At 51.9% G+C, this 115,343-nt stretch carries 94 protein-coding genes and 1 riboswitch (2 of these 95 running past the window's edge); of the genes, 59 read left to right on the top strand and 35 right to left on the bottom strand.

What is annotated here, in order from left to right; translation table 11 throughout:
- The 3 genes in view from thrA to thrC are tightly spaced (at most 24 nt apart) and all read left to right on the top strand, a layout consistent with a single transcriptional unit that may run on beyond the window.
- Positions 1 to 2,081, top strand: partial view of a bifunctional aspartate kinase/homoserine dehydrogenase I gene (gene thrA, locus ETV65_RS13110; protein ID WP_129953258.1) — the 3' portion only. The gene continues 379 nt to the left of window position 1, outside the view; 2,081 of the gene's 2,460 nt are visible here — the last part of the coding sequence; its start codon lies beyond the left edge, outside the window; it ends in the stop codon at positions 2,079 to 2,081.
- Position 2,082: 1 nt separating this feature from the next.
- Positions 2,083 to 3,012 (top strand): homoserine kinase, encoded by a 930-nt coding sequence (thrB, locus tag ETV65_RS13105; RefSeq protein ID WP_129953257.1) that lies wholly within the window; start codon positions 2,083 to 2,085, stop codon positions 3,010 to 3,012.
- 24 nt (positions 3,013 to 3,036) lie between these two features.
- Complete coding sequence (thrC, locus tag ETV65_RS13100) at positions 3,037 to 4,326, top strand: threonine synthase (RefSeq protein ID WP_129953256.1); 1,290 nt, start codon at positions 3,037 to 3,039, stop codon at positions 4,324 to 4,326.
- A gap of 67 nt (positions 4,327 to 4,393) precedes the next feature.
- Here thrC and yaaA read toward each other — a convergent pair whose 3' ends face one another.
- Positions 4,394 to 5,167 (bottom strand): peroxide stress protein YaaA, encoded by a 774-nt coding sequence (gene yaaA, locus ETV65_RS13095; RefSeq protein WP_129953255.1) that lies wholly within the window; start codon positions 5,165 to 5,167, stop codon positions 4,394 to 4,396.
- 112 nt (positions 5,168 to 5,279) lie between these two features.
- Complete coding sequence (locus ETV65_RS13090; RefSeq protein ID WP_129953254.1) at positions 5,280 to 6,707, bottom strand: alanine/glycine:cation symporter family protein; 1,428 nt, start codon at positions 6,705 to 6,707, stop codon at positions 5,280 to 5,282.
- 275 nt (positions 6,708 to 6,982) lie between these two features.
- Here ETV65_RS13090 and tal point away from each other — a divergent pair, with 275 nt between their 5' ends.
- The 3 genes from tal (at position 6,983) to ETV65_RS13075 (ending at position 10,114) form a co-directional block, all read left to right on the top strand.
- Positions 6,983 to 7,936, top strand: coding sequence for a transaldolase (gene tal / locus ETV65_RS13085; RefSeq protein WP_129953253.1), 954 nt, complete (start codon positions 6,983 to 6,985; stop codon positions 7,934 to 7,936).
- 125 nt (positions 7,937 to 8,061) lie between these two features.
- Positions 8,062 to 8,649, top strand: coding sequence for a molybdopterin adenylyltransferase (gene mog, locus ETV65_RS13080; protein WP_129953252.1), 588 nt, complete (start codon positions 8,062 to 8,064; stop codon positions 8,647 to 8,649).
- Between the two features lie 142 nt (positions 8,650 to 8,791).
- Positions 8,792 to 10,114 (top strand): MFS transporter, encoded by a 1,323-nt coding sequence (locus ETV65_RS13075; RefSeq protein WP_129953251.1) that lies wholly within the window; start codon positions 8,792 to 8,794, stop codon positions 10,112 to 10,114.
- 64 nt (positions 10,115 to 10,178) lie between these two features.
- Here the strand turns inward: ETV65_RS13075 and satP are convergent, their stop codons facing one another.
- Positions 10,179 to 10,778 (bottom strand): acetate uptake transporter, encoded by a 600-nt coding sequence (gene satP / locus ETV65_RS13070; RefSeq protein WP_129953250.1) that lies wholly within the window; start codon positions 10,776 to 10,778, stop codon positions 10,179 to 10,181.
- A 318-nt stretch (positions 10,779 to 11,096) separates the two neighbouring features.
- Between satP and dnaK the strand changes: the two genes are divergently transcribed.
- The 4 genes from dnaK (at position 11,097) to nhaR (ending at position 16,560) form a co-directional block, all read left to right on the top strand.
- Complete coding sequence (gene dnaK / locus ETV65_RS13065; protein ID WP_129953249.1) at positions 11,097 to 12,998, top strand: molecular chaperone DnaK; 1,902 nt, start codon at positions 11,097 to 11,099, stop codon at positions 12,996 to 12,998.
- A gap of 99 nt (positions 12,999 to 13,097) precedes the next feature.
- Entirely contained in the window at positions 13,098 to 14,231 is a 1,134-nt protein-coding gene (dnaJ, locus tag ETV65_RS13060; RefSeq protein ID WP_047605755.1) for a molecular chaperone DnaJ, read from the top strand.
- 229 nt (positions 14,232 to 14,460) lie between these two features.
- Positions 14,461 to 15,636, top strand: a complete 1,176-nt coding sequence (gene nhaA, locus ETV65_RS13055) for a Na+/H+ antiporter NhaA (protein WP_129953248.1) — start codon at positions 14,461 to 14,463, stop codon at positions 15,634 to 15,636.
- Positions 15,637 to 15,669: 33 nt separating this feature from the next.
- Complete coding sequence (gene nhaR, locus ETV65_RS13050) at positions 15,670 to 16,560, top strand: transcriptional activator NhaR (protein WP_129953247.1); 891 nt, start codon at positions 15,670 to 15,672, stop codon at positions 16,558 to 16,560.
- Between the two features lie 74 nt (positions 16,561 to 16,634).
- Here nhaR and rpsT read toward each other — a convergent pair whose 3' ends face one another.
- Positions 16,635 to 16,898 (bottom strand): 30S ribosomal protein S20, encoded by a 264-nt coding sequence (gene rpsT / locus ETV65_RS13045; RefSeq protein WP_013577064.1) that lies wholly within the window; start codon positions 16,896 to 16,898, stop codon positions 16,635 to 16,637.
- A gap of 439 nt (positions 16,899 to 17,337) precedes the next feature.
- Here rpsT and ribF point away from each other — a divergent pair, with 439 nt between their 5' ends.
- From ribF to ispH, 5 genes are all read left to right on the top strand, one after another.
- The gene (gene ribF / locus ETV65_RS13035; RefSeq protein WP_129953246.1) at positions 17,338 to 18,276 is read left to right on the top strand and encodes a bifunctional riboflavin kinase/FAD synthetase; all 939 of its coding nucleotides are present in this window, start codon (positions 17,338 to 17,340) and stop codon (positions 18,274 to 18,276) included.
- A gap of 61 nt (positions 18,277 to 18,337) precedes the next feature.
- Positions 18,338 to 21,154 carry an isoleucine--tRNA ligase gene (ileS, locus tag ETV65_RS13030; RefSeq protein ID WP_129953245.1) on the top strand — a complete coding sequence of 939 codons (2,817 nt, stop codon included), beginning with the start codon at positions 18,338 to 18,340 and terminating at the stop codon, positions 21,152 to 21,154.
- Positions 21,154 to 21,660 (top strand): signal peptidase II, encoded by a 507-nt coding sequence (gene lspA / locus ETV65_RS13025; protein ID WP_015698717.1) that lies wholly within the window; start codon positions 21,154 to 21,156, stop codon positions 21,658 to 21,660. Before ileS ends, lspA begins: the two co-directional genes overlap by 1 nt.
- Positions 21,661 to 21,665: 5 nt before the next feature.
- On the top strand, positions 21,666 to 22,136 hold the full coding sequence (gene fkpB, locus ETV65_RS13020) for an FKBP-type peptidyl-prolyl cis-trans isomerase (protein WP_129953244.1): 471 nt from the start codon (positions 21,666 to 21,668) through the stop codon (positions 22,134 to 22,136).
- Positions 22,117 to 23,070, top strand: a complete 954-nt coding sequence (gene ispH / locus ETV65_RS13015; protein WP_129953243.1) for a 4-hydroxy-3-methylbut-2-enyl diphosphate reductase — start codon at positions 22,117 to 22,119, stop codon at positions 23,068 to 23,070. Before fkpB ends, ispH begins: the two co-directional genes overlap by 20 nt.
- 66 nt (positions 23,071 to 23,136) lie before the next feature.
- Here the strand turns inward: ispH and ETV65_RS13010 are convergent, their stop codons facing one another.
- Both ETV65_RS13010 and ETV65_RS13005 read right to left on the bottom strand, forming a co-directional pair.
- Positions 23,137 to 24,012 carry an SMP-30/gluconolactonase/LRE family protein gene (locus ETV65_RS13010; protein WP_129953242.1) on the bottom strand — a complete coding sequence of 292 codons (876 nt, stop codon included), beginning with the start codon at positions 24,010 to 24,012 and terminating at the stop codon, positions 23,137 to 23,139.
- Positions 24,013 to 24,173: 161 nt separating this feature from the next.
- Complete coding sequence (locus ETV65_RS13005) at positions 24,174 to 25,319, bottom strand: autotransporter domain-containing protein (protein ID WP_129953241.1); 1,146 nt, start codon at positions 25,317 to 25,319, stop codon at positions 24,174 to 24,176.
- Positions 25,320 to 26,002: 683 nt separating this feature from the next.
- Here ETV65_RS13005 and dapB point away from each other — a divergent pair.
- From dapB to kefC, 5 genes are all read left to right on the top strand, one after another.
- Positions 26,003 to 26,824 carry a 4-hydroxy-tetrahydrodipicolinate reductase gene (gene dapB, locus ETV65_RS12995; RefSeq protein WP_129953240.1) on the top strand — a complete coding sequence of 274 codons (822 nt, stop codon included), beginning with the start codon at positions 26,003 to 26,005 and terminating at the stop codon, positions 26,822 to 26,824.
- A 477-nt stretch (positions 26,825 to 27,301) separates the two neighbouring features.
- Positions 27,302 to 28,453, top strand: a complete 1,152-nt coding sequence (gene carA / locus ETV65_RS12990; RefSeq protein ID WP_129953239.1) for a glutamine-hydrolyzing carbamoyl-phosphate synthase small subunit — start codon at positions 27,302 to 27,304, stop codon at positions 28,451 to 28,453.
- A 16-nt stretch (positions 28,454 to 28,469) separates the two neighbouring features.
- Positions 28,470 to 31,694, top strand: a complete 3,225-nt coding sequence (gene carB / locus ETV65_RS12985; RefSeq protein ID WP_129953238.1) for a carbamoyl-phosphate synthase large subunit — start codon at positions 28,470 to 28,472, stop codon at positions 31,692 to 31,694.
- Between the two features lie 246 nt (positions 31,695 to 31,940).
- Entirely contained in the window at positions 31,941 to 32,495 is a 555-nt protein-coding gene (gene kefF, locus ETV65_RS12980) for a glutathione-regulated potassium-efflux system oxidoreductase KefF (protein WP_129953237.1), read from the top strand.
- Complete coding sequence (gene kefC / locus ETV65_RS12975) at positions 32,488 to 34,341, top strand: glutathione-regulated potassium-efflux system protein KefC (RefSeq protein WP_129953236.1); 1,854 nt, start codon at positions 32,488 to 32,490, stop codon at positions 34,339 to 34,341. The genes kefF and kefC overlap by 8 nt, the downstream gene beginning before the upstream one ends.
- Before the next feature lie 57 nt (positions 34,342 to 34,398).
- Here kefC and ETV65_RS12970 read toward each other — a convergent pair whose 3' ends face one another.
- Positions 34,399 to 35,013, bottom strand: a complete 615-nt coding sequence (locus ETV65_RS12970; RefSeq protein ID WP_129953235.1) for a LysE family translocator — start codon at positions 35,011 to 35,013, stop codon at positions 34,399 to 34,401.
- Between the two features lie 105 nt (positions 35,014 to 35,118).
- Between ETV65_RS12970 and ETV65_RS12965 the strand changes: the two genes are divergently transcribed.
- From ETV65_RS12965 to folA, 3 genes are all read left to right on the top strand, one after another.
- On the top strand, positions 35,119 to 35,928 hold the full coding sequence (locus tag ETV65_RS12965) for a threonine/serine exporter ThrE family protein (protein WP_129953234.1): 810 nt from the start codon (positions 35,119 to 35,121) through the stop codon (positions 35,926 to 35,928).
- The gene (locus tag ETV65_RS12960) at positions 35,925 to 36,389 is read left to right on the top strand and encodes a threonine/serine exporter (RefSeq protein WP_165383731.1); all 465 of its coding nucleotides are present in this window, start codon (positions 35,925 to 35,927) and stop codon (positions 36,387 to 36,389) included. Before ETV65_RS12965 ends, ETV65_RS12960 begins: the two co-directional genes overlap by 4 nt.
- A 268-nt stretch (positions 36,390 to 36,657) precedes the next feature.
- Positions 36,658 to 37,143 carry a type 3 dihydrofolate reductase gene (gene folA, locus ETV65_RS12955; RefSeq protein WP_129953232.1) on the top strand — a complete coding sequence of 162 codons (486 nt, stop codon included), beginning with the start codon at positions 36,658 to 36,660 and terminating at the stop codon, positions 37,141 to 37,143.
- Between the two features lie 72 nt (positions 37,144 to 37,215).
- Here folA and apaH read toward each other — a convergent pair whose 3' ends face one another.
- From apaH to lptD, 6 genes are all read right to left on the bottom strand, one after another.
- A complete protein-coding gene (gene apaH, locus ETV65_RS12950; RefSeq protein ID WP_129953231.1) occupies positions 37,216 to 38,070 on the bottom strand; it encodes a bis(5'-nucleosyl)-tetraphosphatase (symmetrical) ApaH in 855 nt (284 codons plus the stop codon).
- A gap of 5 nt (positions 38,071 to 38,075) precedes the next feature.
- Complete coding sequence (apaG, locus tag ETV65_RS12945) at positions 38,076 to 38,453, bottom strand: Co2+/Mg2+ efflux protein ApaG (protein WP_129953230.1); 378 nt, start codon at positions 38,451 to 38,453, stop codon at positions 38,076 to 38,078.
- Between the two features lie 4 nt (positions 38,454 to 38,457).
- Entirely contained in the window at positions 38,458 to 39,285 is an 828-nt protein-coding gene (gene rsmA / locus ETV65_RS12940; RefSeq protein WP_129953229.1) for a 16S rRNA (adenine(1518)-N(6)/adenine(1519)-N(6))-dimethyltransferase RsmA, read from the bottom strand.
- Between the two features lie 5 nt (positions 39,286 to 39,290).
- On the bottom strand, positions 39,291 to 40,298 hold the full coding sequence (gene pdxA / locus ETV65_RS12935) for a 4-hydroxythreonine-4-phosphate dehydrogenase PdxA (RefSeq protein WP_129953228.1): 1,008 nt from the start codon (positions 40,296 to 40,298) through the stop codon (positions 39,291 to 39,293).
- Positions 40,288 to 41,583, bottom strand: a complete 1,296-nt coding sequence (surA, locus tag ETV65_RS12930) for a peptidylprolyl isomerase SurA (RefSeq protein ID WP_129953227.1) — start codon at positions 41,581 to 41,583, stop codon at positions 40,288 to 40,290. Before surA ends, pdxA begins: the two co-directional genes overlap by 11 nt.
- Before the next feature lie 86 nt (positions 41,584 to 41,669).
- On the bottom strand, positions 41,670 to 44,045 hold the full coding sequence (lptD, locus tag ETV65_RS12925) for an LPS assembly protein LptD (protein WP_129953226.1): 2,376 nt from the start codon (positions 44,043 to 44,045) through the stop codon (positions 41,670 to 41,672).
- Positions 44,046 to 44,226: 181 nt separating this feature from the next.
- Here lptD and djlA point away from each other — a divergent pair, with 181 nt between their 5' ends.
- A complete protein-coding gene (gene djlA / locus ETV65_RS12920; RefSeq protein ID WP_129953225.1) occupies positions 44,227 to 45,048 on the top strand; it encodes a co-chaperone DjlA in 822 nt (273 codons plus the stop codon).
- Positions 45,049 to 45,139: 91 nt separating this feature from the next.
- On the opposite strand, the gene rluA is transcribed toward djlA, so the two are convergent.
- The 3 genes from rluA to ETV65_RS12905 form a co-directional block, all read right to left on the bottom strand.
- Positions 45,140 to 45,841, bottom strand: a complete 702-nt coding sequence (rluA, locus tag ETV65_RS12915; protein WP_129953224.1) for a bifunctional tRNA pseudouridine(32) synthase/23S rRNA pseudouridine(746) synthase RluA — start codon at positions 45,839 to 45,841, stop codon at positions 45,140 to 45,142.
- A gap of 66 nt (positions 45,842 to 45,907) precedes the next feature.
- Positions 45,908 to 48,805 carry an RNA polymerase-associated protein RapA gene (gene rapA, locus ETV65_RS12910; protein WP_129953223.1) on the bottom strand — a complete coding sequence of 966 codons (2,898 nt, stop codon included), beginning with the start codon at positions 48,803 to 48,805 and terminating at the stop codon, positions 45,908 to 45,910.
- 211 nt (positions 48,806 to 49,016) lie between these two features.
- Positions 49,017 to 51,377 (bottom strand): DNA polymerase II, encoded by a 2,361-nt coding sequence (locus ETV65_RS12905; protein WP_238486163.1) that lies wholly within the window; start codon positions 51,375 to 51,377, stop codon positions 49,017 to 49,019.
- Positions 51,378 to 51,669: 292 nt separating this feature from the next.
- Here ETV65_RS12905 and ETV65_RS12900 point away from each other — a divergent pair, with 292 nt between their 5' ends.
- Complete coding sequence (locus tag ETV65_RS12900) at positions 51,670 to 52,437, top strand: DedA family protein (RefSeq protein ID WP_129953221.1); 768 nt, start codon at positions 51,670 to 51,672, stop codon at positions 52,435 to 52,437.
- Here the strand turns inward: ETV65_RS12900 and thiQ are convergent.
- The 4 genes from thiQ to sgrR form a co-directional block, all read right to left on the bottom strand.
- Positions 52,427 to 53,137: a thiamine ABC transporter ATP-binding protein ThiQ gene (gene thiQ / locus ETV65_RS12895; RefSeq protein WP_129953220.1), complete on the bottom strand. Its 711-nt coding sequence runs from the start codon at positions 53,135 to 53,137 to the stop codon at positions 52,427 to 52,429. The genes ETV65_RS12900 and thiQ overlap by 11 nt on opposite strands.
- Positions 53,121 to 54,731 carry a thiamine/thiamine pyrophosphate ABC transporter permease ThiP gene (gene thiP, locus ETV65_RS12890; protein WP_129953219.1) on the bottom strand — a complete coding sequence of 537 codons (1,611 nt, stop codon included), beginning with the start codon at positions 54,729 to 54,731 and terminating at the stop codon, positions 53,121 to 53,123. Before thiP ends, thiQ begins: the two co-directional genes overlap by 17 nt.
- Positions 54,707 to 55,690 carry a thiamine ABC transporter substrate binding subunit gene (gene thiB, locus ETV65_RS12885; RefSeq protein ID WP_129953218.1) on the bottom strand — a complete coding sequence of 328 codons (984 nt, stop codon included), beginning with the start codon at positions 55,688 to 55,690 and terminating at the stop codon, positions 54,707 to 54,709. Before thiB ends, thiP begins: the two co-directional genes overlap by 25 nt.
- A 43-nt stretch (positions 55,691 to 55,733) precedes the next feature.
- Positions 55,734 to 55,963: riboswitch (TPP riboswitch) on the bottom strand.
- 40 nt (positions 55,964 to 56,003) lie between these two features.
- Complete coding sequence (gene sgrR, locus ETV65_RS12880; protein ID WP_129953217.1) at positions 56,004 to 57,665, bottom strand: HTH-type transcriptional regulator SgrR; 1,662 nt, start codon at positions 57,663 to 57,665, stop codon at positions 56,004 to 56,006.
- A 102-nt stretch (positions 57,666 to 57,767) separates the two neighbouring features.
- Here sgrR and sgrT point away from each other — a divergent pair, with 102 nt between their 5' ends.
- The 4 genes from sgrT (at position 57,768) to ETV65_RS12860 (ending at position 61,052) form a co-directional block, all read left to right on the top strand.
- The gene (sgrT, locus tag ETV65_RS12875; protein ID WP_129953216.1) at positions 57,768 to 57,953 is read left to right on the top strand and encodes a glucose uptake inhibitor SgrT; all 186 of its coding nucleotides are present in this window, start codon (positions 57,768 to 57,770) and stop codon (positions 57,951 to 57,953) included.
- 267 nt (positions 57,954 to 58,220) lie between these two features.
- Positions 58,221 to 59,384: an MFS transporter gene (locus ETV65_RS12870; protein ID WP_129953215.1), complete on the top strand. Its 1,164-nt coding sequence runs from the start codon at positions 58,221 to 58,223 to the stop codon at positions 59,382 to 59,384.
- Between the two features lie 222 nt (positions 59,385 to 59,606).
- Positions 59,607 to 60,185, top strand: coding sequence for a hypothetical protein (locus ETV65_RS12865; RefSeq protein ID WP_240782835.1), 579 nt, complete (start codon positions 59,607 to 59,609; stop codon positions 60,183 to 60,185).
- Positions 60,186 to 60,362: 177 nt separating this feature from the next.
- Positions 60,363 to 61,052 carry a hypothetical protein gene (locus ETV65_RS12860; protein WP_129953214.1) on the top strand — a complete coding sequence of 230 codons (690 nt, stop codon included), beginning with the start codon at positions 60,363 to 60,365 and terminating at the stop codon, positions 61,050 to 61,052.
- A gap of 83 nt (positions 61,053 to 61,135) precedes the next feature.
- Here the strand turns inward: ETV65_RS12860 and leuD are convergent, their stop codons facing one another.
- Genes leuD through leuA form a run of 4 tightly spaced genes read right to left on the bottom strand, consistent with a single transcriptional unit; the run spans position 61,136 to position 65,835 of the window.
- Positions 61,136 to 61,738, bottom strand: a complete 603-nt coding sequence (leuD, locus tag ETV65_RS12855; protein ID WP_129953213.1) for a 3-isopropylmalate dehydratase small subunit — start codon at positions 61,736 to 61,738, stop codon at positions 61,136 to 61,138.
- A gap of 11 nt (positions 61,739 to 61,749) precedes the next feature.
- A complete protein-coding gene (leuC, locus tag ETV65_RS12850; protein WP_129953212.1) occupies positions 61,750 to 63,150 on the bottom strand; it encodes a 3-isopropylmalate dehydratase large subunit in 1,401 nt (466 codons plus the stop codon).
- A 1-nt stretch (position 63,151) separates the two neighbouring features.
- The gene (gene leuB / locus ETV65_RS12845) at positions 63,152 to 64,243 is read right to left on the bottom strand and encodes a 3-isopropylmalate dehydrogenase (RefSeq protein ID WP_129953211.1); all 1,092 of its coding nucleotides are present in this window, start codon (positions 64,241 to 64,243) and stop codon (positions 63,152 to 63,154) included.
- 2 nt (positions 64,244 to 64,245) lie between these two features.
- Positions 64,246 to 65,835, bottom strand: a complete 1,590-nt coding sequence (gene leuA / locus ETV65_RS12840) for a 2-isopropylmalate synthase (RefSeq protein ID WP_015698680.1) — start codon at positions 65,833 to 65,835, stop codon at positions 64,246 to 64,248.
- 745 nt (positions 65,836 to 66,580) lie between these two features.
- Between leuA and leuO the strand changes: the two genes are divergently transcribed.
- The 21 genes from leuO (at position 66,581) to lpxC (ending at position 91,934) form a co-directional block, all read left to right on the top strand.
- Positions 66,581 to 67,528 carry a transcriptional regulator LeuO gene (gene leuO / locus ETV65_RS12830; RefSeq protein WP_129953331.1) on the top strand — a complete coding sequence of 316 codons (948 nt, stop codon included), beginning with the start codon at positions 66,581 to 66,583 and terminating at the stop codon, positions 67,526 to 67,528.
- A 288-nt stretch (positions 67,529 to 67,816) separates the two neighbouring features.
- Positions 67,817 to 69,613 carry a long-chain fatty acid--CoA ligase gene (locus tag ETV65_RS12825; RefSeq protein WP_129953210.1) on the top strand — a complete coding sequence of 599 codons (1,797 nt, stop codon included), beginning with the start codon at positions 67,817 to 67,819 and terminating at the stop codon, positions 69,611 to 69,613.
- 420 nt (positions 69,614 to 70,033) lie between these two features.
- Entirely contained in the window at positions 70,034 to 71,752 is a 1,719-nt protein-coding gene (ilvI, locus tag ETV65_RS12820; protein WP_129953209.1) for an acetolactate synthase 3 large subunit, read from the top strand.
- Positions 71,753 to 71,754: 2 nt separating this feature from the next.
- On the top strand, positions 71,755 to 72,246 hold the full coding sequence (gene ilvN / locus ETV65_RS12815) for an acetolactate synthase small subunit (RefSeq protein ID WP_120132476.1): 492 nt from the start codon (positions 71,755 to 71,757) through the stop codon (positions 72,244 to 72,246).
- A gap of 166 nt (positions 72,247 to 72,412) precedes the next feature.
- Positions 72,413 to 73,417, top strand: a complete 1,005-nt coding sequence (gene cra, locus ETV65_RS12810) for a catabolite repressor/activator (protein ID WP_129953208.1) — start codon at positions 72,413 to 72,415, stop codon at positions 73,415 to 73,417.
- Positions 73,418 to 74,124: 707 nt separating this feature from the next.
- Positions 74,125 to 74,583 carry a division/cell wall cluster transcriptional repressor MraZ gene (gene mraZ / locus ETV65_RS12805; RefSeq protein ID WP_034787151.1) on the top strand — a complete coding sequence of 153 codons (459 nt, stop codon included), beginning with the start codon at positions 74,125 to 74,127 and terminating at the stop codon, positions 74,581 to 74,583.
- Positions 74,584 to 74,585: 2 nt separating this feature from the next.
- The gene (gene rsmH, locus ETV65_RS12800) at positions 74,586 to 75,527 is read left to right on the top strand and encodes a 16S rRNA (cytosine(1402)-N(4))-methyltransferase RsmH (RefSeq protein WP_129953207.1); all 942 of its coding nucleotides are present in this window, start codon (positions 74,586 to 74,588) and stop codon (positions 75,525 to 75,527) included.
- Positions 75,524 to 75,844 (top strand): cell division protein FtsL, encoded by a 321-nt coding sequence (gene ftsL, locus ETV65_RS12795; RefSeq protein WP_129953206.1) that lies wholly within the window; start codon positions 75,524 to 75,526, stop codon positions 75,842 to 75,844. The genes rsmH and ftsL overlap by 4 nt, the downstream gene beginning before the upstream one ends.
- 26 nt (positions 75,845 to 75,870) lie before the next feature.
- Positions 75,871 to 77,634, top strand: coding sequence for a peptidoglycan glycosyltransferase FtsI (locus ETV65_RS12790; protein WP_129953205.1), 1,764 nt, complete (start codon positions 75,871 to 75,873; stop codon positions 77,632 to 77,634).
- A complete protein-coding gene (gene murE, locus ETV65_RS12785; protein WP_129953204.1) occupies positions 77,621 to 79,108 on the top strand; it encodes a UDP-N-acetylmuramoyl-L-alanyl-D-glutamate--2,6-diaminopimelate ligase in 1,488 nt (495 codons plus the stop codon). Before ETV65_RS12790 ends, murE begins: the two co-directional genes overlap by 14 nt.
- Positions 79,105 to 80,466 (top strand): UDP-N-acetylmuramoyl-tripeptide--D-alanyl-D-alanine ligase, encoded by a 1,362-nt coding sequence (gene murF / locus ETV65_RS12780; RefSeq protein WP_129953203.1) that lies wholly within the window; start codon positions 79,105 to 79,107, stop codon positions 80,464 to 80,466. Before murE ends, murF begins: the two co-directional genes overlap by 4 nt.
- Positions 80,460 to 81,542, top strand: coding sequence for a phospho-N-acetylmuramoyl-pentapeptide-transferase (mraY, locus tag ETV65_RS12775; RefSeq protein WP_129953202.1), 1,083 nt, complete (start codon positions 80,460 to 80,462; stop codon positions 81,540 to 81,542). The genes murF and mraY overlap by 7 nt, the downstream gene beginning before the upstream one ends.
- 2 nt (positions 81,543 to 81,544) lie before the next feature.
- Entirely contained in the window at positions 81,545 to 82,864 is a 1,320-nt protein-coding gene (gene murD, locus ETV65_RS12770) for a UDP-N-acetylmuramoyl-L-alanine--D-glutamate ligase (protein ID WP_129953201.1), read from the top strand.
- The gene (gene ftsW, locus ETV65_RS12765) at positions 82,861 to 84,069 is read left to right on the top strand and encodes a cell division protein FtsW (RefSeq protein ID WP_129953200.1); all 1,209 of its coding nucleotides are present in this window, start codon (positions 82,861 to 82,863) and stop codon (positions 84,067 to 84,069) included. Before murD ends, ftsW begins: the two co-directional genes overlap by 4 nt.
- Entirely contained in the window at positions 84,066 to 85,133 is a 1,068-nt protein-coding gene (murG, locus tag ETV65_RS12760) for an undecaprenyldiphospho-muramoylpentapeptide beta-N-acetylglucosaminyltransferase (RefSeq protein WP_129953199.1), read from the top strand. Before ftsW ends, murG begins: the two co-directional genes overlap by 4 nt.
- Before the next feature lie 78 nt (positions 85,134 to 85,211).
- Positions 85,212 to 86,687: a UDP-N-acetylmuramate--L-alanine ligase gene (gene murC / locus ETV65_RS12755; RefSeq protein WP_129953198.1), complete on the top strand. Its 1,476-nt coding sequence runs from the start codon at positions 85,212 to 85,214 to the stop codon at positions 86,685 to 86,687.
- Positions 86,680 to 87,600 carry a D-alanine--D-alanine ligase gene (locus ETV65_RS12750; RefSeq protein ID WP_129953197.1) on the top strand — a complete coding sequence of 307 codons (921 nt, stop codon included), beginning with the start codon at positions 86,680 to 86,682 and terminating at the stop codon, positions 87,598 to 87,600. The genes murC and ETV65_RS12750 overlap by 8 nt, the downstream gene beginning before the upstream one ends.
- A 1-nt stretch (position 87,601) precedes the next feature.
- Positions 87,602 to 88,438, top strand: coding sequence for a cell division protein FtsQ (gene ftsQ / locus ETV65_RS12745; protein ID WP_129953196.1), 837 nt, complete (start codon positions 87,602 to 87,604; stop codon positions 88,436 to 88,438).
- Positions 88,435 to 89,691, top strand: coding sequence for a cell division protein FtsA (gene ftsA / locus ETV65_RS12740; RefSeq protein ID WP_009634688.1), 1,257 nt, complete (start codon positions 88,435 to 88,437; stop codon positions 89,689 to 89,691). The genes ftsQ and ftsA overlap by 4 nt, the downstream gene beginning before the upstream one ends.
- 71 nt (positions 89,692 to 89,762) lie before the next feature.
- Positions 89,763 to 90,917, top strand: coding sequence for a cell division protein FtsZ (gene ftsZ, locus ETV65_RS12735; protein ID WP_013577005.1), 1,155 nt, complete (start codon positions 89,763 to 89,765; stop codon positions 90,915 to 90,917).
- Between the two features lie 99 nt (positions 90,918 to 91,016).
- Positions 91,017 to 91,934 carry a UDP-3-O-acyl-N-acetylglucosamine deacetylase gene (gene lpxC / locus ETV65_RS12730; RefSeq protein WP_129953195.1) on the top strand — a complete coding sequence of 306 codons (918 nt, stop codon included), beginning with the start codon at positions 91,017 to 91,019 and terminating at the stop codon, positions 91,932 to 91,934.
- Between the two features lie 15 nt (positions 91,935 to 91,949).
- Here the strand turns inward: lpxC and ETV65_RS12725 are convergent, their stop codons facing one another.
- Positions 91,950 to 92,474, bottom strand: a complete 525-nt coding sequence (locus tag ETV65_RS12725) for a DUF721 domain-containing protein (protein WP_129953194.1) — start codon at positions 92,472 to 92,474, stop codon at positions 91,950 to 91,952.
- A 26-nt stretch (positions 92,475 to 92,500) separates the two neighbouring features.
- Between ETV65_RS12725 and secM the strand changes: the two genes are divergently transcribed.
- The 3 genes from secM (at position 92,501) to mutT (ending at position 96,341) form a co-directional block, all read left to right on the top strand.
- On the top strand, positions 92,501 to 93,028 hold the full coding sequence (gene secM, locus ETV65_RS12720; RefSeq protein ID WP_129953193.1) for a secA translation cis-regulator SecM: 528 nt from the start codon (positions 92,501 to 92,503) through the stop codon (positions 93,026 to 93,028).
- A gap of 80 nt (positions 93,029 to 93,108) precedes the next feature.
- Positions 93,109 to 95,826 carry a preprotein translocase subunit SecA gene (secA, locus tag ETV65_RS12715; RefSeq protein ID WP_129953192.1) on the top strand — a complete coding sequence of 906 codons (2,718 nt, stop codon included), beginning with the start codon at positions 93,109 to 93,111 and terminating at the stop codon, positions 95,824 to 95,826.
- Positions 95,827 to 95,939: 113 nt separating this feature from the next.
- Positions 95,940 to 96,341 carry an 8-oxo-dGTP diphosphatase MutT gene (mutT, locus tag ETV65_RS12710; RefSeq protein WP_129953191.1) on the top strand — a complete coding sequence of 134 codons (402 nt, stop codon included), beginning with the start codon at positions 95,940 to 95,942 and terminating at the stop codon, positions 96,339 to 96,341.
- Positions 96,342 to 96,421: 80 nt separating this feature from the next.
- Here the strand turns inward: mutT and yacG are convergent, their stop codons facing one another.
- Genes yacG through coaE form a run of 3 tightly spaced genes read right to left on the bottom strand, consistent with a single transcriptional unit; the run spans position 96,422 to position 98,003 of the window.
- Complete coding sequence (gene yacG / locus ETV65_RS12705; protein ID WP_013576999.1) at positions 96,422 to 96,619, bottom strand: DNA gyrase inhibitor YacG; 198 nt, start codon at positions 96,617 to 96,619, stop codon at positions 96,422 to 96,424.
- Between the two features lie 9 nt (positions 96,620 to 96,628).
- On the bottom strand, positions 96,629 to 97,381 hold the full coding sequence (zapD, locus tag ETV65_RS12700; RefSeq protein ID WP_129953190.1) for a cell division protein ZapD: 753 nt from the start codon (positions 97,379 to 97,381) through the stop codon (positions 96,629 to 96,631).
- A 25-nt stretch (positions 97,382 to 97,406) separates the two neighbouring features.
- Complete coding sequence (gene coaE, locus ETV65_RS12695) at positions 97,407 to 98,003, bottom strand: dephospho-CoA kinase (RefSeq protein WP_129953189.1); 597 nt, start codon at positions 98,001 to 98,003, stop codon at positions 97,407 to 97,409.
- A 242-nt stretch (positions 98,004 to 98,245) separates the two neighbouring features.
- Between coaE and ETV65_RS12690 the strand changes: the two genes are divergently transcribed.
- Positions 98,246 to 99,289 (top strand): GMP reductase, encoded by a 1,044-nt coding sequence (locus ETV65_RS12690; RefSeq protein WP_129953188.1) that lies wholly within the window; start codon positions 98,246 to 98,248, stop codon positions 99,287 to 99,289.
- A 64-nt stretch (positions 99,290 to 99,353) separates the two neighbouring features.
- Here the strand turns inward: ETV65_RS12690 and hofC are convergent, their stop codons facing one another.
- From hofC to nadC, 4 genes are all read right to left on the bottom strand, one after another.
- Positions 99,354 to 100,574, bottom strand: a complete 1,221-nt coding sequence (hofC, locus tag ETV65_RS12685) for a protein transport protein HofC (protein ID WP_129953187.1) — start codon at positions 100,572 to 100,574, stop codon at positions 99,354 to 99,356.
- The gene (gspE, locus tag ETV65_RS12680; RefSeq protein ID WP_129953186.1) at positions 100,571 to 102,067 is read right to left on the bottom strand and encodes a type II secretion system protein GspE; all 1,497 of its coding nucleotides are present in this window, start codon (positions 102,065 to 102,067) and stop codon (positions 100,571 to 100,573) included. Before gspE ends, hofC begins: the two co-directional genes overlap by 4 nt.
- The gene (gene ppdD, locus ETV65_RS12675) at positions 102,067 to 102,513 is read right to left on the bottom strand and encodes a prepilin peptidase-dependent pilin (RefSeq protein WP_129953185.1); all 447 of its coding nucleotides are present in this window, start codon (positions 102,511 to 102,513) and stop codon (positions 102,067 to 102,069) included. The genes gspE and ppdD overlap by 1 nt, the downstream gene beginning before the upstream one ends.
- 291 nt (positions 102,514 to 102,804) lie before the next feature.
- Complete coding sequence (nadC, locus tag ETV65_RS12670; RefSeq protein WP_129953184.1) at positions 102,805 to 103,698, bottom strand: carboxylating nicotinate-nucleotide diphosphorylase; 894 nt, start codon at positions 103,696 to 103,698, stop codon at positions 102,805 to 102,807.
- A 94-nt stretch (positions 103,699 to 103,792) separates the two neighbouring features.
- Between nadC and ampD the strand changes: the two genes are divergently transcribed.
- Together ampD and ampE are read left to right on the top strand one after the other, a co-directional pair.
- Positions 103,793 to 104,365, top strand: coding sequence for a 1,6-anhydro-N-acetylmuramyl-L-alanine amidase AmpD (ampD, locus tag ETV65_RS12665; protein ID WP_129953183.1), 573 nt, complete (start codon positions 103,793 to 103,795; stop codon positions 104,363 to 104,365).
- A gap of 59 nt (positions 104,366 to 104,424) precedes the next feature.
- Positions 104,425 to 105,279, top strand: a complete 855-nt coding sequence (gene ampE / locus ETV65_RS12660) for a beta-lactamase regulator AmpE (protein WP_129953182.1) — start codon at positions 104,425 to 104,427, stop codon at positions 105,277 to 105,279.
- An 85-nt stretch (positions 105,280 to 105,364) separates the two neighbouring features.
- On the opposite strand, the gene ETV65_RS12655 is transcribed toward ampE, so the two are convergent.
- The 3 genes from ETV65_RS12655 to aroP form a co-directional block, all read right to left on the bottom strand.
- Positions 105,365 to 106,339: a family 43 glycosylhydrolase gene (locus ETV65_RS12655; protein ID WP_129953181.1), complete on the bottom strand. Its 975-nt coding sequence runs from the start codon at positions 106,337 to 106,339 to the stop codon at positions 105,365 to 105,367.
- Positions 106,332 to 107,774, bottom strand: coding sequence for an MFS transporter (locus ETV65_RS12650; protein ID WP_129953180.1), 1,443 nt, complete (start codon positions 107,772 to 107,774; stop codon positions 106,332 to 106,334). The genes ETV65_RS12655 and ETV65_RS12650 overlap by 8 nt, the downstream gene beginning before the upstream one ends.
- Positions 107,775 to 108,068: 294 nt before the next feature.
- Positions 108,069 to 109,439 carry an aromatic amino acid transporter AroP gene (gene aroP / locus ETV65_RS12645; RefSeq protein ID WP_129953179.1) on the bottom strand — a complete coding sequence of 457 codons (1,371 nt, stop codon included), beginning with the start codon at positions 109,437 to 109,439 and terminating at the stop codon, positions 108,069 to 108,071.
- Positions 109,440 to 109,867: 428 nt separating this feature from the next.
- On the opposite strand from aroP, the gene pdhR reads away from it, so the two are divergent.
- From pdhR to aceF, 3 genes are all read left to right on the top strand, one after another.
- Positions 109,868 to 110,638, top strand: coding sequence for a pyruvate dehydrogenase complex transcriptional repressor PdhR (gene pdhR, locus ETV65_RS12640; protein WP_013576986.1), 771 nt, complete (start codon positions 109,868 to 109,870; stop codon positions 110,636 to 110,638).
- Positions 110,639 to 110,801: 163 nt separating this feature from the next.
- Positions 110,802 to 113,465: a pyruvate dehydrogenase (acetyl-transferring), homodimeric type gene (gene aceE / locus ETV65_RS12635; RefSeq protein WP_129953178.1), complete on the top strand. Its 2,664-nt coding sequence runs from the start codon at positions 110,802 to 110,804 to the stop codon at positions 113,463 to 113,465.
- Positions 113,466 to 113,478: 13 nt separating this feature from the next.
- Positions 113,479 to 115,343, top strand: partial view of a pyruvate dehydrogenase complex dihydrolipoyllysine-residue acetyltransferase gene (gene aceF, locus ETV65_RS12630; protein WP_129953177.1) — the 5' portion only. It continues 31 nt past the right edge of the window; 1,865 of the gene's 1,896 nt are visible here — the first part of the coding sequence; it begins with the start codon at positions 113,479 to 113,481; its stop codon lies beyond the right edge, outside the window.

Below are 115,343 nucleotides of genomic sequence, written 5' to 3'. Positions count from 1 at the left end.
AGAAGCTCTCAATCGCCATTATGGAAGCAGTGTTTGTTGCCAAAGGCTTTGGCGTCACTGTCATTAACCCGGTCGAAAAACTGCTCGCTCAGGGGCATTACCTCGAATCAACCGTGGACATCAATGAATCCACCCGCCGTATCGCCGCCAGCGCTATTCCAGCCGGTCATATCGTGCTGATGGCCGGTTTCACTGCCGGTAACGAGCAGGGCGAGCTGGTGGTGCTGGGACGTAACGGTTCCGATTATTCAGCTGCCGTGCTGGCCGCCTGTTTACGCGCTGACTGCTGTGAAATCTGGACAGATGTTGACGGTGTGTATACCTGTGACCCGCGCACTGTCCCGGATGCCCGCTTACTGAAATCAATGTCTTATCAGGAAGCGATGGAGCTGTCGTACTTTGGTGCGAAAGTGCTTCACCCGCGTACCATCTTACCCATTGCTCAGTTCCAGATCCCCTGCCTGATTAAAAACACCACCAACCCCCAGGCACCGGGCACTCTGATTGGCAGCGAAAGCCTGGATGATAATACACCGGTGAAAGGCATCACCAATCTCAACAACATGGCAATGATCAACGTTTCCGGTCCGGGGATGAAAGGGATGATCGGCATGGCAGCACGCGTGTTTGCTGTGATGTCCCGTTCGGGTATTTCCGTGGTGCTGATCACCCAGTCTTCTTCCGAATACAGCATCAGCTTCTGTGTGCCGCAGAGCGAGCTGGAGCGCGCCCGTAAAGCGCTGGAAGATGAGTTTTATCTCGAGCTGAAAGACGGTCTGCTTGAGCCGCTGGATGTGATGGAAAAACTGGCGGTCATTTCGGTAGTCGGTGACGGCATGCGTACCCTGCGCGGCATCTCGGCGAAATTCTTCTCGGCACTGGCGCGCGCTAATATCAATATCGTGGCCATCGCCCAGGGTTCTTCCGAGCGCTCCATCTCCGTTGTGGTCAATAACGACGATGCGACCACCGGCGTACGGGTCAGTCACCAGATGCTGTTCAACACAGATCAGGTCATTGAAGTTTTCCTGATCGGCGTCGGCGGTGTGGGCGGGGCGTTGATTGAACAGATCCGCCGTCAGCAGGCGTGGCTGAAAACCAAACACATCGATCTGCGTGTTTGCGGTATCGCTAACTCCCGCGCATTGCTGACCAACGTGCACGGTATTGCGCTGGAAACCTGGCGTGATGAGCTGGGTGCAGCGAAAGAGTCGCTGAATCTTGGCCGTCTGATCCGTCTGGTGAAAGAGTACCACCTGCTGAATCCGGTGATTGTGGACTGCACTTCCAGTCAGGAAGTGGCTGATCAGTACGCCGATTTCCTGGCTGACGGCTTCCACGTTGTAACGCCGAATAAAAAAGCCAATACCTCATCAATGAATTATTACTATCAGTTGCGTAAGGCGGCGGATGGTTCACGCCGTAAATTTCTCTACGACACCAATGTCGGCGCAGGTTTGCCGGTAATTGAAAACCTGCAAAACCTGCTGAACGCAGGGGATGAGCTGGTGCGTTTCACCGGTATTTTATCCGGCTCGCTGTCATATATCTTCGGCAAACTGGATGAAGGCATGTCATTGTCTGCTGCGACCTTGCAGGCGCGGGATATGGGCTATACCGAACCGGATCCGCGCGACGATCTTTCCGGTATGGACGTCGCCCGTAAGTTGCTGATTCTGGCGCGTGAAGCCGGTTACAAACTGGAACTGACGGATATCGATGTGGAATCTGTTTTACCACCGTCCTTCAATTCAGAAGGCAATGTGAATGAATTTGTGGCGCGACTGCCGGAACTGGATGCCGAATTTGCGCAGCGTGTTGCGCAGGCCACCGCCGCAGGTAAAGTATTGCGCTATGTTGGTGCTATCGAAGACGGGCAGTGCAAAGTAAAAATCGATGCTGTCGATGGCAATGACCCGCTTTATAAAGTAAAAAATGGGGAGAATGCGCTGGCGTTTTACAGCCGCTATTATCAGCCGTTGCCGTTAGTTCTGCGTGGCTACGGTGCGGGTAATGATGTGACGGCGGCAGGTGTGTTTGCCGATCTTTTGAGAACGCTGTCATGGAAGTTAGGAGTTTAATATGGTTAAGGTGTATGCCCCGGCTTCAATCGGGAACGTCAGCGTAGGCTTCGATGTGTTGGGCGCGGCCGTTTCTCCTGTGGATGGCACGCTGCTGGGGGACTGTGTTTCCGTTGAGCCAGCCACCGTCTTCAGTCTGAAAAACGAAGGCAAGTTTGTGTCTAAACTGCCGGATCGTATGGAAGACAACATTGTTTATCAGTGCTGGCAGCGTTTCTGTCAGGAAATCGGCAAGCAAGTGCCGGTGGCGATGACGCTGGAAAAAAACATGCCGATCGGCTCAGGTCTGGGTTCCAGCGCCTGTTCTGTGGTTGCCGGTCTGATGGCGATGAACGAGTTTTGTGGTAAGCCGCTTAATGAAAACCAGATGCTGTTGCTGATGGGTGAGCTTGAAGGGCGTATTTCCGGTAGCGTGCATTTCGATAATGTCGCGCCATGCTATTTAGGCGGCATTCAGCTGATGCTGGAAGAACTCGATATCATCAGCCAGCCTGTGCCAGGTTTTGACGACTGGCTGTGGGTGATGGCGTATCCGGGCATCAAAGTTTCAACGGCCGAAGCGCGTGCCATTTTACCCGCGCAGTATCGTCGTCAGGATTGCATCAGCCACGGACGTTATCTGGCGGGCTTTATCCATGCCTGTCACACTCAGCAACCCGCACTGGCTGCAAAGCTGATGAAAGATGTGATTGCTGAGCCTTACCGTACCCGTCTGCTGCCAGGTTTTGCCCAGGCGCGCAGCGCCTCAGAAGAAATTGGTGCGCTGGCTTGCGGGATTTCCGGCTCAGGCCCGACGCTGTTTGCGGTGTGCAATGACAGCGCGACAGCGAAACGTATGGCTGACTGGTTGCAGACGCATTATCTGCAAAATGACGAAGGCTTTGTTCATATTTGTCGTCTTGATACCGCGGGCGCGCGGGTATTGGGATAACTCGATAATTTATTGGGATAACTAATGAAACTGTACAACCTGAAGGATCATAACGAGCAGGTCAGCTTTGCTCAGGCCGTCAAACAAGGCCTTGGAAAACAGCAGGGATTATTCTTTCCGCTGGAACTGCCGGAGTTTGAACTGACGGAAATCGACCGTTTGCTGGAACTGGATTTCGTCACCCGCAGTAGCCGCATTCTTTCTGCTTTCATCGGCGATGAAATTCCGGAAGAAGAATTATATCAGCGTGTGAAAAACGCGTTTGCTTTCCCGGCACCTGTCGTCAACGTGGAAGAAGACATTGCCTGTCTGGAACTTTTCCACGGCCCGACCCTGGCTTTTAAAGATTTCGGCGGCCGCTTTATGGCGCAAATCCTGACTCAGGTATCGGGCGATCAGCCGGTGACCATTCTGACTGCGACGTCCGGTGATACCGGTGCGGCAGTGGCGCATGCCTTCCACGGCCTGAAAAATGTGCGTGTGGTGATTCTGTACCCGCGCGGCAAAATCAGTCCGTTGCAGGAAAAACTGTTCTGCACCCTCGGTGGCAACATTCATACCGTCGCCATCGACGGTGACTTTGATGCCTGTCAGGCGCTGGTGAAACAGGCATTTGATGATGAAGAGCTGAAATTTGCGCTGAAACTGAATTCGGCGAACTCTATCAACATCAGCCGTCTGCTGGCACAGATTTGTTATTACTTTGAAGCCGTTGCCCAACTGCCTCAGGAAGCGCGCAATCAGTTGGTGGTTTCCGTGCCAAGCGGTAACTTTGGTGATCTGACAGCCGGTTTGCTGGCGAAATCTCTCGGCCTGCCGGTGAAACGCTTTATCGCTGCGACCAACGCCAATGACACAGTGCCGCGTTTTCTGTCTAACGGTGAATGGGAACCGAAGAAAACCGTTGCGACGCTGTCGAACGCGATGGATGTCAGCCAGCCCAACAACTGGCCGCGCGTGGAAGAGCTGTATCGTCGTAAAACCTGGCAACTGAAAGATCTGGGTTTTGGCACAGTCAGCGATGACACCACCGAAGATGCGATGCGCGAGCTGGCCAATATCGGTTATATCTCGGAACCTCACGCGGCAATTGCTTACCGCGTACTGCGCGATCAGCTGCAGCCGGGTGAATTTGGCCTGTTCATCGGGACGGCGCATCCGGCAAAATTCAAGGAAAGCGTGGAAGCGATCCTGGATCAGGATATCGGTTTGCCGAAAGAACTGGCGGATCGCGCTGACCTGCCATTGTTGTCGCACAATCTGCCGGCTGATTTCAGCGAAATGCGCGCATTCCTGATGGCATTACCTGAATAAATAGCCTGCTTCTGACATGTAAAAGCCCTCTCCGCGAGGGCTTTTTTATATAGGCAGATCAAAAGGATCAGCGTTCTGGGCGGGTAAAGACCAGTTCATTACCTTGCGAACGTGATTCATCAAACCCGTAACCTTCCAGATTGAAATCCTGAAGCTGTTTCGGCTTATCAAGGCGTTCTTTGATGATAAACCGGCTCATCAGGCCGCGCGCTTTTTTGGCATAGAAGCTGATGACTTTATATTTGCCGTTTTTCTCGTCGAGGAATACCGGCTTGATAATTTCGCCATCCAGCAGTTTAGGTTTCACGGCTTTGAAGTATTCATCGGATGCCAGATTCACCAGCACCTGGCTTTTTTGTTCGCTGAGTAAGTGGTTGAGTTTTTCAGTCAGTAAATCTCCCCAGAAGGCGTACAGATTAGCGCCCTGTGGGTTTTCCAGCCGGATACCCATTTCCAGCCGGTAAGGCATCATCAGATCCAGCGGGCGCAGCAGGCCATATAAGCCGGACAACATCCGCAGATGTTTCTGAGCAAAATCAAAATCTTTCTCACTGAAATCTTCTGCCTGCAGGCCCGTATAAACATCACCTTTAAAGGCCAGCAAAGCCTGACGCGCATTTTCCGGTGTGAAATCCGGCTGCCAGTCATTGAAACGTTCTGCGTTGAGATGGGCCAGTTTATCGCTGATCCCCATCAGTGAAGAGATTTGCGCCGGGGACATTTTACGTGCCACGGTGATCAGCTGGCTGGATTTATCCAGCAACTCCGGTTGAGTGTAGCGCGTTGTCGCAAGCGGGCTTTCGTAATCGAGCGTTTTGGCAGGTGAAATAATGGTTAACATAGTCTCGTCCGTTGGTCAGTGACGGTTCACATTCAGGAATCTTTGTGGCCTCACTGTAGCAAAAAAGCCACGGCGATGGAGGCATGATATCGATAGGTAAAAGCAGACAACGTCAGCGCGGAGGCATTTTTTTATCCCAGACACCAGGCTGGATCTGGCCGCGTAATTCAGGGTAATGATCAGGGTTAAACACCGGTATTTTCCCCATACGTCGCTGACGTTCATAATCTTTCACCACGCTGACCGCAATTCCCGAGAGCAGCAGCAATGCGGTGAGATTGAGTATTGCCATCAATGCCATAAAGATATCAGCCAGCTTCCATAACAACTGAATTTCCAGCAGACATCCGCAGAACACCATGGCGATGACCAGTAACCTGAAAATCATTAATTTCAGGGGTGAAGAACGGTGAAAAAAATTCAGATTGTTTTCGGCATAGGCATAGTTTCCGGCAATCGACGTAAATGCAAAAGAGAAGACCAGTATGGCCAGAACCACATGGCTCCAGCTTCCGGTCACCGGCATAATCGATTGTTGTATCAGCCGGATACCGGTTGCAGCGTCAGGTTGATCAAGGGTTCCTGACGTCAGGATGATCAGCGCAGTGGCAGTACAAATCACCATGGTATCGATAAAGACTGCAAACATCTGACTGAATCCCGCCATGGCCGGATGGCTGACGCCGGCCATCGCCGCTGCATTGGGCGAAGAACCGACACCGGCCTCGCTGGCAAAAGCGCCGCGCTGCATTCCCTGTGTGATGGCCTGTGTTATGCCATATGCCAGTGCGCCGGATGCCGCCTGCTGTATGCCAAAGGCGCTTTTGAATACCAGCACCAGCACCTGGGGCAATCTTTCAACTTGATGACCAATGACCCAGATGGCCAGCAACAGATACGCGAAGGCCATCATCGGCATCAGCCATTTTGTAAGCCCGGTTATTGCCCGTATACCGCCGAAGATCAGTATTGCGATCAGTGCGGATAAAATGCAGGCGGTGACCAGTGCCGGTATATGCAGAAGGTGAAAAGAGGCCTGCGCAATGGAATTAGCCTGTAAGGCACTGAAAATAAAGCCACAGGAAATCACCATCAGTGAAGAAAACAGGACACCCATCCAGCGCATTCCCAACCCTTTTTCCATGTAATCCGCCGGACCACCACGAAATTTCCCCTGAGCTGCATTGCCTTTGTAAACCTGCGCCAGCGTGTTTTCTATCATTGCCGTCGCCATGTTGAAAACCGCAATTATCCACATCCAGAAGATTGCGCCGGGGCCGCCCAGCGTAATGGCGATGGCGACACCGGTGAGATTGCCGGTACCAATACGCGATGCAAGGCTCAGACACAGCGACTGCCACGGGGAAATACCTCTCGCGGTGTGTTTTTGTTTATAAAGTGTGGAGGAGAAAAGGTGGCCAAAATGACGGAACTGAATAAAGCCAAGCCGGAACGTGAGGTAAATGCCGGTGCCGCACAGCAGGTAAATCAGGATCGAACTCCAGAGAATTGTGTCGAAAAAATCCAGCAGGTCGTTCATGAATTGTCCTTGGTTGATTCGCCCTTCATCGTTTTTATTTGTTTGCTTGCGGGCAATGACCACTTTGGGTGGCTAACATACCTTTTTTATCGAATGGGTGACATAGGCATTTTGACTGACTTTGCGTGTTTTGGAAGGTGAAAAATCACGTGATGCTCGTAGCCGAGCATGCCGTGATATGCGCCTTGCGCCTGGCTTTTTGCATGTTATCATCAGCCAAAGGCAAGGCATGAAAATGTCTATACGAAAACGTCCAAACGATGAGATATGCCAAAATGACCGATAAACTGACTTCCCTACGCCAAATAACTCAGGTTGTAGCTGACACCGGAGATATCGCGGCAATGAAGTTGTACCAGCCGCAGGATGCGACCACTAATCCGTCTCTGATCCTCAGCGCTGCCCAAATCCCTGAATACCGTAAACTGATCGACGAAGCTATCGCCTGGGCACGTGACCAGAGCAGCGATCATGACCAGCAGATTACTGATGCCGCTGACAAACTGGCAGTGAACATCGGTCTGGAAATCCTGAAACTGGTCCCGGGCCGTATTTCAACAGAAGTTGATGCACGTCTGTCATACGATACTGATGCAAGCGTGGCCAAAGCCAAACGCCTGATCAAACTCTACAATGATGCGGGTATCAGCAATGACCGTATCCTGATCAAACTGGCTTCGACCTGGCAGGGCATCCGCGCTGCTGAGAAACTGGAAAAAGAAGGCATCAACTGTAACCTGACGCTGCTGTTCTCCTTCGCTCAGGCGCGTGCTTGTGCTGAAGCGGGGGTCTTCCTGATTTCTCCGTTCGTTGGCCGTATCCTTGACTGGTACAAAGCCAACGGTGACAAAAAAGAGTTCGCACCGCATGAAGATCCGGGCGTCGTGTCGGTGACCGAAATCTACGAATACTACAAACAACACGGCTATGAAACTGTCGTGATGGGTGCAAGCTTCCGTAACATTGGCGAAATCATCGAACTGGCAGGCTGTGACCGCCTGACCATCGCCCCTACGCTGCTGAAAGAACTGGCAGAAAGCGAAGGCCCGCTGGAGCGCAAACTGTCCTTCTCCGGTGAAACCAAGCCACGCCCTGCACCACTGACTGAATCTCAGTTCTACTGGGAGCATAACCAGGATCCAATGGCGATCGACAAACTGGCTGACGGTATCCGTAAGTTTGCAGTCGATCAGGGTAAACTGGAAAAAATGATTTCTGATTTGCTGTAATCAGCGCTCTGTTTCAGCATAAAGCGGCTAATCAGCCGCTTTTTTTATGGCTGTGATAAAACCACTGGCCGGTTACCGATATACTGAGTGCTGTGACTACGAAGAAAATGCTGTGGAGAAATAGCATGGATACATTACGAATTGGTCTGGTATCAGTATCGGACCGCGCATCGAGCGGCGTTTATCAGGACAAAGGAATTCCGGCGCTGGAAGAATGGCTGCAAAAAGCGCTGATTACGCCCTTTAAGCTGGAAAAAAAACTGATCCCCGACGAGCAGCCGCTGATTGAACAGGCGATTAGCGAACTGGTCGATGAAAGCGGTTGTCATCTGGTACTGACTACCGGGGGAACCGGGCCTGCGCGTCGTGATGTCACGCCGGATGCCACCCTGGCTGTGGCCGACCGGGAAATGCCCGGCTTTGGCGAACAGATGCGCCAGATCAGCCTGCACTTCGTGCCGACGGCGATTTTATCGCGTCAGGTTGGGGTGATTCGCAAACAGGCGTTGATCCTGAATTTACCCGGCCAGCCGAAATCCATTCAGGAAACGCTGGAAGGGCTGAAGGATGCGGACGGTAAAGTGATAGTTTCCGGCATTTTTGCCAGCGTGCCTTATTGTATCCAGTTACTCGACGGGCCCTATATTGAAACCCATGATGAGGTGGTAGCAGCTTTCCGTCCGAAAAGTGCCCGCCGCGATACAAAAAACTGAATACCGTTCCTTTTTGAAATTTAGCGATGTTAAGCGTCAGACACGACTGGTGTGAAAAATATTTGCCGATATAGTAATAATTACTTTACAAAAGGTGGCAAAAACCTTTCCATTTTTTCACTCTGGTGTCTGACGGTATCCTATGCAACACGCACAATCGCGCCGGTTGAACCGGCAGGACTTCAAAACGCTTTCCCTCGCTGCACTGGGCGGCGCCCTGGAATTTTACGACTTTATCATTTTTGTCTTCTTCGCTGCGGTGATTGGCGATCTCTTCTTCCCGGCCAATATGCCCGACTGGCTCCGTCAGGTTCAGACCTTTGGTATTTTTGCTGCCGGTTATCTGGCGCGTCCGCTGGGCGGCATTATCATGGCACACTTCGGGGATTTGGTCGGCCGTAAGCGCATGTTCAGTCTGAGCATTTTGCTGATGGCATTACCCACGCTGGCGATGGGGATGTTGCCAACATACGCCTCGATTGGCATGGCGGCTCCGCTGTTACTGTTGCTGATGCGCCTGTTACAAGGGGCAGCAATTGGCGGCGAAGTGCCGGGCGCATGGGTATTTGTCGCCGAACATGTACCACGTAACCGCATCGGTTTCGCTTGCGGCACTCTCACAGCCGGTTTAACGCTGGGGATCCTGCTGGGTTCTCTGGTGGCAACTTTACTGAACACCAGCATGACACCAGCCGCCATCAGTCAGTATGGCTGGCGTATTCCGTTCTTCATAGGCGGAGTTTTTGGTCTGATCGCGATGTATCTGCGCCGTTGGTTACAGGAAACGCCTGTCTTCATTGAAATGAAAACGCGTAAGGCGCTGGCGGAAGAACTACCCTTGAAAGCCGTCATTGCCAATCACAAAAAAGAAGTCGTGGTATCAATGCTGATGACCTGGCTGTTATCAGCGGGCATCGTGGTGGTGATCCTGATGACCCCCACCTGGTTGCAGAAGCAGTTCGGCATTCCGGCGGCGGCGGCATTACAGGCAAATTGTCTGGCCACCGTGGCGCTGATGTTCGGGTGCATTATTTCGGGCAGCATTGTTGATCGCCTCGGAGCCAGCAAAACCTTTATCTTCGGCAGCCTGTTCCTCGGGATTTGCAGCGCTGCTTTTTATCACATGGTCGCGGCAGACGCCTCAGTGCTGATGGGCATGTATGCGCTGGCAGGGCTAAGCGTGGGCGTAGTTGGCGCCGTACCTTACGTGATGGTGCGGGCGTTTCCGGCGGAAGTCCGTTTTACCGGCATCTCTTTTTCATACAATGTGGCCTACGCGATTTTCGGTGGTCTGACGCCCGTCTTTGTCACATTGTTCATGCGTCTGACACCGATGGCTCCCGCCTGGTATGTGCTGGCTTTGTCGGCGATTGGCTTGCTGACCGGTCTTTATCTCAGCCGTGATTTGGACAGCGAAACGACCCGCACAGCGAAATTTTCCGAGGGTGCCGCTTCCGGCCAGTGATTGGGTTTTATGTCTAAAAAAGCCCTGCTGCAATGCAGGGCTTTTTGCGCGTGGCTGAGGGCACTTATGCCACAACGGCGTCAACTTGCGGAGCGTGGTTTTTTGGCTCACCGACTGGCAAAACAGTACGGCCATATTGCTCGTTCAGCACTTCGGCCATCGCCAGGTAAATCGCGCTGGCGCCGCAGAAGATGCCTTCAAAGCCAGCAAAATGCAGAACAGCAGCATTCCCGGTCATATTTCCATAGCAAAGCAGGGCGAACAAAATCGTCAGACTGCCAAAAACAACCTGTATACCGCGGTTTGCTTTCAGGGTGCCAAAAAACATGAATAAGGTGAACACACCCCAGATGCCGAGATAAGCACCGAGGAAAGCTTCGCTACTGGCATCGGCCATGCCCATGCGCGGTAGCATTAAGATGCCGACCAGGCTTAACCAGAACGCGCCATAAGAAGTGAATGCGGTGGTACCGAACGTATTCCCTTTTTTAAATTCCATCATCCCGGCAAGAATTTGAATCAAACCACCATAAAAAATCCCCATACTGACAATGACTGCGGTCAGAGGGAAAAAACCCGCGTTGTGTAAATTTAATAAGATTGTGGTCATACCAAATCCCATCAGCCCGAGCGGGCCTGGATTTGCCAACGTTTTGCTGTGCATAGATCCTCTGTATCGGAATTATTATTAATTGATAATCGGGGGAAGAAACGCTTGGGAAATGGGCAAAAAACCCACATATCGTAGAAGCGCGCGGCATCATAAGGAGGGTTGCGTCAGCAAACATTGATCTGGCGTAACAGCAATTGAAGATTTTTTTTCACTTTGCCCCTTGATGCTGAGCGGCATGGCCCCATCTTATTCCCAACCGCAGTTGTTACCGTCGGGAAATCCGTTAAATGGGGCTGTTGAAATCGTAAAGATCGGCCACATATACAGTAGCAACCTGAACGAATATGAATTTAAGTGGAGACGTTTTAGATGGGTAAAATTATTGGGATCGACCTGGGCACCACCAACTCTTGTGTAGCTATCATGGATGGCACGACTGCTCGTGTACTGGAGAATGCTGAAGGCGACCGCACCACTCCTTCCATCATCGCTTATGCGGCAGATGGCGAGACTCTGGTAGGTTCTCCGGCTAAACGTCAGGCTGTGACTAACCCGCAGAATACCCTGTTTGCGATCAAGCGCCTGATTGGCCGTCGCTTCCAGGATGAAGAAGTACAACGTGATAAAGGCATCATGCCTTACCAGATCGTAAGCGCTGACAATGGTGATGCGTGGATCGACGTTAAAGGTCAAAGAATCGCACCGCCGCAGATCTCTGCCGAAGTGTTGAAGAAAATGAAGAAAACCGCTGAAGATTATCTGGGCGAACCGGTAACTGAAGCTGTTATCACCGTACCTGCTTACTTCAACGATGCTCAGCGTCAGGCAACGAAAGACGCCGGCCGTATCGCAGGTCTGGAAGTCAAACGTATCATCAACGAACCGACTGCTGCAGCACTGGCGTATGGTCTGGATCGCGAAATCGGCAACCGTACTATCGCGGTATATGACCTGGGTGGTGGTACTTTCGATATCTCTATTATCGAAATTGATGAAGTTGACGGTGAAAAAACCTTTGAAGTACTGGCGACCAACGGTGACACTCACCTTGGTGGTGAAGACTTCGATAGCCGTATGATCAACTATCTGGTTGAAGAATTTAAGAAAGAGCAAGGCATGGATCTGCGTAACGATCCACTGGCGATGCAACGTCTGAAAGAAGCCGCTGAAAAAGCGAAGATTGAATTGTCTTCTGCTCAGCAAACTGACGTGAACCTGCCGTACATCACTGCTGATGCGACAGGTCCTAAACACATGAACATCAAAGTGACCCGTGCAAAACTGGAATCTTTGGTAGAAGACCTGGTTAACCGTTCTATCGAACCACTGAAAGTAGCGCTGAAAGACGCAGGTCTGTCAGTTTCTGATATTCAGGACGTTATCCTGGTGGGTGGTCAGACCCGTATGCCAATGGTTCAGAAGAAAGTTGCAGATTTCTTCGGTAAAGAACCACGTAAAGACGTGAACCCGGACGAAGCTGTGGCAATCGGTGCAGCGGTTCAGGGTGGTGTATTGGCAGGTGATGTGAAAGATGTTCTGCTGCTGGATGTAACGCCGTTGTCTCTGGGTATCGAGACCATGGGCAGCGTGATGACTCCGCTTATTACCAAAAACACCACTATCCCGACTAAACACAGCCAGGTGTTCTCTACTGCGGAAGACAACCAGTCTGCAGTCACCATCCATGTGTTGCAGGGTGAACGTAAGCGTGCAAGTGATAACAAATCTCTGGGTCAATTCAACCTGGACGGTATTCAGGCAGCACCACGCGGTCAGGCTCAGATCGAAGTCACCTTCGACCTTGATGCCGACGGTATCCTGCATGTGTCTGCGAAAGACAAAAATACCGGCCGTGAGCAGAAGATCACTATCAAGGCATCTTCTGGTCTGAGCGAAGAAGAAATCCAGAAAATGGTTAATGATGCTGAAGCCAATGCCGAATCTGACCGTAAGTTTGAAGAACTGGTTCAGACCCGCAACCAGGCGGATCATCTGATCCACGGTACCCGTAAGCAACTGGAAGAAGCGGGCGACAAACTGCCAGCTGAAGACAAAACTGCCGTAGAAGAAGCCCTGAAAGCACTGGAAGTGTCTGCTAAAGGTGAAGATAAGGCTGATATCGAAGCGAAAATCCAGGCGCTGGTACAGGTTTCCGGCAAACTGATGGAAATGGCTCAGCAGCAAGGCCAGACAGAAGGCGGCGACACCAGCGCGCAGAAAGATGATGACGTTGTTGACGCTGAATTCGAAGAAGTTAAAGACAAAAAATAATCGCCCTTAAGCGGGCACAGTAAGAAGCTTTACTGATAACCAGCACGGGCGTCGAGGAAACTCTACGCCCGTGCACGCATGTTGAGGGTAGGTTAAAGCATGGCGAAGCAAGATTATTACGAGATTTTAGGCGTATCCAAAACAGCGGATGAGCGTGAAATCAAAAAGGCTTATAAGCGTCTGGCGATGAAACATCACCCTGACCGTAATCAGGGCGATAAAGAATCGGAAAGTAAATTCAAAGAAATTAAAGAAGCTTATGAAATTCTGACCGATGCGCAAAAGCGTGCGGCCTATGACCAGTACGGTCATGCAGCCTTTGAGCAAGGTGGCATGGGCGGTGGTGGCGGTGGCTACGGCGGCGGTGCAGATTTCAGCGACATCTTTGGTGACGTCTTTGGCGACATCTTTGGCGGCGGTCGCCGTCAGCGTGCCAGCCGGGGTTCAGACCTGCGTTACAACATGGATCTGACTCTGGAAGAGGCCGTTCGTGGTGTCACCAAAGAAATCCGCATCCCGACACTGGATGAATGTGACGTTTGTCACGGCAGCGGCGCGAAAGCGGGTAGCTCTCCGGCCACCTGTCCGACCTGTCATGGTGCAGGCCAGGTTCAGATGCGTCAGGGCTTCTTCACAGTTCAGCAAGCGTGTCCGACCTGTCAGGGTCGCGGTAAAGTGATTAAAGATCCGTGCACAAAATGTCACGGACATGGTCGCGTAGAACGTTCAAAAACGCTGTCAGTGAAAATTCCTGCGGGTGTGGATACGGGCGACCGTATTCGTCTGGAAGGTGAAGGCGAAGCCGGTGAGCATGGTGCTCCGTCAGGGGACCTGTACGTCCAGGTTCAGGTTAAAGCGCACAAAATCTTTGAGCGTGAAGGTAATAACCTGTACTGCGAAGTACCAATCAACTTCGCCATGGCGGCACTGGGTGGCGAAATTGAAGTGCCAACGCTTGATGGTCGCGTGAGCCTGAAAATCCCGGCTGAAACGCAAACGGGGAAAATGTTCCGTATGCGCGGACGCGGCGTAAAATCTGTCCGTGGTGGTGCTCAGGGCGACCTGATGTGCCGTGTGGTGGTAGAAACTCCGGTCAGTCTGAACGAGAAGCAGAAGCAGTTGCTGCGGGATCTGGAAGAAAGTTTTGGCGGTGTTTCGGGTGAAAAAAACAGCCCGCGCTCCAAAAGCTTCCTCGACGGCGTGAAAAAGTTTTTTGATGATCTGACCCGCTAACCATTCGCTGGATACAGCGATGCAGAGCCAGACAACATCCCCGGCAGCGGTTAACGCGCCGGGGATTTTTTATGCATTCTGATGTAAAAAGGGAAATCCAATGCCTCGTAAAAAACGAGCTATAATGCAGAAATAATCGACTTTTTACGAAGTGATTGTTTGCGTACAATTCAGACATTCCATTGTGGTAAGCATTTTCTTGCCACGTTTTTTCTACAGGAGAATCAGGATGTCGAATATTATTCGTCAGTTTTTACGGATGGAAGCCGCCGGTGGTGTGGTGTTAATCATTGCAGCCATCGTGGCATTAATCATGGCGAACAGCCCGTTGCAGGGAGTTTATCAGGCGTTTCTCGATGTTCCCGTCACCTTACGTTTTTCCGAACTTCTGATCGACAAGCCACTTTTGCTGTGGATTAACGATGGCCTGATGGCGGTTTTCTTTCTGATGATTGGTCTGGAAGTAAAGCGGGAGATGTGTGAAGGTGCGCTGGCCAATCGCCAGCAGGCGATGTTTCCTGCCATTGCTGCGCTCGGTGGTATGGTTGTTCCGGCATTAATCTATTTACTGTTTAACGGCGGCGATGAAATCGCCCGTCAGGGGTGGGCTATTCCGGCAGCAACGGACATTGCGTTTGCGCTGGGTGTAATGGCGCTGCTGGGCTCGCGTGTACCAACCGGGTTAAAAGTGTTCCTGCTGGCTCTGGCGATTATTGATGACCTGGGTGCCATTGTGATCATTGCTCTGTTTTATAGCCATGATGTGTCGATGATGGCGCTGGGTTTATCGGCGGTCTGCATCGCGGCCCTGGCTTTCCTGAACTGGCGCGGAGTAACAAAGCTGACGCCTTACCTGCTGATTGGTGCCGTATTCTGGGTCTGTGTGCTGAAATCAGGGATTCACGCGACGCTGGCGGGTGTCATCCTTGGTTTCTTAATTCCGTTAAGGACCAAAGAGAATAAAAAATCACCGGCACGCCGTCTGGAACATGGGATCCATCCTTATGTTTCCTGGTTTATTTTGCCGATGTTCGCGTTCGCCAATGCCGGTATCTCATTGCAGGGTGTGACGGTCGCGGGTTCATTCTCAACATTACCCATGGGTATTGCTGCCGGGCTTGTGCTCGGTAAGCCGCTGGGTATTATGTTGTTCGGGGGGATCGCGTTGAAATCAGGAATGACACGTCTGTCATCCGGCATAACCTTTAGTCAGATTGCGGCAGTTTCCGTGCTGTGTGGCATCGGTTTCACTATGTCGATTTTCATCGGTTCTCTGGCTTTTGCAACGCTTGAACCCGCGCTGCTGACATATGCAAAAATGGGTATACTGATGGGTTCAGTCGCATCAGCGGTTCTGGGATACCTGCTCCTGAGCCGGGCCTTACCGAAGAAACGTACAGCATAATGCTGACTTTATACTTCAGGAAAGGGTGAAACCATGCCTCATATTAATTACAACCATTTGTATTATTTCTGGCACGTATGCAAATCAGGTTCAGTTGTAGGGGCGGCAGAAGCATTACATCTTACTCCGCAAACCATCACCGGACAGATTAAGTCTCTGGAAGAACGGTTGGATGGGAAACTTTTTAAACGGCTGGGGCGGGGGCTGGTGCCTTCTGAACTGGGGCAACTGATTTACCGCTATGCCGATAAAATGTTCACTCTCAGTCAGGAAATGCTGGATATTGTGAATTACCGCAAAGAGGCGAGCCTGCTATTTGATGTAGGTGTGGCGGATGCGTTATCCAAACGACTGGTCAGCCGTGTGCTGGAAGCTGCGGTGCCGCCGGACAACGCACAAATTCACCTGCGCTGTTTTGAATCGACTCACGAAATGCTGCTTGAACAGCTGAGTCAGCATAAACTGGACATGATTTTGTCAGATTGCCCGGTGGATTCTACCCAGCAGGAAGGGTTGTTTTCGGTCAAACTGGGTGAAAGTCCGATCAGCTTCTTTTGTTGTAATCCGCCGTCAGGCATGGATTTTCCGGATTGCCTGGAGCATCGTCCATTACTCATCCCCGGCCGGCGTTCGATGCTGGGACGTAAGTTGCTTAACTGGTTTAATACGCAGGGGTTGAAGGTCAATATTCTTGGTGAGTTTGACGATGCCGCGCTGATGAAAGCGTTTGGAATGAACAACGATGCGATATTTGTCGCTCCGGCCGTTTATTCATCAACTGAATTTCAGGATGAGAAAATCGAGGAAGTCGGGCGCGTCGAAGGAATTATGGAAGAGTATTACGTGATTTTTGCCGAAAGAATGATTCAACATCCTTCTGTGCAGAGGATTTGTTACACCGACTTTTCAGCATTGTTTGAGTAGAAATTACTCAACTTTAAGATATAAAAAAACCGGCGTGAGCCGGCTTTTTTATCAAGCAATTCAGCGTAATGCGATTATTGCATTGCGTTGATTTGCGCAGTCAGGTTTGACTTATGACGCGCTGCTTTGTTTTTGTGGATCAGGCCTTTGCAAGACTGACGGTCCACGATTGGTTGCATTTCGTTAAATGCGTTTTGTGCAGCAGCTTTGTCGCCTGCTGCAATAGCCGCGTATACCTTCTTGATAAAGGTACGCATCATAGAACGACGGCTCGCGTTGTGCTTACGGCGTTTTTCTGACTGTACGGCGCGTTTCTTAGCTGATTTGATATTAGCCAAGGCCAACTCCCAAATATTTTTCTATTGATGAACAATTCAAAGGCCGAGGAATATGCCTTTTCGGTCTTCTTTTGTCAACGGATTTGTGCAAATAAGCGGCGTTTTAAAGAGTGAACTTTACTCGTCGCTTGTTACGTTGTGATGGCGCAGGATTTTAACAGCTTCCGGCATCGGAATACAGTCTTTCGCGAGAAAAATCGACAGGAGAGTGTACAAACTGCCCACTACGGCCATTAACGCTTTGTTTATGCGAAAAGTCACGCATTCCCTGTATGCAACGAAAGATTTTCATCGCCACGCCGCCATTTGAACCGCAATATCTGCCGTATGCAAGAGAGAATGGTGTGATCCTGCTAATCGCTGGTTAACCTTGGAGGCTGTACAAGGTATAATCCGCCGATTTCCATCGTTATGAGTCAGCATTGGATTTGAGCCAGCTATGGAGCTAATTCGCGGAATACACAATATTCGGGCACGTCATCATGGGTGTGTGCTGACTATTGGCAATTTTGATGGTGTACACCGTGGCCACCAGGCCCTGATTGAACAGCTTAAGCTGGAAGGTCAACGTCTGGGACTGCCGGTGATGGTAATGATTTTTGAGCCCCAGCCTCTGGAACTGTTTGCCGGTGATAAAGCACCTGCACGCCTGACCAGTTTGCGCGATAAGGCCAAGTATCTCGCTGAGTGCGGCGTAGATTACCTTTTATGTGTCCGCTTCGAGCCACGGTTCGCAGCACACATGGCACAGGCATTTATCTCGCAGCTGCTGGTTGAAAAGCTGGGCGTCAGGTTCCTGACTGTCGGGGATGATTTCCGCTTTGGGGCCAGCCGTCTCGGGGATTTTGAGCTATTACAGAAGGCCGGTGAAGAATACGGTTTTGAAGTGATCAGCACGCAAACTTTCCGTGAAGGTGGGAACCGCATCAGCAGCACGGCGATCCGTAATGCGTTGCGTGACGATGATCTGGCGCTGGCCGAGAATTTACTGGGTCACCCGTTCAGCATCTCTGGCCGTGTCGTACACGGTGATAAACTCGGGCGTACTATCGGCTTCCCGACGGCGAACGTGCCGTTGAAGCGGGTCGTCTCTCCGGTGCGCGGTGTGTATGCAGTTGAAGTCTTAGGCCTCGGGCCTGAACCGTTGCCGGGCGTGGCGAACATTGGAATACGCCCGACAGTCGGTGGTGTGCGCAAGCAGTTGGAAGTGCACCTGCTCGACACCACATTAGATTTATACGGGCGCCACATTGATGTGGTGCTCCGCGCGAAATTGCGCAACGAACAGCGTTTCTCCTCGCTTGATGCTTTAAAGCAACAAATTGCGAACGATGAAGTGACGGCCCGTGAATTCTTTGGGTTAAAGACACTGCGCTAAACATGTACTGACAGGCCTGTAACAAAGCCTGGAATCCAGCCGAAAACGGAACCGAGAATCTATGAGTGACTACAAGAACACCCTGAATTTGCCGGAAACAGGGTTCCCGATGCGTGGCGATCTGGCCAAGCGTGAACCTGACATGCTGAAGAATTGGTATGACCAGGATCTGTACGGGATTATTCGTGCTGCCAAGAAAGGCAAGAAAACCTTTATTTTGCATGACGGCCCTCCGTATGCGAACGGCAGCATTCATATTGGTCACTCAGTCAATAAAATTCTTAAAGACATGATCGTTAAGTCCAAAGGGCTGGCGGGCTTTGATGCCCCGTATGTGCCAGGCTGGGATTGTCATGGTCTGCCGATCGAGCTGAAAGTCGAACAACTGATCGGTAAGCCGGGTGAGAAAGTCACGGCAGCGGAATTTCGCGAAGCCTGCCGTAAATATGCAGCAGAACAGGTTGAAGGTCAGAAGAAAGACTTCATCCGTCTGGGCGTATTAGGTGACTGGGATCATCCGTACCTGACGATGGATTTCAAAACTGAAGCCAACATCATTCGTGCACTGGGTAAAATCATCGGTAACGGCCACCTGCACAAAGGGGCTAAGCCGGTTCACTGGTGTACAGATTGCGGTTCATCACTGGCAGAAGCAGAGGTCGAGTATTACGACAAAACCTCTCCTTCTATAGATGTTGCGTTCAACGCAACTGACGCCGCCGCTGTTGCCGCGAAATTTGGTGTATCAGCGTTTAATGGCCCGATTTCACTGGTAATCTGGACCACTACACCGTGGACCATGCCTGCTAACCGGGCTATTTCACTGAATCCGGAGTTTGCTTATCAGCTGGTTCAGGTGGAAGGTCAGTGTCTGATCCTGGCGACCGATCTGGTTGAAAGCGTCATGAAACGCGCCGGTATCGCAGAATGGACCGTGCTGGGCGAATGTAAAGGCGCAGATCTTGAGCTGTTGCGTTTCAAACACCCGTTCCTCGACTTCGATGTGCCGGCGATCCTTGGCGATCACGTGACGCTCGATGCCGGTACCGGTGCCGTGCATACCGCACCGGGTCACGGCCCGGATGACTTTGTCATCGGCCAGAAATACGGTCTGGAAGTCGCCAATCCGGTAGGGCCGAACGGTTGCTATCTGCCGGGCACTTACCCGACGCTGGACGGTAAATTCGTCTTTAAAGCCAATGACCTGATCGTTGAGTTGCTGCGTGAAAAAGGCGCATTGCTGCACGTTGAGAAAATCACGCACAGCTATCCGTGCTGCTGGCGTCACAAAACGCCAATCATCTTCCGCGCCACGCCACAATGGTTCATCAGCATGGATCAGAAGGGCCTGCGTCAGCAATCTCTGGAAGAGATCAAAGGCGTACAGTGGATCCCGGACTGGGGCCAGGCACGTATTGAAAACATGGTCGCTAACCGTCCTGACTGGTGTATCTCCCGTCAGCGTACCTGGGGCGTGCCGATGTCTCTGTTCGTCCATAAAGACACCGAGCAACTGCATCCGCGCAGTCTTGAGCTGATGGAAGAAGTGGCAAAACGTGTTGAAGTGGATGGCATTCAGGCGTGGTGGGATCTGAATCCGGAAGATATTCTGGGGGCTGACGCGGCTGAATACGTCAAAGTGCCGGATACGCTGGACGTCTGGTTTGACTCCGGTTCAACGCATTCTTCCGTCGTGGATGTGCGTCCTGAGTTCAACGGGCATTCTCCTGATTTGTATCTGGAAGGGTCTGACCAGCATCGCGGCTGGTTCATGTCTTCCCTGATGATTGCGACGGCAATGAAAGGCAAAGCGCCTTACAAGCAAGTGCTGACGCACGGTTTCACCGTGGATGGTCAGGGCCGCAAAATGTCTAAATCCATCGGCAATACCATCGCTCCACAGGATGTGATGAACAAGCTGGGCGGCGATATTCTGCGTCTGTGGGTGGCATCTACGGATTACACGGGCGAAATTGCCGTGTCCGACGAGATCCTGAAACGTGCTGCCGATTCTTACCGCCGTATCCGTAACACTGCGCGCTTCCTGCTGGCGAACCTTAACGGTTTCGATCCTGCGCTGCACAGCGTGGCGCCGGAAGATATGGTGGTGTTGGATCGCTGGGCTGTAGGGCGCGCTAAAGCTGCACAGGAAGAAATCATTGCCGCGTATGAAGCTTATGATTTCCACGGCGTCGTTCAGCGTCTGATGCAGTTCTGCTCGATCGAAATGGGTTCCTTCTACCTGGACATCATCAAAGATCGTCAGTACACCGCAAAAAGTGACAGCATTGCACGTCGCAGTTGCCAGACCGCGCTGTATCACATCAGCGAAGCACTGGTCCGCTGGATGGCACCGATCATGTCGTTCACTGCCGATGAAATCTGGGCTGAATTGCCGGGAAGCCGTGAGAAATTCGTCTTTACCGAAGAATGGTATGACGGTTTGTTCGGTCTGGCAGGAAATGAATCCATGAACGATGCGTTCTGGGATGAGCTGCTCAAAGTGCGTGGTGAAGTGAACAAAGTGATCGAGCAGGCGCGTGCTGATAAACGTCTTGGCGGTTCACTGGAAGCTGCTGTCACCCTGTTTGCTGATGACGCGCTGGCAACTGACCTGCGTTCTCTGGGCAATGAACTGCGCTTCGTGCTGCTGACATCAGGCGCGAAAGTCGCGGCGCTGTCAGAAGCTGACGATGCTGCTCAGCCAAGTGAATTGCTTAAGGGCCTGAAAATTGGTCTGGCGAAAGCGGAAGGCGATAAATGCCCGCGCTGCTGGCATTACACGACTGACGTTGGCCAGAACGCGGAACACAGCGACATCTGCGGTCGCTGTGTCACTAACATCGCCGGTGACGGTGAAGAGCGTAAGTTTGCATAATGAGTAAATCGATTTGTTCCACCGGACTCCGCTGGCTCTGGCTGGCGGTCGTGGTCATCATCGTGGATCTGGGCAGTAAGTTTCTCATTATGGGGAACTTCCAGCTCGGTGAATCCATGCCTTTGATCCCGTATTTAAACCTGTTCTACGCCCAGAATCATGGCGCTGCGTTTAGTTTTCTGGCTGATAAAGGCGGCTGGCAGCGCTGGTTCTTTGCGTTAATTGCGCTGGTGATTGTCGTGGCGCTGGTGGTGCTGATGTATCGCGGCAGCGCGAAGCAAAAGCTGAATAACATCGCTTTTGCGATGATCATCGGCGGGGCGCTGGGCAACTTATTTGATCGTTTGTATCACGGTTTTGTGGTCGATTTTATCGATTTTTATGTCGGTAACTGGCATTTCGCTACGTTCAATCTGGCCGACAGCTTTATCTGTGTCGGCGCAGCCATGGTGGTGTTGGAGGGTTTTCTGGCAAAACCCTCTGAAGCCACAAAGAGTAAAGGATAAGTTCTATGTCTCAGCAGGTGAAACACGACAGCGCTGTACTGGTGCACTTTACGTTGAAGCTGGAAGATGGCTCAACGGCGGAGTCAACCCGCGCCAATGGCAAACCTGCACTGTTTCGCCTTGGCGACAGCAGTTTGTCTGATGCGCTGGAAAATCAGCTGTTAGGGCTGAACGTCGGGGATAAGCGGGCGTTTACGTTAGCCCCTGAATCTGCATTCGGCAGCAAGAGCCCGGATTTGGTTCAGTTCTTCTCCCGCCGTGATTTTCAGGAAACCGGGGTGCCGGACGTGGGCACCATCATGTTGTTCAGTGGTCGTGATGGCAATGAAATGCCGGGCGTTGTCCGTGAAGTGACAGAAGATTCAATCACTGTAGATTTCAACCATCCGCTGGCAGGGCAACATATCGATTTCGATATTGAAGTGCTGGAAATTGACCCGGAACTTGAGGGGAAACATGCAGATATTGCTGGCTAATCCGCGAGGATTTTGTGCGGGTGTTGACCGCGCAATCAGTATTGTGGAACGTGCGCTGGAAATTTACGGCGCACCTATCTATGTCCGCCATGAAGTGGTGCATAACCGTTACGTGGTCGACAGCCTGCGTCAGCGCGGTGCTGTTTTCATTGAGCAAATCAGTGAAGTACCTGATGGATCTATTCTGATCTTCTCCGCTCACGGCGTTTCTCAGGCAGTACGCGCAGAAGCGAAAGCACGTGCCCTGACCATGCTCTTTGATGCCACCTGTCCGCTGGTGACGAAAGTTCATATGGAAGTGGCGCGCGCCAGCCGTAAAGGTACTGAAGCGATTTTGATTGGCCATGCCGGGCATCCTGAAGTGGAAGGCACTATGGGGCAGTACAGCAACCCGAAAGGGGGAATGTATCTGGTCGAAGCACCTGAAGATGTTTATAAATTGCAGGTGAAAGACGAGAATAATCTGTGCTTTATGACCCAAACCACGCTGTCGGTCGATGATACTTCTGCGGTGATTGATGCGCTTCGCGAACGTTTCCCGAAAATCATCGGGCCGCGTAAAGATGATATTTGTTATGCCACGACTAACCGTCAGGAGGCCGTGCGTACGCTGGCTGACGGGGCAGATGTTGTGCTGGTGGTGGGGTCGAAGAATTCCTCGAACTCCAACCGTCTTGCCGAACTGGCGCAGCGCGTCGGCGTACCTTCTTATCTGATTGATTCGGCGGCTGATATTCAGGAAAGCTGGCTGAAAGATGCGAAAAGCATCGGCGTGACCGCAGGCGCATCGGCACCGGATATTCTGGTGCAGGATGTGATCAGCAAGCTGAAAACTTTTGGCGGACTTGATGTCATCAACATCGAAGGGCGCGAAGAAAATATTGTATTTGAAGTGCCAAAAGAACTGCGTGTCGATGTGCGTCAGATCGACTGAGCGCAGAATCTGAATGAAAAACCGGCTCAATGTGGCCGGTTTTTTTATGTCTGCACTTTTATGGCATCAATGAGGCAGGAGTTTGAATAAATTTTGCGGCGAGCCGACCGTGGTAGTTTCCACATGCAGTAACGCGCCTTCCAGTGCATGCGGTGCATCGAGATTTTTGCGTGCCGAGGTGATAAACAGTTCTGTCATATCCGGACCGCCAAAGGTGCAACAACTGGGTTGTGTCACCGGCACCGGTTGCGTATCCAGCGTGAGCAGTTCACCCTGATTGATTTGCTGGCGAAGCAGGCATTTTGAGCCCCAGCAGGCGGTGATCAGCCAGCCATTCAGTGCCAGCGCAGAGCCATCAGGGATCTTATCACCCGAAGAAAAACAGGATATTTTCAGCGGATTGATGCGGCGGGCATTGGCGGAGAAGAAACGTTTCTTTTTGCTGTCTGCAAACCATACCTTGCCTTCATACCAGACCAGAGTATTGGTACACCCGACATTATCAAGCATCATTTCCGGCCTTTCTGTACCTGCCTCATAGCGGAACCATTCGCCGTTGTCCTTTTCTTCCTTTATATCCAGTGTGCCAAACCACAGTGAGCCATCAGGCGCAATGGCCGCTTCATTCGGACGCGTGCCTTCTGCGCCGGGATAATCACAAAGCTTCTGGCGGCTTTTCTGTTCGTAATCGTAGAGATGTATCCCGTCGACGGAAACCAGCAAAAACTGATTTCTTTTTTCGGTCAGCAACACGGCGCTGGTCAGTGCGGGGAGTTGATGAATTTCGGTTTGCCCGTTATCGGGCCAGTAACGCAGAACACGCTGAGCCAGAATATCGACCCAAAGCAAAGATTGTGTACGCTGGCACCAGACGGGGGTTTCACCCAATTCGGCTCGATAGTCGCCAATGGCAGTAATGTCGGACCGGAAAAATGCTGACATCGCAAAGATCTCCTGCAGGTTACAAATGAATAGAGCGGGTGACTGTCTGTATTCAGTCTAGTCTGGCTTTGGCCGTGGGGGATAGATGAAATGCTGTAAAAAGAAAGGGCCAGCCCGTCAATAAGACGTAAAGCCGGCCCCGGAAGTTCAGTCGTTAAGGCTTAGAAGTCGTAACGCAGACGGATCAGGTTCATATCACCGAGGTTATCGGTAGAAGAAGTGAACACATGTTCGTAATCTACACGGAAGCCGTAATCGAGCTGGAAGGACACCCCCAGACCGTTATCAATACGCTGGTAATTACGGCCAGTCACATAGGTCAGACGGTCACCCATGAAGTATGGCTGAATGGTTTTAACGGCCAGCTGATTGATTGGGAAAGCATAACCCAGGAAATATTCCAGGCCGTAAGCGTCACCGGCGAAGAAGTGATCTTCAGTTTTCACGCCTGTTGTCAGGAAGTCATGGTAGTAACCGCCACCGAAGGACGCTGTCCAGTTGCCTGGCTTCCAGCTTAGTGCAGTACCGACAATGCTCTGGTTGTAATCTTTAGACGTGTTATCACCTGGATTTCTCATTTCTGCATCGGTGTAGTTGTACGCAGTACCCCAGGTCAGGTCTTTGGTGATGTGGTAATCGACACCGACAGAACCGCCGCCGTTACGTTTGTAACGCAGGCCATTTTTACCGGTCAGCAGTTCGCTGTCTTCGAACAAGTACGATGCGTAAACATCTGCGTCGCCGAAGGTGTTTTTATATTTCAACATCTTACGGGAACGGTAAGAACCATCGTAGTCACCGTTAACCCCATTGCCTGGTGCCTGGGCGAGCATGTCGTAATCCCAGATATCGGTTTTCGCACCCACCACATCGTAATAAACGCTGTTTTGCTGACCAAAGGTCAGCTGGCCGTAGGTTTTGCTTTTCAGACCGGTGTAGAGCATACGACGGCTGGTGTTATGCGCACCCTTCGCATAGTGATTATCCCAGCCAGTCAGGGCTGGAATATTTACACCCAATTCGTAGTAGTTAATCCAGCTGATGTCATCAAACAGATAATAATCAGCAGAGAAACGGAAACGCGTACCGCCATCAAAACCATTGGTTTTGTAGTTTTTCACACCGTTTTGGAACTGGAACTGCGGGCGAATACTGCCCCCGACCTGGAAGTTAAGACGGCTCAGCGGATCGTTTGGCTGTGGATCTTGTTTAAGCAGGGTAATTTCTGCGTGTGCAGCAAAGGAAGCTAAGCCAAATAAAAGACCTGCGGTCGCCACTTGTGTGACTTTGTTCAGTTTGAATTTCATGTTAAATCCCTGTGCCAATATACGGTTCTGAAAAATCAGCAACCAAATTGGCAATGTGTAGTTTTTATTTTTCCCTTACTGATGACTGTCTGGTAAGGGTGAAGACGCGCCATATGCAACCTGGCTACTCATTTTGACTGCCCGTTAAATCAAATTTCTGCAGTTAAAATTAGGTGGCTATTTATTATCACAATCATTGATTTTATCAATATTATTTCATCATATATAATAAAAATTTAATGTTTTAGATCTAGGAAATGTTTTGTTAGCTGCTTATCTGTTAGCACCAAGAGGGTAAATAAGCTTTTTCAGTAACCATCATATTGGTCTTTCTTCTTTATTACATATTGTCAGACGGTGCCCTGCGCGGAAGTGATAAAATCAAAGTAGTGAGAGAGGCGGAAATAAGGAAGGGGACGCTGAAACTTATGCACTACATTGCATGGTTATGCGAGCCGCCTTAAAGTGGATGTTTTGGCTTTTTTTGCCCGTGAGTTCCGGTTCTGCCCGTCGTTTAACACAAAATCACAAAATGCGTAACCTGAAACCAGATGGCTTTTACTGATATTAACGGGCCTGTATCATAATTTTCTAATTATGAAGCAATTTTGCTGGCTCCCTGATCGCGGGGTCGATAACCTGATTCTGTTTCAAGACAGAACCACAATAAGAAGAGAGTAATTATGAGTAACGCTGATATTCGCATGGCCATTGTTGGCGCAGGGGGTCGTATGGGCCGCCAGCTGATTCAGGCCGTATCCGATGCCGGTGGTGTGGTGTTGGGCGCAGCGCTTGAACGTTCGGGTTCTTCCTTAGTCGGAACCGATGCGGGCGAACTGGCTGGCGTAGGGACGGCGGGCATCAAAGTGCATGATAATCTGGATTCCGTAGTCAATGACTTCGATATTCTGATCGACTTCACCCGTCCGGAAGGCACGCTGGCGCACCTTGAATTCTGCCAGAAACACCATAAAGGTATGATTATCGGCACTACAGGCTTTGATGACGCCGGTAAGGCTGCAATTAAACAAGCCTCTGAGGTTATTCCGGTGGTTTTTGCGGCCAACTTCAGCGTGGGTGTAAACGTTGTCCTCAAGCTGTTGGAAAAAGCGGCCAAAGTTATGGGCGACTATACCGATATTGAAATTGTCGAAGCGCACCACCGTCATAAAGTTGATGCACCATCGGGTACGGCGCTGGCAATGGGTGAAGTGATTGCTGATGCGTTAGGGCGTGACCTCAAGGATTGTGCGGTGTATGCCCGTGAAGGCCATACCGGAGAGCGTGATCCCAAAAGTATTGGTTTTGCCACCCTCCGCGCCGGCGATATCGTGGGTGAACATACTGCCATGTTTGCCGATATCGGTGAGCGTGTGGAGATTACCCACAAGGCTTCCAGCCGCATGACTTTCGCAAAAGGTGCAGTTCGTGCAGGAAAATGGCTTTCCTCGCATAAAAGTGGTCTTTATGACATGCGGGATGTCCTGGGTTTAGATGATTTGTAGTAAATGGTTTAGATGTGATGTGGTTGTTTTGGTCATAATCTTTTGATAAAAGGGCAGTTCCTTGATTGCCCTTCTCTTTTTATATGAAAAGAGTCATTTGAATTTATTTTCTTTAATTAACCTTCTTTTTATATCTTTTTCTCTGTTTTCAGAAGGGCTGTTGTTTGTTTTTTGTACATACTGGTGATTACTGCCTGTAACACTCCCTTGTTCCTCGTCATTTTTCAGACATCCTCCTCCGCAAACGGTTACTATAGTTACTTAGACTGTATTTTTATGGCAGTGAAAGCCTGTTTTCATTGAGTTGTGCGAAAAACAGAGAAATGTTGGCGCTTTTGGTAGACAAACCCGGCTGCCATCATTAGAATGCGCGCAATTTGCCAAAAATTGGCTTCGGGAGCGATTTTTGCATTGATTTAGATCGGGTTATCTGAATTAATATGCAGATATTGTGATTTATTATTCTTGGAGGATGCTTTGATAAAGTCAGCGCTATTGGTTCTGGAAGACGGAACCCAATTCCACGGTCGGGCCATCGGGGCAGAAGGGTCGGCAGTGGGGGAAGTGGTCTTCAATACGTCGATGACCGGTTATCAAGAAATCCTCACTGATCCTTCCTATTCCCGCCAGATTGTCACTCTCACTTATCCCCATATCGGTAATGTCGGCACCAATGCCGCTGATGAAGAATCCTCCGCAGTACACGCTCAAGGTCTGGTCATTCGCGATTTACCCCTGATTGCCAGCAACTACCGCAGTGAAGAAAATCTTTCTGATTACCTCAAGCGCAACAACATCGTTGCCATCGCCGATATTGATACCCGCAAGCTTACCCGTCTGTTGCGTGAAAAAGGCGCACAGAACGGCTGTATTATCGCGGGCGATTCACCGGATGCAGAACTGGCGCTGCAAAAAGCTAAAGCCTTCCCCGGCCTGAAAGGCATGGATCTGGCGAAAGAAGTGACGACCAGCGAATCATACAGCTGGCAACAAGGCAGCTGGACGCTGGAAGACGAACTGCCTGCAGCAAAGGAAGCCGAAGATCTGCCATTCCACGTGGTGGCTTACGATTACGGTGCGAAACGCAATATCCTGCGCATGCTGGTCGATCGCGGTTGCCGCCTGACCGTGGTTCCGGCGCAGACTCCGGCGGCTGACGTGCTGAAGCTGAATCCGGACGGTATCTTCCTGTCCAATGGTCCGGGCGATCCGGAGCCTTGCGACTACGCTATCGCGGCCATCAAAACCTTCCTGGAAACCGACATTCCTGTCTTCGGTATCTGCCTCGGCCATCAGTTACTGGCTCTCGCCAGCGGTGCGAAGACCGTGAAAATGAAACTCGGTCACCACGGCGGTAACCACCCGGTAAAAGATCTCGATAAAGATATCGTGATGATTACCGCACAGAACCACGGCTTTGCAGTTGATGAATCTGACCTGCCAGCCAACCTGCGCGTGACGCACAAATCATTGTTTGACCATACGGTGCAGGGTATACACCGTACCGATAAAGCGGCTTTCAGCTTCCAGGGGCATCCGGAAGCGAGCCCGGGCCCGCACGATGCGGCACCGCTGTTTGACCACTTTATTGAACTGATTGAAGCTTTCCGCACAAACAACGCCAGATAACAGGAGCGAATAAAAAATGCCAAAACGTACAGACATAAAAAGCATCCTGATTCTGGGCGCCGGTCCGATTGTTATCGGCCAGGCTTGTGAATTTGACTACTCCGGCGCGCAGGCGTGTAAAGCGCTGCGTGAAGAGGGTTACCGCGTTATTCTGGTGAACTCCAACCCTGCGACCATCATGACCGACCCTGAAATGGCCGATGCAACTTACATCGAGCCAATTCACTGGGAAGTGGTGCGCAAGATTATTGAAAAAGAACGTCCCGATGCCGTGCTGCCGACCATGGGCGGTCAGACCGCACTGAACTGTGCACTGGAACTGGAACGTCAGGGCGTGCTGGAAGAATTCGGCGTGACCATGATTGGCGCGACCGCAGACGCCATTGACAAGGCCGAAGACCGTCGCCGTTTCGACGTGGCAATGAAAAAAATCGGTCTCGATACCGCACGTTCTGGCATTGCACACACTATGGAAGAAGCGCTGGCGGTTGCCGCTGACGTTGGCTTTCCGTGCATTATCCGTCCTTCCTTTACCATGGGCGGTACCGGTGGCGGTATTGCATACAACCGTGAAGAATTCGAAGAGATTTGTGAACGCGGTCTGGATCTCTCCCCGACCAAAGAGCTGCTGATTGATGAGTCGCTGATTGGCTGGAAAGAGTACGAGATGGAAGTGGTGCGTGATAAAAACGACAACTGCATCATCGTCTGTTCCATTGAAAACTTCGATGCAATGGGAATCCACACCGGTGACTCCATCACCGTAGCGCCGGCGCAGACCCTGACCGACAAAGAATACCAAATCATGCGTAACGCCTCGATGGCGGTGCTGCGTGAAATCGGCGTCGAAACCGGCGGTTCCAACGTTCAGTTCTCGGTGAATCCAAAAAATGGCCGTCTGATTGTTATCGAAATGAACCCGCGCGTATCCCGTTCTTCAGCACTGGCTTCCAAAGCGACCGGCTTCCCGATTGCCAAAGTGGCGGCGAAACTGGCGGTAGGTTATACCCTCGATGAGCTGATGAACGATATCACCGGCGGCAAAACGCCCGCGTCGTTCGAACCTTCTATCGACTACGTTGTGACTAAAATTCCTCGCTTCAACTTCGAGAAATTCGCCGGTGCTAATGACCGTCTGACCACACAGATGAAATCTGTTGGTGAAGTGATGGCAATTGGCCGTACACAACAGGAGTCTCTGCAAAAAGCGTTACGCGGTCTGGAAGTGGGTGCGAGCGGTTTCGACCCGAAAGTCAGCCTGGATGACCCGGAAGCACTGACCAAAATCCGTCGCGAACTGAAAGAAGCCGGTGCCGAGCGTATCTGGTACATCGCGGATGCCTTCCGTGCCGGGATGTCCGTTGACGGTATCTTCAATCTGACCAACGTGGACCGCTGGTTCCTGGTACAAATTGAAGAACTGGTGAAACTGGAAAATGAAGTAGCCGAAGGTGGCTTCAATATTCTGACCCAGGACTATCTGCGTATGCTCAAACGCAAAGGCTTTGCGGACCTGCGTCTGGCGAAGCTGGTCGGCGTGTCAGAAAGTGAAGTGCGCAAACTGCGTCACAAATACAACCTGCATCCGGTTTACAAACGTGTGGATACCTGTGCGGCGGAATTCTCAACCGATACCGCGTACATGTATTCAACGTATGAAGAAGAGTGCGAGTCTAACCCGACCAATGACAAACCGAAAATTATGGTACTGGGCGGTGGTCCTAACCGCATTGGGCAGGGGATTGAATTCGACTATTGCTGCGTACACGCCTCACTGGCGCTGCGCGAAGACGGTTACGAAACCATTATGGTTAACTGTAACCCGGAAACGGTATCTACCGATTATGACACCTCGGATCGTCTGTACTTCGAATCCGTGACCCTTGAAGATGTGCTGGAAATCGTGCGTATCGAACAGCCGAAAGGCGTGATTGTGCAGTACGGTGGTCAGACCCCGCTGAAACTGGCGCGTGAACTGGAAGCCGCTGGTGTGCCAATTATCGGCACCAGCCCGGATGCGATTGACCGCGCTGAAGACCGCGAACGTTTCCAGCAGGCGGTTAACCGTCTGGGACTGAAACAGCCAGCCAATGCCACAGTGGCGACTATCGAGCAGGCTGTTGAGAAAGCCGCCGGTATCGGCTATCCGCTGGTGGTGCGTCCGTCCTATGTGCTGGGCGGACGTGCAATGGAAATCGTCTATGACGAAATCGACCTGCGCCGTTATTTCCAGAACGCTGTCAGCGTGTCGAACGATGCGCCGGTGCTGCTGGACCGCTTCCTCGACGATGCCGTAGAAGTTGATGTTGACGCGATCTGCGACGGAGAGCGCGTGCTGATTGGTGGCATCATGGAGCATATCGAACAGGCGGGCGTACACTCCGGTGACTCTGCGTGTTCACTGCCATGCTACACACTGAGCCAGGAAATTCAGGATGTGATGCGCCGGCAGGTTGAGAAACTGGCTTTTGAACTGAGCGTACGTGGCCTGATGAACGTCCAGTTCGCGGTGAAGAATAACGAAGTCTACCTGATTGAAGTGAACCCGCGTGCTGCGCGTACGGTTCCGTTTGTCTCCAAAGCCACTGGTGTGGCGCTGGCGAAAGTTGCCGCGCGCGTAATGGCAGGGCAGACGCTGGCAGAGCAGGGTATTACTGAAGAAGTGATCCCGCCTTACTACTCTGTCAAAGAAGTGGTGTTGCCGTTCAATAAATTCCCAGGTGTTGACCCGATTCTGGGGCCGGAAATGCGTTCTACCGGTGAAGTCATGGGCGTTGGCCGTACTTTTGCCGAAGCCTTTGCCAAAGCGCAGCTGGGCAGCAATTCCGGTATGAAGAAAGCCGGTCGCGCACTGTTGTCGGTTCGTGAAGGCGACAAAGGCCGCGTGGTGGATCTGGCCGCTAAACTGCTGAAACGTGGTTTTGAGCTGGATGCAACACACGGTACGGCGGTGGTATTGGGCGAAGCCGGGATTAACCCGCGTCTGGTTAATAAGGTGCATGAAGGTCGTCCGCATATTCAGGACCGTATCAAGAACGGCGAATATGTGTATATCGTCAACACCACGGCAGGACGGCAGGCGATTGAAGACTCCAAGCTTATCCGGCGCAGTGCGCTGCAATACAAAGTGCATTATGACACGACGCTGAACGGCGGTTTCGCGACAGCGATGGCATTGTCTTCTGACCCGACTGAACAGGTGATTTCAGTGCAGGAAATGCACGCGAAAATCAAAGGTTAATGGCATCATTGTTTTATAAAGGCGTGGCGAAAGCTGCGCCTTTTTCTTTTATACCCGTCATACTTTAATTCGCAGATGCGTTAGTTACATCCGGTCCCCCGAATCACTTATCTGAATAAGCTCATCGGATCCCATCACTTGCTGCCTTCCTGCGAATCGAATTATTTGGGTATAACGGTTGGAGTTTTATCCGGAAAGCCCAAAATTGCGTATGCTGAAGTAAAGCTAATAAGACAAGAGACCTGCATGATTTTAATAATTTACGCCCATCCTTATCCGCGCCATTCCCGGGCCAATCAGGGGCTGCTCTCAGCAGTCAGCGATTTACCTGATGTCGAAGTGCGTTCGCTCTACGACCTTTATCCTGATTTCAATATCGATATCACTGCTGAACAGAAAGCCGTTGAACGCGCGGATCTGGTGGTTTTCCAGCATCCGATCCAGTGGTACAGCCTGCCGCCATTGATGAAACTGTGGATAGACAAAGTGCTCGAACACGGCTGGGCGTATGGTCATGAAGGCAATGCACTGAACGGTAAACATTGTCTGTGGGCCGTGACAACGGGCGGTAATGAGCATCATTTTGAACTGGGTGATCATCCTGATTTTGACGTGCTGGCGCAGCCGTTGCAGGCGACGGCCATTTATTGCGGCATGCACTGGCTGCCGTATTTTGCCGTGCACAACACGTTCATTTGCGATGAAGTGGCGCTCAAAGCTGCGGGCGAAGAATATCGTCGCCGTTTAACCGCCTGTCTGAGTCTGAAGGAAGGCTGCCCGCCGGAGGTGAGTCTTGGATAACCATAACCTGATGATCGAAGGGCTCATTTATCTGGGCTCGGCGGCGCTGTTTGTGCCCATCGCAGTGCGTCTTGGACTGGGGTCGGTGCTGGGCTACCTGATTGCGGGCTGTATTATTGGCCCATGGGGGCTGAAACTGGTGTCGGATGCGGAGTCAATTCTGACCTTCGCAGAAATTGGTGTGGTGCTGATGCTGTTTGTCATCGGCCTGGAGCTGGACCCTAAACGGTTATGGACGATGCGGGCTTCGGTTTTTGGCGGCGGCAGCATTCAGATGGTGGGTTGCGGTGCGGTGCTCAGCGTATTTTGTTATTTCCTCGGGCTGGACTGGAAAATTGCACTGCTGATCGGCCTGACGCTGGCACTTTCCTCCACGGCAATTGCCATGCAGGCGATGAGTGAACGCAGTCTGACGCCTTCTCCGCTTGGCCGCAGCGCCTTTGCGGTATTGCTGTTTCAGGATATCGCCGCGATCCCGCTGGTGGCGATGATCCCGTTACTGGCCAGTACCGGTGAAGCTACAACGCTGATGAGCTTTGGCCTGTCGGCGGCCAAAGTGGCCGGTGCGCTGGTACTTGTGGTGTTGCTCGGACGCTACGTGACCCGGCCATTGCTGCACTTTGTCGCACGCTCAGGCATGCGTGAAGTGTTCAGTGCCGTTGCGCTGTTTTTGGTCTTCGGCTTCGGCATTTTGCTGGAAATGGCCGGTATGTCGATGGCAATGGGCGCATTTCTGGCAGGTGTATTGCTGGCAAGTTCTGAATACCGCCACGCACTGGAAAGCGATATTCAGCCGTTCAAGGGCCTGCTCCTCGGGCTGTTCTTTATCGGCGTCGGCATGTCCATCGATTTTGGCACGCTGGTCCATCAGCCGCTGCTGATCGCCACATTGCTGGTGGGTTTTATGGCACTGAAAGCCGCTTTACTTTGGCTGATCGCGCCCTGGTTGGGCGTGCCGAAAAAGCAGCGTGGGCTGTTTGCCATCTTAATCGGGCAAGGCAGTGAGTTTGCATTCGTGATTTTCAGCACCGCACAAATGGCCGGTGTGTTACCGGTGGCGTGGTCGAAATCCCTGACGCTGGCGGTGGCACTTTCCATGGCGGTAACGCCGTTACTGCTGGTGCTGTCGGCCCGTCTTGAGCGTAATGCGCCGAAAGATGATCGCCCTCATGACACCATTGATGACGAAAATGCGCAGGTGATTATTGCCGGTTTCGGGCGTTTTGGTCAGATTGCCGGTCGTTTGTTGCTGGCTAATAACGTTCACACGGTGGTATTAGATCACGATCCGGATCACATTGAAACGCTGCGTAAATTTGGCACCAAAGTATTTTACGGCGATGCCACGCGCGTTGATTTGCTCGAATCTGCCGGTGCCGCCCAGGCCAAAGTGCTTATTAACGCCATCGATGATGTGGAAGCCAATCTTCAGCTGACGGCGCTGGCGAAAGAGCATTTCCCTAATCTGAAAGTGATTGCCCGCGCCCGCGATGTCGATCACTGGTACCAGTTGCGTCAGTTGGGTGTTGAAGCGCCGGAACGCGAACTGTTTGAAGGCTCACTGCGCGTTGGCCGCGATGTTCTGGAAGTGCTGGGGCTGGATGCGTATGAAGCCCGTGAAAAAGCCGATCTGTTCCGCCGTTATAATCTGAAAATGCTGGAAGCTACCCTCGGAAATTACGAAGATACCGAATTCCGTATCGCCAGTATGCAGCGTGCGAAAGACATGCTGACAGCCGCCATCGAGCAGGATCAGGTTCGTCTGGCTTCCGGTCAGCAACAGGGCTGGCGTGGCAGTATTGACGGCAAAGCGCCTGAGAAAGAGGTGATTGAAGCGAAAGGTTAAGCCGCCTGTTAAAACACAAAACCGGTGCCTGACGCACCGGTTTTTTCCTTTCCGGACTCAGCTCAGTGCGACTTTAATGCCTAAACCGATCAGCACACCGCCCAGCAGTTTATCGATAAGTTTCTGAGCTTTCGCCAGACCACGACGTACCGGCGGGCTCTGGATAAGCAAAGCCAGCGACGGCCACCAGATAGCCGACAAACCGACGATAATCGAGGCGTACCACAGCTTTTCCCCGAAGGTGGAATTGATCTGCAAGACCTGCGTGAACATCGCCAGGAAGAATAATGTTGCCTTAGGATTTAGCAGGTTACACAGATAACCCTGCATGAACGCTACGCGCAATTCCACCTGCTGTGGCTCAATCCCGTCGAGGTTCATTTTGCTGTTGCTGCGTGAGAATAACGCCTGAATACCGACCCAGATCAGATATGCCGCACCGATGTATTTCAGCAAATTGAATAACCACGGCGTGGTGGTAATCACCACTGCCAGACCGGCCACACAGTAAGACATGTGTGTAATCACGCCGCAAATTACGCCCAGTGACGTCGTGAGTGCCGCGATGCGCGGATAGCGGGCCGCATTTTTGATGACCAGAAAGAAATCAGGACCGGGAGAAAGCATGCCGAGGAAGGCAATACTGGCAACAAAAAGGGTGGTTTCAAGCATGAAAATAACCGTCGTCAATGTTCGGAGCAAAAGAAGGCGGCATGATACGCCAATCCTCAGTAAGTTAAATCACTCTTATTGCTTTTTTTGCGGGCGGTGAATGGTATGCAGGATCCGGTCATAGAATACCCGGTGCGCGAAAGCCCCGGAGCGCATCATCAACGTGAAATTACCCGGTTGTGCATCGAATGTGCCCTGATGCTGTTGCAGCACGGCGCCGAAAGTATGCTGGTTGAACAGCTATCGGCGAGGCTTGGCGTCGCGCTGGGAATGGACAGGGTGGAAAGTTCGATCTCCGCCAATGCGATTGTGCTCAGCACCCTAAGCGGCGGTTACTGTCTGACCTCGACGCGAAAAAATGTCGACCGCGGGATCAACATGCAGGTTGTGACCGAAGTCCAGCATACGGTGATCCTGGCTGAGCATAAGCTGCTCGACAGTACGCTGGTGGCAAAACGTCTGCATAGAATCAAACCGCTGCGCTATCCGCGCTGGCTGATGGTATTGATGGTGGCGCTCTCCTGCGGGTGCTTCAGCAAACTTAATGGTGGCGGCTGGGATGCGTTCACGGTCACTTTTTTCGCTAGTGGCATCGCCATGGCCGTACGCCAGAGCCTCACTGCGCGGCATATGAATCCGCTGATCAACTTTTGCTGTACGGCATTTGTGGCGACTTCGGTTTCAGGATTGCTGTTGCGGCTGGACGTTTTCCATCAGTCATCAAACGTCGCGATGGCTGCCAGTGTGTTACTGCTGGTACCGGGTTTTCCATTGATTAATGCCGTGGCGGACATGTTCAAAGGCCATGTGAATACCGGTCTGGCGCGCTGGGCGATGGCCAGCCTGCTGACTCTGGCGACTTGCATCGGCGTGGTCATGGCAATGGCATTGTGGGATCTGCGGGGGTGGTCATGAGTCTTTTATGGGCACTGATCCAGGATATGCTTTTTGCCGCCGTGCCTGCACTGGGCTTTGCGATGGTGTTTAATGTACCCCCGCGGGCATTGCGGTATTGCGCGCTGCTCGGTGCGCTTGGCCACGGTACACGGATGATGCTTATTCATGGCGGGATGAACATCGAGTGGGCCTCCCTGCTGGCGGCTATACTGATTGGTATTCTGGGCATTCGCTGGTCACGCTGGTTACTGGCACATCCTAAAGTTTTCACCGTTGCCGCCGTTATCCCGATGTTCCCCGGTATTTCTGCCTACACGGCGATGATCTCTGTGGTGGAAATTTCGCATCTGGGCTACAGCGAAGCGTTAGTGTCGTCGGCACTTACCCATTTTCTGAAAGCCAGCTTTATCGTGGGGGCATTATCTATCGGATTATCATTACCGGGATTATGGCTGTACCGTAAACGCCCCGGTGTGTAAGCACTGTTGTACAACGGGGATAGGCAATACAACAAGCCAACGTATGGCTCAGCATTTTCGACTGGATTACAGCGAAATTTTCCGGTTTTTGAACCTGCTTTACCGCCGGAACTGGTACTTCTGTCGGAGAATATCCCGGCAGGGTAAGAGCTCTCTTATATCTTTGTAAAGCGCCCGTCTCCCTATCGACGGCTGATGGGGCTTTCCGTATAGTGGCAGCTCTTTTTTGGGGTCACGCACAAATTCTTTTTCTACACAGGGCATCACAATGATTATTAGCCTGATCGCCGCACTGGCGACCGATCGCGTTATTGGCATGGAAAACGCTATGCCTTGGCATTTACCTGGTGATCTGGCCTGGTTTAAGCGTAATACGCTCAATAAACCCGTCATCATGGGACGCAAGACGTTTGAGTCAATCGGACGCCCGTTACCAGGCCGGCTGAATATTGTCATCAGCTCTAAACCGGGTGAGCATGAAGGCGTGACCTGGGTGACGTCTGTTGAGGCTGCACTGGCTGCTGCCGGTGACGTGGAAGAAGTGATGGTGATGGGCGGTGGCCGTGTCTATGAGCAGTTGCTGCCGAAGGCCAACCGTTTATATCTGACTCACATTGATGCCGAAGTGGAAGGGGATACGCATTTCCCTGATTATGAGCCGGATGACTGGGAAAGCACATTCAGCGAATTCCACGATGCGGATGAGCAGAATTCTCACGGTTATTGTTTCGAAATCCTTGATCGCCGCGCCTGATGCTACGGCAGCGTGAAATAAAAAGGCACCTTTCTCAGGTGCCTTTTTGCTGTCTGTATACCCGCTGTTTGCTTACACAGCCTTTGGGATCTCAGAGTGCTGTTTTTCGCTCTGGCGGTTTGAAGGCTGAGTGAAATAAGTTTTGTCTTCCCAGCGCAACATCGTCAGGTCACCGCCCCAGCAGCAACCGGTATCCAGCGCATAAATGCCTTCCGGCGCGCCTTTTCCTTCCAGAGATGCCCAGTGTCCGAATGCGATACTGTATCCTGCTTCCTGTAAAGGACCCGGAATATCAAACCAGGGTTTCAGCGGCTTCGGCGCGTTTTCCGGGGTATCTTTGCAGATCATATCCAGCTGTCCGTTCGGGAAGCAGTAACGCATGCGGGTGAAAGCGTTGGTGCTGAAACGCAAACGTGCCAGACCGGTCAGGTCAGGATGCCAGTTGTTCGGCATATCACCATACATTGCATCAAGAAACAGCGGATAGGTATCGCTGCTCAATACGGCTTCCACTTCACGGGCGCACATTTTGGCGGTGTCGAGATCCCATTGCGGCGTGATCCCCGCGTGGGCCATGACCAGTTTCAGGTCTTCATCAACCTGCATGACCGGCTGGCGGCGTAACCAGTTGAGCAGTTCGTCAGCATCTTCGGCTTCAAGCAGAGGAGTGATGCGGTCTTTCGGTTTGTTGAAACTGATCCCGGCATAAACCGCCAGCAGATGCAGATCATGGTTACCGAGCACCATCCGGACACAATCCCCCAGGCCGCTGACAAAACGCAGCACTTCGAGCGAGGACGGACCGCGGGCGACCAAATCACCCGTCAGCCAAAGGACATCTTTTTGCGGATTAAAATCCACCTGCGCTAACAGCGCCTTGAGTTCATCGATGCAGCCGTGAACATCACCAATAAGATATGTCGACATGAGGATTAATTTATCAGCGTAGGGATGGCGAGCCGGAAGACCGGAACAGGCACACGGAAGGTTTCACCGTCTTGTGTGACCATTTCATAATGGCCTTCCATCGTGCCCAGCGGCGTTTCTAAAATGGCACCGCTGGTGTAGTGAAATTCATTGCCGGGCAGGATCAGCGGTTGTTCACCGATAACCCCTTCGCCCTGGACTTCAGTCTGACGGCCGTTACTGTTAGTGATCAACCAGTAACGGCGGAGCAGTTGCACACTAAAACGCCCCAGATTGCGGATGGTAATGGTGTAAGCGAAGACAAAACGTTCTTCTTCGGGTATCGACTGTGACTCAACGTAGATACTTTGCACCTGAACACAAACGCGGGGCGAATTAAGCATAGCGCTACTCCTGAAGTTCCGGGGTTTTAGGTCGTGTTGATAACCAGTTAGCCAGTTTACAAAATTGTTCTACTGAAATATTTTCAGCACGCATGCTGAGATCTAAGCCCAGTTCGGTCATTTGCTCAGGAGTGAACAGATGGCCGAGGCTGTTGCGCACAGTTTTACGACGCTGGTTAAAAGCATCGGTGGTCAGACGGCTCAGAATACGAATATCCGGTACCGGGTACGGGATCACTTCATGTGGCACTAAACGTACCACCGCCGATTCGACTTTAGGCGCCGGTGTAAAGGATTCCGGCGGTACTTCCAGAACCGGGATCACATTACAGTAATATTGTGCCATGACCGTTAAGCGACCATACGCCTTGCTGTTCGGCCCTGCAACCAGACGGTTAACCACTTCCTTTTGCAACATAAAGTGCATGTCTTTAATGGCATTCGTATAGGTGAAGAGGTGGAACATCAGCGGTGTGGAAATATTGTACGGCAAGTTGCCAAACACGCGCAGCGGTTGACCGAGTTCTTCTGACAACTCGCCAAAATTGATTTTCATCGCATCAGACTGGATAACCCGCAATTTGCCCTGAAATTTCGGATTGGTTTCCAGCCGCGCAGCCAGATCGCGGTCAAGTTCGATAACCGTCATGCTGTCCAGGCGTGAAGCAACAGGCTCAGTTAATGCCGCCAGACCCGGACCGATTTCAACGACAGCCTCGCCCGGCATAGGGTGAATGGCCGACACGATGCTATCGATAACAAATTGATCGGTTAAGAAGTTTTGCCCAAAACGTTTACGGGCAAAGTGACCTTGGTGGACTCTACTATTCATTGTTGTTATTTATCGTTGCTGTTATTTGCCATATGGATGGCGAGATTTATTGCTGTCTTGAAACTGCCCGCATCGGCGGTGCCGGTGGCGGCGAGTTCAAGGGCGGTACCGTGATCAACGGAAGTCCGGATAAAAGGCAGGCCGAGTGTGATATTCACTGCACGACCAAATCCCTGATATTTTAGCACCGGAAGGCCCTGATCGTGATACATCGATAAAACAGCATCGGCATGTTGCAGATATTTAGGCTGGAATAACGTATCAGCGGGCAGCGGGCCGATGAGATTCATTCCTTGCTGGCGCAGTTCGTCCAGTGCTGGAATGATAATGTCGATCTCTTCGTGCCCCATGTGGCCACCTTCGCCCGCATGTGGATTCAGACCACACACATAAATTTGCGGCTCGGTAATACCAAATTTCGTTTTCAGATCATGATGCAAAATAGTGATTACTTCATGCAGACACTGGCGGGTAATCGCGGCCGGCACTGCCAGCAGAGGCAAGTGCGTCGTCGCCAGCGCAACGCGCAATTCTTCAGTTGCCAGCATCATCACAACACGGTCGCAATGGCTGCGATCGGCGAAGAATTCGGTATGACCGATGAAAGGAATGCCGGCATCGTTGATAATGCTTTTTTGAACCGGGCCGGTGATCAGTGCGGCGAATTCGCCACTGATCGCACCGTCGCAGGCGCGTGTCAGCGTTTCCACCACGTAAGGCGCATTGGCTACGTCAAGTTTACCCGCCGTCACCGGCACGGCGAGTTTCACTGGCAAAACGGTCAATGTGCCTGCAGCCTGCGGCTCTGGCGGACGCGCTTTCTGATAATCTTGCAACCGGATATTCAGGCCAAGTTTAGCGGCACGTTCAAGCAGTAAGGCCGGATCGGCACAGACCACTAACTCAACAGGCCATGCCTGTTGAGCCAGCGCCAGCACCAGATCCGGCCCAACCCCGGCGGGTTCGCCGGGGGTAATGACCACAGATTTTGTCACGGAAGTATTATTTTCCATTCCCGTCCATAATTTTCACATAAGCTTCAGCACGTTGTTCCTGCATCCACGTCTGGGCTTCTTCCGCAAATTTGCGGTTGAACAGCATACGGTAAGCACGTTCTTTCTGCGCCGCATCTGTTTTATCAACCTGGCGGGTGTCGAGAAGTTGGATCAAATGCCAGCCGAACGAAGAGTGAACAGGTGCACTGATTTCGCCTTTTTTCAGGTTCATCAACGCATCACGGAACGCAGGATCGTACATGTCTGGTGACGCCCAACCTAAATCGCCGCCCTGATTGGCAGAACCCGGATCCTGAGAAAGCTGTTTAGCTTCATCAGCGAATGTGGCTTTACCGCTCTTGATATCAGCTGCAACCTGTTCCAGCTTCGCACGCGCCTGCGCGTCTGTCATCACGACAGAAGGTTTCAGCAGGATGTGACGGGCATGAACCTCGGTGACAGAAACCGTTTTGTTGTCGCCACGGATATCGTTCACTTTCAGAATGTGGAAGCCCACACCTGAACGGATAGGGCCAATAATCTGACCTTTCTGTGCAGTGCTTAACGCCTGAGCAAAGAGGGAAGGCAGTTCCTGTAATTTGCCCCAACCCATGTTGCCGCCTTTCAGCGCCTGGGAATCAGCCGAGTAGGTGATAGCCAGTTTGCCGAAGTCCGCACCATTGTTCAGATCAGCGACAATTTTCTTCGCCAGCTGCTCTGCAGAATCAACCTGATCCTGAGTCGGATTTTCCGGCAGCGGAAGGAGAATGTGGCTGAGATTAAACTCAGCACCGCTGCCATTCTGAGCCGCAACCTGTTTGGCAAGTTGCTCCACTTCCTGAGGCAGAATGGTGACACGGCGACGCACTTCACTGTTCCGTACTTCGCTGATGATCATTTCCTTGCGGATCTGAGTACGGTAAGTGTTGTAGTTCATCCCGTCATACGCCAGACGGCTGCGCAGTTGATCAACGGAAATGTTGTTTTGCTGTGCAATACCGGCAATGGCTTTATCAACGTCCTGATCGGTTGGCGTGATGCCCATGCGGGTCGCCATCTGCAACTGGATCTGGTCCATGATCAAACGATCGAGGATTTGATGACGCAGAGTCGCATCATCCGGTAACTGTTGATTAGCCTGCTTTGCCTGCTGCTTTACAGAATTAAACAAGCCATCTACGTCACTTTGTAATACGACGCCGTTATTTACGACGGCGGCTACTTTATCAACTTCCTGAGGGGCAGCAAACGCAGTGCTGGCACAAAGCGTCACGCCGAGGAGAAGTGTTCTCCAGTTCTTCATACTTTTTCCATTTGTCTAATCCGCAAGCGCGGGTTTCAAGTTCACTGAGTTCGTCGTGTCTTCACGAAATGAATCGTGTTTCGGGCTTAGAAAGCGCGTTGATAAGGCAGTATGCCGCGTGACAACATTTCTTTCGTTCCGAGGGTTTGATTGTTACCCAGGCCTCTAAGTTCAATATTGAAACCAATCTTATTATCGTACTTACTTTCTGACTTAACCGTATCGTAGTTGGTGATCTTACGTTCGTAGCCAACGTTGACAGCCCAGCAACAGGTATTGTATTGCAAGCCAATCAGCTGATCGGCAGGTTGTTGCGCTTTGGTGTCGTAATAGTACGCACCCACGATCGCCCAGCGGTCAGCAATCGGCCAACTGGCGATGCCGCCAACTTGCGAAATACCGTCCTGATAACCCGGGTTGGTGACGTTAGGTAACGTCGCCTGAATATATTCCGGGCTGGCATAACGGTAGCTCAGCTGAACCATTCTTTCTGAGTCTGCACGATACTCCAGCACAGCATCGCCTAAAGCCAGCGCATCCAGACGGGTGTCATACTGTACGCCCCCACGAATACCCCAGAAATTGTTGATTTTGTAGTAGCTGTCACCGGCCCACACCAGGCTGCCCGTATCATTATTTTTATCCAGTACGCTATCAACGTCACCGGTACGTGGCGGCTGGAAGTAATAAATCTGACCGGCAGACGCATTAAAGCGCTCTTCCAGATTTTCGTCATAGATACGGGTGGTTAAACCGCTCGCCACCTGGTTTGCAGAGGCAATACGGTCAAGACCACTGTAGCTTTTATCACGGAACAGGCCCGTGTAGTCGGACTGTAGCAGCGTCGAGTCATAGGTATTGACCGAGCTCTGGTTACGGTACGGGATATACAGGTACTGCACGCGCGGTTCGAGGGTCTGGGTGTAGTCACTGTTCCAGTCCATCGTCCGGTCAAATACCATTTTGCCGTCGCTTTTAAACTCAGGCATCACACGGTTCACGGAAGAACGCAGTTTGGTATTCGGATTGTTATCATAATATGCGTCCGGAATATCCTGCTGATAGTGGGTCGCCATCAGCTTCACTTCGTTATCCAGACTTCCCCAGCCATTACTGAGTGGCAGGCTGAGCGTTGGTTCGAAGTGAGTACGTACTGCTTCCGGATTGTCAGGGTTTACGCTGGTGAATTTGACCGCCTGACCGTACAGATGCAGGTCAAACGGACCCACATCATTTTTGTAATAGTTAATGTCCAGCTGTGGCTGAGCACGGTAAGCGTTGGTGTTACCGAAATCAGAGAATACCTGGAACTGCTTACTGGCCAGTGTGACGTCCCAGTTTTGGTTGGCGTAACCTACGCTGAATTTTTGCGTGGAATAGCCGTCAGTACTGGAACCGTATTTCGAATCGAAATCGGTGAAGTAGTAAGGGTCACTGACCTTGGTGTAGTCGATGTTGAAACGCCATACCTGATCGTATACACCGGCATGTCGCCAGTAATACATCCAGCGCTTGGTTTTATCGCTGGTACGGTTTTCATCGGCAACATACTGCTCGTCAATTTTCTTATCATTGCCGAGATAATCGAATTCCATCAGACCTGCACCGGCAACGGTCAGGTAGCGGAATTCATTCTGCAATTGCAGACCACGGTTGCTCATGTAATTTGGCGTGATCGTGGCGTCGTAGTTTGGCGCAATGTTCCAGTAATAAGGAACGGTGACGCCAAAGCCATTATTGCTGCTGTAGTTGGCGTTCGGGATAAGGAAACCGGAACGACGCTTATTACCAATCGGCAACTGCATGTACGGGCTGTAGAACACCGGCACCGGACCAATATGGAAGCGGGCATTCCAGATTTCAGCGACTTCTTCCTGACGATCCTGAATCACTTCAGAACCCACGACGCTCCAGCTGTTATCGCCAGGCAAACAGGTGGTAAATGTACCGTTATCCATAATGGTGTAACGGTTATTGTCACGCTGCTTCATCTTGTCAGCCTGACCCCGTCCCTGACGGCCGACCATCTGGTAGTCGCCATCCTGAACGTCAGTATCTTTGGTGGTCAGGTTCGCAAAGCCTTTCGGGCCATTCAGCTTGATTTGGTTATCGTTATAACGCACGTTGCCGATCGCAGTAGCGGTTCGGGTCGGGGTGGGCTGATTAGGATTGGCGATTTGATTAAGCTGAACCTGATCAGCATCCAGCGTGCTGTTACCCTGGACAACGTTAACGTTGCCACTAAACAGCGCACTGTCAGGGTAGTTGCCGGTCGCCTTATCGGCGTTGATGGTCACAGGCAGTGAATTAGGATCACCCTGCACCAAAGGTTTGTCATAGGTCGGAACGCCGAGCATACATTGTGCTGCGAGATCGGCCATTGCGCCGTGACTGTACAATACTGACCAGATTGTGGCGGCCAGCATTGTCGGTAAGCGTGTTTTCAGACGTCTGTTTTTCATACGTAAAATGGTGTTCCGTCATCAGAGGCATCATGCCGGCAAACGGTCAGAGACTATCTCACTCATCATGGTTGCGCTAGTGTTAAATCCCACCTGTTACGTTGCTGCCGTTAGGCACAACGATAAATGCCGGTTATGATAAAGCAATTTTTAAGCGACGGCATGGCGAATTGAGGAGTATATGCAGTATTGGGGAAAACTGCTCGGACTTATCCTGGGCTTATGGTCCGGTTTAGGCTTCTGGGGAATTGTAGCAGGGCTGCTGATAGGGCATATGTTTGATACCGCGCGTTCAGCGAGACGTAAAGGGTATTTTGCCGATCAGCAGACACGTCAAACCATCTTTTTCCGCACCACGTTTGAGGTGATGGGAAATCTGACTAAATCAAAAGGCAGGGTTACCGAGGCGGATATTCAGATCGCCAGTCTTTACATGGAACGGATGCAGTTGCACGGCGAGCAGCGCGAAGCCGCACAACGCGCCTTTCGTGACGGGAAAGAAGCTGATTATCCCTTACGTGAGAAAATGCGCGAACTGCGCAGTGTGTGTTTTGGTCGCTTTGACCTGATACGGACTTTTCTGGAAATTCAGATCCAGGCGGCGTATGCCGACGGTTCATTGCATCCCAACGAACGTGAAGTACTGTATGTGATTGCCGAAGAGCTCGGAATTTCACGGATGCAGTTCGATCAGTTCCTGCGCATGATGGAAGGCGGCCAGCAGTTTGGGGGACATCAGCAGGGCGGACGTTCTTATGGTGGTGGTTATCATCAGACGCAACAAGGCCCGACGCTGGCAGATGCCTGCAAAGTGCTGGGCGTCAATGCCACCGATGATGCGACGACGATTAAACGTGCGTACCGCAAACTGATGGGTGAGCATCATCCTGACAAACTGGTGGCAAAAGGTTTGCCGCCGGAAATGATGGAAATGGCGAAGGAAAAAGCGCAGGCAATTCAGGCGGCGTATGATCTGATCAAACGCGAGAAAGGTTTTAAATAAAACTTTTGGCGTTGAGACAAACGTGATGCAAAAGACAAAGGCGCTGAATTCAGCGCCTTTTTTGTTTTTTTACCGACAGGAGCAGAAAGGATTAAAAGTCCGGCTCACAATTAAACACCAACGGGGCGTCAGTGATCGGATGATAAAACGATAACTCCTGGGCATGCAGCTGCAGACGATCTGCCGCCGCCAGCGCCTGAGAGTGAGCATAGAATTTATCGCCCAGAATCGGGTGCCCGAGCGCGAGCAGATGTACGCGTAGCTGGTGCGAACGTCCGGTGATCGGCCGCAGTTTCACCCGCGTAGTGCCGTCATCATCCCATGACATCACCTCATACTGCGTCAGCGCCTTCTTGCCGGTCTCGTGACACACTTTCTGTTTCGGCCGGTTGGGATAGTCGCAAATCAGCGGCAAATCGATAATACCGTAATCTTCTTCAACCCGTCCCCAGACGCGCGCGATATACACTTTCTTGGTTTCACGCTCGCGGAACTGGCGTTTAAGTTCACGCTCGGCCTCTTTCGTCAGCGCCACCACGATCACACCGCTGGTGGACATATCCAGACGATGGACGGATTCAGCGTCAGGAAATTCACGCTGAATCCGTGTCATCAGACTGTCCTGATGCTCGGCCAGTTTGCCTGGAACAGAAAGCAACCCGCTCGGTTTGTTGACCACCATGATGTGTTCATCCTGAAAAATCACCTGTAACCAGGGATTGGTCGGCGGATTATAATTCTCCAGCGGCCGGGTTTTCGACGGTTCAGGGATAATCGGTTGATGTTCGCTCATAGCGTTTTACGTCTGCATTCGGGTTAAAATAAAGAAGGGATGCAAACCGGCCGCATCCCGTCGGGCTTACTGATGGCTCACCACCACAAGGCGGATCGCATCCAGGCGCCAGTTGGCATCGTTCAGATTTGCCAGCACCTGCTTACGGTTAGAGTCTACCGATTCCAGCTCGTCATCACGAATGTTCGGGTTGACTTCTTTCAGCGCTTTCAGGCGGTCCAGCTCTTTGGTCAGTTGTTCGTCCGCTTCGACTTTCGCCGCTTCAATCAGAGCCCGTGCCTGTTCGGCGATTTCCGCTTCAGCCTGTTGCAACATGGCGTGAACATCCTGCTGCACGGCATTCACCAGCTTGCTGGAGTTGTGTCTGTTGATGGCATTCAACTGACGGTTAAAACTCTCAAATTCGACCTGGGCCGCCAGGTTGGTCCCTTTGCGATCCATCAGCATACGCACCGGTGTCGGTGGCAGGAAGCGGGTCAGTTGCAGATGTTTCGGTGCCTGACATTCCACCACGTAAACCAGTTCCGCCAGCAAGGTGCCAACCGGCAGCGCTTTGTTTTTCAGGATCGATACCGCACAACTGCCGGTATCGCCGGAAAGGATCAGATCCAGACCGTTACGCACGATCGGATGTTCCCAACTGATGAACTGTGCATCTTCACGCGAAAGCGCCTGTTCACGATCGAAAGTGACGGTACAACCGTCTTCCGGCAGTCCGGGGAAATCCGGTACCAGCATATGATCAGACGGCGTCAGAACGATCAGGTTATCGCTGCGATCCTCCTGATTAATGCCGACGATGTCGAACAGGTTCAGCGCAAAGTTCACCAGATTGACGTCGTTATCCCGCTCACCGATTTCCTTTGCCAGTTGCTGTGCCTGCTCGCCGCCGTTGGAATGCATCTCCAGCAGGCGGTCGCGGCCATTTTCCAGCTTCTCTTTCAGCGCGTCATGTTCTGCACGACATTTGAGGATGAAGTCGTCCAGTCCTTCCTGTTCGGCAGGTGTCGCCAGGAACGCGATCAACTGATCATAAGCACTGTCATAAATAGTGCGGCCGGTCGGGCAGGTATGCTCGAATGCATCAAGACCTTCATGGAACCAGCGCACCAGAACCGATTGCGCAGTCTGTTCGAGGTAAGGCACCATAATATCGATATTGTTTTGCTGCCCGATACGATCCAGACGTCCGATACGCTGTTCCAGCAGATCCGGGTTGAACGGCAGGTCGAACATCACCATTTTGCTGGCGAACTGGAAGTTACGGCCTTCGGATCCTATTTCAGAACATAGCAGAACCTGGGCACCTTCTTCCTGGGAAGCAAAGTATGCGGCAGCGCGGTCACGTTCAATGATCGACAACCCTTCGTGGAACACCGCTGCGCGGATCGCTTCACGCTCACGCAGAACTTGTTCCAGTTGCAAGGCTGTGGCGGCTTTCGCGCAGATCACCAGGACTTTTTCGTCACGGTTAGCTGTCAGATAACCCAGCAGCCACTCGACGCGCGGATCAAAGTTCCACCAGGTGGCGTTCTCGCCTTCAAATTCCTGATAAATCTGTTCCGGATACAACATATCGTGCGCACGCGCTTCGGCGGTTTTCTTCGCGCCCATAATGCCTGAGACTTTAATCGCAGTCTGATACTGCGTCGGCAGCGGAAGTTTCACGGCGTGCAGATGGCGTTCAGGGAAACCTTTCACGCCATTACGGGTGTTGCGGAACAGCACGCGACTGGTGCCGTGGCGGTCCATCAGCATGGAAACCAGCTGTTTCGCGGCGGCTTCGTCGCCTTTATTGGCGGCGGTCAGCAGGGCATCGGTATCGGCATTTCCGACACTTTCACCCAGCAGCGCCAGGGCTTCCGGCGTCAGCGGTTCTTTGTTCAGCAATAACGTTACGGCATCGGCTACCGGCTGATATTGCTGTTGTTCTTCGATGAATTCTTCGTAATCGTGGAAACGGTCCGGATCCAGCAGGCGCAGACGTGCAAAGTGGCTTTCCTGACCCAGTTGTTCCGGCGTAGCGGTCAGCAGCAGAACACTCGGGATTTGCTGAGAAAGCTGTTCGATAACCTGATATTCGCGGCTCGGCGTGTCTTCGCTCCACACCAGATGGTGGGCTTCATCGACCACCAGCATGTCCCAGGCAGCATCAGATAACTGCTCGAGACGGGATTTATTGCGGCGGACGAAATCAAGGGAACAGATCACCAGTTGTTCCGTTTCAAACGGGTTTGTCGCTTCGTGTACGGATTCAGCGTAGCGGTCATCATCAAACAAAGAGAAGCGCAGATTGAAGCGGCGCAGCATTTCTACCAGCCACTGATGTTGCAAGGTTTCCGGCACCACGATCAGTACGCGTTCAGCACGGCCGGACAACAGTTGCTGATGAATAATCATGCCCGCTTCGATGGTTTTACCCAGACCCACTTCATCGGCCAGTAAAACGCGCGGCGCATGGCGCTGACCCACTTCGTAAGCGATGTGTAACTGATGTGGGATCAGGCTGGCGCGCATACCACGCAGGCCGCCGAATTCCAGCCGGAACTGTTCACGCTGATATTTACGGGCGCGGAAACGCAGGGCAAAACGGTCCATGCGGTCAATCTGACCGGCGAACAGACGATCCTGCGGTTTGCTGAAGGTCAGTTTGCTGTCGAGCAGCACCTCGCGCATGGCAACACCGGTTTCTTCTGTGTCCAGGCGGGTGCCGATATAGGTCAACAGACCTTTGTCTTCAACAACTTCTTCGACCTGCAACTGCCAGCCTTCGTGACAGCTAATGGTATCACCGGGGTTGAACATCACGCGGGTGATCGGGGAATCATTTCGGGCATACAAACGGTTTTCACCGGTGGCGGGGAAAAGCAGGGTGACCATGCGCACATCCAGCGCTACCACGGTTCCTAATCCTAATTCGCTTTCCGTATCGCTTATCCAGCGTTGACCCAATGTAAACGGCATAATCTCTCTCTGTGTTGTTTGCTCTGTATACGGCGACTGCGCAATGCTTGTTCAGCCCGGGATGTTTCACGGGCAATAGTTTTCTTTCCCCGCCCGTAGGCGCGGAGTGATTCACTGTGTGAGGATGATTCAGAAATGGGAAAGGGCGCTATGGTAATGGAAGGTAAGCGATTCGTCACCTGTGAATCACAAGAGCAGCACCTTCTTTTGTTTAAAATAAACCCATCTGACCTGTAATCAGTGTAGCAAAATCATCGTGAAGGAAAGGCAAAATGCCATCGGCGACCGGTTCCAGCTGACGCTCGATGTAGTGATCGTAATCGACAGGGGACTGCCGATTTTCCAGCGGTTCTGGGCCGGACGTGGTCATTACATAGCTGATCCAGCCGCCATTCTGGTACTGCTTTGCCCGGCCATGCAGTGCGTTATAGTCATCGGCCAGCCGCGCGGCGCGAACATGTGGGGGCACATTTTTTTCATAATCGCTCAGCTTACGGCGCAGACGTTTGCGGTACACCAGTTTGTCGTCAAATTCTCCGCTGAGGGTACGTGCCACATAGTCGCGCACGTAATCCTGATATGGCTGACGGTGAAATATGCGCTGATACAATTCCTGCTGGAACTCCTGTGCCAGCTTCGTCCAGTCGGTGCGCACGGTTTCCAGCCCTTTATAAACGATGTGCTCACCGTCTGCATCATTCACCAGCCCGGCATAGCGCTTTTTGCTGCCGGTTTCTGAGCCACGAATGGTCGGCATCAGGAAACGCTGATAATGCGTTTCGAATTCCAGCTCCAGCGCGCTTTCCAGCCCGTATGCCTGTTGCAGATGCGCTTTCCACCAGGCATTCACCTGTTCTACCAGACGGCGGCCAATCGCGTTGGCGTCTTCCTGCGAACGGGCTTTATTCAGCCAGACAAAGGTAGAATCGGTATCCCCGTAAATTACCTGATAACCCTCGGCTTCAATCAGTTCGCGGGTCTGGCGCATAATGTCGTGTCCGCGCAGGGTAATGGAAGAGGCGAGACGCGGATCAAAGAAGCGGCAGCCGCTGGAGCCGAGCACGCCGTAAAAAGCATTCATGATGATTTTGAGTGCCTGCGAAAGCGGTTTGTTTTTCTGTTTCTTGGCTTCTTCGCGACCCATCCAAATCTGGCGGACGATTTCCGGCAGACAATGTTTTTCGCGTGAGAAGCGGGCGTTGCGATAGCCTGGTACCGAATGTTCATCATCCGGTTGTTGCAGACCGGCAACCAGCCCGACCGGGTCGATCAGGAAAGTGCGGATAATTGACGGGTACAGACTTTTATAATCAAGTACCAGCACCGAATCATACAAACCGGGACGCGAATCCATCACAAAGCCGCCGGGGCTCATTTCGCCCTGCAATTCACCCAGATTGGGCGCGACGTACCCGGCGCGGTGCATGCGGGGTAAATAAAGATGAGTAAAGGCCGCCACTGAACCGCCGCTGCGATCCACGGCCAGGCCGGTGACCGAGGCGCGTTCCAGCAAAAACGGCATCAGTTCGGTTTTGGCGAAAATACGCGTTACCAGTTCGCAGTCTTTGAGGTTATAGCGTGCCAGCGCCGGTTTATCTTCCCGAAAACGCTGTTCGATTTCGGCCAGCCGCTGATAAGGATTGTCGCTGGCCTTGCCTTCGCCTAATAAACTTTGCGAGACGAATTCCAGACTGAATGAGCTGAAGTTCCAGAACGCCGATTTCAGTGCTTCAATGCCGTCGATGATCAGGCGGCCAGCCGCTGCAGCAAAAAAATGCCCCTGTTTGAAACCGTGTTCACGCCACTCCAGTTCACCACCACCGCGCCCGAATTTCAGCGGAATTTTGTAGCGGTCAGCATGCTTTTGCAAAACACGCAGGTCAAACTGCACTACGCTCCAGCCGATGATGGCGTCAGGATCGTAAGTTTCCAGCCACTCATTAAGCTTTTCCAGCAACTGCGGGCGGCTGTCAACATACACCAGATTGAAATCAAACTGACTGTCCGGATCGCCGTTAGGCGGACCAAGCATATACACGTGTCGCTGCCCGCAGCCTTCCAGCCCGATGCAGTACAACTCGCCGTTGCCGCTGGTTTCGATATCCAGAGAACACAGTTTTAGCGGCGGGCGGTAACCCTCCGCTGGTTTCATTCTCGTGTCGAGCAGCAGCTTGTCCGGCCCGGGTTTGCCGCTAAACCAGACCGGCGCGGTAATATAGCGCTCCATCAGAAAGCGTTCAGGCGGGCGGATATCCGCTTCGAAAACATTAACGCCGTTTTCTTTCAGCAGTTTTTCTATCCGCATCAGCTGGCGGTGTTGCGGGCAATACAGCCCGAGAACCGGCCGGGAATGGAAATCCTGTAGCGGTAATTCACGCAGGCTGACATTTTTTTCATCGGTGAGAATTCGCTCCGCCGCCGTGCGCTGCGCGGCCGGAATAAACGCCACTGATTCCTGTAAAGGCAGGCGCACCTTTTGCGGCCCTTGATCGGTCGCCAGCCACAATTCCACCTCCGTACCGCGCGGCGTGTCGCGCCAGTGGCGGGTCAGCACAAATCCCTGACGCGGCAGGGTGTCATTGTTGGCTGAAGCGGGACGAACAAAGGTGGAAGTAATAAGCGCCTCGAAACGGTAGAGATAAACAAATAAGAGCCTGAGACAGAGTATGGTTATTTATACAGTCTTTGTCTACGGCTCAGGTTTCTGCCAAATACGCATACAATTACCCGGTTGACTGTGATAGTTCGTGCACTGACAATTCAGCCGCTTAATGTATTTACTACAATGAGAATGCAGAAAACTTACACTTGTCTCATTTGTACGCTGCGTAATTTGCGCAGTCATCACTCAATTTTGGGAATTTATGGAAGCCTATCTACAACATCTGGTCGCTCAGTCGGTGGGCTTTGCATTAATTATTGTCGCCGTGGTGGCTTTCTTCGAGTCGCTGGCGCTGGTGGGCCTGATCCTTCCGGGTACTGTCATGATGGCGACGCTGGGGACGCTGATCGGCAGCGGTCAGGTGGGACTGTACGAAGCCTGGCTGGCTGCGGGACTGGGATGTTTCTTCGGTGACTGGGCCTCGTATTTTATTGGCCGTGGTTTCAAGGAGCCGCTGCATCGCTGGCGTTTCCTCAGGCGTTACCAGTCTTTACTGGATAAAACCGGTTACGCGCTGGATCGCCACAGTTTTGCGACAGTGATTATCGGCCGCTTCATCGGGCCAACACGTCCGCTGGTGCCGATGGTTGCCGGTATGCTGAATTTGCCGCCGTATAAATTTGCACCGCCGAATATTATCGGCTGCATCACCTGGCCACCGGTGTATTTTCTGCCAGGCATTCTGGCAGGCGTTGCCATTGATATTCCGGCCAGCCACAACAGTTCGGTATTCAAATGGATGTTGTTTGCTGCCGTGGTATTGATCTGGCTGAGTGCCTGGTTGCTGTGGCGCTGGATCCGTTCGGGGAAAAGCTCACCTGACGCGATGAATAAATGGTTGCCATTACCGCGTCTGCGCGTGGCTTGTGTACTGAGTCTTGTGGCGACAGCCGTGAGCCTGGTGATGTTGAGCAAACAGCCGATGATGCCGGTTTATGGTCATTTGCTGTGGAAAGTGATCACCCGCTGATCCCCGGTGTTATTCCTAACACTCTGGCCTGCGGTGCACTGCCGTTGGCCAGCGCCTGCGTCGGCCCGTCGTAAAAAATCCGGCCGTCAACAATCAGCAGCGTTCGCGGTGCAATCCTTGCGGCATCATCGAGATTGTGTGACACCATCAGCAGGGTAAGATTACGTTGCCCGCATACCTTATCCAGCAACGTGAGCATCTCACTGCGCAGCGCCGGATCGAGTGCGGAAAAGGGTTCATCAAGCAGTAAAACCGGCTGGCTGCGCAGCAGACAACGCGCCAGTGCCACACGCTGACGCTGGCCGCCGGACAGCTGCGACGGCAGCCGGTCCAGACATTCGGCCAGCCCGACCTGTTGCGCGATGTTTTCAAGTTCCTGCTTCTGTTGCGCGGTCAGTTTCAGCCCCGGATGTAATCCCAGCCCCATGTTCTGACGCACCGTCAGATGCGAGAACAGGTTATTTTCCTGAAACAGCATCGACACCGGACGCCTGGCCGGAGGTGTCGTGCTGTGATCTGCGCCGTTGAGCAGGATCTTTCCGCTGACCGGTGCCAGAAAACCGGCGACCAGACTCAGTAAGGTACTTTTCCCTGCGCCGCTCGGGCCAAGGATCGCCACACGTTCACCGGCATCGATGTGTAAATCGAAGCGCATCGGCAGATGTTCGTACAAATACGTCAGTTTATTCAGCGTCAGCATGGCGGCCCGGCAGTTTCTCAATCAGAGTGAATAACAGAAAGCATAGCAGCAGTAATAACAGCGCCGTCACCGCACCATCCTGGCTGCGGTAGGAGCCGATCTGCTGATACAGATAAAACGGCAGGGTGCGGAAATTCTCATTGCCGAACAAGGCAATGACACCGAAATCCCCCAGCGAAAGCACACAGGCAAACGCCAGTGCCTGCGCAAGCGGACGTTTCAGTGCGCTGAGTTCAACCCGGCGCAGCCGATACCAGCCGTGCATATCCAGCGAAAGGCACAGCAGCGTGTAACGATCTGCCACGTCGCGCATCGGGTTATCCAGCACTTTTAACGCATAAGGTACGGCCATCAGCGCATTCGTGAGGATCACCAGCGGCCAGGGGGACTGCGGTAAACCCAGGGTATCGCCGAGCAGCAGAAAAAAGCCGGTGGCCAGCACAATACCCGGCATTGCGAGGATCAGCATACCGCTCATATCCATCGCCTGTGCCCAGCTGTTTCTCTGGCGTAAACGCAGTTCGCGGCTGCTCCACAGCAGCATCATGGTCAGCAGCACACACAATAATCCGCTGCCCAGCGCGATACGTACTGATGTCCATAATGCCTGCCAGAGTGCGGGTTGCTGCAAAACACCCACGGCTGCCCGGTTTACGCCATCAGTAATCACGGCGAGTAACGGCGGCAGGATCAGCAGCAACGCGAGGCCAATCAGCACGGCATCGGCGATGCGGCGCGGCCAGGAATCGTCGGGATTACGCCAGCGCTGAGAATGCGTTTGCCCGACCGGCAACGCCTGACTGAGTTTCTGACTGAGCAATACCAGGGCCAGACAACAAAATAGCTGGATCAGCGCCAGGCTAGCCGCGCGGCTTAAATCGTAGTCGTAGCTCAGCGCCTGATAAATGGCGAGTTCAATGGTCGTCGCCTGCGGACCGCCGCCCAGGGAAAGGACGGTGGCGAAGCTGGCGAAACACAGCATAAAAATTAAGGCGGCAGCGGGGAAAATCTGCCGGCGCAACGCGGGCCATTCCACGAAGCGGAATTGCTGCCAGACATTCATGCCCAGTTGGGCGGCCAGCTGGCGCTGTTCAACAGCGATATTTTCCAGTGCCTGCACTAAAAGACGGGTCGCCAGCGGCAGATTGAAAAACACGTGCGCCAGCAAAATCCCCTGTAATCCATAGGGCGAGAAATGATAATCCATGCCCAGCCAGCCGCAAATCTGCGCCAGCCAGCCCTGCCTGCCGTAGACACTGAGAATGCCAAACACCGCCACCAAAACTGGCAATACCAGCGTCATCGCGCATAAGCGCAATAACAGCTGGCGGCCGGGAAAACGGCGACGGAACAACGTGCGGGCCAGCAAAATGGCCGGCAGCACTGAGCATAGCGCTGAAAGCAGCGCCTGCCAGAAGGTGAAGCGGATCACGTGCCAGAGATAAGGATCCTGCCAGAGGGCGGGGCCGCTCATCTGTGGCGCATGACGCCACAGAGAGCCTAAGGCCAGTGCGGCCACCAGCAACATAGCCAGCGACGCGATGACCCCCGGCCACAGCCAGCGCGGGATCAACGGCTGACGGCGTTCTGCCATGCCTGAATCCACTGGCTGCGGTGAGTGGCGACATCCTGTGCGCTGTATTGCAGGGATTTCGCTGGCACGGTCAGCTGTTTAAAGGCGTCAGGCAGCGGCGTATTCACGACCGGATACATCCAGTTGCCGGTCGGGATCACTTTCTGGAAATCTTCCGTGGTGACGAACTTCATGAACTGTTCAGCCAGTTTAGGTTGCCTGCTGTTTGCCAGCTGCCCTGCAACTTCAACCTGCATATAATGACCTTCAGTGAAGTCCGCTGCGGCGTAGTTATCTTTCTTCTCTTCAACAATATGGTATGCCGGAGAGGTGGTGTAGCTCAGTACCAGATCGCTTTCGCCTTTGAGGAATAAACCGTAAGCCTCGCTCCAGCCTTTGGTGACGGTAACGGTTTTCTTCGCCAGTTTTTGCCAGGCTAGCGGGGCTTTGTCGCCATAAACTTTTTGCATCCACAGCATCAGGCCCAGACCCGGCGTGCTGGTGCGCGGATCCTCATAAATAACTTTCCATTTCTGGTCGCTGTTAATCAGCTCATCAAGGCTTTTTGGCGGGTTCTTGAGTTTATTTTTGTCATAGACGAACGCGAAATAGCCGTAATCGTAAGGCACGAACGTGCTGTCATTCCAGCCACCCGGCACTGTCAGTGTGGCGCTGGTTTTCGGCGCTTTGGCAAATAAACCGGTTTGTTCTGCCGCCTGCAGCAGGTTGTTATCCAGACCGAGGACGACATCAGCTTTGCTGTTTTTACCTTCCATCCGCAGACGGTTCAGCAAAGATACGCCATCTTCCAGCGCCACGTATTTCAGTTCACAGCCGCATTGCGCCTCAAAGGCCTTTTTAATGGCCGGACCGGGGCCCCAGTCGGCAGAGAAAGAATCGTAGGTGTATACCGTCAGAACAGGTTTTGCAGCCAATGCAGGTGCAGAAAGTAACAGCAAGCAGGACAATAATTTTTTCAACTTTGCGCTCCAAAAAAATGAAAGGGCAAAGGATTTTGAGTGAGCATCGCGCAGTCTCAAATCCCTCCGCCGGTATCAACCGGATCAGGTTCGACGGGTCTATATCTCAGCCAAACTTGCTGCGCAGGTGTTGATCCGGCGTCGGGCAGTGCTCGAAATGCTCACGTACTTTGTGTACGCTCTGCTTTCTCCGCGCTGGCCTTCACCGGCTGAACACTTGCTCGCGGCGTTTACATCGCTGCTTTAACAAGTCGGGCACCCCGTTGAGAACGGATGTCATTCTAGTGATTAACGGCGCGATGCGATAGTCCGATTAACTGTCAGGTGGCGCAAACCAGGCGGATTTAAAGTCGAACCAGCCGAGGGTATTCATGCGCACGCCGCGCATACTGCGTTGACCCTGCAATACCAGCCAGTGATGGAACAGCGGGTGGATCTGATGGCTGACCGTCTGTTTCTGACTCCATGTCGCCATCGATAAGTTCCCTGCGTGCCACTGCGCGGCATCGTCGTTCATCTCTTCGCTGAAGCAATGCCTGGCCAGTGGCAATTCGTAGAAATGCGCGAATAATGAAAACTCCAGCGGCAGGGTGAAGTTGGCACTGCCGAGCCATACATCACTTTTAGCGTCGCCGCGGTGCCAGACTGCGTAATCCACTACCTGAGTAATCAGTTCGATACCTTCAGCCACCAGCAGCGGTTTCAGCGCATTACAAATGGCCTGATGTTCGGAGTGCTCGCCGTAAAATGTCAGTGTTATCTGCGTCAGATTTTGCGGTCTGGGCGGACGCGGCTGCGGCGCTTTATGATGCCATCGCGGCAAAAGGCCGTACGCCGGGGACCAGTAGCGCTGATAAATGGGTTCCGCATTATTCAGCAGAGCGATGGGATTGAGTAAATCGCACAACCACTGGCGTGTTTCTTCTGATTGTCCGACCGGTGAGCGCTGGTCAAAAAGCAGGAAATAGCAGCCTTCTTCAAGGCGGCTTTCCAGCTCGCTTTTGCCGGATTCATCGGCCTGAAGCTGCACGCCGGAATGCACCAGCTCTTCACTCAGTTCCGGTAGTACCCAGATATTCACTTCATCAATAAGCGCCCGGAAGCCAAAATAATCGTCAAAGGCGCGGATGCGCAGCTGCGTTTTAATATTACGTACCACGGCGTAAGGACCGGTGCCGACCGGATGGCGGGCAAAATCAGGCAGGGACTGCCATTCCTGTGGCAGGATCATGGCGTGGATATTGCCGAACAGCCATGGCAGCCAGCGATCGGGTTCATTCAGATGGATATCGATGACATTCGGCGTGGGCGTTGTGACCGACTTCAGGTTGCTGAACAACGGATGCGATTTCAGGCGCATAAAAGTAGTGATGATATCCGCCATCCCGAGTTCACGGCCGTGATGAAAATGAATGGCGGGACGCAGATAAAACCGCCAGTGTAGCGGAGAAACTTTCTGCCAGTGATGGGCTAAATCGCCTTCTGCTTCCCCATTTTCCTCATTTATGCGTGTCAGACCGCTGAAGATCTGTCTGGCAATATGGGTTTCTGAACGGCGCAACATAGTGCCGGGCAGCAGGTTAATCAGCGGACGGTAATACAACACGCGCAGGATATGTTTGCCCTGGCGAAAACTGCGTCCGAGCTGTGACAGCAGCATCTGACGCACCCTCGTTTTGTCGCCGACCAGTTGCACCAGTTGATCAATGCTATCTTGTTCCAGCAACTCCTCGGCGCGCTGTTGCTGGAGTGCCAGCCCGGTATACAAAAAACGCAGGGTAGATCGTTTGCCGCGTCCGGCTTCAGCATCCCACGTCAGCCAGCCCCGTTGCTGCATGGTGCTGAGCAACGATCGCATATGTCTGCGCGAGCAGTTCAGAACCTCAGACAACGCCTGTAAGGTAGTTTCGGTGTCTTCACCGTGACAACTTTGCCACAAGCGGATGAATTGTTGTTGCAAACGGGACGAGGGCATAAAAGAGGAACTCCGTGAGCGATTTTCATCAATTTATCTTTCCCCATATTACTCCGATACTGTTTCTCAACCAAAGCCTGTTGTGAATGACCGGAGGTCAGCATGAAACGCCAGTTAACTGCCCGTTTTTATCAGTTTTACTTCAAGGCCATCAGACAAGGCGCGGAGAAAAACCGTGCTGACTGGCTGTCATGGGTGCCGGTGCAGTACCGGATGGATATTCTGGCGCGGCTGACGCAGTGGGATATGGATTCCATGAATGACGAGGAATACCGTCAGCGGATGTAAGCCCCCGTATCACAACGGCAACCGAATCCGATTTTCTGAGTAATGGTGTATTGTCACCAGCCAGTGAGGTAACTCACTGGTTTTTTTATGCACATTATCCCCTTCACATTTCAAGCTGCAGATGCGTTGGTTGCTCTTGCTCACCCGAATCAGGGACTTATGTCAGCTCATCGGGATTCGCGCGATTGCCGCCGTTCTGCAACCCGAACTGTTTGGGTATACACTGTATGTTTTGCCGTAAGACATTCATTTCTCAGGGACGACGTTATGTCAAAACCTCGTATTAATGTCATTTATGTCACCTTTCTGGTGGTGTCCTTGCTGTGTGGTATTGCAGGGGCGCTGCAGGCGCCCACACTCAGCTTATTTCTGACCAACGAAGTGAAAGTCCGCCCGTTGTGGGTTGGCTTCTTCTATACCGTCAATGCGCTGGCGGGGATCGCAATCAGTTTTCTGCTGGCTAACCGTTCGGACAACAAAGGCGACCGGCGAAAATTGCTGATGTTCTGCTGCCTGATGGCGCTCGGTAATAGCCTGGTCTTTGCGTTCAGCCGCGATTACCTGGTGCTGATCACCGTTGGTGTCCTGCTGGCGGCGATAGGCAATGCGTCGATGCCGCAGCTCTTTGCGCTGGCGCGTGAACATGCCGATCGCTCCGCCAGTGAAGTGGTGATGTTCAGCTCGATGATGCGTGCGATGCTCTCGCTGGCGTGGGTGCTGGGCCCGCCGCTCTCTTTTATGCTGGCGCTGAATTACGGCTTTACGCCGATGTACCTGAGTGCCGCCGCAGTGTTTGTCGGCAGCATATTAATGATCCTTTTCTTCCTGCCGTCAGTGCCGCGCCTTGAACAACCGGTGGATGAAAAAGTGGTGCCGGTTAGCGCCTGGCGCAACAAAGATGTGCGGCTGTTGTTCTTTTCCTCCCTGCTGATGTGGACCTGCAATATCATGTATGTCATTGATATGCCGCTGTACATCACCAGTGATTTAGGGCTGCCGGAAGGGCTGGCGGGGCTGCTGATGGGAACCGCTGCCGGACTGGAAATTCCGGCGATGTTGCTGGCGGGTTATCTGGTCAAACGTACTGGTAAACGCAAGCTGATGCTGTATGCCGTGGTAAGCGGTGTGATTTTCTATGCCGGACTGGTGGCGTTTCAGTTCAAAGCCGCGCTGATGATCCTGCAATTGTTCAACGCGATTTTCATCGGCATCGTCGCCGGGATCGGAATGTTATATTTTCAGGATCTGATGCCGGGAAGGGCGGGTTCAGCGACCACACTGTTCACTAACAGCATCTCCACTGGTGTGATTTGCGCGGGGTTGTTGCAGGGCTTTATCGTGGAAAACTTCGGCCACTATCCGGTGTACTGGGCGGCGACTGTGCTGGCGGTGGTGGCGCTCGGGCTGATGTATAAAGTCAAAGACGTGTGAATGACGTGGGCTTAAAGAGCGATTAATTCGCTCTTTAACCTATTCAACTGAATAATACATTTAGTTTTTCAAGTTTCTGCAATGACTTAATTTTTATTAGTTATCTGGATTCTCCCTCAGGAATAAACATTCTTCTCCCCCTCTAATCCTCCTTACCGTCTGGATAATTAAAGGAAGTGGCTATATTATCGGCTTTCTAATATAGTGACAAAGGGGAAAAATATGATTCCGGGTGTACTTATAAGGAAAACATATAATTCATTTATTGATGAGAAGAAATCTGAGAGCGTTTGTATTGGTTTATGTCTGGCCTGGCTTGGTGATATATTAAAAGAACGGCCAGCACAGAAAATGGGCAGCTGGTTTTCCGGCTGGCTTTCCGGTTGGTTTTCCCCGCCACTGACACCGGATAAGAAAGCCTCAATCCCCTCTGATACTGTGAAGCTAAGGCTATTACTGGAGCGGGCATACCGACGGCATGAGAGCTATCTGAAAAGCTGCAGGGAGAGTCAGCAGGATCCGAAACGTCAGACAGGACGCCATGAGGCCTTTGTTAATTACAAAATTTTCCGTCAGGCAGAAAAGGAAAAAATAACCGGTGTTCCTGGATTACAATATCGTCTGATAGCACGTAATGATTTCATGTTGTTTAACGGCTTAAATATTTTTGGTCACGCTCACCCTCTCACCGGGGCGATCATTGCTTTCCGGTTTTCTGAGATACCGGGTGAGATCGGCTACCATCCCGTCGCGGCTTTTCGCTACAACGCCACGGAATATTTTTTCTCGATCCCAATTTAGGGTTATTTAAAACATCATCTTCTTATCCTATGCGGGATATCACTAAATATATTAATAAACTATACAAGGAGGTAGTGTCATTATTAGAATTTATAGTTACCAGGAATAATTAATAAAAAAGTGGCGGTTTTACGCGCAGCACCCGCAGTTGAATAAAAACATTGGAAGTTTTTTAATATGATTAATATTATTTCTATAGAAAAAAATTATGCGTCGTTTCTTGCTGAGCAACAAGCTAAGGGATGTTGTTTTGGCTTTTGTCTGACCTGGCTGGGCGACATTATAAAAGAACGGCCATTACAGCCCTCCGGCCGCTGGTTGTCCGGATGGTTTTCATCCGTACCGTCTGCTGATAAAAAAGCTCTGTTACCTGCAGATGCCGCCCGTCAACGTCTGCTTTTCGAACGGGCGATGAGGAAGCAAAAAAACTATGCCAGGCGTTATCAGGAGAATCACTTGAACAGCTTTGATGCGTTAACGTATGACGAAGTCACGGTGAACTATAAAAATGCGCATCAGCAGGAAAAAGGAAAAATAACCGGTATTCCGGGACTGCATTACTCGCTGAGGGAGCGAAGTGATTTTATGTCATTTAAGGGGATGGAGGCGTACAGAGATAAAAAAACCATCTCAGGCGTGATCATTTCATTCCGTTTCACAAAAGGAGAGGATAAAGCGGCATTCCATGCCGTCGCTGCATTTCGTCATAGTGAGTTCGAGGCTTTTTTCCTCGATCCCAACTTCGGTTTATTTAAGACGATTACAAGATATCCCATGCTGGAAATTGCTCAGTTCTTATCAGGGAAGTACAAGAATGTTATGCCTCTAAGCGAGATAACGATCACAAGACGCTTGCAGATAACATGAGTCTGTCAGGAAAAAGAGACTTGCCATGCGCAAAAGCGGGAGGATTTCCCGCTTTTGCTTTTTCTTCGCAGGCCAGTAAATAATTAGCGCATAAAGGCAGGCTGATTTTTCTCGTAGCTGGAGATGTTTGTTTCGTGCTGCAACGTCAGGCCGATGCTGTCCAGACCGTTGATCATGCAGTGACGGCGGAAGCTGTCGATGACGAACGGATAGCTTTTGTCACCCGCTTTAACGGTCTGTGCTTCCAGATCCACTTCGAACTGAATACCTTCGTTGTTTTTCACCAGCTCGAACAGTTCGTCCACTTCGGCTTCGCTCAGTGTAATTGGCAGCAACTGGTTATTGAACGAGTTACCGTAGAAAATATCGGCAAAGCTCGGCGCGATCACAGCATGGAAACCGTAGTCAGTCAGTGCCCAGGGTGCATGTTCACGGGAAGAACCGCAGCCAAAGTTTTCGCGTGCCAGCAAAATGCTCGCGCCTTTGTAGCGTGGTTTGTTCAGCACGAAATCAGGGTTTGGCACCTGACCGGCATCGTCCAGAAAACGCCAGTCATTAAACAGATGCTGGCCGAAACCGGTACGGGTCACTTTCTGCAAAAACTGTTTGGGAATGATGGCATCGGTATCGACGTTAGCTGCATCCAGCGGAACCACCAGACCGATGTGTTGGGTAAATTTAGCCATGGTGTTTTTCCTCAGTTCAGTTCACGGATATCAGCGAAACGGCCGGTGACAGCCGCCGCCGCCGCCATTGCCGGACTGACCAGATGCGTACGGCCGCCACGACCCTGACGGCCTTCAAAGTTACGGTTGCTGGTGGATGCGCAACGCTCACCCGGTTCCAGGCGGTCATTATTCATCGCCAGGCACATAGAACAGCCTGGCAGACGCCATTCGAAACCGGCTTCGATGAAGATTTTATCCAGACCTTCTTCTTCAGCCTGCGCTTTTACCGGGCCGGAGCCAGGGACCACGATGGCCTGCACACCGCTGGCGACTTTACGACCCTGGGCTATCGCTGCCGCAGCGCGTAAGTCTTCGATGCGTGAGTTGGTGCAGGAACCGATGAAGACTTTATCAATCGCCACGTCGGTCAGTTTAATGCCCGGCTGCAAATCCATATACGCCAGGGCTTTTTCAGCCGATGCACGTTCTACCGGATCAGCAAACGAGGCAGGATAAGGGATGGTTTGATTCACAGCCATTACCTGACCCGGGTTGGTGCCCCACGTGACTTGCGGTGCTATTTCGGAGGCATCCAGCGTCACAACGCTGTCGAATTTCGCACCCTCTTCTGTTTTCAGGGTTTTCCAGTATTCCACTGCCGCGTCCCAGTTCTGGTCCTTCGGCGCAAACTGACGTCCTTTCAGATAGGCAAACGTGGTTTCGTCCGGCGCAACCAGACCGGCCTTCGCACCCATTTCAATCGCCATGTTGCACAGGGTCATACGGCCTTCCATGGACAGCCGCTCGATGGCTTTACCGCAGAATTCCACCACATGACCGGTACCGCCCGCGCTGCCGGTTTTACCGATGATCGCCAGAACGATATCTTTCGCCGTGATACCCGCAGGTGCTTCGCCGGTTACTTCGATTTTCATTGTTTTGGCGCGGCCCTGTTTCAGGGTTTGTGTCGCCAGAACGTGTTCAACTTCAGAAGTTCCGATACCGAAAGCCAGTGAGCCAAATGCACCGTGTGTGGCGGTATGGGAATCGCCGCAGACAATCGTCATGCCCGGCAAAGTCATGCCCTGCTCAGGGCCGATAACGTGAACGATGCCCTGATACGGGTGGTTCAGGTCATACAACTGCACGCCGAATTCAGCACAGTTCTTGATTAATTCCTGCATCTGAATGCGTGCCATTTCGCCGCTCGCATTGATGTCTTTAGTTTGCGTGGACACGTTGTGATCCATGGTCGCAAACGTTTTACCCGGCTGACGTACCTGACGGCCCATCGCGCGCAGGCCATCGAACGCCTGCGGAGAGGTCACTTCGTGAACCAGGTGGCGGTCAATGTATAACAATGGCGTTTCGTTTTGCGCTTCGTAAACCACATGCGCATCAAACAATTTCTGATACAGAGTCTTGGCCATGTTATGCCCCTTCTTTTACAAAGCGGGCAATGATATCGCCCATTTCACTGGTACCCAGCGCCTGCTGGCCGTTAGCCAAATCACCGGTGCGGTGGCCTGCTTCCAGTGCTTTATTAACGGCCTGCTCGATAGCATTGGCCGCGTCATCAGCGCCCAGGCTGTAACGCAGTAACAGCGCGGCAGACAGAATTTGTGCAATCGGGTTGGCAATGTTTTTACCGGCGATATCCGGCGCTGAGCCGCCCGCGGGTTCAAACAGACCAAACGCCTGCTCGTTCATGCTGGCTGAAGGCAGCATCCCCATCGAACCGGTGATCATCGCGCATTCGTCCGACAGGATGTCGCCGAACAGGTTTGAACACAGCAACACGTCAAACTGCGACGGATCTTTAATCAGCTGCATGGTCGCGTTATCGATATACATGTGGCTCAGGCTGACATCCGGATAATCTTTGGCGATTTCATTCACCACTTCGCGCCACATAATCGAAGTCTGCAAGACGTTGGCTTTATCGATGGAGGTCACTTTACTGCGGCGTTTGCGCGCCGATTCAAAGGCGATGCGGGCGATACGTTCAATCTCAAAGCGGTAATATACTTCGGTATCAAACGCTTTCTCGTGCATGCCCTGACCTTCGCGGCCTTTAGGCTGACCGAAGTAAATACCGCCTGTCAGTTCGCGGACACACAGAATGTCGAAACCTTTTGCGGCGATATCGGCACGCAGCGGACAAAACTCTTCCAGCCCCTGATACAGGCGGGCAGGGCGCAGATTGCTGAACAACTTGAAATGTTTACGCAGGGGCAATAATGCGCCACGCTCAGGCTGATCGTTCGGGGGCAGATGTTCCCACTTCGGGCCACCCACGGAGCCAAACAGGATCGCATCAGCTTGTTCGCAACCGGCGACGGTCGCTGGCGGCAAGGGACTGCCGTGTTTGTCGATGGCTGCGCCACCCACATCGTATTCGCTGGTGGTGATCTTCAGGCCAAAACGCTGACGTACGGCATCCAGCACTTTGTATGCCTGGGCCATGACTTCCGGGCCAATTCCGTCTCCGGGTAAGACGGCAATATGATGGGTCTTGCTCATGTTCACACCGTTTCCTGATTATTTTGAATGTTGTTGTGTTGCTGACCTGTCTGCTGCAAACGTTGCTTTTCGATCTCAACTTGTTTGCTGCGCCAGATGTTATTCAGTACATGTACCATCGCTTTTGCGGAGGATTCGACAATGTCTGTCGCCAGCCCGACACCGTGGAAGCGGCGGCCATTGAAGGAGACGACTACGTCAACCTGGCCCAGCGCATCGCGGCCCTGACCTTTGGCGCTCAGCTGGTATTTCACCAGTTCAATCTGATAACCGGTGATGCGGTTGATGGCCTGATAAACGGCGTCAACCGGGCCGTTGCCGGTGGCGGCTTCGGTAATGATTTCTTCGCCACAGGCCAGATTAACTGACGCGGTGGCGGTAATCTTAGAGCCGGACTGCACACTAAAGTTATCCAGGCGGTAGAATTCAGGCTCTTCCTGCTGCTTGTTAATGAAGACCAGCGCTTCTAAATCGTAGTCGAAAACCTGGCCTTTTTTGTCCGCCAGTTTCAGGAATGCGGCATACAGATGATCCAGGTTGTAATCGGATTCTTTGTAGCCCATTTCTTCCATACGATGTTTAACGGCAGCACGGCCGGAACGGGAAGTCAGGTTCAGTTGAACCTGGTTCAGGCCGATGGATTCCGGTGTCATGATTTCGTAGTTTTCGCGGTTTTTCAGCACGCCATCCTGATGGATACCTGAAGAGTGCGCGAAGGCATTAGAGCCGACAATGGCTTTATTGCCCGGGATAGGCATGTTAGTGATCTGGCTGACAATCTGGCTGGTACGGTAGATTTCTTTGTGATTGATGTTGGTGTGAACGTTCATGTAGTCACTGCGGGTGCGGATCGCCATGATCACCTCTTCCAGCGCAGTGTTACCGGCGCGTTCACCGATACCGTTCAGCGTGCCTTCAACCTGCCGCGCACCGGCCTGAATCGCAGCGATGGAGTTACCGACTGCCATGCCCAGATCATCGTGGCAATGCACAGAGATAATCGCCTTATCAATATTGGGCACGCGCTCATACAAATTGGTGATGATGCCACCGAACTGAACCGGCGTGGTGTAACCGACGGTGTCGGGGATGTTGATGGTGGTCGCACCGGCTTTAATCGCAGCTTCTACCACACGGCACAGGTTATCCAGCGGGGTCCGGCCTGCATCTTCGCACGAGAATTCAACGTCATCGGTATAGTTACGGGCGCGTTTTACGGAGTGTGTGGCCATCTCCAGCACCTGATCAAATGAACGCTTCAGTTTAGATTCAATGTGCAGGGTAGAAGTGGCCAGGAATACGTGAATGCGGAAGGCCTCTGCCACGCGCAATGCTTCGGCGGCGGCGTCAATATCACCGTCTACGCAACGGGCCAGACCACAAACACGGCTGTTTTTAATCTGGCGCGCAATAGTTTGTACAGACTCGAAATCACCGGGAGAGGAGACCGGGAAGCCGACTTCCATCACATCAACGCCCATTCTTTCCAGCGCCATTGCAATTTGAATCTTCTCTTTAACACTCAGGCTGGCTTGTAACGCCTGTTCACCGTCACGCAGCGTGGTATCGAAAATAATGACTTGCTCGCTCATGGGTTATTCCTTGTCTGCTTTTATTTTCGCGCCCTGCGGGGAGATAAAAAAAAACCCGCGCATCGGCGCGGGTTTATTGTCTGTGGAAGTTGAATCAGTTCTGATTTTCGCCCACTGGCTTACCGCGCATATATTCTGCGTTGAGTAGTAGGCCTAGGAGACGGGTCATCTTGAACATGTGTTTTCAGCTTCTCATCATGGGGTGGTCAGAACGGCTTTCGTTCAAACAGTGACTAAAGTGATACGGGAATGTGTGCGGTATGTCAACCTTCACTGTGTGGAAATTCCAGAAAATTGGCATGATGATATTCACTCTCATTTAGCATAAAACTCTGGTATTAATGAAGTCCTCGGCATGCCGGCGTTTTAACAAGGGTCGTAAAAAAAACAACAACAAAAAAATGCCATGTTCGCCATTGTCGGGATAAATACTCTATTTAATACAGTCATTTAAAAGTGATTTAGTTTGGCTTAACTTATTATTCATTTTTCAAATGTTGTTTCCAAAAATATTTTGCTGTCTTATATCATAAGTTTCTTTGCGGGAAATAAAATTTGCATTTCTGTTTCTGATTATTGGAAACAAAAATTCATATTTTCTAAAAAATGAATTGATGAGAATATAGCGTGTTTTCTCTGCCGATATTTATGTTCCCCAATGTCATCTCAATGCCGCGCTTTATAAAATAGATTATTGAAGATAATCATTTTTATTTGGATTCGAATGTCAATTATGAGGGATATCATGTCTGACGCCGATACAGAAATTCACCCTAAACCTGCTGAGGCAGAAACGCACCTTCGCAATGTTGATTTAAATTTGTTAACAGTTTTTGATGCCGTGATGCAATTACAAAATATTACACGTGCGGCCAATATGTTGGGGATGTCCCAGCCGGCGGTCAGTAATGCCGTTGCCCGTTTAAAAGTAATGTTTAACGATGACTTATTTGTGCGTTTCGGGCGTGGGATCCAACCAACAATGCGCGCGCGTCAGCTTTTTGGCCCTGTCAGACAGGCCTTGCAGCTCGTGATGAATGAATTACCGGGGGCAGGTTTTGACCCTTTCCTCAGTACGCGCCAGTTTAATGTCGCTATTTGCAGCCCGCTCGATAAACGCTTCACCAGCCAGGTGTTGAATGCTGCAGAAGAATTATCACCGGGTGTCAGTGTTAAACTACAGACCATTGTGAACGATGATATTGAACATCAGTTGCGTTATCAGAATATAGAATTTGTGATCAGTTATCGTAAGTTTGAACGTGCTGATTTTTGCAATCAAGCTTTATTCAATGATGAGCTGGTTCTGGTTGCAGCGCAAAATCATCCCCGTATCAGTCCGCACATGTCAGATGAAAAATATCTGAAAGAAAAACATGCTGTCATGATGATGGACCGGTTCTACTCGTTCAGCTCTCCTTATTACGACGACTCTGAGTTAGTTTCGTTGATTTCCTATCAGGGAACTGATTTATTTAGTGTTATGGAAATTGTCTCCAAAACCGACATGGTTGCGCTGGTGCCGCGCTGGCTGGCACAGGCAAATGCCGGAATACTTAATTTGTCAGTCATTCCGCTACCGTGGATGAAAAATACACTCACATGTTATCTTTCCTGGCATGAATCCTCCAGCAAAGACAAAGGCAATATGTGGATGAAAACATTATTGAGCCAGTGTGTTGTTTCTCTGTAATCAGACAGTCTTTACGATGTTTTTTGCGGCCGTGATTGCAGCGAAAGTGGCTGCCTGCTCTTCTTCACATGGTTTTTTATCCTGCAGGTTTTTTCCTCGTTAATGCCCTGCAGGTTTTTTTTCGTCATCGGATTTCCGGGACATCTTCCCAAAACCCTGCTGCTGCTCCTACAATTTCATTTCACCGTGCAATATTTGCCGGTAGACTGCGTTAAATTTTTGTAACAGAGCAACGCAGTGAGCTCCCTCCCTTTTACTGACTACGCCTGACGCCGGTATAAACGCTCAATGAATCCAACCTTAAATGATTACCATCAGATAACCCGTTTCCGTCAGCAAGTCAGTGCCCGTGCTGAACAGACTGCATTTCGCGAGTGGTCCCCGGCGGTGACATCCGCCCTGACCTGGCGTGAGCTTGGCGGAAAGGTGGATGCCTTATCCGATGTGTTATTGCAGGAACACGTTGGCGTTCAGGAACGCATCGCCATTTGTGGGAATAATTCGATAGCCTGGGCGACGGCAGACCTGGCGATCTTGCAATTGCGTGCGATCACCGTGCCGGTTTATGCAACTAATACCCCCGCGCAGTCTGCGTATGTCCTCAATGATGCGGATATCCGTATTTTGTTTGTCATCGGCCAGAAGCAATATGACGCAGCGGTGGCCGTACGTGATCTCTGTCCGCAACTGAAACATATTCTGGTGCTGGACAATGAGGTCGAGTTACGTGGCGTACCGATTGCCCGGCATGTTTCTGGCGTCGTTCCGCAGGATGCGGCTTTAGCTGCTGAGCGTGAAGTGCGGATCAATGCCCGTAATCTCGATGATCTGTTCACGCTTATCTATACCTCCGGTACCACCGGAGAAGCAAAAGGTGTGATGCTGGATTATCGCAGCATGGCGACGCAACTGATGCAGCATGAAAAGCGTCTGAGTATTACTGAACATGATGTTTCCCTCTGCTTCCTGCCGCTTGCGCATGTTTTTGAACGCGCGTGGAGTTTCTTCGTGATGCATAGCGGTGCGCAAAATGTCTTCCTGCGCGAAACCGATCTGGTGCGTGAGGCCTTGCAGGCCATTAAACCGACGGTGATGTGTGCGGTTCCGCGTTTCTATGAAAAAGTGTTCAGCGCGATCCACGACAAAGTCGCCCGCGCGGGCCCCCTCAAAAAGCGGCTTTTCCACTGGGCCGTCGCACAGGGTAAAGAGAAGTTTCTGATCGAACGTCGTGGCGGGCGTCATCCGTTTTGGCTGACGCCCGCACATTTTCTCGCCGATAAGCTGGTGCTGAAAAAGTTGCGTGATTTGCTGGGAGGTAATCTGCGCTTTCTGCCTGCCGCCGGTGCGAGTCTGGATGACAACGTCATTCTTTTTTTCGAATCACTCGGCCTGAACATCAAATATGGCTACGGCCTGACGGAAACCTGCGCGACGGTGACCTGCTGGGAGGAAAATGACTTCCGCTTTGGTTCTGTCGGTACGGCATTACCAGAGATCGAAGTGCGGATCGGCGGGGAGAATGAAATTCAGGTTCGCGGTCCGACTTTACTGCGTGGTTATTTCAATAAGCCGGAAGAGACGGCGGCCAGCTTCACCGATGACGGCTGGTTCAAAACCGGTGATGCCGGGAAAATGGATGCACAAGGTAACGTATTCATTACTGAGCGGCTGAAAGATCTGATGAAAACGTCCGGGGGTAAATACATTGCTCCACAGCGTATCGAAGGCACGCTGGTTCAGGATCGTTATATTGAGCAGGCAGCCGTTATCGCCGATGAACGGCACTTTGTTTCCGCGCTGATCGTGCCTGATTTTGATGTGCTGAATGTCTATGCCCAGGCGCACCATATCGATTACTTCAATCGCGCCGGGCTGGTGAAAAATGCGCAAATCCTCTCGCTGTTTGCTCATCAGTTACGTGAGATACAGCATGATCTGGCCGGTTTTGAGCAGGTGAAAAAGTTTGTATTGCTGACCAAACCTTTCACGATGGAGGCCGGGGAACTGACGCCAACCCTTAAACTGCGCCGCAAAATCATTTTCAGCCGTTATCAGAAGGAAATCGATCAGCTTTATCAGGAGTAATGCTTCACCCGTCCGCTTCATCATTTTCTTTTCTGAATCACCGGTGCCTGTCACTTCGCCGGTTTTTCCCTTCGTTTTACCTCCCTTACAGACATAATTTAATACTGTAATTTTTCCAGCCTCCCTGATATTTCTGACTGGTTAATGCGCGCAGGCAGTGTTTTGTCCCGAACGAAAGAATGAAGGCAGTGTGAGGCGATAAAATTCTGTCTGCACAGAATTTTTGGCGTTTGCCTGACTCGGGTTCTGACGCTAAGGTACTGAGTTAGATTCTTGAACGCTAATAAGAACAGCAGGGTGTAGTAAGCCCGATAGAAAGTCCTAAAATTCAGCGATTTATGTTGAAATCGCTGCTGATAGAACAGCTAGCTGAAACAAAAGTCATCCTATAGAAGAAGCAAAAAGCCTGGAGGCAAAACCATGGAGATGTTGTCAGGAGCCGAGATGGTCGTCCGGTCATTAATCGACCAGGGCGTAAAGCACGTATTCGGTTATCCCGGCGGTGCGGTGTTGGATATCTATGATGCCCTGCATACGGTCGGTGGGATAGATCATGTGCTGGTGAGACATGAACAGGGTGCGGTTCATATGGCGGACGGTTATGCGCGTGCTACGGGTGACGTGGGCGTCGTGCTGGTAACTTCTGGCCCCGGCGCTACCAATGCTATCACCGGTATTGCCACGGCTTATATGGATTCCATTCCGTTAGTGGTGCTGTCCGGCCAGGTACACAGTTCGCTGATCGGTTATGACGCATTTCAGGAATGCGACATGGTGGGGATTTCCCGCCCGGTGGTAAAACACAGCTTTCTGGTAAAACGTGCGGAAGATATTCCGACTGTACTGAAAAAAGCGTTTTATCTTGCCTCTACCGGCCGTCCTGGCCCGGTGGTTGTCGACCTGCCAAAAGACGTAGTGAATCCGCAGATTAAACTGCCTTACGCCTATCCCGAACAGGTTGCGATGCGCTCTTATAACCCGACGGTGCAAGGCCATCGCGGGCAAATCAAACGCGCGGTGCAGACATTACTGGCGGCGAAGAAACCGGTGCTGTACGTGGGCGGCGGTGCGGTTAATTCTGAATGTGACGCTGAACTGCTGCAACTGGCGGAGAAACTGAATCTGCCTGTCACCAGTTCCCTGATGGGGCTGGGCGCATTTCCTGGCACTCATCGCCAGAGCCTCGGTATGCTCGGCATGCACGGTACTTACGAAGCCAATATGGCGATGCATAACGCCGATCTGATCTTCGGGGTGGGGGTGCGTTTCGATGACCGCACCACCAACAATCTGGCGAAGTACTGCCCGAATGCGACGGTTATGCACATTGATATCGACCCGACGTCCATTTCCAAAACCGTGAATGCTGATATTCCGATCGTGGGCGATGCAAAACAGACGCTGGTTCAGATGCTGGAATTACTGGCACAAAGCGATGAAAAACAGGAATTCGATGCCCTGCGCGACTGGTGGCAAAATATTGAGAACTGGCGCGGGCGTGAGTGCCTGAGTTACGACAAAAATACCGGTACCATCAAGCCACAGGCCGTTATCGAAACGTTGCATCGCCTGACTCAGGGTGATGCGTATGTGACGTCGGACGTCGGGCAGCACCAGATGTTTGCCGCGTTGTATTATAAGTTCGACAAACCGCGTCGCTGGATCAACTCGGGGGGGCTCGGCACGATGGGCTTCGGACTGCCCGCTGCGCTGGGTGTGAAACTCGGCCTGCCGGATGAAACGGTAATTTGTGTTACCGGTGACGGCAGTATTCAGATGAACATTCAGGAGCTGTCAACCGCGCTGCAATATGATTTGCCGGTGATCGTTGTGAACCTGAACAATGGTTATCTTGGCATGGTGAAGCAGTGGCAGGACATGATTTACTCCGGTCGCCATTCCCAGTCTTACATGCAATCGCTGCCTGATTTCGTGAAACTGGCGGAAGCTTACGGGCATGTGGGTATTGCTATCCGCACGCCTGATGAGCTGGAAAGCAAGCTGGCGCTGGCGCTGGAACAGAAAAACCGTCTGGTATTTGTTGATATCAGCGTGGATGAAACAGAACACGTTTACCCGATGCACATCCGTGGCGGTGCGATGGACGAAATGTGGTTAAGCAAAACGGAGAGGACCTGATCATGCGCCGGATTTTATCAGTATTACTGGAAAATGAATCGGGGGCATTGTCCCGCGTCGTTGGCCTGTTCTCTCAGCGTGGCTACAACATTGAAAGCCTGACCGTTGCACCGACGGATGATCCCACGCTGTCACGTATGACCATTCAGACCGTGGGTGATGCCAAAGTACTCGAGCAGATAGAAAAGCAGCTCCATAAGCTTGTGGACGTCTTACGAGTGACCGAGCTGGTGCAGGGCGCTCACGTTGAGCGTGAAATCATGCTGGTGAAGGTGCAGGCTTCGGGTTATGGCCGCGAAGAAGTGAAGCGTTCAACCGAGATTTTCCGCGGGCAGATCGTCGATGTCACGCCAACGCTTTACACCGTTCAGCTGGCGGGTACCAGCGACAAGCTTGACGCGTTTTTGGCCAGTATTCGTGATGTGGCTGAAATCGTCGAAGTTGCACGCTCCGGTGTAGTTGGCGTTTCCCGTGGCGACAAGATCATGCGCTAAAGTGTAAATAATCAGCAAGATGTGAAACTTATCTGATATATACAAGCCCGGCTGCTGAGCCGGGCTTTATTTTTGCGAATCTGGTGAAGCGATTCGGTAAAACACCTTGCCCGGCAGGGGCTTCTGCGGTTAGATAAAGCATTATCTTTATTAAGGGGTTTTCTCAGTGAAGCTGGATGAGATCGCGAGGTTAGCGGGCGTTTCGCGTACAACGGCCAGTTATGTCATTAATGGCAAAGCGAAACAGTATCGTGTCAGCGATAAGACAGTCGAAAAAGTGATGGCTGTCGTGAAGGAACATAACTATCACCCGAATGCGGTGGCAGCGGGCCTACGCGCCGGTCGCACCCGTTCTATTGGCCTGGTGATCCCGGATCTGGAAAATACCAGCTACACCAAAATCGCGAACTTCCTGGAACGTCAGGCCCGTCAGCGGGGTTATCAGCTGCTGATCGCCTGTTCTGAAGATCAGCCTGACAATGAGATGCGCTGCATCGAGCATTTGCTGCAACGTCAGGTCGATGCAATCATCATTTCCACGTCGTTACCGCCGGAACATCCTTTCTATCAGCGCTGGGCCAACAACGATTTCCCGATCATTGCACTTGATCGCGCTCTTGATCCTGAACATTTCATTAGTGTTGTGGGAGCCGATCAGGACGATGCACTGATGCTGGCGCAGGAACTGCGCTCGTTCCCTGCTGAATCGGTATTGTATCTTGGTGCGCTGCCTGAGCTTTCCGTGAGTTTTCTGCGTGAGCAGGGGTTCCGTCAGGCATGGGCTGAAGATCCACGTCAGCCAAAATATCTTTATGCGAATGCGTATGATCGTGAATCTGCGGCGATTGTGTTTGCCGAATGGTTGAAAACGAACCCGATGCCACAGGCGTTATTCACGACATCATTCCAGCTGCTGCAGGGCGTGATGGATGTTACGTTAAAGACGGAAGGACGTTTGCCGGTCGATCTGGCTATCGCCACATTTGGTGATAACGAACTGCTCGATTTCCTTGAATGCCCGGTTCTGGCCGTGGCGCAGCGTCATCGCGATGTGGCTGAACGCGTGCTTGAACTGGTTCTGGCTTGTCTGGATGAACCTAAAAAGCCGAAAGCAGGGCTAACCCGTATCCGGCGTAATTTGTTCCGCCGGGGCCGTCTGAGCCGAAAATAATCAGCAGGCGGGCATTCATAATGACTGCCCGACTCTTTCTTCGTTGCTGAATCGCGTTAAACCTTCCGATAATTTGTCTCACCGGTTCTTATAATCAAAATACGAAAATTCCCATATGACTTTAACGGGTAATTTAGGAGCATTCCCAGCCTGCTGAATTATTAACAAATGTTTTATGCTTTCTTGCACAGATATAAATCCTCCCATCAATTTCTAAAATACGTTAATGCTCCCCGCAAAAGTGCTGTAGAATTCCCCGCTTAATTTCCGGAAGCGTGGTTTTACTGCACGACTGGTGGTTTTGAAACTCCCCAAAGGCTTATGCCATGCGGGTTGGCATGTAAAATGATGTTGATTTAGACGTGACAGCCAGAAAAAAATTGAAAATGATTTTTGTTAAGGCAAAGCGGTCAGGAAATGAGAGTTAGATAGCAGAAGAATATAAATAGTTAAATAATGTTCAGTTTGGCTTTTTTTTAAACGAAATTATTAACCCTCCGAAATTTCTTCAACTAATCATGACGTTATTTTCTATCCCCCCTCTAAAAAACCTCATCACATTGCGCTAAGCATTTGTGTGGCTGCGTAAATATTGCCAAACCGTCTCCGCTCTGGCTTGACAAGGTTTTAAAACCATCCGTAAACTCTTTTCTGTGGGAATTTGTGGGGGAAAGTGGTGGAAAGGGTCACAGAGGGGTAGAGCGGTCATGTTTCGTGGCGCGACGATGGTTAACCTCGACAGCAAAGGGCGACTTGCCGTACCTACCCGTTATCGGGATTTGTTGAGCGAAGAATCGCAAGGTCAAATGGTATGTACCATAGACCTCCATCACCCATGCCTTCTTCTTTACACCCTCCCTGAGTGGGAAGTTATCGAACAAAAATTGTCCCGTCTGTCGAGCATGAACCCTGTTGAGCGCCGTATTCAGCGCCTGTTACTGGGGCATGCCAGTGAGTGTCAGATGGATAACGCCGGACGTCTGCTGATTGCAACGACATTACGTCAGCATGCCGGGCTGGCAAAAGAAGTGATGCTGGTTGGGCAGTTCAACAAGTTTGAACTGTGGGATGAACAGACCTGGTATCAACAAGTTAAGGAAGACATCGACGCTGAACAATCGTCTCAGGAACCCCTTTCTGACCGGTTACAGGACTTGTCATTATAAGCATGGTTGAAAACTATAAACACACTTCCGTTTTGCTGGATGAAGCCGTTAACGGCCTCAACATTCAACAGGACGGCATTTACATAGACGGAACTTTTGGCCGTGGTGGCCATTCACGTTTGATTCTGTCCCAGCTTGGGCCGGACGGACGCTTGCTGGCGATTGATCGCGATCCACAAGCGATCAAAGCCGCAGAATCTATTGATGATCCCCGTTTCTCCATTGTTCACGGACCTTTTTCCAACCTTGCTGACTATGCGCGGGATCGTGGTCTGGAAGGCAAGATCGACGGCGTCTTACTGGATTTAGGTGTTTCCTCTCCGCAGCTTGACGATCCTGAACGTGGATTCTCCTTCATGCGTGACGGGCCACTGGATATGCGTATGGATCCGACCCGAGGTTATTCAGCTGCTGAGTGGCTGATGAAAGCTGAAGCTGAAGATATTGCCTGGGTGTTGAAAACGTTTGGTGAAGAGCGTTTTGCCAAACGTATCGCACGCGCGATCGTCGAGCGTAACCGCGAATTGCCGATGACACGGACCAAGGAACTGGCGGATTTGATCGCTAATGCCTCGCCAGTACGTGAGAAGCACAAACACCCGGCCACACGCAGTTTCCAGGCGATCCGTATCTATATCAACAGTGAACTGGAAGAGATTGAACGCGCGCTGGATGGCGCACTGGAAATTCTGGCGCCTGAAGGCCGTTTATCCGTGATCAGTTTCCACTCTCTTGAAGACCGGATTGTAAAACGTTTCATCCGTCAGCATAGCCGTGGCGCACAGGTGCCGGCCGGTATTCCGATGACGGAAGCACAAATCGCAGAACTTGGCGGACGTTCACTGAAATCAGTCGGGAAAATGATGCCCTCTGAAGCCGAAGTGGCCGAAAACCCACGGGCCCGCAGTTCTGTTCTGCGTTTTGCTGAGAGAACAACAGCGTGATAGGCAACGAACGCCACGGATTAGTGGGAGTTATCGCCGGCGATATTCTTCGCAACGGCAAAATCCCGTTAATTCTGATGATCGCCGTTTTGGTCAGTGCAATTTTAGTGGTCACTACCGCTCACCGTACGCGTTTGCTGACGGCTCAGCGCGAACAATTAGTCCTGGAAAGGGATGCGCTGGATATTGAATGGCGCAACCTGATCCTTGAAGAGAACGCCCTCGGCGATCACAGCCGGGTGGAACGCATCGCAACGGAGAAATTGCAGATGCAACACGTTGATCCATCTCAAGAAATTATTGTGGTTCAACCTTAAATGCCCACGGAGAATACAGGCAGCGAATGAAAGCAACACGCACCGCGAAGTTAAAGCGTCCCGAAAACCAAGCCAGCTTCATCAGCTGGCGTTTTGCGTTGTTGTGCGCCTGTATCCTGCTGGCATTGGTTGGCCTGATGTTGCGCGTGGCGTATCTGCAGGTGATTAATCCGGATAAGCTGGTGAAGGAAGGCGACCTGCGTTCCCTGCGCGTACAAACCATTCCCACATCCCGTGGCATGATTACTGATCGCTCAGGTCGCCCGCTGGCGGTCAGTGTGCCGGTTAACGCCATCTGGGCTGACCCTAAAGAAATTAGCGATCGCGGCGGTATCACCACCGATACCAAATGGAAAGCACTGGCCGATGCGCTGAATATGCCGCTTGCTCAGCTTTCTTCCCGTATTACTGCCAATCCCAACGGACGCTTTGTCTATCTGGCACGCCAGGTCAATCCTGCGGTCGGCGAATATATTCGTAAACTCAAACTGCCGGGGATTTCCCTGCGTCAGGAATCCCGCCGCTATTACCCTGCCGGGCAGGTGACATCGCATGTTATTGGCGTCACCAATATCGACGGCGAAGGTATTGAAGGCGTTGAGAAGAGTTTTGACCGCTGGCTGACCGGTAAACCGGGCGAGCGAACTATTCGTAAAGACCGCTTCGGTCGCGTTATCGAAGATATTTCTACCGTAGACAGCCAGGCGGCACACAATCTGGCGCTGAGCATCGATGAGCGTTTGCAGGCGCTGGTTTACCGCGAGCTCAATAACGCGGTGGCATTCAATAAAGCGGAGTCGGGCACTGCGGTACTGGTCGATGTGCAAACCGGTGAAGTTCTGGCGATGGCCAACAGCCCGTCCTACAACCCGAATAACATGCCGGATACGCCAAAAGACGTGATGCGTAACCGCGCCATCACCGATATCTTCGAACCGGGTTCAACCGTGAAACCGATGGTAGTGATGACGGCATTGAAAAATGGTGTGGTGCGCGAGAACAGCGTACTCAATACCTTGCCGTACCGGATTAACGGTCATGAGATTAAAGATGTGGCCCGTTACGCGGAACTTTCCGTCACGGGTATCTTGCAGAAGTCGAGTAACGTTGGTGTTTCACGACTGGCGTTATCGATGCCATCCGCAGAGCTGGTAGACACTTACTCGCGATTCGGATTGGGAAAACCGACCAATTTGGGGCTGGTTGGAGAAAGCAGTGGCTTATACCCTAAAAAACAACGGTGGTCTGACATAGAGAGGGCCACCTTCTCTTTCGGCTACGGGCTAATGGTGACACCTCTCCAGCTAGCGCGAGTCTATGCAACCATCGGCAGCATGGGCGTTTATCGCCCGTTGTCGATTACCCGGGTTGATCCGCCGGTTTCCGGCGAGCGCGTTTTCCCTGAACCACTGGTGCGTACCGTCGTACATATGATGGAAAGCGTGGCGCTGCCCGGCGGTGGCGGTGTGAAAGCGGCGATCAAGGGCTACCGCATTGCGATCAAAACCGGTACCGCGAAAAAGGTCGGGCCGGACGGGAAATACGTTAATAAATACATTGCCTATACCGCCGGCGTTGCGCCAGCAAGCAATCCAAGATTTGCCCTTGTCGTGGTTATCAACGATCCACAGGCAGGGAAATATTACGGTGGGGCCGTTTCCGCACCGGTGTTTGGCGCCATCATGGGCGGGGTATTGCGTACCATGAACGTTGAACCAGATGCGCTGACTGCCGATGAAAACGCAGACATAGTGAATAATCAAAAAGAGGCTTCAGGTGGCAGATCGTAATTTGCGCGACATCTTAGCGCCCTGGGTGAGTGATGCCCCGGCGGTAGCGCTAAAAGACATGATTCTGGACAGCCGCGTTGCGGCTGCCGGCGATCTGTTTGTCGCGGTTTCAGGCCATACCAGTGACGGGCGTCGTTTTATTCCCCAGGCAATTGCTCAGGGCGTCGCCGCCGTGGTGGCCGAGGCAAAAGGTGAACAAAAGCACGGAACGGTCTGCCAGATGCATGGTGTACCGGTCGTTTATCTGGAAGATTTAAATATTTTGCTGTCACAGCTGGCGGGCCGTTTTTACCAGCAGCCGGGCAAAACATTACGTCTTGTTGGCGTAACAGGCACCAATGGCAAAACCACCACCACGCAACTGCTGGCGCAGTGGAGCCAGTTGCTGGGCGAAACCAGTGCCGTCATGGGCACCGTGGGCAACGGGTTGCTGGATAGCGTGGTGCCCGCCGAAAACACCACCGGTTCTGCCGTACAGGTTCAGCATATTCTGGCTGATCTGGTGAAACAGGGCGCAACTTTTGCTGCAATGGAAGTCTCTTCACACGGGCTGGTTCAGCATCGTGTTGCCGCACTGCCCTTTGCCGCTGCCGCATTTACCAACCTGAGTCGTGATCACCTTGATTATCATGGTGATATGCAAAGCTATGAAGACGCCAAATGGCAGCTTTTCGCTTCACATCAGGTCGGCCAAAAAATTATTAATGCTGACGATCACGTTGGCGCACGCTGGCTGGCAAAAACGCCAAATGCGATTGCGGTCAGCATGGAAGACAAAATTCCGGCAGGCTGGAATGGCCGCTGGCTGGTAGCCCGTAGCGTGAATTATCACGATAACGGTGCCACCGTAAACATCGATTCCAGCTGGGGCGAAGGCCGGCTGGAGAGCCGCCTGATGGGCGCATTCAACGTCAGTAACCTGCTGGTTGCCTTGGCAACGCTGCTTTCCCTGGACTATCCGCTGGCACAATTGCTGGCGACAGCCTCTCAGTTGCAACCGGTCTGCGGTCGCATGGAAGTTTTCAATGCGCCGGGTAAACCCACGGCGGTGGTTGATTATGCTCATACGCCTGATGCACTGGAAAAAGCCCTGGCGGCAGCACGTCTGCATTGTCGTGGCACGTTGTGGTGTGTCTTTGGTTGCGGTGGCGATCGTGACAAAGGCAAGCGTCCGCTGATGGGTGGTATCGCTGAGCAATACGCCGACCGCGTGATTGTCACCGATGATAATCCCCGCAGTGAAGAGCCTCGCGCTATCGTTGCCGATATTCTTGCAGGCCTGCTTGATGCCGGGCGCGCGCAGGAAATTCATGGCCGCGCAGAAGCAGTCACCAGTGCGATCATGCAGGCTAAAGAAGATGATGTCGTGTTGATTGCCGGTAAGGGACATGAGGATTACCAGCTTGTCGGCAATCAGCGTCTCGATTATTCCGACCGCGTTACGGTCGCTCGTTTGCTGGGGGTGATCGCATGATCCGCGTTTCCCTGCAAACTCTGGCCGATGCGCTCAACGCTGAGCTTATCGGGGTTGATACCCAAATCGACAGTGTAACGACCGATACCCGTCAGGTGACCGAAGGCGGTTTGTTTGTGGCACTCAAAGGCGAAAAATTTGATGCCCACGACTTTGCGGTTGATGCCGTAAAAGCCGGTTCCGGGGCTTTACTGGTAAGTAAGCGCTTACCGGTGGATGTTCCTCAACTCCTGGTAACGGACACTCGTATTGCACTCGGACAACTGGGCGGTTGGGTGCGTCAGCAGGTTCCTGCCCGAGTCGTTGGTCTGACGGGGTCTTCCGGCAAGACTTCTGTGAAAGAGATGACAGCGGCGATTTTGCGCGAGTGCGGCAATGTGCTGTATACCGCAGGTAACTTCAATAACGATATTGGTGTTCCGCTGACATTGCTGCGACTGACGGCAGAACATGATTTTGCTGTGATAGAAATGGGCGCGAATCATCCGGGTGAAATCGCCTATACCACTGCGCTGGCGCGGCCTGAAACGGCGCTGGTAAATAACCTGTCTGCCGCACATCTGGAAGGTTTCGGTTCTCTCGCTGGCGTGGCCCGTGCGAAAGGCGAGATTTTCGAAGGGCTGCCGGAAAAAGGCATTGCCGTTATTAATGCGGACAACAATGATTATGCCAACTGGCAGCACAAGCTTAACGGCAAAACTGTCTGGCGTTTCTCCCCGATTCTTGCTGAAGGCATCGATTTCAGTGCAACTGACGTCAAGCTCAGCCCGTTAAATACCGCATTCACGCTGCATTCTCCTCAGGGAAACATTGACGTTTCACTGCCGGTGCCTGGCCCTCACAACATCGCCAATGCTCTGGCTGCGGCCGCGCTGGCGCTGTCTGTAGGCGCATCGCTGGAAAACGTGCGCGCCGGGCTGGCGACATTGCAATCCGTCAAAGGGCGTCTGTTCCCTATCGCACTTTGCGACGGCAAAACTTTGCTCGATGACAGCTACAACGCCAACGTCGGTTCTATGACCGCTGCCGCACAGGTGCTGGCAGAGATGCCGGGATACCGCGTAATGGCGGTAGGCGATATGGCGGAACTGGGCGCTGAAAGCGAAAGCTGCCACCGCCAGGTCGGCGAAGCTATCCGCGACGCCGGTATCGACAAGGTATTCAGTATTGGTCATGACAGCCGCATCATCAGTGATGTCAGCGGGTGTGGTGAACATCTGGAAGATAAGGCAGCCCTGACGGCCCGTTTAACGAGCTTACTGTCTGAACATGCGGTAATTACCGTTTTAATTAAAGGTTCACGTAGTGCCGCAATGGAGCAGGTAGTACGCGCGTTACAGGAGAATGCAACATGTTAGTTTGGCTGGCCGAACACTTGGTCAAATATTATTCCGGCTTCAACGTCTTTTCTTACCTGACGTTTCGCGCCATTGTCAGCCTGCTGACCGCGTTGTTCCTGTCGTTATGGATCGGGCCTCGCATGATTGCCCGCCTGCAGAAAATGTCTTTCGGTCAGGTTGTGCGTAACGACGGCCCGGAATCACATTTCAGTAAACGTGGTACACCGACGATGGGCGGCCTGATGATTCTGGCGTCTATCACGATTTCCGTATTGATGTGGGCCTATCCGTCTAACCCGTACGTGTGGTGTGTACTGTTCGTATTGCTGGGTTACGGGGTGGTGGGCTTTATCGATGACTACCGTAAAGTCGTGCGTAAAGACACCAAGGGCCTGATTGCCCGTTGGAAATATTTCTGGCAGTCCGTGATTGCGCTGGCGGCGGCCTTCACGATGTATGCCATTGGTAAAGACACGCCTGCGACCGAGCTCGTGGTGCCGTTCTTTAAAGACATCATGCCGCAGCTGGGTTTGATGTACATCCTGCTGAGCTATTTTGTGATTGTCGGTACCAGTAACGCAGTAAATCTGACGGACGGTCTGGATGGTCTGGCGATTATGCCAACGGTTTTCGTCGCGGCGGGGTTTGCGCTGGTGGCATGGGCGACCGGTAACATGAATTTCGCCAGCTACCTGCACATTCCGTATCTGCGCCATGCCGGTGAGCTGGTGATCGTGTGTACTGCCATTGTCGGTGCCGGGCTGGGGTTCCTGTGGTTCAACACCTATCCGGCACAAGTTTTCATGGGGGATGTCGGCTCTCTGGCTTTGGGAGGCGCGCTGGGTACTATCGCCGTGCTGCTGCGTCAGGAGTTCTTACTGGTGATTATGGGCGGTGTGTTTGTTGTCGAAACGCTGTCGGTCATCCTGCAGGTCGGGTCCTTTAAGTTACGTGGGCAGCGTATTTTCCGTATGGCGCCGATTCATCATCACTATGAACTTAAAGGCTGGCCGGAACCGCGCGTCATTGTGCGTTTCTGGATTATTTCGCTGATGCTGGTGCTGATTGGCCTGGCGACGCTGAAGGTACGATAAATATGGCTGACTATCAGGGTAAAAAAGTGGTCATCATCGGGCTGGGTCTTACCGGCCTCTCTTGTGTTGATTTCTTTGCAGCACGTGGCGTAACGCCGCGTGTTATTGATACCCGCGTCAGCCCGCCAGGGCTCGATAAACTGGCGGATAATATTGAGTGTCACCTCGGTTCGCTCAATGAAGACTGGCTGCTGGACGCGGATTTGATCATTTCAAGTCCGGGTGTTGCGCTGGCAACGCCGGCACTCAGCGCTGCTGCAGACGCAGGCGTGGAAATCATCGGCGATATCGAATTGTTCTGCCGTGAAACGCAAACCCCGATCGTCGCCATTACCGGTTCGAACGGCAAAAGCACCGTCACCACGCTGGTTGGCGAGATGGCGAAAGCGGCCGGATGGCGCACGGGCGTAGGCGGTAATATCGGTTTGCCTGTGCTGACTATGTTGGATCACGAATATGATTTGTTTGTGCTTGAGCTCTCCAGCTTCCAGCTTGAAACCACGCACAGTCTGCACGCGGCTGCGGCGACCATTCTTAACGTAACTGAAGACCATATGGATCGCTATCCGTTTGGTTTGCAGCAATACCGGGCAGCCAAGCTGAAGGTTTACGAGAACGCAGCATTGTGTGTCGTTAATGCCGACGATGCGCTGACCATGCCGGTACGTGGTGCGGATAAACGTTGCGTGAGTTTTGGCGTCGATGTGGGTGATTACCATCTGACCCGTCAGCAAGATGATATCTGGTTGCGTGTCCGTGGTGAGAAAGTCCTGAATACCCGCGAAATGCCGCTCACAGGACGCCATAACTATACCAATGCCCTGGCGGCGCTGGCGCTGGCGGATGCGGTCGGTATCCCTCATGCATCCAGTCTGAAAGCGCTGACGACCTTTACCGGTCTGGCTCACCGTTTCCAGCTGGCATGGCAGCATAACGGCGTGCGCTGGATTAATGATTCGAAGGCCACCAATGTGGGCAGCACCGAAGCGGCATTAAACGGGCTGCATGTTGAAGGCACGTTGCACCTGCTGTTGGGCGGAGACGGGAAATCAGCTGATTTCTCGCCACTGACGCGCTATCTGCAAGGCGATAAGTTACGTATTTATTGTTTTGGGCGTGATGGTGCGGAGCTTGCGGATTTGCGTCCTGAGGTTTCCTCCCTGTTTGAAACGATGGAACAGGCGATGCGTGATATCAGCACGCGTGTGGCTTCCGGGGACATGGTTTTACTGTCGCCAGCCTGCGCGAGTCTGGATCAGTTCCGCAGTTTTGAACAACGCGGCGATGTCTTTACCGCGCTGGCGAAGGAGCTGGGCTCATGAGGATTCGGATCCCCGGGCTGAGTCTCGCCGCCAAGTTTAATGACTGGGTGATGGGCTCCAAAGAAAACGACTCCGTCACACTGGTGTTGTATGACCGGACGTTGCTGTGGCTGACATTCGGGTTGGCTATCGTCGGCTTCGTGATGGTGACATCGGCCTCAATGCCGATTGGCCAGCGTCTGGCAGATGACCCGTTTTTGTTTGCTAAACGCGATGCGATTTATCTCGGTCTGGCGTTTGGTTTATCGCTGGTGACATTACGCGTGCCGATGGCGGTCTGGCAGAAGTACAGCAACGTTCTGCTACTGCTGTCGGTGATCATGCTGCTGGTGGTGCTGGTTGTGGGTAGCTCGGTTAACGGGGCATCACGCTGGATTTCACTCGGCCCCCTGCGTATTCAGCCAGCAGAGTTCTCCAAGCTGTCACTGTTTTGCTACCTCGCCAGCTATCTGGTGCGCAAAGTGGATGAAGTGCGCAGTAACTTTTGGGGCTTCTGCAAACCCATGGGCGTGATGGTGGTGCTGGCCGTATTGCTGTTGGCTCAGCCTGACCTCGGTACGGTGGTTGTGCTGTTTATCACTACGCTGGCGATGCTATTCCTGGCGGGTGCCAAGATGTGGCAGTTCCTGGCCATTATCGGTTCGGGCGTATTCGCCGTAGTACTGCTGGTTCTTGCCGAGCCATACCGTATGCGTCGTGTGACATCGTTCTGGAATCCGTGGGCGGATCCGTTTGGTAGTGGCTACCAGTTAACGCAGTCACTGATGGCATTTGGTCGTGGGGAATTCTGGGGGCAGGGATTAGGTAATTCAGTCCAGAAACTGGAGTATTTACCTGAAGCACATACTGACTTTATCTTCTCCATTTTAGGTGAAGAGTTGGGGTATTTCGGTGTGGTTTTAGCCCTGTTAATGGTATTCTTCGTCGCTTTTCGCGCCATGTCTATCGGACGCAGGGCGTTAGAAACTGACCAGCGTTTTTCCGGGTTTTTAGCCTGTTCAATTGGCGTATGGTTCAGCTTTCAGGCGTTGGTTAACGTCGGAGCCGCGGCGGGCATGTTGCCAACGAAAGGCCTGACACTGCCGCTCATCAGTTACGGCGGTTCGAGCCTGTTAATTATGTCGACGGCAATCGTGTTATTGCTGCGAGTGGATTTTGAAACGCGGCTGGCAAAAGCCCAGGCGTTTGTAAGGAGTGCCCGATGAGTGGCAATGCCCGGCGTTTAATGGTGATGGCCGGCGGTACCGGTGGACATGTTTTCCCTGGACTGGCAGTAGCCCATCATCTTATCGCGCAAGGTTGGGAAGTTCGCTGGCTGGGTACAGCAGACCGGATGGAAGCGGATTTGGTACCCAAACACGGTATCGATATTGATTTCATTAAAATTGCCGGATTGCGTGGGAAAGGTCTGAAAGCGCAACTTACTGCCCCTGTTCGCATATATCATGCGTGGCGTCAGGCGAAGGCGATCATGAAACGCTTCCAGCCAGATGTGGTATTGGGCATGGGCGGGTACGTGTCCGGCCCCGGGGGGCTGGCGGCCTGGTCACTGGGCATTCCGGTGGTGTTACACGAGCAAAATGGTATTGCCGGTATGACCAATAAAGGTTTGTCGCATATTGCAAAAAAAGTGTTGCAGGCGTTTCCGGGTGCATTTCCGCATGCTGACGTTGTTGGCAATCCGGTGCGCACGGATGTCCTGGCGCTGGAATTACCGGCAACCCGACTGGCCGGTCGTGAAGGGCCAATCCGTGTGCTGGTGATTGGTGGCAGTCAGGGCGCACGCGTCCTTAATCAGAGCATGCCGGACGTGGCGGCGCTGATGGGCGATAAAATTACGCTGTGGCATCAGGTGGGTAAAGGTGCGCTGGAGTCCGTGAATCAGGCTTATGAAAAAGCCGGTCAGGCGCAGCATAAAGTGACCGAATTCATTGATGACATGGCAGAGGCTTACGCCTGGGCTGATGTGGTGGTTTGCCGTTCCGGGGCGTTAACGGTCAGCGAAATTGCTGCCGCAGGCTTACCCGCGATTTTTGTGCCTTTCCAGCACAAAGACCGTCAACAGTACTGGAATGCGCTGCCGCTGGAAAAAGCCGGCGCTGCGAAGATTATTGAGCAGAAAGATTTTAGTGCCGCCGCCGTCGCTGATCTGATGGCCGGATGGGACAGAACCCATCTGATGGGGATGGCGATGGCTGCACGTGCCGCCGCCATTCCCGATGCGACAGAGCGTGTTGCCGCAGAAGTGGTTACCGCCAGCAAAAAATGAAAGTGAACGGGCCATGCAGTGTATGGTCCCAGCCGTAAGAAACGGATTAATCAGTAACCTGAAATAGTGAATAAAAACGTGAATACACAACAATTGGCGAAACTGCGTACCTTCGTGCCTGAGATGCATCGTGTCCGGCACATTCACTTTGTTGGCATCGGTGGTGCCGGCATGGGTGGTATCGCCGAAGTGTTGGCCAATGAAGGCTATCAGATCAGCGGTTCTGATTTAGCACCGAATGCGGTGACTCAGCAACTGACTGCACTGGGCGCGACGATTTATTTTAATCACCGCCCTGAGAACGTGCTGGATGCCAGCGTGGTGGTGGTTTCCACGGCGATTTCATCCGATAACCCGGAAATCGTTGCGGCGCGCGAAGCCCGTATTCCGGTGATCCGCCGTGCGGAAATGCTTGCAGAACTGATGCGTTTTCGTCACGGCATCGCCGTGGCAGGTACGCACGGTAAAACAACGACCACGGCAATGGTAACCAGTATTTATGCCGAGGCCGGGCTGGATCCGACCTTTGTCAACGGCGGACTGGTGAAAGCCGCAGGCACGCATGCGCGTCTGGGTTCAAGCCGTTTTCTGATTGCTGAAGCAGATGAAAGCGATGCGTCTTTCCTGCATCTGCAACCGATGGTTGCTATCGTGACCAATATCGAAGCAGATCATATGGATACGTATCAGGGTGACTTTGAAATCCTGAAACAAACCTTCATCAATTTCCTGCATAACCTGCCGTTTTACGGACGCGCAGTGATGTGCATTGATGATCCGGTGATCCGTGAGCTGATACCCCGCGTAGGCCGTCATATGACGACGTACGGTTTCAGCGAAGATGCCGATGTGATTATCGAAAACTATCGTCAGGTAGGTGCGCAAGGGCACTTTACGCTGCGCCGCCAGGACTTGCCGCTCATCAGTGTGACGCTGAACGCGCCGGGTCGTCACAATGCCCTGAACGCTGCGGCCGCCGTCGCCGTCGCGACTGACGAAAATATCAGCGACGACGCTATTTTACGTGCGCTGGCAGGCTTCCAGGGTACCGGACGCCGTTTCGATTTCCTGGGCGAGTACGCGCTGGAAAATGTGAACGGTAAAACGGGGAGTGCAATGCTGGTCGATGACTACGGTCACCATCCGACAGAAGTCGATGCCACGATCAAAGCGGCACGTGCGGGCTGGGCAAACAAACGCCTGGTGATGATTTTCCAGCCGCACCGTTACACCCGTACCCGCGATTTGTACGATGATTTTGCCAATGTGCTTTCACAGGTTGATGTGCTGATTATGCTGGATGTCTATCCGGCCGGAGAAGCGCCAATCCCGGGCGCGGACAGCCGCTCGTTGTGCCGCACTATTCGCGCACGCGGCAAGCTTGATCCGATTTTGGTTTCTGATATTGAGGCGGTGCCGGAAAGTCTGGCGCAAATCCTTGAAGATGATGATTTAGTTCTGGTTCAGGGTGCCGGTAATGTCGGCAGAGTAGCCCGTAAATTGGCTGATCAAAAGCTGCAACCGGTTAAGAAAGGTGAAGAACATCATGTCTGAGAAAGTAGCGGTATTGTTCGGGGGAACTTCCGCAGAACGCGATGTGTCATTACAGTCAGGCGCCGCGGTACTGGCAGGTTTACGCGAATCCGGTGTTGATGCCCACGGCATCGATACCAAAACCTTTAATGTGGCGCTTCTCAGGGAAGAAGGGTACAGCAAAGTCTTTATCGCACTTCACGGTCGCGGTGGCGAAGACGGGACGATGCAGGGGTTGCTGGAACAAATCGGTTTGCCTTATACCGGCAGCGGTGTAATGGCGTCAGCGCTTACCATGGATAAGTTCCGCACCAAACTGGTGTGGCAGGCTTTAGGGCTACCGGTTACGCCGTTTGTCGCATTGCATCGTTCACAAATTGAAGAAGCAGGGCAGGGCGCTCTGGCGGCAAAAATCGCCGAACTGGGTCTGCCGCTGATCGTCAAACCAAGCCGTGAAGGTTCCAGTGTCGGGATGAGCAAAGTGACAACGGAAAAAGAGTTGCTGCCTGCTCTGCAGGAAGGCTTCAGGCATGACGATAACGTACTGATCGAAAAATGGCTGAGCGGCCCGGAATATACCGTGGCTATCGTGGGCGATCAGGTGATGCCATCAATTCGCATCCAGCCTGCCGGTACATTTTATGACTATCAGGCAAAATATTTGTCTGATGAAACACAATATTTTTGCCCGAGCGGGTTAAGCGAAGCGCAGGAGCAGCAGTTGACTGTACTGGCGTTGCAGGCTTATAAGGCGCTCGATTGCAGCGGCTGGGGGCGTGTCGACGTCATGCAGGACGGTGATGGCAATTTCAATTTACTGGAAGCGAATACCTCGCCAGGAATGACGAGTCACAGTCTGGTGCCGATGGCGGCTAAACACGCCGGGCTGAGTTTCCCGCAACTCGTTTTCCGTATTCTGGAACTGGCAGACTGATATGTCGCAAGCCGCCCTGAATACCCGAGAGCGTGAGACGGCTGAGAGCAACGGCCGTCGCAGTAACGGTGGCCAGCTGGCAGGGATCGTGTTTCTGCTGCTGGTGGTAGGAACGATTTTATGGAGTGCGTGGGCCGTTGTCGGCTGGATGCAGGATGCAAACCGATTGCCGTTATCCCAGTTAGTCGTCACCGGCGAGCGGCATTACACGACCAATGATGATATTCGTCAGGCGATTCTGTCCTTAGGGGCACCGGGAACGTTCATGACGCAGGATGTAAACGTCATTCAGCAGCAGATTGAGCGTTTACCCTGGATAAAACAGGTCAGCGTACGTAAGCAATGGCCGAATGAACTCAAGATACACCTCGTGGAGTATGTGCCGGTCGCACACTGGAATGATCTGCATATGGTTGATGCCGATGGCAAATCTTTCAGCATACCCGCTGAGCGTGTGGTCAAACAAAAAATGCCGTTGCTTTACGGTCCGGAAGGCAGCGAACAGGATGTTTTGCAGGGCTTTCAAACGATGAGTCAGGCGCTGGCCGCCGGTAAGTTCACGTTGAAAGCGGTAGCAATGAGTGCGCGTCACTCGTGGCAGTTAACTCTGGATAATGACGTCCGGCTGGAATTGGGGAGAGATGACCGGATGGGGCGTTTACAACGTTTTATCGAGCTTTACCCGCGATTCCAGCAACAGGCACAAGCCGATAAAAAACGCATCATTTATGTCGATTTACGTTATGACAGCGGTGCGTCGGTGGGTTGGGCTCCAGAGTTTATTGACCAGCAAAACAGTAATCAGCAACAGAATCAGGCACAGGCTAAACAACAATGATCAAGTCGACGGACAGAAAACTGGTAGTTGGGCTGGAGATCGGTACGGCAAAAGTAGCCGCATTGGTGGGGGAGGTTCTGCCCGATGGCATGGTCAATATTATCGGTGTGGGCAGTTGCCCGTCCCGGGGCATGGACAAGGGTGGCGTGAATGATCTGGAATCGGTGGTGAAGTGCGTACAGCGCGCCATCGATCAGGCTGAACTGATGGCGGATTGCCAGATTTCCTCTGTTTACCTTGCTTTGTCTGGTAAACATATTAGCTGTCAGAATGAAATAGGGATGGTTCCTATTTCAGAAGAGGAAGTCACGCAGGAAGATGTAGAGAATGTGGTGCATACCGCTAAATCAGTCCGCGTGCGGGATGAGCATCGGGTTCTGCATGTGATCCCTCAGGAATATGCCATTGATTATCAGGAAGGGATTAAAAATCCGGTCGGTCTTTCCGGCGTGCGTATGCAGGCTAAAGTCCACCTGATTACCTGCCATAACGATATGGCAAAGAACATTGTGAAGGCGGTTGAACGCTGTGGCTTAAAAGTTGACCAGCTGATTTTTGCCGGTCTGGCCGCCAGTTATGCGGTACTGACCGAAGATGAGCGTGAATTAGGGGTTTGTGTCGTTGATATTGGTGGTGGAACCATGGATATCGCGGTTTATACCGGCGGCGCACTACGTCATACTAAGGTCATCCCGTATGCAGGGAACGTGGTCACCAGCGACATCGCTTATGCGTTTGGAACGCCGCCGACCGATGCCGAAGCGATCAAAGTTCGCCACGGTTGTGCATTAGGATCGATTGTCGGCAAAGACGAAAATGTCGAAGTGCCGAGCGTCGGTGGACGTCCACCACGCAGTCTGCAGCGTCAGACACTGGCTGAAGTTATCGAGCCTCGTTACACAGAATTGCTGAATTTAGTGAACGACGAAATTTTGCAATTGCAGGAGCAGTTACGTCAGCAAGGCGTAAAACATCATCTGGCCGCTGGCATTGTACTCACAGGCGGTGCAGCACAAATTGATGGTCTGGCAGCTTGTGCGCAGCGGGTATTTCATACCCAGGTGCGCATCGGGCAACCTTTGAACATCACCGGGCTGACAGATTATGCGCAGGAACCTTACTACTCAACGGCTGTAGGGCTGCTGCACTACGGGAAGGAGTCTCACCTGAGCGGTGAGGCCGAAGTGGAAAAACGCGCCTCAGTGGGCAACTGGTTCAAACGAATCAACAGCTGGCTGAGAAAAGAGTTTTAATGTTTTAACAACGGGATCATGCTGTTAAGCTTTTTGATCCCGAAGCGACAGGCACAAAACGGAGAGAAACTATGTTTGAACCTATGGAACTGACCAATGACGCGGTGATTAAAGTCATCGGCGTCGGCGGTGGCGGTGGCAACGCTGTCGAACACATGGTGCGTGAGCGCATCGAAGGTGTTGAATTCTTTGCCGTTAATACAGACGCCCAGGCGTTACGTAAAACGGCAGTAGGACAGACTATTCAGATCGGTAGTGGTATTACCAAAGGTCTGGGTGCTGGTGCGAACCCGGAAGTGGGTCGCAATTCTGCAGAAGAAGATCGTGAAGCCCTGCGCGCTGCGCTTGAAGGTGCTGATATGGTCTTTATCGCAGCGGGCATGGGTGGCGGTACCGGTACCGGTGCAGCGCCTGTGGTGGCTGAAGTAGCAAAAGATTTAGGTATTCTGACCGTTGCTGTGGTGACTAAGCCTTTCAACTTTGAAGGCAAAAAACGCATGGCATTTGCGGAGCAGGGTATCGCTGAATTGTCCAAACATGTGGATTCTCTGATCACTATCCCGAACGACAAGCTGTTAAAAGTTCTGGGTCGCGGTATCTCTCTGCTGGACGCCTTCGGTGCGGCCAACGACGTGCTGAAAGGTGCGGTGCAGGGTATCGCTGAGCTGATCACCCGTCCGGGTTTGATGAACGTCGACTTCGCCGACGTGCGCACCGTCATGTCCGAAATGGGTTATGCCATGATGGGTTCTGGTGTGGCATGCGGTGAAGACCGTGCTGAAGAAGCGGCAGAAATGGCGATCTCCAGCCCGCTGTTGGAAGACATCGACTTGTCCGGCGCGCGCGGCGTTCTGGTCAACATTACTGCTGGCTTCGACCTGCGTCTGGATGAATTCGAAACCGTGGGTAACACCATTCGTGCTTTCGCATCAGATAACGCAACCGTGGTTATCGGTACGTCTCTTGATCCGGAAATGAACGACGAGTTGCGTGTGACCGTGGTTGCAACCGGTATCGGCATGGACAAACGTCCTGAGATCACTTTGGTGACTAACAAGCCAGCCAGCCAGCCCGTGATGGATCATCGTTACCAGCAGCACGGTATGTCTCCGTTGCCGCAGGAAACGAAACCTGCTGCTAAAGTGGTGAATGATCAAAGTGCGCAATCCAATAAAGAGCCCGACTATCTGGACATCCCGGCCTTCCTGCGTAAGCAGGCAGACTAGTCCGAATTGTAGGATCTCCGCTCTTTGTGCTAAACTGTCCCGCCGACCTTAAGGTATGCTTAGGTCGGTTGGATGGATAAACATTGCGAGATAAAAACGATGATCAAACAACGTACATTAAAACGTATCGTTCAGGCGACGGGCGTCGGTTTGCATACCGGCAAGAAAGTCACCCTGACTCTGCGTCCTGCACCGGCAAATACCGGGGTCATCTATCGTCGCACTGACTTGAATCCACCGGTTGATTTCCCGGCAGATGCAAAATCCGTGCGTGATACCATGCTCTGTACTTGCCTGGTTAATGAGCATGACGTACGCATTTCTACGGTAGAACACCTTAATGCGGCATTAGCAGGCCTGGGCATCGATAACATTATTATCGAAGTCGACGCGCCGGAAGTGCCTATTATGGATGGTAGTGCTGCACCTTTCGTCTATCTGTTGATGGATGCAGGGATTGAAGAACTGAACAGCGCGAAGAAATTCTTGCGCATCAAAGATACTGTGCGTGTTGAAGACGGTGATAAGTGGGCTGAGTTCAAACCCTTTAATGGTTTTTCTCTGGACTTCACCATCGACTTCAATCACCCGGCGATTGATTCCAGTTCTCAGCGCTACAAGATGAACTTCTCCGCAGAAGCATTTGTTCGCCAAATCAGCCGGGCACGTACTTTCGGTTTCATGCGTGATATCGAGTACCTGCAGTCACGCGGTTTGTGCCTGGGTGGCAGCTTTGATTGCGCAATTGTTGTAGATGATTACCGTGTGCTTAATGAAGATGGCCTGCGTTTTGAAGATGAATTCGTTCGTCACAAAATGCTGGATGCTATCGGTGACTTGTTCATGTGTGGGCATAACATTATTGGTGCGTTTACCGCCTACAAATCTGGCCACGCCTTGAACAACAAGTTATTGCAAGCGGTACTGGCTAAGCAGGAAGCCTGGGAATTAGTCACGTTCCAGGATGAAGCTGAAATGCCACTGGCTTTTAAAGCACCGTCTACAGTATTGGCGTAATCGGTACTTTTGGTATTACTTATTACGACTGGTTGGTTTGGCACTCTCTCCGGCCAATTCAGCCAGTCGTTCTAAAGCCTTTCTGAGTTTCTCCGGGCTCCGGCTCGCAAGTCCCCTTAATTCCTCTGCACTTTGTGCACTCAAATGCCTGACAGGCATAGATTCTGACGCGTTCGCTTTATTTTTAACCGCAATCTGCGAAGCATTTTCCATTTTCGCCATGAGCGAAGGATTAATCCTGATGTCGATTGATGACAATGATGGTAGAATTTGCGCTCGAAGTGCAGAGAGTAATGCGGGTTGTTCATAGCGTAATCGCATCATCCAGCTGGCATTAGCTATTTCAAGTACTAAAACTCCCTGTCGATAATTACCGACACGACACCAGGGTTGCATGGGTGCCGGTAACAGGCCTTTCACTGCGCGGTTGAGTTTCAATAACGCCGCCGCACGCTGTTGAACAATACGCAGCGGGCTTTGTTCAGTCGAAGAGGCGTCATCGAACAGGATATCTAATAATTGTGGGCGACTATCGCGCATGATGGGCTCCGGCGGATTGTAAACTTGTGATTGGCATTCTAAATCGTTGGCGACAATTTGGCAGAAGGTATTTTTGGCCGCATCTCCTGTTGGGGATGGTCGCGGCAAGCCTTGGCGTGTCCACTAACCTGTCGCAAACGGAACTGCCAGCGGCTCCCAATACATCCTCAAGCCTAAACCGTCTTACTATCGCCAGCACAGGGCTGAGTAATCTTGCGTTACTCCAGGCGAATCGCCGCCCGTCTTTCGGTGTAGATTACTGGCAACAGCATGCATTACGCACGGTCATCCGTCATCTTTCTTTTGCTTTGGCACCGCAGGTCGTTTACACCGTCGCGCAGCCGGAAGCAGAAATGCAGGAAGCTGAACCGCTGCATGTTCAGCAACTCGCGTTGCTGGTGACCCTGAATGCTTTACTGACCCATGAGCCAAAACCTCCGGTTATCATCCGTCAGACGCAGCAACCTTTTCTCCCTCTTGCTTCATCGTATCAAACCGGCCTGTGGTTAGCACAGGTGCAAGGCATTCGTGCCGGTCCGTCCCCTCTGATTTAACAGACTGTAATTCTAAACTCTATTTATAAATCAACAAATTATTGGCTACATTGCGTGGCCTCCAAGAGATATTAAGCACTATGTTAATCAAATTATTGACCAAAGTTTTTGGTAGCCGTAACGACCGTACTTTGCGCCGTATGCGTAAAGTGGTTGACCTGATCAACCGCATGGAACCTGAAATCCAAAAGCTGACCGATGAGCAACTGCAGGCGAAAACCAACGAATTCCGTGAGCGCCTGGCGAAAGGTGAAGTACTGGAAAACCTGATCCCGGAAGCCTTTGCGGTTGTCCGTGAATCCAGTAAACGTGTATTCGGTATGCGTCACTTCGATGTGCAGCTGCTGGGCGGTATGGTGCTGAACGAGCGTTGCATCGCAGAAATGCGTACCGGTGAAGGTAAAACGCTGACCGCAACCCTGCCAGCTTACCTGAACGCATTGAGTGGCAAGGGCGTTCACGTCGTTACCGTCAATGATTATCTGGCACAGCGTGACGCCGAAAATAACCGTCCGCTGTTTGAATTCCTTGGCCTGAGCATCGGCATCAACTTGCCAGGTATGCCTTCTCCGGCGAAGCGTGCTGCTTATGCTGCAGACATCACCTACGGTACAAACAACGAATACGGCTTTGACTACCTGCGCGACAATATGGCATTCAGCCCTGAAGAACGTGTACAACGCAAACTGCACTATGCGCTGGTGGATGAGGTTGACTCCATCCTGATTGATGAAGCACGTACCCCGCTGATTATCTCCGGCCCGGCCGAAGACAGCTCAGAAATGTATACGCGGGTAGATAAACTGATCCCTAAACTGATCCGTCAGGAAAAAGAAGATTCAGATACCTTCCAGGGTGAAGGACATTTTTCTGTTGATGAGAAAGCGCGCCAGGTTCACCTGACCGAGCGTGGCCTGGTCTTGATCGAAGAAATGTTGGTAGATGCAGGCATTATGGATGAAGGCGAATCTCTGTATTCCCCGACTAATATCATGCTGATGCACCACGTCACGGCGGCATTACGCGCGCACGTGCTGTTTACCCGCGATGTTGATTACATCGTGAAAGACGGCGAGGTCATTATCGTCGACGAACATACCGGTCGTACCATGCAAGGCCGTCGCTGGTCAGACGGTCTGCATCAGGCAGTTGAAGCCAAAGAAGGCGTCGAAATTCAAAACGAAAACCAGACGCTGGCATCCATCACCTTCCAGAACTACTTCCGTCTGTATGAAAAACTGGCCGGCATGACCGGTACTGCGGATACCGAAGCGTTCGAATTCAGCTCTATTTATAAACTGGATACCATTGTTGTGCCAACGAACCGCCCTATGGTGCGTAAAGATATGGCCGACCTGGTGTACATGACCGAAATGGAAAAAATTGGCGCGATTATCGAAGATATCCGCCAGTGTACTGCCAAAGGTCAGCCTGTTCTGGTTGGTACTATTTCCATTGAAAAATCAGAAGTTGTTTCCAACGAACTGACCAAGGCGGGCATTGCGCATAGCGTCCTTAACGCCAAGTTCCATGCCAAAGAAGCAGACATTGTTGCTCAGGCGGGTCAGCCAGGTGCAGTCACCATCGCCACCAATATGGCCGGTCGTGGTACAGATATCGTGCTGGGCGGCAGCTGGCAGGTTGAAGTCGAAAACCTGGGCGAAGAAGCAACGGATGAGAAAATCGCTGAAATTAAAGCCGCATGGCAGATCCGTCATGACGCCGTTCTGGCTGCAGGTGGTTTACACATTATTGGTACTGAGCGTCATGAATCCCGTCGTATTGATAACCAGTTGCGCGGCCGTGCGGGCCGTCAGGGTGACGCCGGTTCATCCCGTTTCTATCTGTCTATGGAAGATGCCCTGATGCGTATCTTCGCCTCTGACCGCGTGTCAGGCATGATGCGTAAACTGGGTATGAAACCGGGCGAAGCGATTGAACATCCATGGGTCACTAAAGCCATTGCTAACGCTCAGCGTAAAGTTGAAAGCCGTAACTTCGATATTCGTAAGCAATTGCTGGAATACGATGATGTGGCAAGTGATCAGCGTCGTGCGATCTATAGCCAGCGTAACGAGTTACTGGACGTGTCTGATGTGAGCGAAACCATCGCCAGCATCCGTGAAGATGTATTCAAAGCCACTATCGACAGTTACATTCCGCCACAATCCCTTGAAGAAATGTGGGATGTAAAAGGTCTGGAAGAGCGCCTTAAGAATGATTTCGAGCTGGAAATGCCGATTTCTGAATGGCTGGATAAAGAGCCGGAACTGCACGAAGAAACCCTGCGCGAACGTATCATGGAGATCGCGAAAGAATCTTACGCCCGTAAAGAAGAAGTGGTTGGCGCTGAAATGATGCGTAACTTCGAGAAAGGCGTGATGTTGCAGACACTGGACTCACTGTGGAAAGAGCACCTGGCGGCGATGGATTACCTGCGTCAGGGCATCCATTTACGCGGCTATGCGCAGAAGGATCCTAAGCAGGAATACAAACGCGAATCCTTCGCGATGTTTGCTGCCATGCTCGAATCCCTGAAATATGAAGTGGTCAGCGTACTAAGCAAAGTCCAGGTGCGTATGCCTGAAGAAGTGGAAGCGATGGAGATTCAGCGCCGTGAAGAAGCTGAGCGTCTGGCTCGTCAGCAGCAGCTTAGCCATCAGGATCAGCAGGAAATCGAAGTGGCTGAGGCAGCGCGACTTGCTTCTTCCGGAGATCGCAAAGTAGGCCGTAACGATCTCTGCCCGTGTGGTTCCGGTAAAAAATACAAACAATGTCATGGCCGCCTGCAAAAGTAACATCTCCGGCTAAGTCATCGTGTTAATCTTGAAGGCGGCTTAATTGCCGCCTTTATTTTTGGCTAAATAGTCCTCATAACAACAGTCAATGTAGTCAGCGGATAGGTGGAACTGTGGCGCTTAAACAACTTAATATCGCAGCAGGCATTATCCGGAATGCCAGCAAAGAAATCTTTATCACTCAGCGCGATGCATCATCACATATGGCCGGGTTCTGGGAGTTTCCGGGCGGTAAGATTGAAGCGGGCGAAACACCGGAACAGGCCGTTATTCGCGAGCTACAGGAAGAGGTCGGCATAGATGCTAAATCTCCTGTGTTGCTGAAAACGTTGGAGCACCGGTTTCCGGATCGTATTATTACGCTCTATTTTTTTCTGGTAGAAGACTGGCAGGGCGAGCCGTATGGCAAAGAAGGGCAGCCGAAGCGCTGGGTTGCGCAGGCCGGCTTGAAAGAGGAGGAGTTTCCTCCCGCCAATGAAGGGATTGTTACCGCCCTCAAGAATAATCAGTACTGATTACGCCTGGAATTCAATGGTATACACAATTCGAAAGCGTATAAAAAGGGGCCGGAGCTCCTTTTTATATGCTGTACGGATTAAATCTCTTCTTCACTCCAGTCATCCAGATCATTCACATCCCCCTTACTTGGAATGCGTTTCTCTTCATCGGCCCATTCGCCGAGATCAATGAGCTGACAACGCTTGGAACAAAAAGGGCGGTAAGGGCTTTGTTCACCCCAAACCACGATTTTCTGACAGGTCGGGCAATTTACTTCAATAATTTCAGGGTCCATTTGCAACTCCTAGCAGCAGGCAAGTTCAAAATTCAGTCGCGCGGGAACCACGCCATGTTCACTGTCGAGGGGTAAAAAGCGAATGGCATAACGGGTTTTATGCCCGGATACTTGCGGATAAAGCTGGTTTTCCATCGAGAGCCGTAATCGTAACAGATCTGCGCCTTCCGCGTTGTCCTGGAAAAATCCATTCAAACTGATTTGATTACGAAACGCGCCAGACTGACGGATCAGATCCAGTACCATCATCAGCGAATTATTCAGCGGAGCCAGAGTTTCGAGCCAGTTTTGCACTTCACGATCACGTTGTGACTGTGCCAGATGAAGCCAAATATGCAGTGTCGGCAAATCAAAGCTGCAGCACCCGCCCGGGATACTCAGACGTTGGCGAACCAGCGCGACCAGACGATCCTCCTTCAGGGCTTGACCTATGCGTGGAGCTTTCATTAATACCGATGCGCATTGCTTAAGCTCAGCGCGCAGTCCTTCGATCCTGACTAAATCAACGCCCGGGACATCTTTCCATTGAGACAATTTTTGCTGCTGGCGTTCAAGCTCTTTCAGTAAATCGGTGCGGACTTCACCACGTTCCAGCACATCCAATAAATCTGCAGCGGTGCGAAAAAATAGCAGAGCAGAGGCGATATCAGTGAGTTGTGCGTTGGAATGCATCTGTTGCAACAAAAACTCGATGCGAAGCCAGGTACGCATTTTCTCATTCAGTGGATGTTCAAAGAGAACGGTTGCAGCTACATCAGTCATGCTTGGCAATATCCTGTCTGTTTACTCACACCGCAAGTTGCAGGTAGCGGTGATGTAATTGGGCAACACGCGGTTCAATTAATTTCGGATCACCGCTGTTATCAATAATGTCATCCGCGCAGGCCAGACGTTTTTCACGGCTGATCTGCGCAGCAATAATACTTTCAGCCTGCTGGCGGCTGATACCATCGCGCGACATCGTCCGGGAAAGCTGAATATGGGGTTCTACATCCACGACCAGAACGCGGTTCGCTTGCGTCTGTAATCCATTTTCAATCAGCAGCGGTACGACCCAGAGTACGTACGGCGTCTGCGCCTCAGCAATCAAATATTGTGTTCTGGCATGAATAATGGGGTGTAATAATTTATTAACCCATTCTTTTTCATCAGCATTGCTGAAAATTCGCTCACGAAGCGCCGGACGTTTCAGTGAGCCATCAGCGGAAATAATACTTTCACCAAATCGCTGACGCAGTTCTTGCAGTGCGGGTTCACCGGGTGCAACAACCTGACGGGCAATCTCATCTGCATCGACAATGCTTACGCCGTGGTGTGCGAAGCTTGCGGAAACGGTACTTTTGCCACTACCGATACCTCCGGTCAATGCAACGATATAGCTCATATTGGTGCTCTGATAAAATTCGTTAGGTAAATGATAAAGAGATTATGAGTAAGTGCAAGCCGTGGTGTTCCCGGTTTTGATGAGAAAAATTATTAATCTGCACAATCAAAAGTCTGTGATGGAGGTTGTAAAAGCCATCTTGCCGTTGTCATTTTCCTGTGTATGATAAAACCACTGGAAAGGGTGTGTAAAAATTTGCCGTGCACCCTAGCGACCCGTCGCCAAACCAGGACTCACACGCCATGCGCATTGAAGAAGATTTGAAGTTAGGTTTTAAAGACGTACTCATCCGCCCAAAACGTTCTACCCTCAAAAGTCGTTCCGAAGTTGAACTGGAGCGCACATTCACTTTTAAACACTCAGGTTTCAACTGGTCCGGCACCCCGATTATTGCCGCGAACATGGACACTGTTGGCACATTCCGCATGGCGACCGTACTGGCGTCTTTTGGCCTGCTTACGGCTGTACACAAACATTATACCGTAGAACAGTGGCAGGCTTTCGTGACGTCCTCCGATGAATCCGTGCTGCGTAATGTCATGGTATCAACCGGGACGTCAGAAGCTGATTTCGTTAAGACCCTGCAAATTCTTGCTTTATCGCCTCTGCTGAAGTTTGTTTGTCTGGATGTTGCTAATGGTTATTCCGAGCACTTTGTTGATTTCCTGCGACGTGTACGCGAAGCCTGCCCGGATAAAGTCATTTGCGCGGGTAACGTGGTGACCGGTGAAATGGTGGAGGAGCTTATTCTCTCTGGCGCGGACATCGTAAAAGTCGGCATCGGTCCGGGGTCGGTATGTACGACTCGCGTAAAAACCGGTGTGGGATATCCGCAGCTTTCCGCTGTTATCGAATGTGCTGACGCTGCTCATGGTCTGGGCGGGCAGATTGTCAGCGATGGCGGTTGTGCTGTTCCTGGCGATGTGGCAAAAGCGTTCGGTGGCGGTGCTGATTTTGTCATGCTTGGCGGCATGCTGGCTGCGCATGATGAATGTGAAGGCACCGTCGTTGAAGAGAATGGCGAAAAATTCATGCTCTTCTATGGCATGAGTTCAGAGTCTGCCATGAAACGCCACGTTGGTGGTGTTGCTGAATACCGCGCAGCAGAAGGTAAAACAGTCAAATTGCCTTTGCGTGGCCCGGTTGAAAACACCGTGCGTGACATTCTCGGTGGATTGCGTTCTGCCTGTACTTATGTCGGTGCAGAGCGTCTGAAAGAACTGACCAAGCGAACAACCTTTATCCGTGTCGCGGAACAGGAAAATCGTCTGTTTGGCAGTAAATAAGCCCGATTCAGTCATAGCGGCGAAACATGTTTCGCCGCTATTTCACCGTTTTTTACCTCTCTGTTTACCCCATCACCGAACCCAGTTGGAAAATGGGCAGATACATCGCAATCACCAGTCCACCAACAATCACTCCCATTACAGCCATGAGTATCGGTTCAATCATTTGTGACAATGAGTCCGCAAGCGAGTTAGCTTTGTCACGATGCAGATGTGCGAGTTTCAGCAATAACTCATCCAGCGCTCCTGATTCTTCACCGATTTTTATCAGCTGATGACATAAGGTCGGGAACAGTGGCGACTGGACAAAAGCTTTATGCAGTGGCGTTCCTTGCATGATGTGCTCGCGTATGTGGTTCAGTGCAGCCTGAAAATGCAGATTAGACATTGATGCAGATGCTGCTGTGAGCCCGGCAATTAACGTCATTCCAGCCTGCTGTGTCATTGCCAGCGTTTGAAATATCTGGCTGAGGCAACTGTCTGTCACCAGGCGTGATGTCAGAGGTAGCCTGAGCAGTAACATCTGCTCGCGTAGTTTCCAATGCTTAAGCGGGTGCAATTTCTGCCAGTAGCCGAAACACAAAAGCGACAAAATACCCGCCAGCCAGGGGCCGCTGTTGAGGATGGCATCAGAAGCAACGACCAGCATGCGTGTAAACCAGGGGAGTTCGGCATCAAAAGAAGCATAAATTTTGGCAAACTCAGGCAACACTAAAGTCAGCATGAGCAACGTGACCACTATCGCGATCAGGCTGACAATCAGAGGATACCGCAGTGCTTTTTTCACTTTGCTTCTTAGTTCAGCCTGTTGTTCCTGTTGAGCGGCCAGTTGCAGACAGCATTTGTCCAGTTGTCCCGTGAGTTCACCAATAGAAATTATTTGCCTGTAAATATCTGGAAAAACATCCGGATAATAATTCAATGTGACCGATAACGGTTTCCCTTCGCGAACGCCTTTCGCGATATTTAACAATACACAATGCCACGCGGGTTTCGGGTGTTCATTGGCCAGTAAGGTCAGGCCATTCACCAGTGGTAACCCGGCTTGTAGCAGCGTTGCAAGTTGCCTGATGAACGCAACACGTTCCTGATTTTTCCAGAAACGCTTTCCCAGTCGTTGTTTCATAGTGATTTTAAGGGGTTGCAAACCGGCCGCAAAAAGCTGCGGATAAATTCTGGCCTTATCCAGCTCAATACAGTGATCTTGCTGAATACTTCCCTGTGTGTCGATAGCCTGCCAGCGATAGAGTCGCCAGGAATGAGGTGTGTCACCCTCAGTTTTCATGCCCCTTCCCCCTCACCGGTAACACGATATAGTTCTTCAAGTGAGGTGATCCCCTGTTCGACCAGCAACATACCGGCCTCATGCAATGTCTTTTGCCCTTGTTCCCGGGCAATTTTACTCAGCTCATGCACATTGGCCTCTGCCACCAGTGCCTGCTGTAGCATGGGGGTTATGTTCAGCGTTTCATAAATACCGGTACGCCCGTAATAGCCTGAAAAGCATTGATGGCATCCTGCAGGCAGCCATAAAGGTATGTGGCCGCTTATGCCATCAGCACTTTTTTCAACCAGCGACATGTGCGGTTTGCGGCAATGCGGGCACAATTTTCGTACCAACCGCTGGGCAATCACAAGACGCAAACTGGCGGCAATATGGAAACCTTCAATCCCCATCTGTCGGAGGCGGGTCAGTGTTTCGCAGGTAGAATTAGTGTGGAGGGTTGAGAGGACCAGATGCCCGGTTTGCGCCGCCTTTACGGCGATTTCGGCTGTTTCTTTGTCTCTGATTTCGCCAACCATAATGACATCAGGATCCTGACGTAATAAGGCACGCAGGACGCTGGCAAAACTAAGGTCTGTTTTGCTGTTAATCTGCGTCTGATTGATGCCACTGACCGGGATCTCAATCGGATCTTCCACGCTGCAAATATTGCGGGAGATGGCATTCAGGTGACGAAGGCCGCTGTAAAGCGTTACCGTTTTTCCACTGCCTGTCGGGCCGGTGACCAGAATTAAACCTTGTGGATGCTTCAGTGCGGTTTTGAAAAAGTCCAGGTCTCGTGGCGTAAAACCCAGTTGCGACATAGAGAGATCCTGCTGAGTCATGTGCAGAATGCGCAGCACGATTTTCTCTCCGTGCAGGGTCGGCAGGGAAGATACTCTCATGGAGTATCTCTGCTTTTGCAGCATGACTGAGAGCTGGCCATCTTGTGGTAGCCGTCGTTCAGCCACATTCAGCTGCCCCATAATCTTCAGTCGCGCGCATACCCCGGCTGCCATCGAAAATTCAGGGCCGGGCACTTCCTGCAATACTCCGTCAATTCGCATACGAACCCGGAAACTGTGCTCGTAGGGCTCAAAATGTATATCAGATGCCCTGCGGGTGATTGCCAGTCTGAGTATCTGATTGAGGATGTTAATGACTGGCGCATCACTCTGATTATTCAGCTCATTGCTTTCATCCGTTTCTGCGGGCGATAACGGTTTTTCTGCAGCGATATTTCCCTTTATTTCTGAACTGCCTTGCTCCATAGCTTGTTCCAGCCGCGTTTGTGGCCAGCGTTCAAGCTGCACTTTTAAGCCGGTGGCAAAGCGCAGTACCTGACTTAACGCCTCAGAATCTGCCTCTGTTTCATGGCATGCAACATGAAGCATCTGGTGGTCGCGATGCAACACAACGGCTTTGTAGCGCTGACACAATGCTTCAAGTGACGCTTCACTTTGCAGGCGGTCGTTAATGGATGGAGACTCTGGGCGCAGGGGGGTATCGCTCATTATGGCGCTCCTGTGGTGTCAAAGCGGAAAATGCTTTCGCAAGCTTCAACCATCGAGGTATTACCGGCATTGTTGCAGATTCTGCTCCATGTAATACCTCCCGCCTGGTTATCCGGAACCGGCGTCATCACAACACTGAGGCCATCCAGTGCCTGCTGACCGGTCAGTGAAATTACACCGGAATTAACCTGGATCTGGCTGACATAGCGACTGGTGGTCGTTGCCGGAATGCCCTGACTACCGGCGTTGCAATTTGTCAGCGCCCCCGTATCTATGACGCACAGTTCGACACCGGTTTTGTAGGGCACCATGGTTTGCAGCATGTCTGTCATGGCTGCTTTCTGGATATAGCTCTGGTACGCGGGTATGCCGATGGCACTGAGGATCGCAATAATCGCGATCACCACCATCAGTTCAATGAGGGTAAATCCTTGTTGCCGGTTCATGACGTTCTCCGTTTCGTAAGGCTGCGTTGTCGTTTCTCAGGCAGCAAATTAAACGGAGAAAAAACCTGACTCCAGTGCCATTTCTGGCTTTTCCACGATATCTTCCAGGATAAATATGTCTGCCAGCAAGGCAGTCAAAATTTTTGCGCGAGGACTCGCAACAACAAAGATGAAATGAAAAAAGTGATGGTGGTCAGAAGGAGAGAATGTGAGGGTAGTACGGCAAGATGAAATAGAGCGAAAGACGTCGTGTTGCCCCTGAAAAGGAATCCGGGGGCAACAGCGAAATGATTAGCTGAAGCGCATGGAAAGATCCATGGCTCTGACATGCTTGGTCAGCGCACCGACAGAAATGTAATCCACGCCGGTTTCCGCGAATTCGCATAGCGTTGTTGCCGTCACGTTACCGGACACTTCAAGCAGCGCACGGCCTGCGGTCAGAATAACGCCTTCGCGCATCATCGGCACGGTGAAATTATCCAACATAATAATATCAGCACCTGCATCCAACGCCTGCTGAAGTTCATCGATGGATTCGACTTCTACTTCAACGGGCACCTCCGCGTGGATCCATAAGGCACGCTCTACGGCCGCTTTGATGGAGCCGCAGGCAATGATGTGGTTTTCCTTAATCAGAAACGCATCAGCCAGACCAAGGCGGTGATTGCTTCCGCCGCCACATAACACGGCATATTTCAGCGCTGTACGCAGGCCGGGTAAGGTTTTGCGGGTATCGAGCAACTGAGTTTTGGTGCCCTCAAGGATTTTCACATAGTGATTCACCTCAGTTGCCACGCCGGACAAGGTCTGCACAAAATTCAGTGCGGTACGTTCACCGGTCAGCAGCATGCGCGCGGAACCTGAGAGTTCACATAAAGTCTGGTTTTCAGATACGTTATCGCCGTCTTTAACATGCCATCTGACGGTGATTTTATCGCCAGCCAGTTGGGTAAAGACTTCGTCCAACCAGCCCTGACCGCAGAAAATGCCAGCTTCGCGGGTAATAATGGTGGCGTTAGCCTGTTTATCTTGCGGCAACAGCTGAGCTGTTAAGTCATTGTTGGCATTGACTTCGCCCCCCAGATCTTCGCCGAGAGCCTGAGTAACAAGAGAAGGAATATCATTCTGGATACGTTCGAGTAACTGTGCGCGGCGACTTTCAGGGCTGTAGCTGCGGGTAGACATACAAATACTCCGAAATGGCGGATAAGAAGGAGAAAAAAACATGCTACCCTGTTGCTGTGATAAGTACCACCCGAGCACATCATTGAGGTCTTTGATGCACTTAAAACAAGGCTGGATTACTGAAGCCCGGAAGGTCGTTTCTCCCCATTTTGATCTCCGTCCTGAAGATGAAATACCCTCATTGCTGGTGATCCATAACATCAGTTTGCCGCCTGGAAAATTTGGCGGTCCTTATATTGATCAATTGTTTACCGGCACGCTGAATCCACTGGATGATCCTTATTTTGAAGGGATCAGCCATTTACGCGTTGCTGCGCATTGTTTAATTCGTCGTGATGGCGAGATTGTGCAATATGTTCCGTTTGATAAACGTGCCTGGCATGCCGGTATATCCAGCTGGCGGGGGCGTGAGCGCTGTAATGACTTTTCGATTGGTATTGAGCTGGAAGGGACTGATTTTCAACCCTTTACTGATGCACAATATCGCAGTCTGGCTTCTGTTACTGAGTTGTTAATTAAGCATTATCCCATCAGTCCCGATGCCATTACCGGACACAGTGATATTGCTCCCGGGCGTAAGACCGATCCCGGCCCTGAATTCGACTGGGCATTTTATCGCAAGCTGCTAGCGTTGCCGGTAGGGCAGAATGATCTTTCTGACCGGTAATTAACCGGGCTTCGGTATCTGTTTTACATGGGTAATGTATTAAGAGAGAGTGACAATCGATGACGTTATTTACTTTGCTTCTGGTGCTGGCTTGGGAACGCTTATTCAAACTGGGTGAACACTGGCAGTTGGATCATCGGTTTGAGGTGATTTTTCGCCGCGGCCGGCAGGCTTCTCTGGCTAAAACCCTGGCCATCATGATTATCTGGATGGTGATAATCGGGGGAGTATTGCGTGCTGTGCAGGGGCTCTTCTTCGGTGTGCCAACGCTGATCTTATGGGTGATTTTATGCCTGCTGTGCATTGGCGCGGGCATCAAGCGCAAGCATTACCGTGCCTACCTTAAGTCAGCCCGCCAGGGTGATGTCGATGCCTGTAAGGAAATGGCAGAAGAGCTGGCCTTGATCCATGGGCTGCCAACAGATTGCAGTGAAGAAGCCCGTCTGAGAGAGCTGCAAAATGCACTTCTCTGGATCAACTACCGCTACTATCTCGGGCCGTTGTTCTGGTTCGTGGTCTGCGGGCCTTACGGACCGATAGCGTTGGGCGGTTATGCCGTATTGCGGGGTTATCAGACCTGGCTGGCGCGTCACATGCCACCACTGAAACGTTCCCAGTCCGGGGTGGATGCACTGCTGCATATTCTCGACTGGATCCCGGTTCGTCTGGCTGGCGTTGCTTATGCATTGCTTGGTCACGGGGAAAAAGCCTTACCGGCCTGGTTTGCTTCGTTAGGCGATATTCACTCCTCACAATATCAGGTCTTAACACGGCTGGCGCAGTTCTCTCTGGCGCGTGACCCGCATACTGATCCGGTACAGACGCCTCGTGCGGCCGTGAGTCTCGCACGTAAAGTGACGATGATCATTCTGGTGGTTGTGGCACTGCTGACGATTTATGGCACCCTGATTTAGCGCATTTTGCCATCCACTATTTTGTGACGCTTAGCGCATTAAAAAAGCCCGGTACATTTTCATGGTCCGGGCTTTTTGCTTTTTGTCAGTGCTGTTTTTGTAACGTCAGCGGACGGTTATCGGCGGCGGGTTCTCCGAAATCGGGCATGCCATTCTCATCCCAGCGGAAGGTTTTAATGCGCGTATGTCGGTTCGGGTCGTACAGCGGATCACCCTCAATTTCGGTGTAATTGCGGGCGTGATACACCAGCACATCTTCGCCCTGTTCATTACGGGTGAAGCTGTTATGACCAGGGCCGAACTGCCGGTTCTGCGCCTGAGTACTGAATACCGGACGCTGGGATTTATGCCAGCTCGCCGGATCCATCAGGTTGCTGTTGATATCTGCGGTAAGAAGGCCGATACAGTAATTTTCGTCGGTAGCGCTGGCGGAATAGGTGATGAAAATTTTATCACCATGTTTGATCACGGCCGGCCCTTCGTTAACCCAAAAACCGATAGTTTCCCAGTCCAGTTCAGGCTTACTGAGCATGACGGGCGGTGATTTCAGCGTCCACGGGTTTTCCATTTCAGCCAGATACAAATTGGAGTTTCCGCGAATTGTTGGGTCTTTTTGAGCCCACAGATAATAGCTTTTGCCCTGATGCTCAAAATGAGTGGCATCGAGCGAAAAACTGTCAATCGGGGTCTGGATCTGACCTTTCTCCTGCCAGGTTCCGCTGAGCGGATCAGCATCCTCACACACCAGCGCATACATTCTGTGCTGGAATAAGCCATCGACAATTTCTTGTGACGGGGCGGCCGCATAGTAAATGACCCATTGTCCGTCGATGAAATGCAACTCCGGTGCCCAGATCAGCGCACTCATCGGGCCGGTATCTGGCTTGTGCCAGACGAGGGTAGCCGGAGCTTGAGCAAGCCCTGTCAGCGTTGACGAGCGGCGGATCTCCAGCCGGTCATATTCAGGTACTGATGCGATAAAGTAATAGTTTCCGTCGCTGTGCAGCCAGATATGTGGATCGGCACGTTGCTCAATCAGCGGGTTGGGGTAATTACTCATGTTTCAGCTCCTTGCTGGTCAGGGGGACGCTGATTATTTCTGCGTCTTGTGTATTTTTCGCGTCATGATATTCATTCAGTTCGCGGTAATTACGGCGGCGAATCTCCAGATCTGCCTGAATGGTACGCATGGTTTCGCGGTCAACTTTCAGCAGACGTACAACACCGGCGGTAATGAAATAACCCACGCCCGGAATGACAGTGAATAACAACATAATGCCGTTAATGGCATGGTCGCTTTGCTGTGTTGCGCTGGCATTGTAGCCGTACGCAGAGAGCAGGAAGCCGACCATCGCGCCTGCTACCGCCAGTCCGCATTTCAGGAAGAACAGGTTACCGGAGAAGCTGATGCCGGTGACGCGCTTGCCAGTTTTCCATTCGCCGTAATCGTCAACGTCAGCCATCAGCGACCAGTGTAGCGGGGAAGGGAGTTGGTGCATGATGTTGAGGATAAAGTACGCCACCAGAATAAGTGTCGTGGCGTGCGGGTCGAGGAAATAGAATCCGCAGGAGAAAATGGTCAGGATGATGTTGGCCCAGAAGAACACTTTCAGTTTGCAGTATTTATCTGTCAGTGGTTTTGCCAGCGCGCTGCCGATCATCATGCCCACTACGCCGAGGCTGATAAACATACTGGCAAATGAAGTGGATTTTTCCATCACCCAGGTAACGTAATACATGGTGGCGGCCATACGGATGAAGCCCGGGCACACGTTGCAGAATGTCAGCAGCAGGATGCGTACCCACTGATCGTTTTTCCATACATCCTTAAGGTCAGATTTTAAGGCGTGTTTTGACGGTACTGCGGGCTGGATCCGTTCTTTTACCGAGTTGAAGCAGAACAGGAACATGAACAGCGCGATGATCGCCATCACGCCCATCGACATCTGGTAGCCCTTGGCTTTGTCTGCGCCACCGAAAAAATCGGCCATCGGCAGCAAGGTGGAAGAGAGGATCAGTGTCGCGATCCCTACCATAAAGAAGCGGTAAGACTGACAGGCAACACGCTCATGCGGGTCGGCAGTAATGACGCCACCGAGCGAGCAATAAGGAATGTTGATGGCCGTGTAAGTCAGTGACATCAGGAAGTAAGTGACAAAGGCATAGATAACTTTGCTGTTGTAACTCCATTCCGGTGTAGTGAACATCAGCACGCTGAACAGTACATACGGCACTGAAACCCACAACAAATACGGGCGGAAACGTCCCCAGCGGGTGGTGGTACGGTCGGCGATCGCCCCCATTATCGGGTCGGTTACCGCGTCGATAACACGCACCGACAACAGCAATATCCCCACCAGCGCGGGGGCTAAACCGAAAACATCGGTGTAAAAATAATTAAGAAACAGCATGATGGCGCCGCCAATCATATTGCAGCCCGCATCCCCCATTCCGTACGCTACTTTCTCTTTAAACGACAGTGCGCCTTCCTTCATGGATGTTCACTCCGGCTATTGGATAAAAGGATTTTGTTAAAAAACTGTTTGATAGCTCAGAGTATTGGTCGGAGTGAGACAGAGTGGTCAGGAGGTAAGAGTCATGAAGATGGACATTTTAGTCATACGGGAGGAAATGTGAGCCAGATAACAAATACCCATCATACTTCGAGCTGCAGGTGCGTTGGCTACCATCTTTCACCCGAATCACTTACCAGAGTAAGTTCATCGGGTTCTCTTGCCTGCCGCCTTCCTGCAACTCGAATTATTTTGGGTATCTCTTAACTATTTAACTTAAGCGTTAACGGATTTCCCGCTTTGCTGATTTTTGATCCAGTAACCGATGCCCAGCACCACCAGCCACACAGGGATCAGCCACACGGAGATCGCCATGCCTGGCGTGATAGCCATGATCACCAGAATTGCTGCCATAAACAGCAGGCAGATATAGTTACCCAGCGGATACAGCAGCGCTTTGAACTTAGGTTCCACGCCTTCACGACGTTTCGCCTGACGGAATTTCATGTGCGCAAGGCTGATCATTGCCCAGTTGATCACCAGTGCAGACACCACCAGGGCCATCAGCAAGCCAAACGCCTCACCCGGCATCAGATAGTTGATCAGAACACACAGCGCTGTGGTGGCAGCAGAAACGAGGATGGAAGCCACCGGAACGCCGCGTTTATCGACATTGAGCAATGCCTTAGGCGCGTTGCCTTGCTGAGCCAGGCCAAACAGCATGCGGCTGTTACAGTAAACACAGCTGTTATAAACCGACAGCGCGGCTGTCAGGATCACCACGTTCAGGGCGTTGGCCACCAGTGCATCCCCCAGGTCATGGAAGATCAGCACAAACGGGCTGGTATCCGGTCCGACACGGGTCCATGGCATCAGCGAAAGCAGTACAGCCAGTGAGCCTACATAGAAAATCAGGATGCGGTAGATAACCTGATTGGTCGCTTTAGGGATGCTGACTTCCGGATTATCCGCTTCAGCAGCAGTAATCCCGACCAGTTCCAGGCCACCAAAGGAAAACATGATGATCGCCATCATCATCACAAGCCCGGTCATGCCGTGAGGCAGGAAACCGCCTTGCTCCCAAAGGTTACGTACTGTTGCCTGCGGGCCTGCCGTATCGCTGAACAGCAACCAGCCACCGAACAGAATCATCGCCACCACGGCAACCACTTTAATGATCGCAAACCAGAACTCCATCTCACCAAAAACTTTAACGTTGGTAAGATTGATCGCGTTGATCAGCACGAAGAATACTGCGGCAGAAACCCATGTCGGGATTTCCGGCCACCAGAATTGGATATATTTACCGACGGCAGTGAGTTCGGCCATCGCAACCAGAACATACAGAACCCAGTAGTTCCAGCCAGAAGCAAACCCGGCAAATCCGCCCCAGTATTTGTAAGCAAAGTGGCTGAATGAGCCTGCAACCGGCTCCTCAACAACCATTTCCCCTAACTGACGCATAATTAAGAATGCGATAAAACCCGCAATGGCGTAGCCAAGAATAATCCCCGGCCCCGCGGACTGAATGACGGAAGCGCTGCCCAGAAACAGCCCTGTACCGACGGCCCCGCCTAATGCAATCAACTGAATATGACGGTTTTTGAGGCCGCGCTTCAGCTCATCGCCTTGTTGTTGATCAACCATTTACCTGTCCTCTGTCATAGGGGCAAAACCCATAACATTCTGTGTGTTAGAGAGAATGTAAGGCGATAATTACACTTTTTGTATCTAATTATTTACGGCTGGATTGAGCCTAAAAATCAGGATCATCTACCGTTCGGGCAAGAATAATGTTATGCGGAAAAGTTTGCACGGGGTTTATGCGCCATCCGCATAACAAATAATCAAATTGACCGGAAATTTGTTCTGGATCTCTAAAATGAGATCTCACGCAGCGTAAAAACGATAAATGATAAAAATTTGTTAAAATGTGCGGGGTCGACGCATTTACTGGGTAGCCATATGGACACAAGGTGAATACTTTGTTACTTTACGGCCACGTTTTTTAAATTGGTATTACCAATTGACTCCGGCAACTTACAGAGTCGCTACTCGCAGAGAACCGCACATATATGGCTTACAGCAAAATCCGACAGCCTAAGTTATCCGATGTGATCGAGCAGCAACTTGAGTTTCTGATCCTCGAAGGCACCTTGAGGCCTGGGGAAAAGCTTCCGCCAGAGCGCGAACTGGCCAAACAGTTTGATGTATCGCGACCTTCTCTCAGAGAGGCAATCCAAAGCCTGGAAGGGAAGGGGCTACTCCTGCGCCGTCAGGGTGGTGGCACTTTCGTACAAAGTAACCTGTGGCAAAGCGTGAGTGATCCGCTGGCCGAGTTACTGGCCGACCATCCTGAATCACAATTCGATCTCCTTGAAACACGACATGCCCTTGAAGGGATCGCTGCGTATTACGCGGCGCTTCGTGGCACAGAGGAAGATCTGCAGCGCATTCGCGATTGTCATGTGGTTATTCAGACCGCACAAGACAGCGGAGATCTGGATGCAGAAGCCGATGCGGTTATGCAGTATCAGGTCGCTGTAACAGAAGCAGCCCATAATGTGGTGCTGCTGCACCTGGTCCGCTGTATGGGGCCAATGCTCGAGAAGAATGTTCGACAGAACTTTGAATTGCTTTACTCACGCCGGGAAATGCTGGCGACAGTAAGCAACCACCGCGCCAGTATTTTCGAGGCGATTGTTGCACGGGAACCAGAAATAGCGCGTGCCGCATCTCACCGTCACCTGGCGTTCATTGAAGAAGTTTTGCTGGATCTCAGCAGGGAACACACCCGGCGGGATCGGTCTTTACGACGACTCCAGCAACGAAAAGATGAAAGTTAACCATCAGGGTTAATTTTTAGAGCCCTCATTTGAGGGCTCACGGCAACTACATGACGGGCCTGTCTTCGTGCGCTCTCTTAGCGGCGAAGCGCATTTTTGAAAGAGTGCAGGAAGACAGGCTCCAGATAAACCAACGTATTAGAGACAGATAAGGAAAAGCACCATGTCAGAACGTGTAAATAATGACGTGGATCCGATCGAAACTCGCGACTGGCTACAAGCGATCGAATCGGTCATCCGTGAAGAAGGTGTTGAGCGTGCACAGTTCCTGATCGATCAGGTTCTCAGTGAAGCGCGTAAGGGCGGCGTAAGCGTCGCTGCTGGCGCAGCCAGCCGTAACTACGTCAATACCATCGCTGTTGAAGACGAACCTGAATACCCGGGTAACCTGGAGCTGGAACGTAATATTCGTACCGCTATCCGCTGGAACGCCATCATGACCGTTCTGCGTGCCTCCAAGAAAGATCTGGAACTCGGTGGTCACATGGCTTCCTTCCAGTCTTCTGCGACTGTTTATGAAGTGTGTTTCAACCACTTCTTCCGCGCGCGCAACGAAAAAGACGGCGGCGATCTGGTGTACTTCCAGGGCCACATTTCTCCGGGCGTATATGCACGTGCTTTCCTTGAAGGCCGTCTGACTGAAGAGCAGATGAACAATTTCCGTCAGGAAGTTCACGGTAAAGGTCTGTCTTCTTATCCGCACCCTAAACTGATGCCTGAATTCTGGCAGTTCCCGACGGTATCGATGGGGTTGGGCCCGATTGGTGCCATCTACCAGGCTAAGTTCCTGAAATATCTGGAACACCGTGGCCTGAAAGATACCTCCGCACAGCGCGTTTACGCATTCCTGGGCGACGGTGAAATGGACGAACCAGAATCCAAAGGTGCGATCACCATCGCGACCCGTGAGAAACTGGATAACCTGTGCTTCATCATCAACTGTAACTTACAGCGTCTTGATGGCCCGGTAACCGGCAACGGTAAAATCATCAACGAACTTGACGGCATCTTCTCAGGCGCTGGCTGGAACGTGATTAAAGTGATCTGGGGCAACCGTTGGGATGAACTGCTGCGTAAAGACACCAGCGGTAAACTGATCCAGCTGATGAACGAAACCGTTGATGGCGACTATCAGACCTTCAAGTCCCGCGACGGTAAATACGTTCGTGACCATTTCTTCGGTAAATACCCTGAAACTGCGGCGCTGGTCAAAGACATGACCGACGACGAAATCTGGGCACTGAACCGTGGTGGTCATGATCCGAAGAAAGTTTTCGCTGCACTGAACAAAGCACAGAATACCAAAGGCCAGCCGACCGTTATCCTTGCGCATACCATTAAAGGTTATGGCATGGGCGACGCTGCCGAAGGTAAAAACATTGCTCACCAGGTGAAGAAAATGAACATGGATGGCGTGCGCTATATCCGTGATCGTTTCAGTGTGCCAGTCACCGATGAAAATCTGGAAAAACTGCCGTACATCACGCTGGAAAAAGACTCTGCAGAATACAAATACCTGCATGAGCGTCGTGCTGCGCTGAAAGGCTACCTGCCGACTCGTCTGCCAAACTTCACTCAGAAGCTGGAAATGCCGAAACTGGAAGATTTCTCACCACTGCTGGAAGAGCAGAAGAAAGAGATCTCTACCACTATCGCCTTCGTCCGTGCCCTGAACGTGATGCTGAAAAACGACTCCATTAAAGACCGTCTGGTCCCGATCATCGCCGATGAAGCGCGTACTTTCGGTATGGAAGGTCTGTTCCGTCAGATTGGTATTTACAGCCCGAACGGTCAGCAATACACCCCGCAGGACCGTGAGCAGGTTGCTTACTATAAAGAAGACGAGAAAGGTCAGATCCTGCAGGAAGGTATCAACGAACTGGGTGCCGCATCTTCATGGCTGGCCGCAGCGACGTCTTACAGCACCAACGATCTGCCAATGATCCCGTTCTACATCTACTACTCTATGTTTGGTTTCCAGCGTATCGGCGACCTGTGCTGGGCAGCGGGTGACCAACAGGCGCGTGGCTTCCTGATCGGCGGTACTTCAGGTCGTACTACCCTCAACGGTGAAGGTCTGCAGCATGAAGATGGCCACAGCCACATTCAGTCTCTGACTATCCCTAACTGTATTTCTTACGACCCGTCTTACGCTTACGAAGTGGCTGTCATCATGCATGATGGTCTGGTACGTATGTACGGTGAAGCGCAGGAAAACATTTATTATTACATCACCACGCTGAACGAAAACTACCACATGCCAGCCATGCCAGAAGGCGCGGAAGAAGGCATCCGTAAGGGTATCTACAAGTTAGATACGCTGGAAGGTAGCAAAGGTAAAGTGCAGCTGCTGGGCTCAGGTTCTATCCTGCGTCACGTACGTGAAGCCGCTGAGATCCTGTCCAAAGATTATGGCGTAGGTTCTGACGTTTACAGCGTGACCTCCTTCACTGAACTGGCCCGCGACGGTCAGGATTGTGAGCGCTGGAATATGCTGCATCCAACCGAAACACCACGCGTTCCGTACATCGCCCAGGTAATGAGCGATGCGCCAGCGGTAGCGTCAACTGACTACATGAAACTGTTTGCTGAACAGGTTCGTACATACGTTCCGGCCAGTGATTATCGCGTTCTGGGTACGGATGGCTTCGGTCGTTCAGACAGCCGCGAAAACCTGCGTCACCACTTCGAAGTGGATGCATCGTACGTTGTGGTTGCTGCGCTGGGTGAATTGGCTAAACGCGGCGAAATCGAAACGTCTGTAGTGGCTGAAGCCATTAAGAAATTCGATATCAATCCAGAAAAAGTTAACCCGCGTCTGGCATAAGAGGTAAAGACAGATGGCTATTGAAATTAACGTACCGGATATCGGTGCAGATGCAGTGGAAGTCACCGAAATCATGGTGAAGGTGGGCGATAAAGTTGAAGCTGAACAATCGCTGATCACCGTTGAGGGCGATAAAGCTTCTATGGAAGTGCCTTCTCCACAGGCTGGCGTGGTCAAAGAAATTAAAGTTGCGGTTGGCGATACCGTTGAAACCGGCAAACTGATCATGATCTTCGACGCCGCTGATGGTGCTGCTGATGCGGCACCTGCGAAACAGGAAGCCAAAGCAGAAGAGAAAGCGCCTGCCGCCGCACCTGCTTCCAGCGAAAGCAAAGAAGTGAACGTGCCTGATATCGGTGGCGATGAAGTAGAAGTCACTGAAATCATGGTGAAAGTGGGTGACACAGTCGAAGCGGAACAATCGCTGATCACCGTAGAAGGCGATAAAGCTTCTATGGAAGTCCCTGCACCGTTCGCGGGTAAAGTAAAAGAGATCAAAATCGCTGCGGGCGATAAAGTCAGCACCGGCTCTCTGATCATGGTCTTCGACGTGGCAGGCTCGGGTGCAGCCGCACCTGCCGCTGCTGCAGAAACCAAATCAGACGCGGCACCTGCGGCTCCGGCTCAGTCCGGCAGCAAAGAAGTGAATGTACCTGATATCGGTGGCGACGAAGTGGAAGTCACTGAAATCATGGTGAAAGTCGGCGACAAAATCAGTGCTGAACAGTCACTGATCACCGTTGAAGGCGACAAAGCCTCAATGGAAGTCCCGGCACCGTTCGCGGGCACGGTGAAAGAAATCAAAATCGCGGCGGGCGATAAAGTCAGCACCGGTTCTCTGATCATGGTCTTTGAAGTAGAAGGCGCTGCGCCTGCTGCTCCGGCGGCTAAGAAAGAAGAAGCGGCTGCCCCGGCGAAACAGGAACAAAAAGCCGCTGCACCTGCTGTTAAAGCAGAGAGCAAAGGCGAATTCACTGAGAACGACGCTTACGTTCACGCCACGCCGGTTATCCGTCGTCTGGCCCGTGAATTCGGCGTTAACCTGGCGAAAGTGAAAGGGACTGGCCGTAAAGGTCGTATCCTGCGCGAAGACGTTCAGACTTACGTGAAAGATGCGGTCAAACGTGCGGAAGCCGCGCCGGCAGCCGCAACGAGTGGCGGTCTTCCTGGCATGTTGCCTTGGCCGAAAGTGGACTTCAGCAAATTCGGTGAAATTGAAGAAGTCGAACTGGGCCGTATCCAGAAAATCTCTGGTGCGAACCTGAGCCGTAACTGGGTGATGATCCCGCATGTTACGCATTTCGACAAAACCGATATCACTGAGCTGGAAGCGTTCCGTAAACAGCAGAACGATGAAGCCGCTAAACGCAAACTGGACGTGAAATTCACGCCGGTGGTCTTCATCATGAAAGCCGTTGCGGCTGCGCTTGAGCAGATGCCTCGCTTCAACAGTTCTCTGTCCGAAGATGGTCAGAAACTGACGCTGAAAAAATACATCAACATCGGTGTGGCGGTCGATACGCCAAACGGTCTGGTTGTTCCGGTCTTCAAAGACGTGAACAAAAAAGGCATCGCCGAGTTGTCCCGTGAGCTGATGGCGATCTCCAAGAAAGCCCGTGACGGTAAGCTGACTGCCGGTGAAATGCAGGGCGGTTGCTTCACCATCTCCAGCCTCGGCGGTATCGGGACGACCCATTTCGCGCCAATCGTTAATGCGCCGGAAGTGGCTATCCTGGGTGTCTCCAAGTCTGCCATTGAGCCAGTCTGGAACGGTAAAGAGTTCACACCGCGTCTGATGATGCCAATGTCGCTCTCCTTCGACCACCGTGTGATTGACGGGGCTGATGGTGCGCGCTTCATTACCATCATCAACAACGT

Source organism: Rahnella sp. RFA10(1/100) (genome assembly GCF_004195115.1).
Lineage (GTDB): Bacteria > Pseudomonadota > Gammaproteobacteria > Enterobacterales > Enterobacteriaceae > Rahnella > Rahnella perminowiae.
Note: the sequence above shows the minus strand (reverse complement) of the source record. Positions and strands in the feature narration are given on the sequence as shown.

Excerpts from the sequence above, each read along its gene's own strand:
- ETV65_RS13005 (WP_129953241.1), bottom strand. The coding sequence starts at position 25,319 with ATGAAATTCAAACTGAACAAAGTCACACAAGTGGCGACCGCAGGTCTT.
- djlA (WP_129953225.1), top strand. The coding sequence starts at position 44,227 with ATGCAGTATTGGGGAAAACTGCTCGGACTTATCCTGGGCTTATGGTCC.
- thiQ (WP_129953220.1), bottom strand. The coding sequence starts at position 53,137 with ATGCTGACGCTGAATAAACTGACGTATTTGTACGAACATCTGCCGATG.
- pdhR (WP_013576986.1), top strand. The coding sequence starts at position 109,868 with ATGGCTTACAGCAAAATCCGACAGCCTAAGTTATCCGATGTGATCGAG.
- ftsA (WP_009634688.1), top strand. The coding sequence starts at position 88,435 with ATGATCAAGTCGACGGACAGAAAACTGGTAGTTGGGCTGGAGATCGGT.
- lptD (WP_129953226.1), bottom strand. The coding sequence starts at position 44,045 with ATGAAAAACAGACGTCTGAAAACACGCTTACCGACAATGCTGGCCGCC.
- ETV65_RS13010 (WP_129953242.1), bottom strand. The coding sequence starts at position 24,012 with ATGTCAGCATTTTTCCGGTCCGACATTACTGCCATTGGCGACTATCGA.
- ETV65_RS12870 (WP_129953215.1), top strand. The coding sequence starts at position 58,221 with ATGTCAAAACCTCGTATTAATGTCATTTATGTCACCTTTCTGGTGGTG.
- yacG (WP_013576999.1), bottom strand. The coding sequence starts at position 96,619 with ATGGACCCTGAAATTATTGAAGTAAATTGCCCGACCTGTCAGAAAATC.
- ETV65_RS12860 (WP_129953214.1), top strand. The coding sequence starts at position 60,363 with ATGATTAATATTATTTCTATAGAAAAAAATTATGCGTCGTTTCTTGCT.
- leuD (WP_129953213.1), bottom strand. The coding sequence starts at position 61,738 with ATGGCTAAATTTACCCAACACATCGGTCTGGTGGTTCCGCTGGATGCA.
- mog (WP_129953252.1), top strand. The coding sequence starts at position 8,062 with ATGGATACATTACGAATTGGTCTGGTATCAGTATCGGACCGCGCATCG.
- ETV65_RS13075 (WP_129953251.1), top strand. The coding sequence starts at position 8,792 with ATGCAACACGCACAATCGCGCCGGTTGAACCGGCAGGACTTCAAAACG.
- ilvI (WP_129953209.1), top strand. The coding sequence starts at position 70,034 with ATGGAGATGTTGTCAGGAGCCGAGATGGTCGTCCGGTCATTAATCGAC.
- murF (WP_129953203.1), top strand. The coding sequence starts at position 79,105 with ATGATCCGCGTTTCCCTGCAAACTCTGGCCGATGCGCTCAACGCTGAG.
- ETV65_RS12750 (WP_129953197.1), top strand. The coding sequence starts at position 86,680 with ATGTCTGAGAAAGTAGCGGTATTGTTCGGGGGAACTTCCGCAGAACGC.
- lspA (WP_015698717.1), top strand. The coding sequence starts at position 21,154 with ATGAGTAAATCGATTTGTTCCACCGGACTCCGCTGGCTCTGGCTGGCG.
- carB (WP_129953238.1), top strand. The coding sequence starts at position 28,470 with ATGCCAAAACGTACAGACATAAAAAGCATCCTGATTCTGGGCGCCGGT.
- apaH (WP_129953231.1), bottom strand. The coding sequence starts at position 38,070 with ATGTCGACATATCTTATTGGTGATGTTCACGGCTGCATCGATGAACTC.
- aroP (WP_129953179.1), bottom strand. The coding sequence starts at position 109,439 with ATGGTTGATCAACAACAAGGCGATGAGCTGAAGCGCGGCCTCAAAAAC.
- nhaA (WP_129953248.1), top strand. The coding sequence starts at position 14,461 with ATGTCGAATATTATTCGTCAGTTTTTACGGATGGAAGCCGCCGGTGGT.
- ilvN (WP_120132476.1), top strand. The coding sequence starts at position 71,755 with ATGCGCCGGATTTTATCAGTATTACTGGAAAATGAATCGGGGGCATTG.
- leuB (WP_129953211.1), bottom strand. The coding sequence starts at position 64,243 with ATGAGCAAGACCCATCATATTGCCGTCTTACCCGGAGACGGAATTGGC.
- nadC (WP_129953184.1), bottom strand. The coding sequence starts at position 103,698 with ATGTCTACCCGCAGCTACAGCCCTGAAAGTCGCCGCGCACAGTTACTC.
- tal (WP_129953253.1), top strand. The coding sequence starts at position 6,983 with ATGACCGATAAACTGACTTCCCTACGCCAAATAACTCAGGTTGTAGCT.
- ftsQ (WP_129953196.1), top strand. The coding sequence starts at position 87,602 with ATGTCGCAAGCCGCCCTGAATACCCGAGAGCGTGAGACGGCTGAGAGC.
- gspE (WP_129953186.1), bottom strand. The coding sequence starts at position 102,067 with ATGAGCGATACCCCCCTGCGCCCAGAGTCTCCATCCATTAACGACCGC.
- yaaA (WP_129953255.1), bottom strand. The coding sequence starts at position 5,167 with ATGTTAACCATTATTTCACCTGCCAAAACGCTCGATTACGAAAGCCCG.
- satP (WP_129953250.1), bottom strand. The coding sequence starts at position 10,778 with ATGCACAGCAAAACGTTGGCAAATCCAGGCCCGCTCGGGCTGATGGGA.
- dapB (WP_129953240.1), top strand. The coding sequence starts at position 26,003 with ATGAGTAACGCTGATATTCGCATGGCCATTGTTGGCGCAGGGGGTCGT.
- ETV65_RS12900 (WP_129953221.1), top strand. The coding sequence starts at position 51,670 with ATGGAAGCCTATCTACAACATCTGGTCGCTCAGTCGGTGGGCTTTGCA.
- aceE (WP_129953178.1), top strand. The coding sequence starts at position 110,802 with ATGTCAGAACGTGTAAATAATGACGTGGATCCGATCGAAACTCGCGAC.
- kefF (WP_129953237.1), top strand. The coding sequence starts at position 31,941 with ATGATTTTAATAATTTACGCCCATCCTTATCCGCGCCATTCCCGGGCC.
- pdxA (WP_129953228.1), bottom strand. The coding sequence starts at position 40,298 with ATGGAAAATAATACTTCCGTGACAAAATCTGTGGTCATTACCCCCGGC.
- dnaJ (WP_047605755.1), top strand. The coding sequence starts at position 13,098 with ATGGCGAAGCAAGATTATTACGAGATTTTAGGCGTATCCAAAACAGCG.
- ftsZ (WP_013577005.1), top strand. The coding sequence starts at position 89,763 with ATGTTTGAACCTATGGAACTGACCAATGACGCGGTGATTAAAGTCATC.
- ETV65_RS13090 (WP_129953254.1), bottom strand. The coding sequence starts at position 6,707 with ATGAACGACCTGCTGGATTTTTTCGACACAATTCTCTGGAGTTCGATC.
- ampE (WP_129953182.1), top strand. The coding sequence starts at position 104,425 with ATGACGTTATTTACTTTGCTTCTGGTGCTGGCTTGGGAACGCTTATTC.
- ileS (WP_129953245.1), top strand. The coding sequence starts at position 18,338 with ATGAGTGACTACAAGAACACCCTGAATTTGCCGGAAACAGGGTTCCCG.
- ETV65_RS12960 (WP_165383731.1), top strand. The coding sequence starts at position 35,925 with ATGAGTCTTTTATGGGCACTGATCCAGGATATGCTTTTTGCCGCCGTG.
- thrC (WP_129953256.1), top strand. The coding sequence starts at position 3,037 with ATGAAACTGTACAACCTGAAGGATCATAACGAGCAGGTCAGCTTTGCT.
- murD (WP_129953201.1), top strand. The coding sequence starts at position 81,545 with ATGGCTGACTATCAGGGTAAAAAAGTGGTCATCATCGGGCTGGGTCTT.
- leuC (WP_129953212.1), bottom strand. The coding sequence starts at position 63,150 with ATGGCCAAGACTCTGTATCAGAAATTGTTTGATGCGCATGTGGTTTAC.
- ETV65_RS12825 (WP_129953210.1), top strand. The coding sequence starts at position 67,817 with ATGAATCCAACCTTAAATGATTACCATCAGATAACCCGTTTCCGTCAG.
- hofC (WP_129953187.1), bottom strand. The coding sequence starts at position 100,574 with ATGAAAACTGAGGGTGACACACCTCATTCCTGGCGACTCTATCGCTGG.
- lpxC (WP_129953195.1), top strand. The coding sequence starts at position 91,017 with ATGATCAAACAACGTACATTAAAACGTATCGTTCAGGCGACGGGCGTC.
- ETV65_RS12790 (WP_129953205.1), top strand. The coding sequence starts at position 75,871 with ATGAAAGCAACACGCACCGCGAAGTTAAAGCGTCCCGAAAACCAAGCC.
- mraZ (WP_034787151.1), top strand. The coding sequence starts at position 74,125 with ATGTTTCGTGGCGCGACGATGGTTAACCTCGACAGCAAAGGGCGACTT.
- ampD (WP_129953183.1), top strand. The coding sequence starts at position 103,793 with ATGCACTTAAAACAAGGCTGGATTACTGAAGCCCGGAAGGTCGTTTCT.
- ETV65_RS12970 (WP_129953235.1), bottom strand. The coding sequence starts at position 35,013 with ATGCTTGAAACCACCCTTTTTGTTGCCAGTATTGCCTTCCTCGGCATG.
- sgrR (WP_129953217.1), bottom strand. The coding sequence starts at position 57,665 with ATGCCCTCGTCCCGTTTGCAACAACAATTCATCCGCTTGTGGCAAAGT.
- fkpB (WP_129953244.1), top strand. The coding sequence starts at position 21,666 with ATGTCTCAGCAGGTGAAACACGACAGCGCTGTACTGGTGCACTTTACG.
- mraY (WP_129953202.1), top strand. The coding sequence starts at position 80,460 with ATGTTAGTTTGGCTGGCCGAACACTTGGTCAAATATTATTCCGGCTTC.
- ETV65_RS12725 (WP_129953194.1), bottom strand. The coding sequence starts at position 92,474 with ATGCGCGATAGTCGCCCACAATTATTAGATATCCTGTTCGATGACGCC.
- zapD (WP_129953190.1), bottom strand. The coding sequence starts at position 97,381 with ATGACTGATGTAGCTGCAACCGTTCTCTTTGAACATCCACTGAATGAG.
- rapA (WP_129953223.1), bottom strand. The coding sequence starts at position 48,805 with ATGCCGTTTACATTGGGTCAACGCTGGATAAGCGATACGGAAAGCGAA.
- coaE (WP_129953189.1), bottom strand. The coding sequence starts at position 98,003 with ATGAGCTATATCGTTGCATTGACCGGAGGTATCGGTAGTGGCAAAAGT.
- ribF (WP_129953246.1), top strand. The coding sequence starts at position 17,338 with ATGGAGCTAATTCGCGGAATACACAATATTCGGGCACGTCATCATGGG.
- ETV65_RS12965 (WP_129953234.1), top strand. The coding sequence starts at position 35,119 with ATGCAGGATCCGGTCATAGAATACCCGGTGCGCGAAAGCCCCGGAGCG.
- secA (WP_129953192.1), top strand. The coding sequence starts at position 93,109 with ATGTTAATCAAATTATTGACCAAAGTTTTTGGTAGCCGTAACGACCGT.
- rsmA (WP_129953229.1), bottom strand. The coding sequence starts at position 39,285 with ATGAATAGTAGAGTCCACCAAGGTCACTTTGCCCGTAAACGTTTTGGG.
- dnaK (WP_129953249.1), top strand. The coding sequence starts at position 11,097 with ATGGGTAAAATTATTGGGATCGACCTGGGCACCACCAACTCTTGTGTA.
- leuA (WP_015698680.1), bottom strand. The coding sequence starts at position 65,835 with ATGAGCGAGCAAGTCATTATTTTCGATACCACGCTGCGTGACGGTGAA.
- rluA (WP_129953224.1), bottom strand. The coding sequence starts at position 45,841 with ATGAGCGAACATCAACCGATTATCCCTGAACCGTCGAAAACCCGGCCG.
- nhaR (WP_129953247.1), top strand. The coding sequence starts at position 15,670 with ATGCCTCATATTAATTACAACCATTTGTATTATTTCTGGCACGTATGC.
- thiP (WP_129953219.1), bottom strand. The coding sequence starts at position 54,731 with ATGGCAGAACGCCGTCAGCCGTTGATCCCGCGCTGGCTGTGGCCGGGG.
- surA (WP_129953227.1), bottom strand. The coding sequence starts at position 41,583 with ATGAAGAACTGGAGAACACTTCTCCTCGGCGTGACGCTTTGTGCCAGC.
- ETV65_RS12655 (WP_129953181.1), bottom strand. The coding sequence starts at position 106,339 with ATGAGTAATTACCCCAACCCGCTGATTGAGCAACGTGCCGATCCACAT.
- thrB (WP_129953257.1), top strand. The coding sequence starts at position 2,083 with ATGGTTAAGGTGTATGCCCCGGCTTCAATCGGGAACGTCAGCGTAGGC.
- apaG (WP_129953230.1), bottom strand. The coding sequence starts at position 38,453 with ATGCTTAATTCGCCCCGCGTTTGTGTTCAGGTGCAAAGTATCTACGTT.
- murG (WP_129953199.1), top strand. The coding sequence starts at position 84,066 with ATGAGTGGCAATGCCCGGCGTTTAATGGTGATGGCCGGCGGTACCGGT.
- sgrT (WP_129953216.1), top strand. The coding sequence starts at position 57,768 with ATGAAACGCCAGTTAACTGCCCGTTTTTATCAGTTTTACTTCAAGGCC.
- ETV65_RS12650 (WP_129953180.1), bottom strand. The coding sequence starts at position 107,774 with ATGAAGGAAGGCGCACTGTCGTTTAAAGAGAAAGTAGCGTACGGAATG.
- ftsW (WP_129953200.1), top strand. The coding sequence starts at position 82,861 with ATGAGGATTCGGATCCCCGGGCTGAGTCTCGCCGCCAAGTTTAATGAC.
- ETV65_RS12690 (WP_129953188.1), top strand. The coding sequence starts at position 98,246 with ATGCGCATTGAAGAAGATTTGAAGTTAGGTTTTAAAGACGTACTCATC.
- leuO (WP_129953331.1), top strand. The coding sequence starts at position 66,581 with ATGTCTGACGCCGATACAGAAATTCACCCTAAACCTGCTGAGGCAGAA.
- ispH (WP_129953243.1), top strand. The coding sequence starts at position 22,117 with ATGCAGATATTGCTGGCTAATCCGCGAGGATTTTGTGCGGGTGTTGAC.
- rsmH (WP_129953207.1), top strand. The coding sequence starts at position 74,586 with ATGGTTGAAAACTATAAACACACTTCCGTTTTGCTGGATGAAGCCGTT.
- folA (WP_129953232.1), top strand. The coding sequence starts at position 36,658 with ATGATTATTAGCCTGATCGCCGCACTGGCGACCGATCGCGTTATTGGC.
- ETV65_RS12865 (WP_240782835.1), top strand. The coding sequence starts at position 59,607 with ATGATTCCGGGTGTACTTATAAGGAAAACATATAATTCATTTATTGAT.
- ppdD (WP_129953185.1), bottom strand. The coding sequence starts at position 102,513 with ATGAACCGGCAACAAGGATTTACCCTCATTGAACTGATGGTGGTGATC.